Here is a 115,343-nt window from a genome sequence, read left to right on the forward strand (position 1 = left end):
ACCATATCAAACCTAGTAGGGCAGATACTAATGAAGCAACTAGAATTCCTATTTTGGCTGTGTTTAACAAATATTCATCTTTTAATGCAAGTTCTGCAATAAAGAGAGACATTGTAAAACCAATACCTGCCATCATTGCCATTCCGTAAATACTACTCCAACTTACACCTTCTGATAGTTTCCCAAGGTTTGTAAATACCATTAAGCGAGATAATATAGAAATCCCTATAAGCTTTCCAAGAACTAATCCGCAGATAATACCAATACTTACAGGATGTAATAGCATGGTATAGAAGTCCTCTGTTATTTCAACACCTGAATTTGCTAGTGCAAAAAGCGGTAATATGATAAAGTTCACTACTGGTGCCAACGAAAATTCTACACGTTGTAATGGTGTCCCTGCTCTTTTGGTTTCCAAAACAATTTTATGAAGTATTTCTTCTTGCTTTTCAGTTAAAAGGTCTTCATCATCTCCGCTAACGTTTTCAAAATCAGCCGCCCAATCTCTCAATTCATTTTTGTATTCTTTCTCCGTTATTTTACGTCTGGCAGGTATTGTGAAAGCGATCAATACGCCTGCTAAAGTTGCATGTATTCCAGAGAGTAATATTGCAATCCAAAGTCCTAAAACTCCAACAATGAGATAGAACCACATATTTCTTATTCTTAGATAATTTGCCAATATCATAACACCAAAATATATAGTTCCAGCAATAAGGCTATCCATATCTATCTCTGGGGTTAAGAAAAAAGCGATGACCAGTATTGCTCCGATATCATCTACAGTAGCTAAGGCTGTCAATAGTACTTTTCCATTGTTTGATATCGCTTTTCCTGCTAAAGCAACTACTCCTAACGTAAAAGCAATGTCGGTAGCCATTGGTATACCCCAAGCACTAGCTGCTTCGGTATTATAGTTTATGATGTAATATAATAAAGCTGGTATGATCATACCGCCTATTGCTCCTGCTATGGGTAAGCTTGCTTTTCGTATGGTAGACAATTCACCTGCAAGTATTTCTCGTTTAATTTCAAGTCCAATTGTAAAGAAAAAGACAGCCATGAGTCCGTCATTAATCCAAACATGTAATGATTCTGTAAGTGCAAAATTTTCAAAACCAATTGTGAATTTTTTTTCAAAAAAGTGAAAATACGTTTCCTTATATGGCGAATTAGCCCATACCATTGCTATAACTACCATTACGATCAAAAGAAATCCTTTACTAACTGGATTTGAAAACCGCATCTTGGTATTTTCAAGAAGTGTGTCGATTACGCTTTCTCTCAACTTTATGTAATTATTGTGTTATTTAATTGTGAAAAATTATCTATGAATTGACTATCATCATATTTTTTGTCATGATTAGAAAAGTTGTCATTCTTCATTAATGATGTAATATACATAAAATTTTGCAGTCTCTAATTCACACAAAAGTTGATTTTTTTGATTCCTAAATAATACCAATTTTAATTTAGGGTTTATCCTTTTTTTTGCGCTTCGGTTGACCATTTGTCTGTCAACTCAATGTAGGAGAAAGGCAAAGCTGATGGTTGTTTTTTAAGTTGATTGTTGTTAAATGCGCGTTGCAGAATGTCCTCTATGAGATAATCTTCATGATTGGATGCTGGTTTGAATTCTTTTTTGAGCGAAATGTCAAATAAATTCGCTGTTGTATTGTACCAAAAAGCTTTCCAACCACTTCGCAAGCGTTTTACAAGTTTGAATGCCGTTTCACCTGTTTGTCTGTGAATTAGTTTTACTAATATTTGTCCCTCCGTTTTGGTGAGCTTTTTTAACTTGCCTGTGAGTTCTTCTTCTATGAATTTTTGAATCCGCCTTGTATATTTTCTACGCTGTGATCTGGATTTTATTTTTTCTAATCGTTCATTTAATTTTACCAAACGTTCCGCTGCCAGTTTTGCGTATGGATATACTTTGAGTGTTTTTCTGCGCAAGATGAGATAACGAATGCGCTCTTCTTTAGAAGTAAATTTTAATTTATTGAATACGATCACCTGGTCCAATTCAATAGAAGTACGCGAGATAGAATCGCCTTTTATTATGAACGGTTTTAGTTTTGTACTGTCTTGCGAACTGATTTGGGCTTGACATACAAATGATATGAATAATATGATAAAACTTATCTTTTTCATGTAGGTTTTTAAAATTTTACCAAATTTTATATCAAAAGTAATAATTCATTCTGTTATAACTATTATATCTGTTTTAATATTGTTATTTTCGTTCGAATTAAATTAAATTTTATGGCAAAAAAGAAAATTATCAATAAAAAGTCATTGACTTTTTTAGAAAAATATTTGAATAATGCAGCTCCAACTGGATATGAATGGAATGGACAGAAAATTTGGATGGATTATTTGAAACCTTACGTTGATGAGTTTATTACAGATTCTTATGGGACTGCTGTCGGCGTTATTAATCCGAAAGCAAAATATAAAGTTGTGATTGAAGGACATGCAGACGAAATTTCGTGGTATGTAAATTATATTACTGATAATGGATTGCTGTATGTGATTCGAAATGGAGGAAGCGATCATCAAATTGCACCTTCGAAATGGGTAAATATTCACACAAATAAAGGAATTGTAAAAGGCGTTTTTGGCTGGCCAGCAATTCACACAAGAAATAGAGCCAAAGAAGAGCCGCCAAAGTTAGATAATATTTTTATTGATGTTGGTTGTTCCACGAAGAAAGAAGTGGAAGCCTTAGGCGTACATGTAGGTTGCGTAATTACGTATCCAGACGAGTTTCATGTGTTGAATAAGGATAAGTTTGTATGCAGAGCTATTGATAATAGAGCTGGTGGATTTATGATTGCAGAAGTAGCGCGCTTGTTACATGAGAATAAAGTGGAATTACCTTTTGGTTTGTACATTACAAATTCTGTCCAAGAAGAAATTGGGTTGCGCGGTGCTGAAATGATTACACAAACAATTAAACCAAATGTTGCCATTGTAACGGATGTTTGTCATGATACGACCACACCAATGATTAACAAGAAAACACAAGGAGAAACAAAAATGGGCGACGGACCTGTGATTTCGTATGCGCCTGCGGTTCAAAATAGATTGCGCGAACGCATCATAAAAACTGCTGAGAAGAAAGGAATTCCTTTCCAACGTATGGCTTCTAGCCGTTCAACAGGAACTGATACAGATGCTTTTGCCTACAGTAATGGTGGCGTTCCATCGGCGTTGATTTCATTGCCACTGCGTTATATGCACACTACGGTTGAAACTGTACATAAGAATGATGTAGAGAATGTAATTCGTTTGATTTATGAAACGTTATTGACTATTAAAGAAGGAGAAACGTTTAGTTATTTTGACTAGCATCATCTTTTAAAGAGCATGCATAGCTCTTCACTAACTTATATAAAAACCTCTTTTTGTTGCATTTACAGAAAGAGGTTTTTACATGTACTTATTTTAGTATCTTTCTAAAAAAATAATACTTAGACTTTACCCATTGAACAGTTTTTATCTACATAGAAATAGTATTTTTATTTTACTATTCTTTACCATATTCTCCTATTCTCAAAATAATACTACTTCCTATATTACTGAATACAATAATATCTATTTAAAAAATCCTGATGATGCCATAGTGCTTTGTGATCAATTAATAAATGCCCCAGAAAGTGACAAAAAAGCCTTCGGTTTTGCAGGAAAAGCGTATGTATATGTTTTGCGCGCGAATTTTGATTTGGCAGATACGTTCTTTACTAAAGCCATACACCAATTAGCGCTGGTTGATGAACATAAAACTGAAATTGAAGGATATATTTTCTACTTTCAAAGTTTGCGATATTTAGAAAGTCAAGAATTAGAAACTGCCATACATATTATGAACAACACTATAAATTCTTGTGGCGGAAATTGTTCTCCTTTATTGGAAATCAAACTGCAATCTGCATTAGGGAGACTTTATTCTTTATCTGATAAACTTTTAAAAGCTATTGAAATAAGCAAAGCATGCTTAGATAAGATTAAAAATGCGCCCAATTATTTGACAGATACTAGTTTACAAAAAGAATATCTGAAAGAATCAATTCATTTAGCGCATAGGAATATGAATGTGTATATCTATAAATTGAATGATAAAAAGTATGAATCTTACTTAGATTCTACACAACATTATACCGATGTAGCCAAAAAGTATGCAAAAAAACATCAAATTTCTTATTATGATGTTAACATATCTACACTGTATGGAGACATTAATTTTTATAGGAATGATTATAAAGTTGCCAAACAACATTATGAAGAAGTTCTAAAAGTCTATAAAGAACGAAAACGCAATAAAAGAGTAGCACAGGTTCTTTTTGTTATTGCCGAATGTGATTATTTTTTAAAAAACTGGAAGCCAGCAGCAGCGACTTTCCTCCAACAAATTAATGATGAAGTTTGGACTGAGTATCAACTTATAGATTTTGAAGCATTGTGCCATTTTTATTTGTTTAAAATTTATGAGCACACTGAACAACCACAAAAAGCGCTTCAATATGCTAACTCTTATGCCAAGAAAATAAAAGAACATTTGGAAACAAAAAATGCGTCTGATATTTCCATGAACACTTTAATAGAATATGAAAAGAGAGAAAAAGAAGTCAGCGTTTTCCGTGAAAATTATCAACATCAAAAAAAACAAAAGTATGTGTATTTGTATTTACTCCTTATTTCACTTGTGCTGATAGCTACACTTATTACGTGCTTTTTTAAAGTAAAAAGGCGAAATAAAAGAAATATGAGCCAACTTCATTTAAGGATTGCTCAGTTGCAGCAAGATGTCACAAAGCAACATACCTCTAAAACTTCCAACTCTTTAACGGATGAAAATGCGCTTAAACTTATTGAAAAACTTAAAAAACTAGAAAAAGAACAATTGTTTTTACAACCCAATTACACATTGGCTTTTGCCGCAAAAAAACTAAATACCAATTCAAGTTATTTGTCACAAACCGTCAACAATTATTTGAATTTGACGTTTTCGGAATATAGCAACAGACTTAGAATACAAAGTATTGTTCAACGATTGAAAGAGCAAAAACAGCTACGAAACTATACCATAGAAGCACTCGCTAAAGAAGCTGGTTACAAAAGTATTGGATCGTTTAATACGAATTTCAAAAAGTTATTAAAAGTAAAGCCTTCACAATATATAAACGAACTCAAACGGAATGATCGCTAGTCACTTTTCGCTTGTTATGCTTCTTTTCATTCTTTAAATAGCATGTTACCTCAGCACATCAGCATTCCAAATTAAAATGCTTAAAAACAGTTTTTTACACAAAATAATATACAGTCAATTTTATAAAATTGACCAAACTTCAATTGTTTTATTGCATACAACACTCCTACATTTGAAATGCAAATTAGTGTTACAACTACTCTAAAATTGTATCACATTAAAACATGTATTATGAAAAAACAAAATTTGAAAAACTTGTCTTTGAACAAGAAATCCATTTCAGCATTTAGCATTCAAAAACTCAATGGTGGCATAGACGTACCACTTGATGTAGAAGGAACAAATTGTGATTGTGATGATTTTACCTGTTGGAAAACATGTCACTGGTGCTCACGAGCTTGTTAACAAAATATGAGTTTGACCTATTGTAACGAACCAACGTTGCCATAATTCATACGCGCAAAATCAATTCAATTATACATAACACTAAAACCAATTTATTATGAAAAAAAAGAACATTAAAGGTCTGGAATTAAACAAAAAATCCGTTTCAAACTTAAATGAAGATGTAATTACTGGAGGAGATGACGGTATACGAAATGTAACCAACGGTTGTACAGATGGTTGTACTCCTTTTCAAACTGCTTGGAATTGCTCCAGAGGAAATTGTACAGGCGATTGTGGTGGTGGCGCTACTTATATCTGCTAAACTCGATTGTATGTATTCAAAATTTATAAATTTAACCTTATGATTCATAAATCGTAAGAATACTATTTTTTTATAGTGATAAACTTTTCATAACTTTAATATCTAACACATTAAAACCATAATCATGAAAAAAAGAAATCTAAAAGGATTGAAGCTTAACAAGAAGTTAATTTCAAACCTAAACGGAGAACAAATTGTTGGGGGAAAGTTCACCACTGGTTGTACTGATGGATGTTCACCTATTCAAACCGCATGGAATTGTACACGAACTGAGTGTTCAGATGATTGCGGAGGCGGTATTTCATTCATAGGTATCTGTGAGGAATAGTAAAAATCTGAAAAGTAGAAAAGCGACATTATATGTAATATGATGTCGCTTTTTTTTATGATATTTTGAGATGTTATCTTTTGATCTTTTGACTAGTTTTGATTCCGTATTTGTCAAATAAATATACTAACGAAGTCATGGTTGCTGCGCCTAATTCGAGTTCGCGTTTGTTGACTGCATCAAAAGTATCATTGGATGCATGATGGTGATCAAAGTAGCGTTGTGAATCTGGGCGCAAGCCTGCCAACACAATTTGATCATCTTTTAAAGGCCCGATATCTGCGCCGCTTCCGCCTTTTTCAAAGTAATGAATAAGATAGGGTTTGAAGAGTTGTCGCCAACCTTGAACTTGTGCAAAGTTTTCTTCAGAACAGTCAAACGAGAAACCTCTTGGCGTAAAACCACCTGCATCACTTTCTAAAGCAAAGATGTGCTTCTCCCCTTTTTCTTTGGCAACTTCTGCATATTTACGTCCGCCACGCAAGCCATTTTCTTCGTTCATAAATAATACGACTCTGATGGTACGTTTTGGTTGATATCCGGTTTTTTTAAGCAAACGTACTACATCCATACTTTGTACGACACCTGCACCGTCATCGTGAGAACCATCGCCTAAATCCCAAGAATCTAAATGTCCGCCAACAATGATAATTTCATTTGGAAACTCGCTTCCTTTGATTTCTCCAATGACATTGTGTGACAACACGTCTTCGTATTGTTTGCAATGTTGTGAGAACATAAATTTTGTCTTCGAATTCGATTTGAGTTGTTTGCTCAATAATTCAGCTCCTTTTGTGCTAATTGCCGCCGCAGGAATTCGATCTGAAACTGCAATATCGCCGTAACTCATAGCTCCGGTATGCGGATAATCGTCTAAGCGTAAATTCATAGAACGTACTACCACACCAACGGCTCCGTATTGAATTGCTTCTTTGGCTCCAGCATAGCGTTGGTCTACACAACCGCCGTAGGCTTCAAACGTACTGATTAAATCTGCTTGCATCGGGCGATTATAAAACACAATTTTTCCTTCTATTTTTTCTTTCCCAAGCAATTTTAAATCTTCAAAATTTTTGACTTCAATGACTTCCGCTTCAATGCCGCCATTTTTGGTTGCTACCGAACCGCCAAGTGCACAAATTGGCACTTGTATTTTATTGTTTCCATCCACAATATATGCTTCTTCAGCTTTTCCGCGTTCCCATTTTGGCACCATTACTTCTTGCAACCACACCTTGTCTAATCCTAAATTTTCTAGTTCTGCTTTGGTATATTGTACTGCTTTTGCTGCATTTTCAGATCCTGAAAGGCGTCCACCAATTTTATTAGAGAGATGATCTAACCATGCATAACTTTGTCCGTCAAGTAATGAGGTTGAATATATATTTTTTACTTGCTTCTCATCTGAATTTTGTGCGAAACCAATCGCGCAAGCTATACATACTAGTAAAGAAAGTTTCTTCATTGTAGGTTGTTTTGTTTTATTCTGATTTTAGTTCTTTTTTGTATAATTCTAGATTTTTTTGAATTTTTTCGTCCAATGCTGGTGGTTGAATGTCTGTATATTCTTTGAGTGTATCGTAAATAATTTTAGCAACAATCAATCGCGCTGTGGGTTTATCATCTGATGGAATGGTATACCAAGGCGCATGTGACTTGCTGGTTTTATTGATCGCATCTTGATAACATTCTTGATATTTGTTCCAAAGTCTACGCTCTTTTAAATCGCTTGGAGAGAATTTCCAGTTTTTTTCTTTGAGGTCTAAACGACGGAGCAATCTGTTTTTTTGTTCATCTTTAGAAACATTCAAGAAAAACTTAAAAATAATCGTTCCGTTTTCGGAAATATGTTTTTCAAAGTTGTTGATTTGCTCAAAGCGTTTCGCCCAAAAATCATCGTTTACATCTTTTATAGAAGTGACTGAAGGTATATTTTCACCCAAAATATATTGTGGATGTACACGTGTTACCAATACATTTTCATAGTGTGTTCTATTAAAGATAGAAAACTTTCCTCTTTCTGGTAAGGCAATATAATGACGCCACAAATAATCGTGACGCAATTCCAATTCCGTAGGCACTTTAAAACTGTGTACTACGACTCCACGGGAGTTGAAATCTTTGAAAACTTCTCTAATCAAGCTATCTTTCCCCGCAGAATCCATTCCCTGCAAACATATTAATACACCATATTTTCCATGCGCATACATGGTATCTTGCAGTTCTCCCAAAGCTTCTCGAACCTCTTCTAGCTCTTTTTTGATTTCTCTTTTAGATTCTCCAAGATTAAAACTGGTTTTTATTTTCTTTAGTTTTACTGGCTTCGTTACTTTGAAAGTGTTTTTATCAAAATGCTTCATACATTGGTATTTTTCTTTGAAGGCTAAATATACGGATTGTCCATCACTTTTTTTGTAGTTTAGCCGTCACAAATTATCTGTATTGCATTATGAAACAACAAAATTTGGTATTGATTTTCTTTTTTTGCCTAAACTTTTCCCTCTTCGCGCAAAGCGATCAAGATTCAATTCCAGCCTTTAGCAAAAACGGAATTTCTAAACCTAGTATTCTGTCTACCAATCCTTTTGGGATTTTTATTTCTCGATTGGATCATAATTTTAAGTTGAAAGCTTCGTGCCGAATGGAGATTGATATTGCACTGGAAAGTGGAAATGTTTGGGGACCAAATGTGAAAACGTATATTCCAAACGATCCAGCATTGCAACGCCAAATGAGTACGCGAGAATGGTTTAGCAGACAATATTTTATTGATGAAACACAGATTGATGCTGGCTATTTTGAGATTGAAACGGATGGTGTTATTAAAGGATTGCGCGGTAATTTGACGATTCCGACCACGAAAAATCAAGAACTAATTGTTGGTTTTAGAGCTTTTGTGTTGACCAATGGAAAGCTTCCGTTGTCAACGTTGACAGCCGATCGTTTTATTGAATTTTTTCATGACAATGTTGCTGGCGGCGATGATCCTTTTGATAGACGTGTTTTTGGATTGGACAGAGCCAAATTTTTATATACTGATCGTAATGGCAGAAGTTTTGATTTGGGCAATGGCGATTTTTTAACTGCTGGAATTGAAACACATTATTATTACTATCCTACGTTTTTGAACGAAAAGAAGATTTATTTTAATTTGGGCGCCCATGTGGGAACAAATCTTTCAAAGTACAACATGTCTATGGATGTTGGCGCTTCTGCTGCAGGTGTAAAGCAGTTTGACCTCAACGACCGTAATTTTATGTTATTTGGTTTGGGAGCAAATGTACTTCGGAAGAATGCTGTGGAGTTTCAAGATGATAATTTCGATTTTGGAACGAATGATTTTATCGGAAGTTTTGAAGTGAATGCAGAATATACGTTTATCTCGAAAGGAAAAACCTATCATTCTTTCGGCTTGAATTATTATGCACAAACGAGTTTACAACAAAAAGATGAAGACGCGTATAATATTTATGTCCGCGATGATGATGCCACAAATTCTTGGGGACACGGAACGCGGCATTTGTATAAAAATAATGACTATTGGACGTTGGCATACACCTTTACACGAAAAATTTCAACTTCGTTTTACATTCAACAAGATTTTACTGTAAATAATAATCCTGATTTGCAAACTGGTGTGAGTGTGAAGTTTGGGATTTAATGTAGATCGCTGACGCTGTTAGACTTGTTACCACACAGGCGGAAATTTCTTAGACACGCTTCGCTGGTAGATTTTAGATATGTTGGATACGTCTTTGCGAGAAGCGTAGCAACGTAGCAATCTGTTTCTAAATGAAATTCATGTTTTCTTTGAAAGGAATTTTCAAATTAAAACATCATCAAATGATCAAATCATAAATTGCAAGTACAAACATCACTTTGATTTTAGATATGTTGGATACGTCTTTGCGAGAAGCGTAGCAACGTGGCAATCTGTTTCTAAATGAAATTCGTGTTTTCTTTGAAGCGAGTTTTCAAATTGAACATCATCAAAGTCCTTTTTGAATTCTTTTATGCAGCCAAATGGCTAATAAAATACCAATTACGCCATACATTCCTGTTACTAACCAATTGATTTGGTAGCCAAATTTATCCACGATTTCCAATCCTATTTTTGGACTAAAGATATGTGCTATTGAAAATGCCATCGCATACATCGCCATGTAACTTCCTTCAAGTCCTTCTTTAGCTCTAGTAAGGGCAAACCTGTTCGTATAAGGAAAACCTAACATTTCACTTAAAGTCATAAGTATCATACTTACAATTAAAATTCCAATCCAGAAGTTTTGATACAACACCAAAAAACTCAATGCCAGTAAAACACAAGACATTGTAATGTACTTCGTAAAAGGAATCTTTTGTTTTTCTAAGTAATTAAGAAGCGGCATTTCAAAAACTACAATGATGGCTACATTCAAAAATAGAAGAATTCCAATTTTAAATTCATCAAGATGAAATATTTTATCATAGTATAAGGGTATTGTTGTGAATAACTGAAAAAATGCCATTCCAAAAAGGAAACAAATGAAAAAGTGAATCCAGAAAGAAAAGTCTTTGTATACAGCATTTTTATCTAAGTTTTCTTGCTGACTACGTATTTCTGATGGTCGTACTTTTTGATCTTTTACTAAATAGCTGAATAGTAATATGGCTGTAATACAGGTTAAGCCATCAATCCAAAATAATAATCCATATCCCTTCATTACTATAATGAGTCCTGCCAACGTTGGACCAATTCCCATACCAGCGTTTATAGCGAGTCGAACTAAGCCAACAGATCTTGTTTGATTATCGGGTGTACTATAGGCTTTTATAGCTACAAAAATTGCGGGTCTAAATGTATCTGCAATAGACATGGTCACTAAAATACCTATACAAAATCCCCAAAATGAATGGATATATTGTAATGAGATAAAGCACAATCCTGTTAAGAAAAGGCTTATAATCATTATTTTGTAAAATCCGAAGATGTCTGTTAATTTTCCTCCTAACCATGATCCAATCACTGAACCAATACCGAAAAAGGCAAAAATAGAGCCGATATCTGTTTCAGTAAGTCCCATATCCTTTTTAAGATATAACGACAAAAACGGAATCACCATCGTTCCTGCTCTGTTCACTAATGAGATGATGGAAAGAAACCATATTTCTTTTGATAATCCTTTGAATGAAGCAATGTAGTTAGTGTACATTTTTTTCATAACTGTTCGTTTTTGGTGGTTGTTTGTTTCGTTTTTTTGATTTGGGATTTTATGGCATAAAAAAAGTCCGACTGGTGAAGTCGGACTTTACAAATTGGTATATATTTTAATTATATCAACACAATACATAAGCGTCCCGACTCCTTATCCAAGAAAATCTTTGCACATACTTATTTACTGTGGTACTTGTCATTTTTTCGTTTATTTGATTCAAAACTACATAAAAAAAAGATACGGTAGTCAAAAACTTTCATTTTTTTGGCTACAAATTGTATTTTTGGAGCACTGACATTATTATAATCTTATAACCAAACTTTTTACTACTGATGAAAAACATCTGCCTGATTCTATGCGTTTTACTAACAAGCTATGGCTATTCGCAAGAAAAAAAAGAAATACCTGGAGAAACTGAGTTTCAAAAAGAATTGAACATAAAATACAAAGATGTGTCTACTTCTCCTCTAAAAGCAAAAGATTTAAAAACGTTTAAAGGATTAGATTTTTTCCCTGTTAATGATACATTCAAAGTGAAAGCAACGTTTAAAAAAACGCCAAATTCACCTATTTTTAAAATGCCTACTTCTACAGAGAGAAAACCTGAATATAGACGTTACGGAATTGCGAGTTTTATGTTGAATGGAAAAGAATTTTCATTAGAAATATATCAAAATCAATCATTAATGAAACAAGAAGAATATAAAAACCACCTCTTTTTACCATTTACAGATGAAACTAATGGATTTGAGAGTTACGGCGGTGGACGTTATATTGATTTAGAAATTCCGGAAGGAGATACCATTGAGATAGATTTTAACAAAGCTTACAATCCATATTGTGCGTATAGTGATCGGTATTCGTGTCCGATCCCGCCAAGGGTGAACTTTTTAAAGACAGAAATTAATGCTGGTGTAAAAGTTTTTGACAAGCATTAGCCTTCTAATTAAATAAAAAAAGCAAGCAGGTTTACAAACATAAAAAACAGCAACTCGTATCGCTATGAGTTGCTGTCGTTTTTTAAATTATACAATGTGATTTATTTTACAATCATTTTCTTCGTCATGATAATTTTGCCACTAGAAATTAGGCTGTATAAAAACATTCCTTTTCCGATTTCATTGGAGTTGATTACCAATTGTCCTTTTGCATTCGACAGATCGTACTCACGGATATACTTCCCAGTCATGTCAAAAATAGTAATGTTTGCTTTTGCATTCTCTGGCAAGGTATATCGAATCGTCGCGCTGTTATTGAACGGATTTGGAATGTTTTGCTCCATAGAAAAATCAGCTTCATCTAGTAAATCTCCATCTTCCGAAGCATTTCGTTCGTTTTTTTCATTTTCTAAAGCAGCAACTTTTTCTTTCAATTCTTGAGTAGTTGAAGTTAATTCTTGAATACTTGAGGTTAAAATTGAAATCAATCCTGTATAATTTACCGCTTTGTATTCGTACGCACCTGTCACTTTATTTTCTTTGTCCATGATAGGCTTTCTGATAGTCGTCACCAATTCTGGAAAAATCTCTTCAATATTTTGTGCAATAAAACCATGCTGCAACTCTTCTGGCAAGTTTAATTGGTCGTTTTCTTTAAACTTATACGTTACCGCATTCAATTCCATAATTTTCTCTAGTACATTTTCTTCTGTTTCGATTTGCTCTTTTAATTTTTTATCAGAAGATGTAAACATTCCGTTGACAACAACATCTCCATCAAAATACCCTGCATACCAATTGGAATTTGTAGTAGGAGAACTTCCATAAATTGCTGCACCAAAACTACTTACAGTACTGTTACTAGAAATAAACCCACGGACGCCGTAAGTACTATCAGAACTTCCACCTGTTGTGTTTTTAGTTACAGATGCAGTGACACCTCTTAAAATACCTGCAGCATTGTCCAATCGTATATTTACACCTGTACTTTCATACACATTTCCACTATGAATAATTTCTACACCGCGCATTCCATAACCTCCAGAATTGTTAACGGATTTAATTCCTGTAGCAATTCCACTTGTAGCAGTTGTATTTTCTAAAATCAGACCTATTGGATATGAGTTTGAAAAACTATTACTTGGAGTGTAATTGATTCCCACTTTAGCATTAGTTATTGAAAATGGTGATCCAAAAAAAGTATTACCTTCATTGGTCATCGTTGCTACAAGCGTGGAACTTGTTGATGTAAAACTATTGGCTGCTCTAAATTCTAAATCGGTTCCTGAAAAAGACGAAGCTCCAATCCATTGAATTCTTGGATTTGTATCGTTAATGTCTTGGTATCCCATTGTGATAGCTCTGTTTGGCAATTGAAAACGCAATCCGTACACATTTTGACTTCCTGTATTCAATCTACCAATCGAAAACCATCGGTCGTTTGTAAATCCAAAACCAAAACCTGCATCTAATTGTGTGACCAATCCTGGCTGGAATCTGAAAATTTCTCCACCACTAAATTGTTGTGGAATTGGATTAAAAATTGAGGATTGTACAAATCCTGACGATTGATTTTGCCCAAAAGTAATGGCGGCAAAAAACAATGCTAGTACTAACATAATTTTTTTCATGAGTTTAATTTTTGGTTAATTCTTTTAATTTACAAAAAAATTCTTACAAAAAATAAACTAAAAACTTATTAGGAAGTGCGGAGTATCTTTAAATACAAAAAAAACAGCAATCAATATACATACTGATTGCTGCTATTTCATGAGTTGTTGATTTGAATATTTTTTACTTCACAATCATTTTCTTCGTCATGATAATTTCGCCACCAGAAATTAAACTGTATAAAAACATTCCTTTTCCAATTTCATTGGAGTTGATTACCAATTGCCCTTTTGTATTTGAAAGATCATATTCTCTGATATACTTCCCAGCCATGTCAAAAATAGTAATGTTTGCTTTTACATTCTCTGGCAAGGTATATCGAATCGTCGCGCTGTTATTGAACGGATTTGGAATGTTTTGCTCCATAGAAAAATCAGCTTCATCTAGTGAATCTACATCTTCCGAAACATTTCGTTCGTTCTTTTCATTTTCTAACCTAGCTACTTTTTCGTTTAATTCTTGAATACTTGAGGTTAGTACGGAGATCAATCCGATGTAATTTACCGCTTTGTATTCGTACTCGCCTTCTATATTATTTTCTTTATCAAATATTGGCTTTTTGATCGTGGTTACCAATTCTGGGAACACTTCTTCTATGTCTTGTGCAATAAATCCGTGTTGTAATGCTGCTGGTAAGTTTAACTGATCATTTTCTTTATACATATACGTTACCGCATTCAACTCCATGATTTTCTCTAATACATTTTCTTCTGTTTCAACTTGTTCTTTTAATTTTTTATCAGAAGATAAATACATTCCCGTTGTAAAAACGTTTCCATTAAAATAGCCTGCATACCAGTTTGGATTTGTCCCTGTGGCGCTTCCATAAATACCTGCTCCAAATGTGGAGATAGGAACACTGCTAGTAATTTCTCCACGAACACCAAATGTACTTCCAGTGCTACTTGCAGAACTCACCTGATTCACAAACGCATCAATTCCACTATAAATAGCAGCTGAATTGTTCATTCTTATATTGATTCCTGTACTTGCAAATGTACTTCCACTTTGGTTGATATCAATACCACGCATAGCATATCCGCCTGCATTGTTTATGACACTAACTCCTGTAGAAGTACCACTTGTTCCCGCTTTATTTTCCACAGTGATTCCTGAACGCGTAGAACTTGAAATATCCGTATAATCAATTCCTACTTTCGTATTTGTAATTCCTAAGGGATTTCCAAAAAATGTGGTTCCATCATTTGTCATCGTTGCTACCAACGTTGAACTCGTAGACGTAAAACTATTGGACACTCTAAATTCCAAATCTGTATCAGTAGAAAAACCATCACGAATCCATTGAATTCTTGGATTTGTATCGTTGATATCTTGATATCCCATCAAAATGGATCGGTTGGGTAACTGAAATCGTAATCCGTATACATTTTGACTTCCAGCATTGAATCGACCTAAGGAAAACCAGCGATCATTCGTAAATCCAAAACCAAATCCTGAATCTAGTTGTGTAACCAACCCTGGACCAAATCTAAATATTTCGCCTGTTGCTGGACTTGTAATTGATGATGCCACAGCACCATTTGATTGATTTTGCGCAAATGTGAATGCTGCAAAAAATAACACGATAGGTAACATAATTTTTTTCATAATTTTAAATGTTTGATTTATAATGTTTAAAATTAATTCCAAAAACCTGCGTAAGAATAATGTTACACCTTACAAATTTATAGTATAAATACGTGTTAACATTTTTTTTAGAAACAAAAAACAGCAACTCATATTGCTATGAATTGCTGTCTTTTTTAAATTTTGAAGCGTGATTTATTTCACAATCATTTTCTTCGTCATGATGATTTCGCCACCAGAAATTAAACTGTATAAAAACATTCCTTTTCCAATTTCATCTGAACTAATAACGAGTTGCCCTTTTGCATTCGACAGATCGTACTCACGGATATACTTTCCTGTCATATCGAAAATAGTAATGTTTGCTTTTGCATTCTCTGGCAAAGTATACCGAATCGTCGCTCTACTATTGAACGGATTTGGCACATTTTGTTCCATGGAAAAAGTTGCACCTTCCACTTCTTCAAGTAAGTTTTCTTTAGAAGCATTTTCTCTTTTCTCATTTTCTAAAGTAGCTACTTTTTCGTTCAATTCTTGAATACTTGATGTCAATACGGAGATCAATCCGATGTAATTTACCGCTTTATATTCGTACTCACCTGTCATTTTATTGTCTTTGTCAATAATCGGCTTTTTGATCGTAGTCACCAATTCTGGGAATACTTCTTCTATATTTTGCGCAATGAAACCGTGTTGCAATTCTTGTGGAAGATTTAACTGGTCGTTTGCTTTAAACTTATACGTTACAGCATCCAATTCCATAACTTTCTCGAGTACATTTTCTTCTGTTTCAATTTCTTTTTTTAATTTTTTATCAGAAGAGGTAAACATTCCGTTCACCGTTACATTTCCATCAAAATACCCTGCAAAACGATTCGTAACTGCTGCCGAATTTCCATAGATTCCTGCGCCAAAACTATTGGAAGTTACTCCTGAAGGAAGTGTAATTCTTCCACTAACTCCATACGTATATCCACCATTAGCCGTTACAAATGCACTTACACCTGAACTGTAAAACCCATCTCTTAGACTCACACTTACACCAGTATCACCATACGCGCCACCAGAACTTGAAATCGAAAGTCCTGTTTTTACATAGCATGATACATTATTGACAGATCTGAATCCTGTAGCGGATCCACTGGAACCCGATGTGTTTTGTACTTCAACTCCTGTACGACTTCCACTGGATATATCCGTGTAGTCCACACCTACTCTTGTGGATGAACCTGTACTAGTAAATGGCTTCCCAAAAAAGGTCTTTCCGTCATTGGTCATGGTTGCGACAAGAGTAGAACTTGTAGAAGTAAAACTATTGGCGGCTCTAAATTCTAAATCGGTTCCAGAAAAAGAAGAAGCACCAATCCATTGAATTCTTGGATTTGTATCATTTAAATCTTGATATCCCAAGGTAATTGCTCTGTTTGGCAACTGAAAACGCAATCCATATACATTTTGACTTCCTGTAAATAATCTTCCCATTGAAAACCATCGATCATTTGTAAATCCAAAGCCACTTCCCGAATCTAACTGTGTGACAATACCAGGACCAAATCTGAACGTTTCTCCTGAGATTGGACTAGGAGTTGTAATCGTAGTAGCGATACCGCCTGATGATTCATTTTGTGCAAAGATTAATGCACATGAAAATAACATAATAAGTAATGTAACTTTTTTCATAAATTTAAATTTTTGGTTAATTATGTTTAAATATAGCTTTAAAAAGTTAAACAAAATTACGGTAAACCCGTAATTTTTTAGCTATAAATAACTTACATTCAGTTTTTTAGAGATTCAACCAAAAGTTTTTACTTTGTGAATGACAAATCGTATTTTTGATCTCACATATACTTACATGATTGTTTAATCAAAATTATAATCATTCCTGATGAAAAAAAGTTTCCTAATTCTTTTTGTTGTGCTATTACAAATAAGTTGTGCTAAAAAACGACCGGCAGTCATTGGCGAAACCGAATTTCAGCAAGAACTAAATGCCGATTTTAAAGATGCTTCTAAATCTCCGCTGAAAGCCAAAGATTTAAAAACGTTTGAAGCCTTGGATTTTTTCCCAGTAGATAATTCGTATAGAGTGAACGCTATGTTAGAAACAACGCCCAATTCGCCTGTGTTTACCATGCCAGCAACCAAAGAGAAAACTTCAAAATATAGACGCTTTGGCATTCTGACTTTTACTTTGAAAGGGAAAGAGTTTTCATTGGAAGTCTACCGCAATCAGGACTTGATGAAAACTGAAAAATATAAGAATCACCTGTTTTTGCCGTTTACGGATGAAACGAATGGCTTTGCTTCGTACGGTGGCGGACGCTACATTGATCTGGAAATTCCATTAGGCAATCTGATTCAAATTGATTTTAATAAAGCGTACAATCCATATTGTGCATACAATGATACCTATTCGTGTCCTATCCCGCCAAGGGTAAACTTTTTACAAACAGAGATAAAAGCTGGTGTAAAATCGTTTGATAAACATTAGACATATTTCACCAAAAATATTCCTAAAAAGACGGCTGCAAATCCAATGATAAAACTTGCAATAGTGTACAAGAAGAACGTCATAAAGTCGCCCGACTTTAAAAAAACGTGATTTTCGTACGCAAATGTGGAAAATGTTGTAAAACCACCACAAAATCCTGTGGCGAGTAATAAGGTATATTGATCGTTGATCGCTTCATTTTTAGCGGCTACTCCTAAGATGATTCCGATTAGTAAACTCCCTAAAATGTTCGCTGCAAAGGTTCCATAGGGAATTCCTGTGGCAGAACTATTCAAATATTTTCCCAATAAAAAACGCATTGCACTTCCAAATCCGCCGCCAAGGAAAACTAATAAGAGTTGTTTCATCTGTTTTATTTTAGAATCAAGAAATTATACCAATTTACACATAAAAAGATTGTCTAAAAGTACTCCATTTGGATACATTTTAGACAATCTTATAAAATATAAGGTTTGTATTAATCTATTCAGCAGCTTTTACTGCATAATATATATCTGTTTGAATGTCTGCTGGTTTTACTTCCATAGGATCATTTTCATAGAGTTCCCAAACGATTCCCGTAGGAACTAATTTATGTTTGCCCATAAACTCCGCAATTTTACCATGCGCTTCCATATCGCCTACTCCATACGGTCCAAATTTGGATATTTTAACAATTTTTCCAGTTGGTGCATCCATAATCGTCAAGCCTTCTAATGCTGGAAGTTTGTCTGTAGAATGTACCAACAAACCTATATAAAATTCCGCTTCTTTCGTTTCTTCATCCCATTTCGTATATAAGGAACCTGGCGTATAATCGAGTTTATGCGTTGCTCCATACATGCCTGCTTTTGGCATAAATTCCGTAAATAATTTTGTCATTTCTTCCATGGCAACATCTGTGGTTGTTTTTTGATAAAAACCTACAAATTGTTTTCCAGCGATTTCTCCTTGCGTTATTTCGCCTAATCGGAAAGTTGCTTGCGGTGGATTTTTTTTCATGTTTTCTGCAATGACTTTATCCAAGTTTTCGAGTCCTTTTGCATAATCTGGTCCGACCATTTTGTCCATTCCGCCACTAAATGCAGCAAATGCTTTGAACATAAAAGGCAGTTTTTCACCTTTCATGGTCCACGTTACTTTCGTACCTTCTTCAACTTCTTCTAGCTTCCACGTGACCGTATTTGGATCGTAATCTTCAAACTTCAGTTCTTGTTCTAACGATTGATTTGCTACCATCGCAATATTCTTCATACTTCCTTTTCCATCTTTCCCGTCCCAACTGTATGAACCGCCAATTCCTGCGGTTTGTTCAGGATAGCTTGCTTTGATCGTTGTGTCTTTTTCCATCCAAGGATTCCAAGCTTCCCAATTTTTAAAATCGCTTACATTGTTAAAAATTACCGCCGCTGGTGCTTTCATTACTTTGCTTCTCGTTACCTCAAAACTGTCAGGTCTTGTGGCTACATATATTGCGCCTGCAACTAGGACTACAAGCAGCAATAATAGTACATACTTTAAAATTTTCATCTCGTTTCGGTGTATTAGTTAGTATTGCTAATGTACAAATTTTTAATGTTTTCGTGAATTGATTACATTTGTGGCAAAAGGATAGAGATTTCATAAAAAAGAAATTCCCTTTTTTATGAATTCCTAAAAACACTAAAAATAAAGAAATGAAATTAAAATCAATTGTAGGATTAGTTTTAGCCGCTGGAATGCTATTTTCTTGTGCAAAGAACACAAAAGAAGAAGCCAAAGTAGATCCGTATGAACCACAATTTATAGAAGTAGCCGAGAATGGAAAAATGGAGTTCAAGGTAGAAGAATTTGGGGATGTAGATATTTTAAGATATGAAATTCCTGGATTTAATGATTTAACCCTGAAAGAAAAGAAACTTGTTTACTATTTAACACAAGCGGGACTTTCTGGACGAGATATTATGTGGGATCAAAATTATCGACATAATTTGACTATTCGTAAAGCGTTAGAAAATGTGTATGTAAATTATAGTGGAGATAAAACTACGGATGATTGGAAAGCATTTGATGAGTATTTAAAAATGGTTTGGGTTTCTAATGGAATTCATCATCATAACTCAAATGATAAATTAACTCCTGAATTTTCAAAGGACTATTTAAAAAGTTTATTAGCTGATACAAACACGGAACTCACTGGAGAAGCTTTTGAGGTGATTTTTAATGATAAAGACACAAAAAAGGTCAATAAAAAAGCGGGCGTTGATAATGTATTGGTTTCAGCTGTGAATTTTTACGGTCCCGATATTACGAATGCTGACGTAGAAGAATTTTACAAAACTGCTTACAAAGGACCAAAAGGACAACCGATTGAGGCTGGATTAAACTCTAAGTTGGTTCGTGAAAACGGAAAACTGATTGAAAAAGTATGGAAGTCTGGTGGTATGTATGGTGAAGCAATTGACAAAATCATCTATTGGTTGGAAAAAGCAAAAGGTGTAGCTGAAAATGAAAAACAAGCAGAAACTTTAGGTTTGTTGATCGAGTATTACAAAACAGGAAGTTTAGATACTTGGGACAAATATTGTATTTCTTGGGCAACCTCAACGGAAGGAAATATTGACTGGATCAACGGATTTATTGAAGTATATAACGATCCAAAAGGATACAGAGGTTCATACGAAACCATTGTACAGGTAAAAGATGTTGACATGTCTAAAAAAATGACCGTTTTATCTGAAAATGCACAATGGTTTGAAGACAATTCTCCTTTAATAGACAGTCACAAAAAGAAAGATGTCGTAGGAGTTTCATACAAATCAATTAATGTCGCTGGTGAAGCTGGTGATGCCTCGCCAAAAACACCAATTGGCGTCAACTTACCAAACAACAACTGGATTCGTCAAAAGCATGGTTCAAAATCTGTTTCATTAGCAAATATTATCAATGCCTACGGACAAAATGGTGGTTCTGGAAGATTGAAAGAATTTGTTCACGATGATGAAGAATTGCAATTAGAGTTAAAGTATGGAAAATTAGCAGACAAATTACATACTTCACTGCATGAAGTGATTGGTCATGCTTCTGGACAAATTAATGACGGAATTGGACAACCTAAAGAAACCTTGAAAAACTATGCATCTACGATGGAAGAAGGACGCGCAGATTTGGTGGGATTGTACTATTTAATGGATCCAAAACTCAAAGAACTAGGATTGGTGGAAGATACAGAAGGTGTTGGAAAAGCTGCCTACGATGGTTATATCCGAAATGGGTTGATGACACAATTGGTTCGTTTAAAATTAGGTGACGATGTGGAAGAAGATCACATGGTGAACAGACAATGGGTTTCTGCTTGGGTTTTTGAAAAAGGTGCAAAAGATAACGTGATTGAAAAAGTAACACGCGATGGAAAAACATACTTTAATATTAAAGATTATGTAAAATTACGTGAGCTATTTGGTCAGTTGTTACGTGAAACACAACGTATCAAATCTGAAGGTGACTTTGAAGCGGCAAAAGCCTTGGTAGAAGGTTACGGAATTAAAGTAGATCAAGCGATTCATGCAGAAGTATTGAAACGTAATGAGCAATTTAAAGCAAATCCAAATGGAGGTTTTGTAAATCCTGTATTGGTTCCAGATATGGACGCAACTTCTGACGAAATCAAAGCTATCAAAATTATGCAACCTGCAGCATTTGACAACCAAATGTTATACTATAGTAAGAATTATAGTTTCTTAACTGATAAGAACTAAAATAGATATCAAATAATAAAAAAAGACCTTTCAATTTTTAATTTGAAAGGTCTTTTTGCGTAAAAGCTAAATGTAGCATGCAACATTTAGGGAACAAAGTAATCCGCAAGTTTGTGGCTTTGTAGGTTCAGGTGTACAATTATTTTCCGATGGACAATCGTTGTTTTCTGATTGGCATGCTGCTGAATTTGGCGGGCACAAATTACAATTTGTTTCATGTATAGATTTTTCTCTTCCTCCAATTGTACTTCGCATACTACTCAAATCAGAAACAACATTCTTTTTCAGCCTCAATTTTGATAAATTCTTTTTTTTCATAATTTAATCGTTTAAAAATTTTACTTTCGTTAATAGTATTTCATTAACGTAAGTAAAAACTTATTATTGTAAGATTTTACATTTAACTATTTTTCTAATGACCATACAAGGAAACATCGTAGACATTCCCAATAAAAGAATTTATAAAGGCGAAATTTATGTAGAAGGCGAAAAAATTATCAATATCATTGAAAAAGATCACGACGTAGAAACTTATATTATTCCTGGTTTTGTGGATGCGCATATTCATATTGAAAGTTCGATGTTAGTCCCTTCGGAGTTTGCGCGTTTGGCTGTGTTGCACGGAACGGTTGCCACGGTTTCCGATCCGCACGAAATTGCCAATGTGTTGGGAAAAGCTGGTGTAACATTTATGATTGAAAACGGCAAAAAAGTACCGTTTAAGTTCAATTTTGGCGCGCCATCGTGCGTGCCAGCTACGAGTTTTGAATCGGCAGGTGCTGTGATTGATTCGGAAGGAATTAAAGAATTGCTCGCCATGCCAGAGATTAAGTATTTGGCAGAAATGATGAATTATCCAGGTGTGTTGTTTGATGATGCTGAAGTGCTGAAAAAGATTGCTTGGGCAAAACATTTTAAGAAACCAATTGACGGACATGCGCCAGGATTGCGTGGCGATGATGTTACGAAGTATATTTCTGCAGGAATTTCCACCGATCACGAGTGTTTTACGTATGAGGAAGCGTTGGAAAAGTTACAAAAAGGCATGAAAGTGATTATTCGAGAAGGAAGTGCCGCGAAGAATTTTGAAGCACTAATTCCGTTGTTGGATGCACATTATAATGAAATGATGTTTTGTTCAGACGATAAACATCCAGATGATTTGTTGGTGAGTCATGTGAATGCTTTGTGCGCGCGTGCCGTTGCGAAAGGAAATGATTTGTTTAAAGTGTTGCAGGTTGCCTGTATGAATCCTGTAAAACATTATAGTTTGGACGTTGGTCAGTTACGAATTGGTGATTTTGCCGATTTTGCAGTGTTGGAAGATTTGACCAATTTTAACGTTTTAGAAACCTATATTGACGGCATCCGAGTTGCTTCTAACGGAACGACACACATAGACAGCGTGCCGTTTGAAGTACTGAATAATTTTGATACATCTCCAAAAAGTGTGCTTGATTTTCAGCTCAAAGCCACGAAAAGTGAGATTCGCGTTATTGAAGCACTCGATGGTGAATTAGTAACTAACGAATTGATTGTAGATAATTTGGTAAAAGATGGCAATTTAGTATCAAACGTTGCCAAAGATGTGTTAAAAATGACTGTGGTGAATCGCTACCAAAATGATGCGCCTGCGATGGCTTTTATTAAAAATTTCGGTTTGAAAGAAGGTGCCATTGCTTCTTCCGTAGGACATGATTCGCATAATATTATTGCTGTGGGCGTTTCGGATGAAGCTATTTGCAAAGCCGTGAATTTGTTGATTGCAAATAAAGGTGGCATTTGCGCCGTTTCTGACGCCGTTGAAAAAGTAGTTTCGTTGCCTGTTGCGGGAATTATGAGTGACAAATCGGGTTGGGACATTGGCAAAGCGTATGCGGAATTGGACAAACTTGCCAAAGCTATGGGAAGTTCGTTGCGTGCGCCGTACATGACTTTGTCGTTTATGGCATTGTTAGTAATCCCGTCGTTAAAACTGAGTGATCAAGGATTGTTCAACGGGACTACTTTTGCCTTTACTTCGCTGGAAGTTTAATTGATTGTGCAATTATTGCCTGTAAAGTTGTTGGTATCGTACGTTCCTGTGCCTCCATTTGTGGGCGTTCCTACAGATGCTAACCTAAATACGACTTCCGTACCACTTTTGGCAGTACAAATTTCAAGTTCGTAATTGCTATTGGCTTCTCCTTTTATTGCATCCAACACATTGTTGAGTCCTGTGTTTAGTTGAGAATAGTTGTCAATTAAGAATTGCCCATTGCGACCGATATCTGAAATTACGCTGGTGTCTATATCACTTCCTGCGCCAATGACGTAAAAGCCTGTATTGAAGGTTGTGGCATTAATGCTTGCGTTCATATCGCTTCTATTGCTAAAAAAGTCTTGATTTTTCCCATCAGAGAAAAACACGATCGAAGACGACCAAATATTAGTATTGGCGTCGTTTTGAATTTCTATTTTTTTAGCTTGCATTCGGTTACAACTTTGCACAACTGCTCCATATAAATTGGTAGACCTATCTTCTTGTAATGCTTGACTCATTCCGCTAATTGCAGTAATTATATCTTGGCTAGATGAAGAGAAATCTATGAGTTCTTGCAATTGTTCTCTTCCATCAAAATAGTAGATCGCAACTTCCAAAGCGCCGCTATTTATTTCACTAAATAAGTTAGAAACATAGAGTGTTGCGGCACTTTTTATGTTGTCAATTTCATCAATGACACTTCCGCTTACATCCATCACAATCATCGTGGCATAACGGTAATTTTGAGGATTTGGCACAATGAGTCGTGGTGCTTCTGCGGGATCAATGAGTTGTTCTGTTTCTCCAGCATTTACAGCGCGTTCATACAGATTGAAATCGCTATCTGTCTGATTTGCGATACCGACATTATTGGCATCCGTAAGTTTGAAAGATACTTTTATTTTACTTTCATCGACTAAGGTTTCAATATTTTTAATTTCGATGGAATAGCCTGGTGGCGTGTCATTATCATCATTACTGCTGCAACTACATAGCAATCCCAGCACACATACAAGAAGTGAGAGTTTTTTCATTGTTTTTCTGTTTTTTAGCTTGTGAAAGTAGTGTTGCTTTTCCTTACGTAGTCTATTTAAAAAAGTCGTGATGTGACCTTATAACGCATCTAATTCACAAAAATTGCCAGAAAAACTAATAAAATGATGTATTATCTTGCTTTTATCGCGCCAACGCCAAGTGTAAATCGGTATCCAACTTGAAGTTGAAAGAACGCATCGCCTGCGCCAGAGCCTACATCTCTTATACTTCTCATTCGAAGAAATATTGAGTTTGACCGATCTTCTCCAGGATAGTAAAATATTTCTGCATTGGCAGTTAGTGTTTTTAGGTATCCTGGTTCTACAAGACTAAATTCTGAATAATCTCCAATAAATGAATAGCCTTTTAATTCAAGTCCAGCGTTCAATCCAAAATTGTTAAAACGGCGAATTTCAAAGTCTACTCCCAAACCAAAACCAAACACTTTATAGTTTGCATCATTATCTTCAACAGCTACATCGGTTCGTACTTTTGTAACATTGTAACTGAGTGGCAAATAAAAGGAAGTCCAAACGGGAGATTCTTTAAATAGTCTAAAATTGGTAAGATTTACATTTAAACCCATTTCTAGATTTGATCTTTCTAGTAATGATAATTTGCTATCAGTAAGTAAATATTGTGTGATGGTATCATTTGCTACTATCACACTATCTAGAGCAGCTTGTACAAAACCTGTATCATCATCAAATCTTGAATAACGTACATACGGAGATATTTTTTTCAAGAAATATAATGCTTCTCTTTTTACATTGAACGGATTCACAAAAAAATCGGCTTTCCCTTCTATTTGAAACAATCCATTGTCTTCATCTGAAAATAAACCTAGTAAATCTGTATACGCACGTAAGTCCAATACATTTTGTAAATGATTGTTATTAATGACTTGATACGATCTTCTATCTTTTATTTTAGCTTCTTTGTCGTCATTTGAAGGAAATTTATAAGCTACATCGTCAGGCACATAATTACTTCCTGCATTTGGATGGTAATCCAACACATCTACATACCTAATTATAAGTTTTTCAAGAATACTTTCATCATAAATGTGATTTCCATCAAGATTTACATAATGAGAAAAAGCGATATAACTCTCTTTGGATTTAAGGGTGTAATTTAAGATACTCACTGGATATCTGCCTTCAAAGTAAAATTCAGTTTTTTTATCCTTAGATAGAAAAACGACACGTGTATCTACAATTCCGCCTTCACGTAATTCAATTTGAATTGACTTAAACAAAGCACCACCATGAACAAGTAGTTCTCCTGTAACTGTGGTAGCGGTGTTTTTTGGTTGTTGTTCTTGAAGTTTCTTTGCTTTAGTTCTACGCTTGAAAACACTATCATCTCCTCCTCCAAGGTTAATAGCAGGCGTTTCTTCCCCATTGTTATTATTTGTTGATGAATCTGTGTTTTCTTTTGTCAAACCACTTCTTAACGAATAGTACTCTTTAATACTTATTGCATGACTATCACCTTTATATTTTGTTTTTACACCACTATTTTTATTGACTTCATACCCTTCCATTTTAGCAACATTATCTACATTAGCTACACTTATGTAAAAATTAATAAATGCTTCATCTCCTGGGATTTCAAACGTTCCTAAATTCGTTTTGCTATCAATACTAAATACATCTTTAAGTACATTTTGAGCGTTTTTATTGCTGAGTAATTCTTCTTTTTTTATCGGTTCATTATCTCCTACAATGATGAACTTTTCAGGATCTAAATCTTTTTCTTCAAATAGTAGACAACTTCTACTTTTGTACTTCGCCAAATCAGCATCGGTCACGTTTTCAAAATCTTTTAAATACGTCTTATATTGCTCAAACTTTTTACATGAATCTGTGATATTTGTCACGACAATTTCAGTATCTGCAACTAATTTTTTCTTATCATTTTTTTTCGCGGTAAGCTCTTTTTGTTTCTCATTGCGACCCGCACTTTCAAGTATGGAAGAACTTAATTCATTTTCAAGCTTAGTGATTTCTCCTTCGAGTAAAGCAACGGCTTTGTCGTTTGCAAATTTTTTATCTACCAGCTTTTCAATCGAATCATTTCTAGCTTTTAGTTCTTTTTGGTAGCTTTCAATTTTGACTTCAGTAACTTCTTCTTGCGGTCTATCGGCAGTATATATTTGACAAATTCTAACTTTATACTTCGCTAAAAATTCATCTGACACATTTTGATATTTTTTTAATAATGTATGATATTCTCTGTATTCATCACATTTTTCAACGATTTCAGTATCTAATTCTTTAATGCTATTTTCAAGAGTTGTTTTTTCACTGCTTCTTGTAGCTCGTTCTGCTTCATCTTGTATGTTTTCTATGGCTCTTGAAAGATTAGAAAGTTGAATTACAAGACTATCTTTTTTATCTACCAATTCATACAATGCTTTTTGCTTTGCTTCTAGTTGCGGAATAAATTGATCTTCAGGAATTTCTTGCGCTGAAAGTTGAAAAACACAGAAAAATCCTAAGAAAAGTAATGAGAATGATTTCATGGGTATTAGTGGTTGTAGTTATTTTGTATAAATGTAAAACTTTTTTTGTAAAGCGAAAATACACATCTATAGGTATTTTTTGTGTTTGCAGTATTTAAGAGTGTAAGGGAATATCGATGACGATTGTGGTTCCGATATCTCATATAAAACATAAAGCAAAGATCTTATATTGCATTTTATTTTATAGTAAAAGGAATTTGATGGTCGAAATTAGAATCCTTCGTTCCATAACTTTCTAATTGTGGTCTTTGGATGGATTCTAGTTCTTTAACTAATTTGCGATGTAATTCAATATAGTTTCCTTTAAAATCATTATTCCAAACGTTTTTTAGTGCTTGTGTTAAGGCTCCATCTTTGGCATATTTATTTTTTTCGCAGGCAGCAAGTAATAACACTGAAGCTTGTATTGTTTCTTCTATTTCTGTTTTTTGATTGCTATCATTACGTTTTACAGATTCTTGAATAGCTTTTGTTATAATTTTTGAACTCAAAAAGTACATAAAATTTATTTTTGAATTAACCATGGTTCTAAAGTTTGCTTTGCGATTCATTTTACCGACCATACTAGCACTAAAACAGCTATCTGAAATAACAAGTATTCGAATTCCTTTTTTAAATTGAGATAACAATACTTTTAACTCATCATCAAGCAGTGCCTTTTTACGAAAGCACCAATAACCATCCATGTATTCGTTTAATTCAACAGGACCAACATTTAGCTTGCGATGTCCATGTCCTGAAAATGATATGAAAAGAATGTCTCCAGGTTTAATAACTTTTTTATACTCATTGAGTTTATTTTTAAAATTTTTAACTGTTGCTTCACCTTTGGTAAGTAACTTATTGTTATACCCGAAATCTATCGCAATCTTATTCATAAATTCAGCATCTGTTTCTGCATGTGTTAATTTTTTAAAACCTCTTAGTGAAGTCGTGTTAAGTCCAATATTTATTGCATATCCTTTCATAATGTATATAATTTTGAACAAACCTAAAATTTATAACAGCGTCAAAGTATACCTAGGATTAGGTATTTTTTATATATGGAATGTCAACAATAATAGTAGCTCCTTTCATATGTGTACTATCAATTTTAATTTCACCTTTTAGATGCTCAATACGTTGTTTGATGTTATGGAGCCCAATTCCTTGTGATTTTTTTTGTAGGTTGAAACCTTTGCCATTGTCTTCTACAATGATATTTAAGCTATAATTATGTTGAGTTAATTGAATAGTTGCTTTTGAAGCTTCTGCGTGTTTTATAATATTAGTTATTAATTCTTGAATGATTCTAAAAAGAGACAGTTCTAGTGAATTTTCCAGACGTTCGTTTAGCCCAAAATCAATCACTTCGATATGTATTTTATTAGAATCGTTTACTTTTTGAGCCATGTTTTTCACAGCGACTAACAATCCTTTGTTAGCCATTACACCAGCATTACGCACATGAGAAATATTACGAATTTTTTCGTATGCTTCATTTAATAATACTTTTGTTTTATCAAGTGCGTTTGGATTGTTTCCTGAACTAACATTTTCTATATGTAAATTAATTGTAGCCATCAATCCTCCAAGATCATCATGTAAATCTTCAGCAATACGCTGCCGTTCTTTTTCTTGTCCAGCAATCATAGCATCTATACTTGCTAATTCTTGTTCTTGTAAAAGACTTTTTACCTTTTGAGCTTCCAAGTCTTGAGCCTGTTCTGCAAACAGTTGTTTTTTTCGGGTATTCTTTTGTAACAAATAGGCAGAAATAATTACGATAAAAAGTATTGCCAATGAGATAATAAGTTGGTTTGTCTTTTTAGTGCTTTTCAATTTTGCTGCTATTATTTCCTTATCCTTCTCTGCCGTTTCATAACGAGTATTAATGTCTATGATTGAAATTGCTTTTTGATGTTCCGCTAAAATGTCTGAATATTTAATTTTTTGTTTCAAATAATACAAAGCACTGTCTGCCATATTTCGCTGTTCAAAAAGTTCTGATAGTTGCCCATTTACTTTTTCTTTTTCAAGAAATCTATTCTTTGGCAACTCAATTTTGAGTGCTTTGTAAAAATAGTAAACTGCTTCTGACAAAGTATCACTCTCTTGCTTAAGCATTCCTATATTGTTGTAAATACCATGTAATTCAATTTTATTTAAATTATTTGTATTTGAGCTGTAATATTTGATCGCCTTATTATTGTACACAAGAGAACTATCTTGATTATGATCAAAATAATTATAATGAATTCCTATCAATTGGCAAATTTTACCTTTGATAAATGTATTTTTAATCGTTTTACTTTCTTTAAGTACTTTTTTTAACTCTTTAATTCTTGAAGTACTAGTAGTGTATCCCAAATGATCGTTGTAATAAAAATTATAAAAAGTATTTTCGGTAGCATCATAGATGAAGTTTTTATAGACATCAATATACTTTTTACAGGTAGACGAGTCTGATTCACTATTTTTATAAAGTGTGAATAGAATTTTTTTTAATGACTCACATATTAAAATTGTGTCATTATTTTTTTTTGCTTCTTTGTATGCTAAGACATAATTTTCAAAAGAAATATGAGAATCGAGATTATTTACTCCAATATAAAAATCACCTTTATTTATGAAAGCAAGTGAACGAACTGAACTAGGTAATTTAACAGTATTAATGAAAGAAAGTTCCTTGTCCAATTCTTTAATCGAATCATGTAACTCATTATTCGTTTGTGTTAAAAAATTATAATGATGTTTTAATTCCTTTTTTACAATAGAATCGGTAGTGATATTAATAATTTTAAAAGCTTCATGCAACCTTTCATTTTTTATATGAAGAATGTATGCATGAATATTCCTATCAATAAGCTTCACTTCTTTTTTTTGACAAGAAATAAAGCTTGTTGAAAGGAATGTAATTAGGAAAAAGTATTGCCAAAAATTAAAATATTTTCGATTTACATATATGTCCTCCATATTTGGATTTATCACCTTCACTTTCTTCTTCGTAAGATGTTAGTTTGTCTGCTATTATTTTACTGTCTAGTACGTCTAAGTCAATGAAGTCATCAATCTTCTTTTTCTCAGCTCTTGGAAGTACATAGTATTCATCAAACTCTCCATCATTAACAACAATTTCTGTTATAAATTGATGATCATCATCATTACTACCTGTTTTGTATGTTATCTTTTTAATTCCTAATGCAATATTTTCTGTTTTTTCAAATTTCTCATCCAATTCAACATCTTTTCTAAGATAAAATTTAATGCGTTTAATTTTTTTTCTCTTCTTGTGATAAATCAATTTCATCCACAATGATAAATCTACAATTCGCTTTTTAATATCAGTACCATCTTGATATTCAGCTAAAAATACTTCTTTGTGTATTAACTGATACTCTCTATCTTCTGATAGTCTTAATTTGATTCTAAAATTTTCTTCCATTATATATTTCTGTTTGATTATTTATCAAAAATCAAAAAAAAAATGTAATCTTGAATTACCCAACAATAGGTATTCTAAAAAATCCCTCATCCTAAAAAGCATATTTCCGATCAATAGCATAGCCCAACAACTCATTGGCTCCTTTTAATTGTAGCTTCTGAATCATGTTTTTACGATGTGTATCTATGGTAGATTTTGAAATGAATAGTAAATCTGCAATTTCTTTAGAAGTCTTTCGCTGTGCAATGAGTGCCAAAATCTCCTTTTCGCGGCGTGACAAAATAGATTTGGAACTGTTCTTAGAAACCTGCTCAATATTCAACTTGGCATCATAGTACGTTTTGTGTTCCGAAAGTGCATAAATAGCTTCCAAAACAACTTTCAAAGGCGAATTCTTCAAAATATAACCCGTCGCACCTGCATCCAACATTTGCTGCACCGCATTATCTTGGTCATACATCGTAAACGCCAATACTTGAATATGTGGAAATTCTTTTTTAATCTGACGCGTTGCCACAATGCCATCCATTTTGGGCATTCTGATATCACAAATGACAACTTTGGGTTGTTTATGTCTAACAATTTTGAGTAAAGCTTCACCATCATTGGCATGCCCAACAATAGCAATATCTTCTTCGTATTCCAAATACGAAAGGATACCATCAATCAATGCTTGATGATCTTCTGCAATAGCGACTGTAATCATATCTTAGGGTGCTAAAAATTACAAACAAACTATATGCACTCTTAAATATAAATAGAACGATTTGGGAATCCTATCGCAGTAAAATACTGTAATAAACGTATTTATATTTGGTGGTTTGTAGTTAGTTTTCTTACAATTTACAAAAAATGACCGCAAGAAAACAAACAAAATTTACGATACAATGAATTTTTTAATGACTACGATGGTAACAATGAAGAGAATAAAAACCAATAAAACCCATAAACTTCCCTTGTAATAACGTCGGTGAAGCTTCAAATCTTTTCGATATGCATACACCATAATTACGGTAAAAACAATCACAAAAAAAGCAGCAAAAATCAACTGACCTGTCGTAAACATAACGCGAATTTTAGTTTTGACAAAATTACGAATTAAACCGCAAACGTTGTTAATAAAAGTTTCAAAATAAAATAGCAATCACGCAAAAACAAGCTAAATAATCAAGTATATTTCCACTCTTAATTCGCTAAAAACAGTACCATTTTGAAAAGAAGAATAGAAGCCGTTACAGAATTTCATGAAGCGTTTGGTTTGGGAATCAAACATACACCAACTGCCAACATCGGAGCAAAAAGAAACCTACTCCGCTACAAACTCATGCGCGAAGAAAATGAAGAATACCTTGAAGCCGCCGAAAATGACGATTTAGTCGAAGTGGCTGATGCTTTGGGCGATATGCTATACATTCTCTGTGGAACGATCATCGAACACGGAATGCAAGACAAGATTGTAGAAGTGTTCGAAGAAATACAACGCAGCAACATGAGCAAACTCGGAGCAGACGGAAAACCTATCTATCGTGAAGATGGAAAAGTACTCAAAGGTCCAAACTATTTCAAACCAGATATCGCTAAGATTTTACAACAGTAGAATTGAGCTATATTAGTATTGAGTTATTAGTATTGAGAATTGAGAAGTTTCAAAGTGAAATTCCTGACATGCAACAGAAGAATAACAAAAACAAGACAATTCGTTAGTTGTGAGTTAAAATGAACAAAATTGGCAAAACACTACACGTCACTTCGAGTAGTTTTTTGGAATGTTTACATTGAGCGTAGTCGAAATGAAATGAAAAAAATTGTATCGAGAAGTACTTTGATACTAGAAATATCCTAGCACTTCAAAAAACAAAGCAACGAATTGACAAAAACTGCACGTCACTTCGAATGGCGAATCTCAGATTCGTTGTAGCGAAAAGTACTTTGAAGTTAAAAATTTTCACTGCTATGAGATATTGAATCAAGTTCAAGATGACGAAAAAATAAACATACAATTAAAAAAGTGACTTTTTGAGTCACTTTTTCATATATCTAAAAGTCTAATAATCTAACTTTTTCTAACAATTCAAGAAGTCTAAAAAAATTTAAACTTCAAAACGCCAACCATGCGGATCTTCAGAAACATTATACTGAATGTTCATCAGTTTTTCTTTGAAGAAAGATGCATACGAATTCTCTAATTTTGGCAATGTAAACTCATCACCTGCATGCTCAAATCCTGCAATCGGATTGATCACCGCAGCAGTTCCCGCACCAAAAATCTCTTTCAACGATCCGTTTGTAGCTGCTTCTTTAATCTCAGCAACGGAAACGCGACGTATCTCAATATCAATTCCATTATCTTTGGCAAGCTGAATGACACTCTTTCGCGTGATTCCATCCAAAATACGATCATTTGTAGGCGCCGTTAACAACGTATCTCCTACTCTAAAGAAAATATTCATCGTTCCTGCTTCTTCCAAATAATCATGCGTACTCGCATCTGTCCAAATAATTTGCTGATATCCTTTGGCATGTGCCAAACTGGTTGGATAAAACTGTGCACCATAATTTCCTGCAGCCTTTGCAAAACCAACACCACCATCGGCAGCGCGACTAAATTTCTCTGCAAACAAAACTTTTACTTCACCTGCGTAATACGATTGCGCTGGCGAACAAATAATCATAAACTTATAGGTACTTGATGGAGAAGCAGAAATTGCAGGCTCCGTAGCAATCACAAACGGACGAATATATAATGAATTTCCTTTTCCTTTCTGAATCCAATCCTTTTCCATACGCAACAACTGCGTCAACCCTTCAAAGAAAAATTCTTTTGGGAAATGCGGAATCGCCATACGATGCGACGACTTATTAATACGATTAAAATTATCTTCCGGACGAAACATCCAAATCTGATCGTTGTCATCTTTAAACGCTTTCATGCCTTCAAAAACAGCTTGTCCGTAATGAAAAACACGCGCCGAAGGATCAATAGTGAGTGGTTGATATGGCTTAATTTCAGGTGTCTGCCAAGCACCATCAACATAGTCGCACTCAAACATGTGATCGGTAAAAACTTTTCCAAACGTTAAGTTGTCAAAATCAACATGTTGGATGCTACTCTCAGAAACTTTAGAAATTTTTAGATCAATAGGAAGGTCACTCATCATTTAATTCTTAATTTTGTGCAAAGGTACAAATAAATAGCTTTAAAAGAATCTTAGTTTTCAACAAAATTTCGTTGATACATTTTGAAGATTCACAACAAAAACACCATAACTTTAAGAAAAATTTAATAAAAATGAAGAAAATTGTATTTTTGATAGTCGCAGCAACCATCATGTTTGCTTGTAAAGATGCTAAAACAAACGAGAAAACTACCGAAACGAAACAAGAAACAAAAGCTCCTGAAATGGCGTATGCTTCTTTTGGTGAAAAAATTGACGCAACAGACGTATTAACTGCCGAGCAAATCAATGCAGAATACAACAACCTAAAAGTGGGCGATACCTTAGATGTAAAATTCACATCAAAAATCAATTCGGTGTGCTCTAAAAAAGGATGCTGGATGCGTTTAAGCTTAGAAGATGAAAAAGAAGTCATGGTTAAATTTAAAGACTACGGATTCTTCATGCCACTCGATGCAACTGGTGATGTTATTGTAAATGGAAAAGCATTTGTACAAGAAACTTCGGTAGACGAATTGAAGCACTATGCAGAAGACGCTGGAAAATCAGCAGAAGAAATTGCTAAAATTACGGAACCAAAAAAGACACTTTCGTTTGTAGCAGACGGAGTTTTATTGAAAAACTAAGTTTGAAACGCAAAATTATCACCACCAAAGATGGATCTACCACCATTCATCTGGAAGATTGGAATGAACAATATCATTCTACTCACGGTGCCATTCAAGAAGCAGCACACGTTTTTATACAAACAGGACTGCATTACTTACAAAATACGTTCAATCCTGCGCAAATTCACATTCTCGAAATGGGTTTTGGCACAGGATTGAATGCTTTTATGACCTTTCTGGAAAGTAAAAAACACAATTTTACTATTAATTATACTGGCGTTGAAGCCTATCCGGTCGCTTCCGCAGAAGTATCTCAGTTAAACTACATCCAGCAGTTAAAAGCGGAGCACGAATCGGCTACATATAACCAAATGCACACTTGCAATTGGGAAGAAGAAACGCTGCTATCCGAAAACTTCAAACTCACCAAACGCCAACAATTCTTTGATCAAATTGACGATCAAGAAAAATTCAACCTCATCTACTTTGATGCGTTTGGCGCACGTGTACAACCTGAATTGTGGACTGTTGACATCTTTCAAAAAATGTACAATGCACTGCAACACAAAGGTGTTTTAGTAACATATGCTGCCAAAGGAAGTGTCCGCAGAGCCATGCAAGAAGTTGGTTTTCAAACAGAACGACTTCCCGGACCGCCAGGCAAACGTGAAATGCTTCGCGCTACAAAAATTGACTAATAATTAAGATTAAAAAAAACGTAATTACTATATCTGTTCTTTTTAACGTATTTTTACAGTGAAAAAGAAAACTTAATTGCGATGAAAATACTAATCTGCGGAGCAACAGGATTGATCGGTTCGGCACTAACGGAGCTTTGTTTGCGAGAAAATCATCAAGTACATTACTTAACTACGCGCAAAAGCAAAATTGAACAATCCGAAAATAACAAAGGTTTTCTTTGGAATCCCGCAGAAGGCGAAATTGATGAAACCTGCTTCGAAGGTGTAGATGCCATCGTAAATCTTTCTGGAGCCAACATTGCCAAACGCTGGACAGAAACGTACAAACAAGAAATCATGAACAGTCGCGTAGATACAGCAAATATCATTTTCAAAGCATTGCGAAACGCGAAAAATCACACCATAAAACACTATGTTTCCGCTTCCGGAACTGCCATTTATCCAAGTTCACTCACAGAAAATTATACAGAAGACACCGAAAAAGAATCCAATGACTTCTTGGGAAAAGTAGTCAAACAATGGGAATTACACGCCAATCAATTCAAATCCTTAGAAATTCCTGTGACGATTCTCAGAACAGGTTTGGTACTTTCTGAAAAAGGTGGCGTATTAGTAGAAATGGCAAAACCTGTCAAATTTGGTGTTGGTGCCGCTATGGGCTCAGGAAAACAATGGCAATCTTGGATTCACATTGACGACATTGCACGCATGTATCTACATGTACTCACCAATCAAATTACTGGAGTGTATAATGGCGTGGGACCAAATCCGACCACAAACAAACTTCTTACTAAAGAAATCGCAAGTGTTTTAAACAAACCATTCTTTCTACCAAACATTCCAAAATTTGTAATGAAATTGATGTTAGGCGAAATGAGCACACTGCTCTTTTCGAGTCAGCAAGTAAATTCTGAAAAAATAGAACACACAAATTTCAACTTTACATTTCCAGAACTTACACCTGCATTGGAGAATTTACTCAAAAAATAAAACTAGCTAAAAAGTTGTAAAACACATCATTTTGGGTTTTCACACTGAGGTTACCAAAATGTATCCAAAACCTCATCAAGCCAGCTTTCAACTGTTATGAAAAACCGAATCATACTTCGGCTGTGTGCTGCATGAAAGTTCGGTTCAATGAATCTATCTTTTCAAACGGTCTTAGAAATTAACGAGAAGTAAACATAAAAATACGCGCAAGTTTTGTTGCGGAACTATTTAAAAATATTTTGTGTGACATTTTGACATTTTTCCATAATTGGCAGTACTTTTGCCAACTTAAAAACGAATCATTAATTTTTTGGACATATACCATGAGCAAAAAAAAGGAAAATACCGTAGAAAAAGAACAACCAATAGCTGCAAATAAAGAAGCAAAAGCGGCTGAAACTACTGAAAATACAGTAGAAGAACTATCTACTGAAGAAAAATTACAAGAAGAACTAGGAAAAGAAAAAGACAAATTTTTACGTCTGTTTGCTGAATTTGAAAATTATAAAAGAAGAACGAGCAAAGAACGCGTTGAACTCTTTAAAACAGCAGGGAAAGACATTTTAGTTGCCATGTTGCCAGTGTTGGACGATTTTGATAGAGCTTTGGCAGAAATTGCTAAAATCGATGATAAAGAAGTACAAGATTTGAAAAAAGGAGTCGAATTGATCAGCAATAAACTCAAAGAAACTTTAAAAACAAAAGGACTAGAGCCAATGACTGTAAAAGCAGGTGATACTTTTGATGCAGAAGATCACGAAGCCATCACACAAATTCCTGCACCTTCAGATGATATGAAAGGAAAAATCATTGATGTGATTGAAAAAGGATATACACTTGGTGAAAAAATCATCCGATATCCAAAAGTAGTTGTAGGACAATAAAAACGTTTTTGTGTTGTTCCCGCAACGAAACGACCTTTTAACACAAGTTGAAAAAAATGAAACAAGATTATTACGAAATATTAGGAATAAGTAAAGGAGCTTCGGCAGCTGAAATCAAAAAAGCATACCGCAAAAAAGCAATTCAATATCATCCAGATAAAAATCCAGATGACAAGCAAGCGGAAGAAATGTTTAAAAAAGCAGCAGAAGCCTATGAAGTATTGAGTGACGAAAATAAACGTGCACGCTACGATCAGTACGGTCATGCAGCCTTTGAAAACGGTGGCGGTTTCGGCGGCGGCGGTTTTGGTGGCGGCATGAATATGGACGATATTTTCAGTCAATTTGGTGATATTTTTGGCGGTGCATTTGGCGGCGGCGGCGGATTCAGCGGTTTCGGCGGCGGCGGAAGACAACGACGTGTAAAAGGAAGCAGTTTAAAAATTCGATTAAAGTTAACGCTTGAAGAAATTGCCAACGGCGTTGAGAAAAAAGTAAAAGTTCGCAGAAAAGTACAAGCGCCAGGCGTAAGCTACAAAACCTGTGAAACGTGTAATGGTTCTGGTCAAATGACACGAATTACCAACACGATTCTAGGACGCATGCAAACATCTACGACCTGTAGTACTTGTAACGGAGCCGGACAAGTGATAGATAAACGACCAGCAGGCGCCGATGGACAAGGAATGTTGACGAAAGAAGAAACCGTTTCTATCAAAATTCCTGCAGGAGTTGTAGAAGGCATGCAATTAAAAGTGTCTGGAAAAGGAAATGAAGCACCCGGAAATGGAATTTCTGGAGATTTACTTGTCGTAATTGAAGAAAAAGAACACGATCGCTTAAAACGTGAAGGCGACAACTTGCATTACGATTTATACATCAGCTTTTCAGAGGCTGCTTTAGGAACTTCTACGGAAATTGACACGGTAACAGGAAAAGTTCGCATAAAAATTGATTCGGGAGTTCAGTCAGGAAAAATATTACGCTTGCGCGGAAAAGGAATCCCGAGCATCAACGGATACGGAAAAGGCGATTTGCTAGTGCACATCAATGTTTGGACGCCAAAAACGTTGACGAAAGAACAGAAAAATTTCTTTGAAAAAATGGCCACAGAGGAAAATTTTGTGCCAAATCCAGAGAAAAGTGATAAGTCATTTTTTGAAAAAGTCAAAGACATGTTTTCGTAATTCTTTTGCTATTACGAAAAAAAAACTATCTTTGATAAGTTACTGGCTGAAACCAGCTAGTAATTTTTTCTTTTTCATAGCAATTTTTTCCCATCCTTGATCATATTAAGGGTGGGTTTTGTTTTATAATAGTTTGACTTTATGGAGATTACAAGTGAAACTACGTTCGCTGCAAAGCAATCAGCAAAGTGTCAGCTAGAATGTTGCGACTTGCTGTAACAAAATACACAAGATCATTACCTATATAAAAACTTTTTATGAGTTCAATTCTACAGGCGAAAAACGTCGTAAAAAAATATGGTGACTATACCGCACTCAACAACGTTTCCATTGACGTACCCAAAGGAAGTATCTTTGGATTGCTTGGACCAAATGGTGCTGGAAAAACGTCCTTAATTCGAATCATCAACCAAATTACTGCGCCCGATTCTGGACAAGTATTACTTGATGGTGAAGCCTTGCAACAATTTCACATTAAAGATATTGGTTATATGCCCGAAGAACGTGGTTTGTACAAGTCGATGAAAGTTGGCGAACAAGCCTTGTATTTGGCACAATTGAAAGGTTTGAGCAAATCGGAAGCCAAAATGCGCTTGAAATATTGGTTTGAAAAATTTGAAATTTCAGACTGGTGGAACAAGAAGATTCAAGAGCTTTCCAAAGGAATGGCGCAAAAAATACAGTTTGTCGTCACCGTGTTGCATCAACCGAAGTTGTTAATTTTTGATGAACCGTTTAGCGGATTCGATCCAATTAATGCCAACCGAATTAAGGATGAAATTCTACAATTGCGTGATGAAGGTGCTACTGTCATTTTTTCTACTCACCGAATGGAATCTGTGGAAGAATTGTGCGATCATATTGCGCTCATTCACAAATCCAATAAAGTATTAGACGGAAAATTAACTGATGTCAAACGTCAATACAAAAGCAATACGTATCAAGTTGGAATTGGCTCCGCGAACAATCAACAATTGCGATCGGTACTAAATGAGAAGTTTCAACTTACAGATGCTGATTTCAAATCGATCAATGACGATTTAAAACTCAACATTCAACTACAAAATGGCACTACTGCAAACGAGCTACTCTCCTATTTAACGACACAAGGAAACGTAAATCACTTTGTAGAAGTCATTCCAAGTGTCAACGATATATTCATTCAAACCGTAGAAAATAATAATTAGACATGAACCATTTACCGCTAATTATCAAAAGAGAATATTTAACGAAAGTTAGAAACAAGTCGTTTATCATCATGACCTTTTTAAGTCCTTTAATTTTTATCGGACTTATTTCGTTGATCGTGTATTTGACACAGTTGAATAATAATAAAGAACGTACAATTTCCATTTTGGATGAAACCGGAAAAATTTCGGAAGTATTCAAAACTGAAAAAGCAAGTAAAAATTCCAATACAACCTACAACTTTCTTCCCAATATTTCTTTAGAAGAAGCCAAAAAACAAGTACAAGAAACGGAAGAATACGGTTTGTTACACATTCGTAAAATGACTTCTACGGAAGAAATTGCTAAGCAAATACGATTCTATTCGGAAGATTCGCCTTCGTCAAAATTCATATCGCGCTTGGAACGCATTCTGAATGAAAAACTCACCGAAGAAGTATTGGCAAAAAACAATGTAGATCTCGATTTGGTCAAAAGTTCTAAAATGGACGTTACGATCGGACAAGAAACATTTTCGGGTGAACGCAGCTCTAAGTTTATCAACTATGCCAAACTTGGATTTGGATTTGCGGCTGGGTATTTACTGTTTATGTTCATCATCATTTATGGAAACATGATCATGCGTAGTGTCATTGAAGAAAAAACGAATCGTATTATTGAAATCATCATTTCTTCTGTAAAACCGATTCAACTTTTGATGGGAAAAATCATTGGAACATCTTTAGCAGGAATTACCCAATTTTTAATGTGGATCATTTTTGGAGGAATTTTATTAGTCATCATCAGCTTCGTATTCGGATTCGATTTGGTAGGTGCACAAGCCGCACAACAGCAAGAATTCTTAGTACAAGGCGCAGACATCAACTTACAAATTCAAATATCTGAATTGATCAATAGTTTACCAATTGTCAACTTATTGGCAGCATTTTTCATCTTTTTTATTGGAGGCTATTTATTGTACAGTTCATTATATGCCGCCATTGGTGCTGCTGTTGATAATGAAACAGATACACAGCAATTTATGATGCCGATTTTAATGCCGTTGGTATTAGCGGTGTATGTTGGTGGATTTACCGTCTTGGAAGATCCGCATGGAGTCGTTGCTACGGTATTCTCTTATATACCATTTACTTCACCAGTAGTAATGTTGATGCGAATTCCGTTTGGCGTACCAATTTGGGAACAAATAATCGCTGTTGTACTTTTATATATTACCTTTACAGGAACGGTTTGGTTTGCTTCTAAAATTTACCGCGTGGGAATTTTGATGTATGGAAAAAAACCAAGCTATAGGGAAATATTTAAGTGGTTAAAATACTAAATGGAGAAACTCAACGACATACTAAATACTTCTTTTCAACTAGGAGATACTGTTGAAATAAGCGTCAAAGGAATTTTGATCCTTTGCGTGGTGTTGATATTGGCTAAAATATTTTTAAATCTCTTTCAACGTATCGTGACTCGAAAGTTACGCAATGAAAACAAACTGAAGTTTAAAAGTGTGTTTTCGTACGCAACTTGGTTTTCGTATCTCATCATTATGTTGGTCACGCTAAATGCCATCGGTGTGAATGTGACAGGAATTTTTGCAGCTTCTGCCGCTTTACTGATTGGAATTGGATTGGCGTTACAAACGCTTTTTCAAGATATCATTTCGGGAATTTTCATTCTGATTGATCAAACCGTGCATGTGGGCGATATTATTGAAATAGAAGGCAAAGTAGGACGTGTAGAAGAAATCAATTTACGAACGACTAGAGCGGTTACGATTGATAATAAAGTACTCATCATTCCCAATCATTTATATTTGACCAATAGTTTGTACAACTGGACGCAAAACGGCATTACCACACGAGAATCTATCAGTGTTGGTGTTGCCTATGGAAGTGATGTTGCATTGGTAAAAAAACTTTTAATTCAAGCCGCAGACAATCATAAAGAAGTGATAAAAAAGCCTGAACCTACTGTGCTTTTTACTAACTTTGGGGAAAGTTCGTTGGACTTTAAATTGATATTTACAGTCAACAATAGCTTTACTGCATTTCATGTACAAAGCGAGTTGCGTTTTGAGGTCGATCGGTTATTTAGAGAACACAATGTAACCATTCCGTTCCCACAACGCGATGTACATTTATATAATTCAAAAAAAGAATAATATGCCTAAAATATTAGTAATAGAAGACGAATCTGCCATCCGAAGAGTATTGGTAAAAATTTTATCTGAAGAAAATGATACGTATGAAGTATCGCAAGCGGAAGATGGATTGGTAGGAATCGAAATGATTAAGAAAGAAGATTACGATTTGGTATTGTGTGATATTAAAATGCCAAAAATGGACGGTGTAGAAGTGTTAGAAGCTGCCAAAAAGATCAAGCCAGAAACACCTTTTGTGATGATTTCTGGGCATGGCGATTTGGATACTGCTGTAAACACCATGCGTTTGGGCGCTTTTGATTATATTTCAAAACCACCAGATTTGAATCGGTTGCTAAATACGGTTCGCAATGCGCTGGATAAAAAAGAATTGGTTGTTGAAAATAAACGTCTCAAAAAGAAAGTCAGCAAGAATTACGAAATGATCGGAAACTCTGACGCAATTCAACAGATTAAAGATATTATTGAAAAAGTGGCACCAACAGATGCACGTGTCCTAATTACAGGACCAAACGGAACTGGAAAAGAATTGGTTTCGCATTGGTTACATCAAAAAAGTGACCGCAGTAAAGGTCCGATGATTGAAGTCAACTGTGCGGCAATTCCAAGTGAATTGATAGAAAGTGAATTGTTTGGGCACGTAAAAGGTGCGTTTACAAGTGCCAATAAAGACAGAGCTGGAAAATTTGAAGCTGCGAATGGCGGAACAATTTTCTTGGATGAAATTGGAGACATGAGTTTGTCTGCGCAAGCCAAAGTGTTGCGTGCATTGCAAGAAAGCAGAGTACAACGTGTGGGAAGTGATAAAGACATTAAAGTCAATGTTCGTGTGATTGCGGCAACCAATAAAAATCTGAAAAAGGAAATTGAAGATGGAAAATTCCGTGAAGATTTATACCACAGATTGGCAGTCATTTTAATCAAAGTTCCTGCGTTGAACGATCGTAGAGACGATATTCCGTTATTAATTAAACATTTTTCGGGTAAAATTGCCAACGAGCAAGGAAACGCTCCAAAAAAGTTTTCTGACAAAGCCGTCAAATTACTACAAGAATACGATTGGACAGGAAACATACGAGAACTTAGAAACGTTATTGAACGCTTGATCATTCTCGGAGGAAACGAAGTCACTGAACAAGATGTGAAGTTGTTTGCTTCGAAATAGAAAAAGGATAAAAAAAATCAGCTGTAAAAAGCTGATTTTTTTATGTCTCAATTTGATGATTTGAAAATATGTCAATGACGTTTCAAAGCACTTCTCGACACAAATTTGTTTTGCAAATTTACTCAAAGTGACGTTTTGGATTGACGATTTCAGATTTATGATTTTAGAAATCTTTCAATCGTTTAATGTCAAATTACAATAGATTCCTGCCTTACTTCAACAGGCTCAGCATAAACGCAGGAATGACAAGAGCATACAAAGAAATTGCTACTACACAACAACAAGTCTAAAGCAAAGCGTATCTAAATTAGGTTTTTGGTGTTAGGTCTTTGTCAAGTTCTAAAAACCATTAGAAATTCTGTTAGAAAACTAATGACAAAGCATTTCCACAGAATTTCAAGTCTAATAGCGAGCGATCTAAAAGTGCGTCAGTACGGTCTTACTTCTAAAAGCGAAAGCGATCTAAGAGGTTTCTGCTTTTGCGGGAACAAGTCTAACAGCAAAGCGAGTCTATTTTAGAACCGTAAATTCAATTTTAGAATCATTAAAAACCGTATGCGTTTGATTTTGGAAATCTTCTTCCGTGGCTTTATAAATATTTGACACAAATGTTTGTGGATTTAAGTCAATGAGTGGAAACCACGTACTTTGCACTTGAATTTGCACTTTGTGTCCTTTTTTGAAGGTGTGATATACATCTTGCAATTTGATATTTACTGCCGTCTTTTTGTTAGGCACAAATGGTTCAGGGTTTTCAAAACTGTTACGGAAACGCCCACGCATTACCTCGCTTCGTACCATCAGATGGTAGTTGCTCATTTTTAAGTGATCTTGCATGCCTTCTTCCTGTTCTTTAGCATCTGCCGGATGTACATCTACTACTTTTACAATCCAATCGGCATCGGTTCCTGTGGTGGCTACTTTTAGTTTCGCCATGATGTCTCCCGCTAAGGTAAAATCTTCTTCCAACACTTCCGTTTCAAAAATTAATACATCGGGACGACGTGCCGCAAATCGCTGATCGTCTGTCATGTATTTTCGTGGCGTAAATACTGTTTTGATATCTTCAGAATACGGAACTGGACGTTTTAAATCGCTCACAAATATTTCTTTTGTATTTCCTTGTTGAGTTGTAGACAATTCTTGATCTGCACTCAAATACATATCTTGTTTCTGTGCGTTTTCTGGTGGCCAATTTTCATAACTGCTCCAAGATTTTTTTCCAGTATCAAACACATACGCTTCTGGTAATCCTGTATTTTTATCACCTTTCCCCTTTAAGAAATGATTGAAAAATTTCGTTTCTACATCACGCTGAAAGTTTAGTGAGATAGAATCGCCAAAATAGTAGTTTCCAACATAATTTTTTACCGCAGTTCGCGCCCATTTTCCATGATCCCACGGTCCAAAAACCATCGTATTGTAATTGTCTGGATTGTGTTTCTCGATGGTTTTATAGGTTTCAAAAGGTCCATATAAGTCTTCTGCGTCAAAAAATCCGCCGACAATCATTGTCGCAACTGAAGATTTTATGTTTTTTAAGTTTTGAATGAGTCCTTTTGGTTTCCAAATGCTGTCATAGTTTGGATGATCAATGATTTCCTTCCAAAATACATCATCTACTTGATCTGATTTAGACGTAATGACATTGTCTAATTTTTCATATTCAAAATAACTGTTCAAATTGCTCAACGGTCCTGCATCTAAAAAAAACTGGTATTGATCTTTTGTACCTAAATCTGGTAATTTGTACCACGCAGAATCTTTTGGCACATCTTTCATCGTTCCAAATAAAGAAACCGCTCTGAAATAACTTAGTAAAAACGCGCCATTGTGATGGAAATCGTCAAAAAAGAAATCGCCAATACACGCTTGTGGAGAAGCCGCTTTGAGTGCAGGATGTGCGTCAATCGTAGAATAGGTTGCATAAAACCCTGGATATGAAATTCCCCATGTTCCTACATTTCCATTGTTATTTTCCACATTTTTCACCAACCAATCAATCGTATCATACGTATCAGAAGATTCATCAATTTGCGTATTGTCTGTTTTGTTTGGAATGTACGCGCGCATGTTATCATAGATGCCTTCGCTCATCCAACGACCGCGGACATCTTGGTATACAACAATGTTCCCTTCTTTCATTAAATGTACATTTGGCCCGATCTTTTTGCGGAATTTATCTTCACCATACGGGCGACAACTGTACGGCGTTCGCATCATTAAAATTGGATACGTTTCACTTTTATCTTTGGGTGAGTAAATCGTGGTATGCAGTTTAATTCCGTCGCGCATAGCAATCGTAACTTCCTGTTTATCATAATGTTCTTGAACATACGTATCTTCAACGGCTGCTGTGTCTTTATTTGTTTTAGAAGTTTTTGTACAGGAAACGCATAAAAATGCGAGAATTAGGGTGAGTTTGAAAAGGGTTTTCATCTGTGGCTTTTGATTTTAGGTTTTTCAGACGGAATTCACCAATAATAATTTAAGTATGTCTCAAAATATTCAAAGGATCATTTCTTTGGGTTGTAGTTTGTATTTTTTTATGGCTAAATTTACAAAATATTAATCGCTATTGTGTACTGATGAAAAAAATCCTCTCCATTTTAACGTTTATCCTTTGTATTGTGAGTTGTGAAACGAATGGGAAGCAAGAAGCTAAGACTTCCACTACAGAAATAGAGAAAGAAAGTACCTCTAAAAAGCAATTTCCTACATTAGAACCCAATCGGTATAATGTTGGATTTTTGATTATGGATGGCGTGTATAATACGGAATTGACTGCGCCGTATGATATTTTTCAGCATACGATATATCGTGAAAATATTAAAGCGATGAATGTATTTACAGTTGCTAATACCGATGAAGCTGTGACTACGTTTGAAGGCATGCGTATTCTGCCTGATTTCAATTATTTGAAAGATAGTTTACCCACGATTGACATTTTGGTCGTACCGAGTGCAGAACATCATTTGGATACCGATTTGGAAGACGAAAAACTGATTGCATTTGTACAAAAAGTGGCAAAAGATGCGGAATTTGTCACGTCACATTGCGATGGTGCCTTTGTATTGGCAAAAGCAGGATTGTTGGATGATGTCGCGTCTACAACGTTTCCAAGTGATATTGAAAAGATGCGCAACATGTTTCCGAAATTAGATATTAGAGACCATACGTTGTTTGTTCATGACGGAAAGTATATTACTTCCGCTGGTGGCGCCAAATCTTTTGAAGCGGCGTTGTACTTGTGTGAATATTTGTATGGAAAGGAAATTGCAAAAAGTTTAGCAGGCGGATTGGTCATTGATTGGACGTTGGATGGATATCCGCATACGATTGTTGAGTAGGTTTTGGGTCTTGGTCTTAATGTAAAATTCAACATTTATAATTTTAAATTTACTTTCACTGTTCATATCCGTTAAACGCTGGAATCCACGGATGTGCTTTGAGTTTGTTTTCATCTACTTTTGTGAGATCAATTCTTGGATCAAGCATGTATTGTGCGGGCATTCCGTTAAATTCTACCATCAATTCTGCTTTGATGATCGGATTGACCAAACCACGTTCAATGTATAACTTTTTACTAATGTATTTGGCTAAATGCACAAAGGTGTACGGATCTTCAGGCATGTGCATGAATTGATTTTTGGTCACAAAAGAAGTGCCATCCAAATTGAACCTTTGAGAAGTCTCTCGATCTACTAGCGACATATTAAATTGCGTTACGTTTCTTGACTGCATTTTCATTCTCCAAGAAAATCGTTGTGCGACGCCTGTCCACTCAGGATTTGACGTGAATAGAAAATGTCTGAACGGAAATACCAATTGAAATATCACAAAAATAGCAAGACAGATGAAAGTAAGTATTTTAAATTTTGGTGATTGCTGTTGAGCAATTTCTGCGGTGTTTTCTTCTGATTTTTTGGAAAAGATATTGTCAACATAGTTCCCCACTTTTGCGCTATCAAAAAATAAAATCGTCGCGCAAATCATGAAAAATGGAAAAATTCCGATGTCATCAAATAGTATCGAATTGTTGGTGTAACTAAATATTACGACTAGTAACACACCGAGTTTTCGTGTTTTTCTATACAATAGAAGGAATGCGATGCTTAAATCAAATACCAATCCTCCGTATTTTATAAGTACGATTAGTGTTTCTTTCGGAAAAAGATTTGTTAAAATACTGCTCTGCGCTTGATCAATGGTGTAGCTGACCAAATTACTTTCCAACCAATTGTCAGACATTTTGGTAATTCCTCCAAAAAAATATACAATCGAAATTAGAAAAGTCAATAGGTATTGTTGCCAAGCAGGAACTAGGTTTGACAGTTTTTTCTTTGAAAATTTAGCACGGAGACTGTACTTTTTATCAGCATCCATAAATATCATCACCAAAGCAATCAACGCAATGAGATAGATATGATTGTTATACAGCGTTTTGTCTACAAACGAAAAATAGAAAAATCCAAAAAAGAAAAAAATCATCACGTATCTATATAAAAATCCGAGCGTGATTAATATGGCTGAAATCAACAATCCGGCGTGAATTGCTTGTAGAATTCCGAGTGAAAACGGTTCTAAAAACTCCAATCCTTGATATGGAAATAATACTTCGGGACCGTAGATGAATTGAAAAGTATAGTCGATTTGATAATAATAAATCATTTGGTATACCATAAACATTCCGAAAAAGATTCGAAATATGGCAAGAATAGAAACATCAATGGGTTTGAATACGAGGTTTTGAATATTCTTCATGATGGATTGGTGTTGTTAGCTGCCTAAAATACAATTTTCCGTAAAAGTGGAATTGAAAAAGTTAAAAAATTAATTTGTAGTCTGCCAATAAGAGGGCGAGTTGGTGTCCGCCATGCATCCAACAAATAAAAGAAAACAAACCGTTTAAAGATCGCCTTTCGGTAGAAAATAATGTGGAATGGATTTATCTTTCCATAGACACAGACCAAGAAAAATGGCTTCAAAAAGGCGAAGAACTTAGGGAAACTTTACATTTTAGAAATTCTTATTTGTTGGTAAAAGGTAAAAAATCATCGTTGGCGAGATCACTGAATGTTTTTCAAATACCGCGGTATTTAATTGTAGATCAAAACAATACAATTGTCGTCAATAATGCACCAAGTCCTAACAACACAGAAGCTTTTGAAAGAATTGTTGATGATATCAGACCTGCTAATTTGGTCGGTTATCAAGAATGATCTTTTTTCCGTTGTATCGCTTTTTTGTATCACTGTAATTCTTCCTTGAATTTTAGTGCTCATACATACAATCCTATCATGTTGGGAACTAACATCGAAAACCATTACATCAGCAAAATTAACCACAGTTTGCAAGCTTTCCACTGTACCAATGATAACAAAAATGCAGAAAATGTTTTTGTTATTGATTAATGGTTTAAAACGTTAAATAAGGCTTTACCGTAACCAAAATGTAAGTTTTATTCTTATATTTCTGTATCATTAATCTTTAAAAAATTATTATGTTAACTTCAATTCTAAATCTTAAAGGAGTAAAAGTAATACCTAAATCTGAGCAAAGTATCATAAAAGGTAGTTTTGGTAATTGTGGTGTTTTTATGTGTACGCTAGAGAGTGAAGGTTGTCAGTGCTACTACAAAACTCTCTATGATTATACAATAGGTAGTTGTGTAAACGGTCAATGCAAAGAGTAATATTTCGTAACTTTTTTTAAATACATTTTACATTATTACCAATTGACATACAGATTTTAGTCTAAAAAAATATCGCAATAAGTAAAGTAAACTACTTCGAAGCGAGCTTTGGAATAGTTTATTTTTTATGCGAAAAAGGAACACCAAACGGCATTCCTTCAAATTATTTTTCTCGTCACATGTTATGACATTGTATCTTCTGCTATGCAGTCGCATTCACTTTGTTTGCACCAACAACTGGTTTGTGATGGATTTCTTCCTCCTTTTATCTTTTCAACAGACGCAAAAGAAGAGATGATACTTTTATTAAAGTCCAAATTTTTAATGGTTTGTTTTTTCATGATTGTTCGTTTCTGGTTTTATACTGATAAGGTACAAAATTGAAAAAGGAACACCAAAATGGCATTCCTTTTTACTTTTCTTTTTCTTTTATTGCGTCATACTATTTACCAGCAATATTGTGGATCTGTATCTTTGGTATACGGACATTGACGTAAAAAAGAGGGACTACACCCTTGGGTAAAATCTTCCATACATAAGATCACTGCACTAACTGTGTCATCTCCACTAGCGCAACCAGGATCTGTAGACATCGTGCCTGTTCCTCCTACTATTTCATTCAATTCGTTGATTCTTGATACCGTCGTTTTGGTTAATGATAACGTTTTAATGGTTTGCTTTTTCATAATAATAATTTTTTTGTTTGAAACAAAACTACGAACGCAAATGTTAAATTTCTCACAAGTAAATTGTAAAAAAAAGAAGTAGGTATTTTGATGAAATTCTAAAATAAAAATCGTGTTTTGATAGTATTTTTAGGCATTCACAAAGAATTTCAAAAAATAATTTGTGTTAATTTTATGACAGTCATAAAGTATTTTAATACAAAAAAAAGACGTAAAAACGTCTTTCTGTCACATCTTTTCTAAAAGTTGTTTCTTAATTTCTACGAATTGGCATTTCCAATTCACATTCGCACATAGTATCCATACACAAACAACTTGTATGCGAAGTATTTCCTCCTTTTAGGGTGTCTACATAATTGAATTTTGAAATGGTGTTCTTGTGAATCGCTAAACTTTTAATAGTTCTTTTTTTCATGATATTTTTGGTTTTGGTTTGTGAATTTGTAAAATACAAAAAATTAAAAGGAATACCTTTCGATATTCCTTTTGTCATTGACTTCCATAGAAGTCTTATTCGCCTTCTACACAGATTATTTCAATAAAACTGCATAGCCAACTCAATCCATCAGTACAATCGGAAGTACAATCGGCTTGTGTGCAGCGCATGACTGTTTGAAATAAAGAGCAGCCATCACTACAACCTTGCGTTTCGCCTCCTTTGATCTGATCGCTATTCAATCGTGAAACTACTTTTTTATTGAGTGCAATTTTTTTTAATTTCTTTTTTTTCATACTATTTTCATTTTTAAAAATTTATTCTTCTCCAGCAATACAATAGTATGTAGGACAACCACCTAAACGAGAGTCACACATATGATTTGAACATGCTTTTACCAACGTATTTGTTGGACAGTTTTCACTAACACACATTGGGTGATCACTTCCACCACCTTTGACAGCATCATGGGTAAGACTGGATACTACCTTTTTACGTAAACTAAGATTTTTCAATTTCTTTTTTTTCATAATTTGATGTTTTTAAAGTTTGTATTATTTTTTACTCTTCTCCAGCCACACAACCTGGAAGCGCGCTACACAACCATGTAATTCCGCCAGTACAATCAGCTGTACAATTTCCTCTTGTACAATTCCAAGCCGTTTGTGCTATGGTACAACCATCTGTGCAACCAAAAGTACAGTAGAGTGTAGCTCCACCATGTACAGTTTGTTTTGATAAGTCAGAAATTGATTTTTTGTTGAGGGATAATCCACTCACCTTTTGTTTTTTCATAATTAAAAGTTTTAATATTAATATGAATCTAAAGTAGAAAATGATTGCCGTGAAAAAGTAGCTTTTACTGCCGAGTATGTCGTATTGTATACATTGATACGTACCTAGTACATTGAATTTATAAATTACACTTTCATAAAAAAAACCGTCTTCTTAATACGTAAAGACGGTTATAAAAATATGCTCTGATACAATGATGACGCAATCCATACAAGAAACACAAAAACTTTTCCCGATTGGTTCGGAATCGGTATCCAAAGTTTGTATACACACTTTCAGAAGGTGTACACACTTTTATTTCCCTAAAACACACATTCAATTTATAAATCTTCTATACTTTAACTATTTTTTAAAACTATTGAAAAACAACGTGTTAAATAAAAAAAAAGGTGCTTTTTACAATTTTAACAGCCCTTACATTATTGCTAATACTTTTCAAAAAGATTTCTGACTATATTTAACTCAAAAAGAAAAAATGTCATTTACGTTAATAGATCTTATACTGTTTACAGGAATTGTTCAAGGTATATTTTTAATGATTTCCTTACAGTTCATTTCAAAAAAAAATAAAGCTGCCAATAGCATCCTTATGATTATCATCGGAATATCTATTGTAGTTTTTGCCAGAGAAATGCTAAGTTACCAATTGGATCCAAAAATATTTTGGCGAACTGCACTCTTTACAGAAAGCACAATCTACTTATTTGCGCCGCTATTGTATTTGTATTTTAAAGTACTCGTTTTTAGAGATACTTCTCAAAACAAGTTATCCTTTAAACATTACATACTATCCATTTTAATGTTGTGTTACTTTTTTTGGACACTTTCGTTATCGCTCAAAGAATACATGACAATTTTAGGTGCTAAAGGACTGTATATCGTCTATTTTATCATGGAATCCGTAGGAATGTTGTCATTTGCATTTTACACCTATTTATCATTCCAAATATTAAATCAAGTCAAAAATACAACACATCCAACGGAATACACGCAAAAAATTGCACGTTATATTCAATACATTTTGATAGGAATTTCGTTGATTACACTCTCTTGGGCAATTGGAATTTTTAATATCTATATCCTCAAAAACTATAATTCCTTTATCAACTATAAACTCATTTGGATTAGTATTACCATTTTCCTTTTTATTGTGGGATATTTTAGCTTTACGCAACCTGAAGTTGTACGATTGCCTGTAAAGAAAAAAGCGCCTACTAAAAAACGCTTGACGCAGGAAGAAATCAACACAATCAAAGAAAAAATAACCATCCTGATTGAAGAAGAACACCTGTATACACAATCAGATTTAAACCTAAAAATGCTTGCCAAGAAATTGGACACGACTGCAAATAACTTGTCTTGGTTTCTAAATTCGGTGTATGAAAAAACTTTTTATGAATACATCAATGCATATCGTGTAAAAGCCTTTTTACAAAAAATAGAAGCGGGCGAACACAAAAAACAAACCTTACTTTCTATTGCCATGGATGCTGGATTCAATTCGAAATCGACTTTTAATAAAACCTTTAAATCTTTAATGAACGATACACCTTCACGTTATATTGAAAAAATGTATTCTTAATGTTATTCTGAACGTTCCTCAAATAATTTTATAAATTTTTTCTTTTGCTTGAATTTAGCAAATAAGGGCATTTGTTGAATACTTTGAAATTGTGGCAATCCGAGTTCTTTTGCCTTTTTTAGATTTCTGATGGTGTGTTTAAAATCGTCATTGTGCGCATAACTTTGCGCTACGCGAAAATACCAATACGCTTGATCGGGATTGAAATACACTAACAATTGATCGCAATACAAAGCATGTTGATACTTTTTTGCATTCACATATCCCACAGAAGATTCGTAAGCGCCTGCAAAAAGTGAATATTTGAGTCGCTTCAGCATTTTTCCTTTGGCTGTATTTTTAGATTTTTCAATATCAGCATTCAGTTTTTTCAATTCTTGACGCCACCATTGAAAATCATCATCTGATTTGGCTGCCAAAATATCGTTGGAATACACTTTTGAAAACTTCTCATACAATTCATTTTCCTCTTTAATGTTAGCATTTCTAGCAGCAACTTCCGCTTTGTATTCTGGAGAAGCTTTGATGCTTTCTAACTTTTGCTGCATAGCTTTCAAATCAAAATACGGCGCAAAATTTTTAAGGATACTTTGATATTCGTTCACAGATCGAAATTTGTTGTGAAGCACCAGCGAATCTGCTATTTTGTATTGCGACTCAAAGTACGATTGCACAAATTGCGTATCGACACTTCGTATTTTCTTTTGATACGCTTGCAATTCCAACCAACCAAACGCACGTTCTATTTGTTTGCTAGGCGGCCAACGATGTGTGTCGTTGTACACAAACAATTCGTTATCGACATCAAACTTATCAAGCCATTCTTTAGTTTGAAACATTTCTTGGTAATTCATATCTTCATCACCTACCAAACCGACAAACGAGAACATTTTTTTACTTGGCGTAAACGATGTATTAATTTTTAAACCTGCGCCACAGGCAATCACGCCTTGCATTTTTCCTGTCAAAGCAGAAATGGCAGTTGCCAAACGCGATCCGCCCGAAAAACCTGCGGCATAAATTTGTTTTTCGTCAATTGTAAATGTTGAAAAAACGGTGGCAAACAATCTATTGACAATTTCGAAATTAGTCTCGTAAGGAACGCCATTTTTGGTGTTGTTTGAAGCAATTAAGATGTAATTGAACTTTTCTGCGGAAGCGATAAAATGCTGCATTCCGTTGGCGCCGTTTCCGCTGGGATCAAAGATAAAAACTACAGCAGATAACTTGGTTTCATCATAAGAATTGGGAAGATACAACGCAAAGGTTTCCGAACTGTTTTGCACTGCAATTGAAGGTAGCATTTTTCCCTTTTCAAAATGATTTGTTTGCGAAAACCCGACACAAACAACAAAGTTCAGCAATAAAAAATAAAGAAATCGCATACAGTATACTTTGTTTAAAGTTAGGAATTTTCTGTGAAGTCAAACAGTTTTTAACATTTCATGAAAATTCACACAATTTGAAAACTAGCGGATATTGTCTACATTTACTCTCATCAATCTTTAAACATTAACACATGAAAAAATCTATAATCTACATCGTTCTCACATTATTTTTAGTTACAATTTATAGTTGTGATAGTTACAAATCTACCAGCACTTCCAACGAATTGAAAGCTTTACAAACACAAATGACAGGTTCGTTTGACAGTAGTGAGCAAGCCGCTTCTGACGAAAGTTATTATAATATTTCCTTGCACATGTATCCAATTTGGACGTCAAAAGATGGGTATTGGTTGTATGTAGAACAAGCGTTGAATAGTCAACAAGACAAACCGTATCGCCAACGTGTTTATGAATTGGAAAAGTTAGAAAATGGTACATTTTCAAGTAAAGTGTACACACTAGAAAACCCGAAAGACTTTATTGGAAAGTGGAAAACTCCAGCCTATTTTGATCAGTTTGATGCTTCTATGTTAAAAGAACGCGAAGGTTGTGCCGTAATTTTAGAGAAACAAGGCAAAAACTATACAGGAAGTACGAATGAAAAAGATTGTAAAAGTACCATGCGTGGTGCTAGTTACGCCACTTCAGAAGTAACCATAAAACCAAACGTTATTGAAAGTTGGGATCGTGGTTTTGACGCCAATGACGCACATGTTTGGGGCGCAGAAAAAGCAGGCTATATTTTTAAGCGATTGTAATAATACCAAATCTACCGTAAAATGCAATTAATAATTATTTTATAACGCAGAAGAAGAAGCGAAAACTAATTTTAATTCTATACATCGCATTCATTTTACGGTAGATTTGATATAAAAACAATGCCACATGCGCAAAGACTAAAAACGCGGTGACACTGTTTCAGATGAATCATATTACTAACTATTTCAATATGATGCGTTTGGTGATTTGAGTATTTTGATGGGTGATTTTCATAAAATAGATTCCCGATTGATAACTGCTCAAATCTATAGATTGCTGGGTTTGATTCAGATTTTCCAAAGTTGCTTGGTAGATGCTTCTTCCCGTAATATCAAATACGTTCACAACGACATCTGTAAGGATTTTATCTGCTTTTATATGAACGATTCCATCTGTAATTGTTGGAATGACAGAAACGCCTAATGTATTATTTTCAACTGATGGAATGCTTAATGTTCCGTCTAAGTTTGTAGATGTTGGATAAAATACAGAGAACGAATTGGTAGCAAATTGCACATAGTAATCATCCAAATATGAACTGCCCGAAGTATTGATAAAATCGCCACCAGAAGTATAGCCAGTAGTACAGGTATTTCCATTGACTTTCATGACTTCTAGATCAAAAATATTCATCAGATTGCTATCTACTAACATTAAATCGTCTACCTCATCACCGAGCACGTACAGTCGCACATTGACAAATCCTGCGGGTGGTATTGTGGTGCTGATAGAGACTTCTCGCCGTAAATACGGTTGCCCAGAAAAGTCTCTTGTATCAGCATTTTCAATGAATAATGTAGTTGTTATGTTTCCTAAATCGTTTCCATTGGCGTTTATTGCCGCCACAATATCATCTGAAGCATTTAAAATGGGAACCCATTCGTTGGTATTTCCTTGTGCTGCTGATATTTCTACGGTTGGCATATTTTCACACATTCCTGCCATTCCTTGCGCAACTGCGGGCGATCCTTCTAAACAAAAGGTAACTTCTCCAGCAGAAACCGTAGCTCTGGAAACTTGTATGTAATACGTGTTCCCAAAGGTGACAGGAATCACACCGTCATCAGCAAAACAAGCAACTTCAGCGCCACCACAGCTTTCATAGACTGCAAAGGTATTGCTGAAATTTGTACTTGTAAGTGTGATGTTTCCTGTAATTGGTGCTTCAAAAGCATACCAAGCATCTAGCCAAACTTGTGATGTGCTAAAACAATCACCAATGTTTGGCGCAAATGTTTCAGTTGCACCTCTTGTATCTACCGTGATATTTTGCGTTCCACAAGCACCAACTCCTGCTACTGAAATCATTTCTGCATTCACGCAATCATCATTTGCCAATTGGGCAAAAGCTTGAATGTTGAAACTATCAGCATCTGCATATATTTCGGTGCTGTATGCACGTAAATAATAGGTTCCAGAGATTAAACTGTATGCAAATCCATTATCGTCAAAACATGCCAATTCTGTACCTCCGCACGTATCATAAATGGTAAATCTGTCTGCAAAGTTGACACCAGAAATATAAATATTCCCTGTGACTGGCATGGTAAATTCGTACCACAAATCTAAATGCGTATTGCTTGCTGTATCACAACTGGCATCCAAACTTTCAGTGGCTGCCGCATTGTTAAACACAATAGTTCTTTGTGTGGTAATATTTTCTGTGATGACTTCCGCCGTAGCGCATTCATCATTCGTAGCAGTTTCAAAGGCTTGAATTATAAAACTATCATTTCCGGCATTGGAAGCCGTACTGACCACGCGTAGAATATAGTTTCCTGTAGTCAACCCGTAAGTAAAATTATTATCGTAGAAACAATCAATTTCTGTTGGAATCGCTCCGCAATTGTCATACAAAGTAAAACCATCGGCAAAATTCACACCTGAGATTTCAAGATTTCCATTGACAGGCATGGTAAATTCATACCACAAATCTAAATAATTGGCATTGACATTTGTATCGCAACTGCTTTGTAAACTTTCAGTTGCCGCTGCATTGTTAAAGTTAATCGTTCTTGCAGTCGTAATATCTTCCATAATGACTTCCGCCATAGCGCATTCATCATTCACAGCAGTTTCAAAGGCTTGAAGTATAAAACTATCATTTCCAGCATTGGAAGCCGTACTGACCACGCGTAGAATATAGTTTCCTGTAGTCAACCCATAAGTAAAATTATTATCGTAAAAACAATCAATTTCTGTTGGAATCGCTCCGCAATTGTCATACAAAGTAAAACCATCGGCAAAATTCACACCTGAGATTTCAAGATTTCCATTGACAGGCATGGTAAATTCATACCACAAATCTAAATAATTGGCATTGACATTTGTATCGCAACTGCTTTGTAGACTTTCGGTTGCTGCGGCATTGTTAAAGTTGATCGTTCTTGCAGTCGTAATATCTTCTGTGATGACTTCCGCAGTGGCGCATTCGTCATTAGCTGCGGTTGCAAAGGCTTGAATTCGAAAGCTATCTGTACCTGCATTTGCTGCAGTACTGACAACGCGTAATGTATAGGTTCCACTAGCTAAATTGTAGATAAAATGACTGTCGTAAAAGCAATCCAATTCTATTGGAACTGTTCCGCAATTATCATATAAAGTAAAACCATCGGCAAAATTGATGCCTGAGAATTGTACGTTTCCTGTGACTGGCATCGTGAATTCGTACCATAAATCTAGGTAATCAGTATTCGTATTTGTATCACAGCTACTTACTAAACTTTCTGTGGCTTGAGCATTGTTAAAATTGATCGTTGTTAAATTCGTAATATCAGCAGCAATCACTTCGGCAGTTGCACATTCGTCATTTGCTGCTGCTTCAAAAGCTTGAATCTGAAAACTGTCCGATCCAGCTTGACTGGTAGTACTTGCAGCTCTTAATTTATAGGTTGCTCCATTTGTGAGACTATAGAAAAATCCGTCGTCATAGAAACAGTCTATTTCCGCGCCGCCACATGTGCTGTATAGCGAAAAACCATCGGCAAAGTTGACACCTGTAATTCGAATATTTCCATTGACAGGCATCGTAAATTCATACCAAACATCTAAATATGTATTACCGGCACTTTCGCAGCTACTTTGCAAACTCTGCGTTGCGGTAGCATTATTGTAACTGACTAAAGTTGTGCTTGTAGTCGTTACGCTTATAATTTCTGCATTGGCACAATCGTCATTTGCGGGTTGTGCATAACAATACAATGTTGTGGTTAGGAAGATTCCTAAGAAAAGTAGTGTTGTTTTCATGTAATTCGCCCCTAGTTTAGTTTTACGACTTACAAAGTACTTTGTTTACAACTACTTGGAAACAAAAAATGTATGAACCGACGTGATTCATACATTTTTGGTTGTATATATTTTCTAGTTAGATAAACTACATATTTCTTCGATATTGTCCACCAACCTCAAATAAGGAAGCCGTAATTTGTCCTAAGGAACATACTTTACACACTTCCATCAAGGCTTCAAAGATGTTTTCGTTTCATGTTTTTCATTTTTCTTCTCCACCAAAACATTTTCCATGTATATTCAATTGTTTCTAATTGCCAATTGATGTCGAATTTATCTTTTTTGTCAAGTCCAATATACGGAGGTATTGCCACTTTACAATGCAGCATTGGAGATTCCTTCAAAACTAATTTTCTTTGTTTTTCTTCTAATTCTGATTTCTCTAAAATTTCAATTTCTACAATTGTTTCCTTTTTGTTTGCTTTGAAAATATAAAGTTCGATTAGATAGATATTTTCAAATTCAGAATTTAGTTGTTTGATTGCAGATTCTAAGTGTACGCTTTCTTTTGAGTTTAGAAGTCTTTTTCGGATTCGATTTGTCTCAAAACTGTTTTTTACCTATTGTGGTTTCTGATTTTACTTTCTTAATCACATATTTCACATCACTTGAAATGTTATTCCAAGAATGTTCCTTCGCCATTTCAAGAAGTTGATTTGTAGCTTCTGTAATGTGTCGATTTATATTTTTAGTAGTGATTTTGTCTTTTTGCAATTACTTTATTTTTAGTTCATGTATGGTAAGTTACCATATTTAGGCATCTAGTTTAGTGTCAAATCAAATGATTGGGCAACTTTACAAATAGAAAACAATCTTTGAATTAATTACAAATCGTCCTGTTTACTGTATGTAGAGTTATCTACTTTTTATTTTTTCAATTTTATCAACTAATTGACCAGTTCCTATCATCATATCGTGATGATTGATTATGAATATCCACTCATATTTTTTTGAGACTATTACTATTTCATCCGTTAGACCTGACTCCTGAAAAATTTTGCTAAAACTCTTTATTGTTCCTTCATAAATCCAGAATTTGGTCTTTTCGTTTACAGTCTCATCGAGTAAAAACCATACTTTTTCAGATGTATCTATCAACGATTCTAAGGCAAAGTCATTATAATCAATAGGAGCTGCGCTATAAGAATCTTTTAAGGTTTCCCATATCCATCTTGAATCGTTTTTAGTAGAAAATTTAGCCCAAATTTTATGCTCTATTTCGTTCCATTGATTGCTATTAACTTCTGAAAATTCATTGGTAGAAATATTTAAAAGGCCACAAATTTTACTGATTTCAACACGCAAATCTGTCCAAGTTTTTTTTCTTCTAGGTTTTATGTGTCTTTTCTTGTTCATTTTAATTGTGGACAGCGCATGCATATTTTGATGAATAGCAGTATGGGATTCTGAATCAAGTTCAGAATGAAGCACTTTGCAATTTATTATATTTTTTACTTCAACTTAGCTTTACATATTTCTACGATACTGTCCTCCAACTTCAAATAAAGATGCCGTAATTTGTCCTAACGAACATACTTTACACACTTCCATCAAGGCTTCAAAGATGTTTTCATTGTTGACGGCTTTTCGCTGTAATTCAAGCAATAATTCGTCGGTATCATGTGCTTTGTGAAGGTTTTCTAAGATCTTGATTTGATATTGCTTTTCTTCTTCTGTAGCACGAATGACTTCTTTCGGAATCACCGTTGGCGAACCTTTACTACTTAGAAATGTATTTACACCGATAATCGGGAATTGTCCGTTGTGTTTCAAAGTTTCGTAATACAAACTTTCTTCCTGAATTTTTGAACGTTGGTACATGGTTTCCATCGCGCCCAACACGCCACCACGTTCTGTGATTCGGTCGAATTCTGCCAACACTGCTTCTTCTACCAAATCCGTTAATTCTTCAATGATGAACGAACCTTGAATTGGATTTTCGTTTTTCGCCAAGCCTAATTCTTTGTTGATAATCAACTGAATTGCCATCGCTCTACGAACCGATTCTTCCGTTGGTGTTGTAATCGCTTCGTCATACGCGTTGGTGTGTAAGGAATTACAGTTATCGTAAATCGCGTATAACGCTTGCAAAGTGGTACGAATGTCGTTGAAATCAATTTCTTGCGCATGCAAACTACGTCCCGAAGTTTGAATGTGATATTTCAACATTTGCGCACGTGCATTGGCTCCGTATTTATGTTTTAAGGCTTTCGCCCAGATTTTACGTGCTACACGACCAATCACAGCATATTCTGGATCGATTCCGTTGGAGAAGAAAAATGATAAGTTGGGACCAAATTTATTGATGTCCATTCCGCGACTTAAATAGTATTCTACATACGTGAAACCGTTTGATAATGTCAATGCCAATTGCGTGATTGGATTCGCGCCAGCTTCCGCGATGTGATATCCAGAGATAGACACCGAATAGAAGTTACGCACATTGTTTTCGATAAAATATTCTTGTACGTCTCCCATCAATCGCAACGCAAATTCTGTAGAGAATATACAGGTGTTTTGTGCCTGATCTTCTTTTAAAATATCAGCCTGAACCGTTCCACGAACTTGTGCAATGGTTTTCGCTTTGATGTCTTCGTAAATTTCTTTTGGCAACACTTGATCGCCTGTAACTCCAAGCAACATCAAACCTAAACCGTTGTTGCTTTCTGGCAATTCGCCATTGTATTGCGGACGTTCTTTTCCTTTGTAGATTTCGGCAATTTTTGCTTCAACTTCTGCTTCGAGTCCGTTTTCTTTGATGTATTTTTCACATTGCTGATCAATCGCTGCATTCATAAAGAATCCTAACAACATGGGCGCCGGACCGTTGATCGTCATACTTACTGACGTCATTTTATCTGCTAGATCAAACCCAGAATAGAGCTTTTTTGCATCATCCAAACAACAGATAGAAACACCTGCATTTCCAATTTTACCATAAATATCTGGTCGCAAATCTGGATCGTTTCCGTACAACGTTACACTGTCAAACGCTGTAGATAAACGTTTCGCGGGCATTCCTGCACTTACGTAGTGAAAACGCTTATTGGTACGTTCTGGTCCGCCTTCTCCGGCAAACATACGCGCTGGATCTTCTCCTGTACGTTTAAACGGATACAATCCTGAGGTATATGGAAATTCTCCTGGTACGTTTTCTTGCAAACACCATTTTAAAATATCGCCCCAAGCTTGGTATTTTGGCAAGGCAACTTTCGGAATTTGCACGTGTGATAAGGATTCGGTATGTGTATCAATTTTGATCTCTTTGTCACGCACTTTAAACGTGTAGATCGGGTTTTTATATGTGTTTACTTTTTCGTTCCAGCCATTGATGATTTCCCAGTTGTACGGATCAAGGTTTAGCTTGACGCGATCGAATTCTTTCAATAACAATTTGACCAAATCAATGTCATCTTCTTTCTCGATACGATCTAAAATGATAGTTTCATCCAAGCCCGTTTTTGACATAAACGTCATCTCGACTGCGCTTGATGTCACATTTGTGATGGAAGCGATGGTTTTATAGATTCCGTACAAACGTTGCGCCACTTCTACTTGCGTTTCGGCTTTTTTGTCATACGCTCGGTTGTTTTCTGCTATTTCAGATAAGTAGCGTGTTCTTGATGGTGGAATGACGAATATTTTTTCGCTAATTTCACTAGAAATCTTGGAAGTCGATTGTAAATCTGCTTCCGTTTTTTCTACCAATTTGTCCATCACCGCTTTGTACAATGTGTTCATTCCTGGATCGTTGAACTGTGAAGCAATCGTTCCAAATACTGGCAAGTCATCTTGATGCACATCCCACAAATTGTTGTTACGCATGTATTGTTTTTTTACATCGCGCAACGCATCTAATGAACCGCGTTTGTCAAATTTGTTGATGGCAACTAAATCCGCAAAATCGAGCATGTCAATTTTTTCCAATTGCGTCGCCGCTCCAAATTCTGGTGTCATTACGTATAAAGCCACATCGCTGTGTTCCATGATTTCTGTATCCGATTGTCCAATTCCAGAGGTTTCCAGAATGATTAAATCGTATTCTGCTGCTTTTAAGACTTCAATCGCTTCATTTACATATTTAGATAAGGCTAAATTCGATTGGCGTGTTGCCAAACTACGCATGTATACTCTTGGCGAGTTGATGGCGTTCATACGAATACGATCGCCCAACAATGCACCACCAGTTTTACGTTTGGATGGATCTACCGAAATAAGTCCAATGGTTTTTTCTGGAAAGTCTATTAAAAATCGACGTACCAATTCGTCTACCAAACTTGATTTTCCAGCACCACCAGTTCCTGTAATTCCTAATACTGGCGTTTTTGAGGTTTTATTTTTGATATGAATTGTATCTAGTGCATCTTTCGCAACTTCTGGAAAGTTTTCGGCAGAAGAAATGACACGAGCAATTGCTTTTGGATTTTTTTCATGGAGAATGTTCACTTCGCCATTTAAAGTATCGCCAATGGCATAATCAGATTTTTGTACCAAATCGTTGATCATTCCTTGCAAGCCCATTTCGCGTCCATCATCGGGTGAATAGATACGCGTGATTCCATAGTCCATCAGTTCTTTGATTTCTTCTGGAAGAATCACACCGCCGCCGCCGCCAAATATTTTGATGTGTCCCGCACCTTTTTCTTGTAACAGATCGTACATGTATTTAAAATACTCGTTGTGTCCACCTTGGTAGGAAGTCATTGCAATGGCATTGGCATCTTCTTGAATGGCCGTATTTACGACTTCTTCTACGCTTCTATCGTGTCCTAAATGAATGACTTCTACACCTGTAGATTGAATAATTCGTCGCATGATATTGATTGCGGCATCGTGTCCATCAAACAATGAAGCTGCTGTTACGATTCGTACTTTATAGGTTGGTTTATAGGGTTGCGCTTGTTCCATCTGTAATGAAGTATCTATTTTAGGGCTGCAATTTACGGATTATTCAAAAAAATCGAACATTTTTTAAGAAATATATAAGATTCTAATATTACTCAATAAATGACGCTAGACCGCTACGCTGTTAGATTTTAGAATCAAGACTTGTTTGTGATTGTATGTGCATCTTAGGTATTTCATTTTTAGAGTCCGAAACGCATTCCTTCTTCCGCAAATTGAAAACCTTGTGCTTCCAAACTGTCTTTTAACACATTTGCATCTTGCAATGCAGGATTGGAGTGATTGAAATGTATGAAGATGACTTTATTTTTGGTAGCTTTGTCTTCGTTTTCAAAGAGTTTTGCGGTTTCTACAATGAACGGATGTGGTACTTCGCTCATCGGTCTTGGAATTTCGCCATCTTTGAAGAAAGTAGCATCTAAAAAAGCATAGTCTACTTTTTTAACTTCTGCTACAATATTTTTTTCCCAAAGTTGCCATTTATTAATATCTGGAATGAACAAGGCCGATTTGTGTTGTCCTTGAATTCTATAGCCGACCGTTTCTGAGAATTCGTCACGATGTGGTACTAAAAAAGGCGTTATTTGAAGTCCGTTTGTCAACTCTACGGAAGTGTTATGACTTAACTTTTTTAGCGCAATATTTTTAAGAGAAACTAGCTGACTCCAAGGTCCGTTCGTTTCTAGAAAGTTTTTCATTTTTGGCATCGCATAGACTGGAATTTGCGTTGCGTCCATAGCTTCGCGCCCAAAATACATAAGTCCTGTGTAATGACCAATGTGTGCATGCGTGAGAAAAACACCGTCAATTACATTGGTGGTTTCAAGCTGTTTGGAAAGGTGTTGAATTTGTTGTGCGATGTCGGGCGTGGCATCAAATATCCATTTTTTCTTTGCCTTGAGATCTATTAAACCCAAACAAGAGATTAGTTTTTTGGCAACTTTCCCTTCATGATATGGTTGACAACAGGTTTTGTGACAGTTGATTTGCGGATAGCCTGCATCTTGCGCCGTTCCTAATACGGTAAGGTATTGATCAGAAATGATCGTTTTCTTTTCTTGCTGACAGCTTGTAAAGAATACTAGTAAAACTAATAACCAGGTTTTTTTCATGTACGATTTTTTAATATTTCCCTGTTACGTGATCTTTGATGAGTTTGTATTGAAAGCTATTGAGTCGTTTGGCATCGTGTTCTTTTTCTATCAATGCTGAAATTTTTTGGTAATATTGTTTGTCTGAATGTCTAAAAATCAACCAAATGTCTAGATTTTGACATTGTACACTTGCATCACTTAACCAACCATATTTTTCAGTTAATTGCAGCAATTTTTCCGTGTTTTCGACGTCTAATTTTCGTTGCAATACCCAAACAGAATCAATCACATGTTTAGGATAGGTACTTTTTCTACCAAACTTTCCATCTTTTAATATTTTTCCATTTCGATGCTTTTGATCGTTTTCAATCATTTTTTTGAGCAGTGTACACATTTCAGTCTTATTCGGGATGGATTCCTGAGCAACTGCCCAAAGTGAACTGAGTACTATTATATAACTGAGTAGTTTTTTCACGGTAGTTGGATTCTATTTGTAGCATAAGATAGTGTTTTTCTTGCGATTGATTCTTCTTAAATTTCACAGCAAACAAAGTCGTAGTTTTAATTATTCGTGTATTTTTGTGTGGTACGATTTTGGAATCCATTAAACCTTTTGTACTTTTTTACAGTCTAAAAAATCTTAAATATATACTCATGAAAAAAATTATTATTGCTTTTGTTGGATTATTGATGTTGAATTCTTGTGCAGAGTTACAACAAGTTGTAAATCAATTGCCACAAGGCGGAACACTTGGAAATGCTGATATTGCAGCAGGATTGCGACAAGCGTTGGATTTTGGAATTGATAAGCAAGTACAAAAATTGACATTGAAAGATGGTTTTTATAACAACAGTCTTGTCAAAATTTTAATGCCAGAAGAATTACAAAAAGTAGATAAAGCCTTGCGTAAAATAGGATTGGGAAGTTTGGCAGATGATGGCATTAAAATGCTAAACAGAGCTGCGGAAGATGCTGTAAAAGAGGCAACTCCGATTTTTGTAAATGCCGTGAAAGATATTACGTTTACGGATGCAAAGAATATTTTATTGGGCGCAGATAACGCCGCTACACAATATTTGGAAGGAAAAACAACCACAGCGTTGTATAATAAGTTTCAACCTGTAATTCAAAATTCGTTTGCCAAGGTAGGCGCGGACAAAATTTGGACAAATTTGATTAATAATTACAACAGAATCCCATTAGTGAATAAGGTAAATCCTGATTTGACCGATTACGTAACCACGGAAGCACTGAAAGGTGTGTATACGATGATTGCAGTTGAGGAACAAAAAATTCGCACTAAAGTAGGATCGAGAACTACGGATTTGCTGAAGAAGGTTTTTGCGTTGCAGGATTAGTTTTTTTAGCTGTTGGCTGTTGGCTGTTGGCTGTTGGCTGTTGGCTGTTGGCTGTTGGCTGTTGGCTGTTGGAAAAATACTTTTTTCATTTAAAATTCAACATTTAGCATTTAGCATTTAAGATATACATAACACCATTGCAGGATTTATTTTGCGATGGTTTTTTTATGGGAAACCGTAAACAATTAATAGTTTTTTTACTTATTATTACATATTAAAACCACAATGTAAGATGACTAAAAAGCTACAAAGAATTGCTGCAATTATAACTTTTATTGGTGTCTTAGTTGCCTTATTTTTAAACATTAATAAGATTAAGAATTTGTTTTCATCCAATGCAGATATTACTGGAGAATGGTATGTAAGTTTTCAAGTTAACGAAACAATGCATAATGCGTATCAAGGAAAAGTGAGTGAGTATAAAATACATTTTATGCAAAATAGTGAGCAAATTAAAGGTGATGGAGAAAAGTGGAAGTATGACAATAAAGAACTGCCTTCAAATGAACATGATCCGCTAATAATTACAGGGAAATATAAAAATGATAGTATTTATTGTACGTACATACTGAAAGGTAAATTACGAGAAAGTACAGGAAGTTTTGTTGTTGCATTGGAAAATAATGAATTGAAAGGACATTTTTCCGGAACTGCCGCAGCTTCAAAAGGAAGTGTTCATGGTAAACGAGTTAAGTAACAGATGAAATATCTTTTCTCCATATTCTTTTTTGCTACAGTTTCATGGTATTGCCAAGCCCAAAATGTCTACAAAACACCTTCGGGAGCGCGATATCATTTGAGTTCGTGTAGAATGGTGGAAAATGTTTCTAGCAAATTATCAGGCGTTTCGGAAATTGATCAGTATCAATTAACACCTTGTAAAATTTGCAAACCACCTCCAAAACATAAGTTACGGAAAGGAAATAATCTAAGAGATAAATCTGTGGGAACTTCCAAAAAAACAGTTCGCTGCAAAGACATTACTCAAAAAGGAACTCGTTGTCAACATAAAACACATCTGGCAAATGGCTATTGTTTTCAACATACAAAACAAGATCAAAATTCACCTAAAAACGCTTCTAATTCATCAAAAAATACAACGTCACTTTGTGGTGCGCGGACAAAGTCTGGAAAACGTTGCCGACGTAAAGTAAAAGGTAGCGGATTTTGTTATCAGCACGATTGATTTTGGTTATTAATTGAAAATTGAAAAGGTGAAAAGATTGAATGAAAATAACTTCTCATTGTTAGTTTCTCACTTTCAGCGAGTTTGATAAAATACTGCGTTTTTCATTGGAATTTTTGTTCTTTTTACACACTAAATTCGTAGCAATTTTGTACCTTATTAAGATAACTCTTAATTACACACCATGGATAGAATAAAAATATACACAACCAACGAACAGATTCAGGCAATGGACGCCAAACATATTTTAAGTGAAGCCGGAATTAACTATTTTGAAATCAATAAAATGGATCGTTCGTATGCAGGAATGTTAGGCGGCGATATTGAATTGCATGTTGCCAAAGAAGATGCGGAAAAAGCATTGGAGCTGCTTGCTGATTTAAAATAGACTTGATGAAATTACGAATTAGGCGTTGAATGCTTCTTCCTGCTTTTTAGGTAACATCAATTTATAAACTCACTAAAATACTAGCGCAACAAACAAGTCTATTATGACGAGAACACCAAAAATCATTACTCCTGAAGAAAAAACGGATTCACTTTTAGGCGGCATGCGCAATTTATTATTAAATTCGGAACAAACTGCTGGCGATGTGTATTTAGTAGAAGGATTGATGCCGAAAGGAAGTGAAGTTCCGCTACATGTTCACACCAAAGAAGACGAGATTTTTCATGTACTCGAAGGCGAAGTCGAATTGATGCTAGGCGATGAAACGATACACGCAAAAGAAGGAACAATTATTTATTTACCTAGAAACATACAACACGGTATTAAGACCTTGGGTGAAGAAACGGCGCGCGTATTGAATTATGTAATTCCTGGTCAAAATTTTGAAAACTTCTTTAACGAAATGAAACAATTGGGCAAAGATGTTTCTCCCGAAAAAAGGAGTGAGCTTGCCAGCAAGTATGGGATTTCATTTCTGTAAACATATACATTTCGTAGACATACTGCATTTTTTGTACCTAAAAACAAACTCTCAAGTAAAATATTTTTTAAATTTCTATGGAAATTAATCACCAAAAGAAAATTTTACGTGTATCGAAATCGTCAAACAATAGTTCCAGGTAAACAACTTGCCGTTGCACATAGTTTACAAAAAAAGCCGAATCGTGGTGCGATTTTCCAATTGGTTGATAATAGAGCTGTTTCAAGTCTTGAAGAACATTTATTTCATCAAAAAAATAAAGATCAAGTATTACAAAGACAAGTAATTCAACTTGGCAAAGGCAAATATGGAGATTCTGCAAAATTAGCAAGAGAGCGCTTTAAATTAGGTGGAGGAAAAAAAGTTAAAAGGGTTGATTTTAAAAAATGGAAACGCGGAAGAGAAGCACAACATTTAATTCCTGCACAAGTGTGCAGAGATTACGGAATTCCGAAGTCTTGGGCAAATAGTGCTACAAACGGAATGATGCTACCTTCTGGCAGACGTAGAACCAATCACTTACGTTTAACACGTTTAGACAAAGGGAAAATGCACCATATTAAAGGTGGTGGAAGTCATCCAAATTACAATAAATATGCTTTTAGACTTGCAAAGCAGTATCAATGGAAAAAAGGAAAAGTTACAAGAACTCAGTTTGACAAACTCACGGGCGTTTTAAGGAAAGAAAATAGACCTAAAAGATCAGGTGCTGCGAGTGGATATATTGATGATTTGGGCTAAATCTAAGTGTTTTCACCCTTTTTTTCTGCTTATAATTTTTAGTACATTGCTCACACTTAAAAAGTTATCATTATGGAATGTTCAAATCTGCTAGAAGCAGCGTTAAAAAAAAGAAATATTGATCAATCGTTATTTCAAGAATCAACAGATAAAGTATTGATTACCGATTTGCAACGAACGCTTTTCGAATTGGGCTTTCGCAAAGAATTAAAGTGGGACAATTACCAAGCTGATGGCGATTATGGAAATGCTACAACTGCGGCAGTTGCTGCTTTTGCCAAAAAAAATAATTTTCAAAGTGATGGAAAATCTGTTACGGACGATTTGGCTAAGTTGATTTTAGAACGACACGATTTTCTCCCAGAAATGTATGTGTTGTGGGCAATTCACGATTCTGATCTTCGTACTAAAAAGTACATTTCCAAAGGCACAAAAATGAGCGTTACAGCAATTCAAGTATTTTTGAATACAGAAGGCTATGGCGAACAATTGAATTTTGAAAAGTTTGGTGCCGATGGTTTTTATGGAAATAGCACCCGAAATGCAGTTATAAAATATGCCAATGACAACGGAATTGACTCTGATGGCGACTCGCTCACACGACCGTTGATTGATCTTTTCCTAAAAGACATCAAACGATATTATGGAAGTAGTTGGAGCGATTTGGCACCTAAAAATCTTCCCAATAAAAAATCGCCTTTGGTGTTATTTGAAGCTTCTAATTTTTCAGGAAAACCCTGTAGAGCTGATGTTGAATTTGTGCCTGCGCTCGAAAAAATTAACGGTTATGCCAAAAAAGCCAATGTTTTTGTGTACGTAACAAGTTCGTTTCGAACCACTACCAATGTGCAAGGTGCAATTGTACCGCCAGCTACGTTTTCCAATCATCTAGCAGGACACGGAATTGATATGAATTTACAGTATGGTAATGGACAATGGGCAAACTCAAAAGTATTGACTAAGTATCCAAACGTTCCCGAGCCTGTAAAGTACTTTTTAAGCCTAATTATTGACGACCCTGAATTGCGCTGGGGCGGAAATTTCAACACCAAAGATCCTGTACATATCGACGATCATTTGAACAAAGACAGAGCTGTTTGGAAAAAACGCTATCAAGCGATGCAAGAAGCTGTACAACTTGGAAAAGTATAGCCTTAGCTATCGTTTTATTTTATAACGCAGAAGTTGATGTGGAACTTCGTCCAAATATTTTAGACATTAGATCGGATGAATTTGGAAGATATTACTATCATCACAACGAGTTTGGTGGTTGTACGAACTAGAACAATACAACAATGCTATTGCTACGTTTGATGTTGCATTACACTTATATTCAAATTTCGCGGAAGTTATTCATTACAAAGCAATTTGCCTTCAAAAATTAGGAAACTCAGCGCAAGTAACGCAATCATTTGAATCCGCAAATCGTGAAGGCAAACTAGGAAATACTATTAACGAAGACAATGCGGTGTATGAATTGTATCCGTATCAAATTCGTTGGTAATCATTGTTGTTTCTTTCAGAAAAAATAAAAAGCAAATCAAAGTTCGCAAACATTTAATCCCAACATGGTAAACATGACTCAGAAGGTGGAGGACAAGAAGTTGATGGTACACAATGATCGGTTAATCTATCAGGAGGACAAGGACCTGTAATACAACCGATAAGTTTCGAAATATCAATGTATCCACCAGATATATTCTCCCCATTCAGTGAAGAAATTGATTTCTTATTTAACTTGAGCGATGTTAGATTCTTTTTTTTCATTTCATTATATTTTAGAATTAATAATGAAACGAATCTAATACAAGAGCTAGGCGAATACAAGTTATACGTATGACGATTCCGTGAATTGGCGGAAATTCAAAATGTAGCGTATACAAATCGTATACAACTTCTGTTTTTATGTAGTATACAGTCTGTTCATTATATAATATTCTGTAACTTCATTAAAAATATTATATGTATCATTCTGCCAAAAAATCAAAAAAGCAACAAAAAGCAGTGGGTAATATTACATTATCAAAAAAGAATGCTCCTTTTGAATTCGTGGATAATCGTCCGCATCAACTTATAGAAAAAAACGCTTTAAAAAATTCTTCTGAAAGTCCAGATAGCACCCATCTTATTTATCAATTAGGCAAGAAGAAAAAGGATGAAAAAATTGGTCCGCCTAAAATGTATAAAATAGTAAAAGAAGGTTGGAACGATGAAGAAGCAATGGAAAAACATTGCTGGAGTTATTGTGAAGACTCACATGTAACACTTGTGAATGCCGCTAGAAAGTTGGGGTTAGATCCGCCAATGCTAGGACACGGTTCTAAAAAAGTCGCAGGTGGAACCGCTAAAGATGCTACTTTATACAATGTCTTTAAAACATATATGGAGTATAAGTTGAAAGATTATTCAGGACGTACTTTGGATAAAAAAGCTAAACAGGCTCTAAAAGAATAGGTATCTATTTTCCAATAGCTATTTGACTTTTACATACAAACCATCAAACGCAGTTTTCCAGGTTTTTTGATCGTTCGAAGTTTCCCAATGTTGCCGAACCGAACCATTTTTGTTGAGTGTCCACGTAACTCTGTTTACATATTTTTGACCTTTCGGAGAAGTAAGCTCATCGCTCATTAAAATCATTTGGTTTCCTACTCTATCTCCTTTTAGATGCAAACTCGCGCCTTGATTGTCGATCCAAATTTGTTCCCATTGTTTTTTCTGAGCATTGTAAAAATTATAGCTTGTTCCGGTATACTTTGCCTTCGCACTTGTCCAATTTTCGCGTAACACACAATCATCTTCAATTTTAGTAATTGTATTATTTCCTGCAAAAGTACCATCGGGATTGGTGACTTTCCAAGTTCCTACCCAAAAGTCAAACGCTTGATGGTTTTCGGTACAACATTTACATTTGCTTTGTTGTGCTGTCAATGTAAACGAAGCTATTGCAATACAAATGAGTAGTAATTTTTTCATACTATGAGGAATTAATTTATGGGAATTAAGATACTGTAAATTTTAATGTCTCCATCAAAAAAAAGCTTTTTCACTGATACTCAAACCCTAAACTTTTGCATTAATTAACATTTTTTAATCAATTTCTAATATTCTCTTAACATATAAATCTAGGTTTTCATCCTATATTTGTACTGTTGTAAAATTCTACTACAACATTTTTTGGGTTAGTTAAAAAATAGAAAATCGGGTCTCATTACCCGATTTTTTTATGTAATTGTTTAAAGTACTCAAAAGCTTTCGCAAGTCGTGAACCATACCAACTAAAATATTCGCCGTCTACAAAAACGATTTTTGCATGCTGCGTACATCGTCCAAGTTCAAACGCGTGTTCCTCTTTAAAAGGATATGGCTCTGAAGATAGCATTACAATAGCTGGATTGCCTTCTAAACGCATTTTTTTGATTTCTACTTCTGGATATCTTCCGTGTGATGCGTATATATTTTCAAATTTGCACAGTGTCAATAAATAATTGATAAACGTATCTTCTCCCGCTACCATCCAAGGTTTTCGCCAAATAAAATAGGCTACCTTTTGCACGGGAATGTCTCTGACAAATTCTTGAAAATCTTTTAAATAAAATTGAATCTTATTGTTAATTTTTGAAGCTTCTGTGTTGCACTTCAACATGGCACCATATTGCGAAATCATTTCCATAGATTCATCAATATTTTTTACATCCGAAACATGTACAGGAAATAATTTCTCCAGTTCTTCAACAATTTCTTTGCTGTTTTCTTCTTTGTTGCAGAGAATCAAATCGGGGTGTAATTCCTTTATTTTTTCTAATTTAATATTTTTTGTGCCACCCACAACGGTTTTGGTACTTTTAAAATGATACGGATGTACACAAAATTTGGTGATCCCCACAATGCGTTCTTCCAACCCTAAATCATATAACAATTCTGTTTGCGATGGCACTAACGAAACAATTCGCTGCGGTGGTTTTTCCAACGTAAAAGTTCGTTGCATTTGATCGGTGAATTCCATACTTCGACAGGCGCTGTATTAGTTATAATTGAAAGGTTATTTCGTTAATATTACAGCCATTTGCACTTGTAATTCTTGTGCTTTTTTCGCTGCTGCAGATGCAAAATCTGCTTCGTTGGATGCGTAGATAATCCCACGAGAAGAATTGATCAACAAACCAACCGTGTCTGTCATTCCGTATTTGCAAACGTCCTGTAAGTTTCCGCCTTGCGCACCCACACCAGGAACGAGTAGAAAGCTCTCAGGAACAATCGCTCGGATTTCTCCTAAAAAAGAAGCTTTCGTCGCACCAACTACGTACATTAAATTTTCGCTGTTCTCCCATGTTTTAGACGTTTCTAGCACATGTTTGTACACTTCTTTCCCTTCAATAGTTTTCGTTTGAAAATCGAACGCGCCTTTATTGGAAGTCAACGCCAATAAAATAGTATGTTTTCCTTCAAAAGCTAAAAAAGGTTCTACCGAATCTTTCCCCATATATGGTGCCACTGTTACCGAATCGAAAGCTAAATCTTCAAAAAACGCTTTCGCATACATGCTCGACGTATTTCCGATATCGCCGCGTTTTGCATCGGCGATCGTAAAAATTTCAGGATGCTTGGTGTTTAGATATTGAATCGTTTTTTCCAATGCTTGCCAACCTTTAATTCCGTATGCTTCATAAAATGCCGTATTGGGTTTGTAAGCGACTGCTAAATGCTGTGTAGCATCAATAATTGCTTTGTTAAACTCAAAAATCGGATCGTCAGTTTCTAACAGGAATTTTGGAATCTTATTCAAATCCACATCCAATCCTATACATAGAAATGATTTCTTTTTATGAATTTCTGCAATTAGTTGTGTTGTGGTCATTGTTATTTTTGTTGCTGGTTGTTAACTGCTAGTTGCTGGTTGTTAGTTGTTAGTTGTTAGTTGTTTGTTGCTGGTTGCTTTACATAAGGGATTTTTTCATAACACACAAACAACAGACAACTACTAACTGACAACTACATTAAAACTCACTCGCTTCTTTTAACTTTTCTGTATTTTCAACAAGCATCAATTCATCTAAAATCTTTTGAATATCTCCATTGATAATGTTTGACAAATCGTACAGTGTCAATCCAATTCTGTGGTCCGTGACACGACCTTGTGGATAATTGTAGGTTCTAATTTTGGCACTTCTATCACCTGAAGAAACCATGCTTTTACGACGAGCAGAATCTGCTGCCAATTTCTTTTCCAATTCCTTTTCATACAAACGCGAACGTAAAACTTTCAACGCTTTTTCTAAGTTTTTATGTGACGATTTTTGATCTTGACAACTTACCACTAATCCCGATGGTCCGTGATGCAATCGAATGGCAGAATACGTTGTGTTTACCGATTGTCCTCCAGGTCCTGTAGAGGTGGTACGTTCTATTCGTACATCGTTCATGTCTAATTCTACATCAAATTCTTCGGCTTCAGGCAATACCATGACGGTTGCTGCACTTGTGTGTACACGGCCTTGCGTTTCTGTTTGTGGCACACGTTGTACACGATGCACACCAGCTTCAAACTTCATGGTTCCGTATACATCTTCACCAGAGACTTCAAAAATAATTTCTTTGAACCCGCCAGAAGTTCCTTCACTGTAATCTACTACGCTTACATTCCAACCGCGACCTTCGCAATATTTTGTATACATTCGGTGTAAGTCTCCCGCAAAAATACTGGCTTCGTCTCCTCCAGTTCCTGCGCGTACTTCCACCACTACATTTTTACTATCTTCTGGATCTTTAGGGATTAATAAGAATTTAATTTCTTCTTCCAACACTGGCAATGCATCTTTAGCTTCATCCAATTGCATTTTTGCCATTTCTACCATTTCGGCATCGCTTCCATCAGAAATAATTTCTTCAGCTTCGGCAATGTTGTCTATGAGTTCTTTGTATACATCGCGTTTTTCTACGAGTATTTTAAGATCTTTATATTCTTTATTGAGTTGTACGTATCTTTTTTGATCTGCAATGATGTCTGGTTGAATAATTAAATCATTCACCTCATCAAAACGTTGCTTTACTATTTCTAACTTTTCTAACATGGAACTTCTCTTTTCAGGTTTGCAAATTTACAATTTTTATTGATTGTTTATAGTTTTCTATTGATGATCTAAAACACTTTCTACAATGTCGCAATTTTCTTTTGAATAGAATTGAATTATCTTACTTTAAAATTGCACATTTAGTACTAGAATATTGAGTAACCATTAAAATGAACACACATGAAAAAAAGAGATTTGAATTCATTAAAATTAAACAAAAGTATTATTTCATCATTAAAGGGAGGATTGCACAGCATTCCTATTGATAGTGACTGCACTTCTTTAGGAGATGGAACGCCATGTCCTGATACGAAACGCGATTGTGGTACACAAAGTTAAAGATACTTTACGAATTGCATATTTTAAATGTATAGCTGCATCATTTTCTTCGGAAGATGATGCAGTTTTCTTTTTTACAAACATTACTATTATTACGGATTTTCCATCGGCAACATCCATCATTTCTTAGTAGTTTTATAGCTTAACCACAAACCTATATATCATGAAAAAAAAGCAAATTAATTTAAAACAATTAGCATTAAAAAAGTCGAGAGTAGCATCATTGGAATCTGATGGATTAAAAGGAGGATTTCAGTCGTGGACAGGAACTGCGGAGCCATGTTTTCCTAGTGAATTTGGATGTGGCGGAACTTTTGGTTGCCCACAAGAAACTGACGGTTGTCCTCAATATACTGATGCATGCGTAACCGTTGGTTATGGTTGTCCAGCACCTACAAACGGATGTGGATTCACACAAATTGGATGTCAATCTGATTCAGTTTGTCCTCCAGGAGTTCAATGCTACTAAGAATTATTTTTAAATCACAAACAAGAAAGGCTTTCATGTATTTGAAAGCTTTTTTTATACCAATTATTTTCATTTTATTACCATTTACACAGTATTACTTTTATTTCTTTATTTAGCAATTCCATTTTGATAGCTTTGAGACGTATACACTCAAAATTTATAATCATGAAAAAACAAAAATTATTGCTAAAAAAATTACAACTTTCCAAGTCAAAAGTTTCTAATTTTTCTACACATCAAATTGTTGGCGGCTCATTTTTGTGCGTCACTGATACTTGTTGCGGTCCGCCAAAATCTGTATATCCAGATATCTGTCCAGTTTCGGACGGTTGTCCAAATCCTTCGGATGCATGTCCATCTGCGGCTTGTCATTCTTTTGATTGTCAAACCATAGTAGGCTGCACAACAGATGCTCCAACTTTGGCTTGTTGGTAAAAGTTATACCAATTTATACATAAAATGACACAAAATAACAAAGGCTTTCAAATACATGAAAGCCTTTGCTGTAGGTTATTTTGGGTAAGATTTATATTTTTTAGAATACACGTACAATGTTGAATCCGAAGAAAATATCGCCGTCAGTCCAATCGCCTTCTCCATAACTTAAAAATCCTGGTTCGTTTGTCGATTGTGCATTAGAGAATAACAATTGAAATACGTGTCCGCCAGTTTCAATATCCACACCAATTGTTAATGGATTTTTAAAGGCAGTATCATCCGCTCTACTAAAGTTATACGCATAATCCATATTGATCGACATACGTTTGCTTACTTTTAAGCGTCCACCGATTCCCATGGCAAATTGATCGTGTTTTTGCGAAGACTCTAACGTTAAGTTGTGACGCACATACGATGGTGCCAATTCCAAAGAAAAGCTGTTGTTAAATCTTCTTGAGATTAATAGTTGTGTGGTATAGCTTAAACGATCTTCAAACGTTAAGAACGGAAAGCGATCTTTTCGTACTTGCGTGTTGATATTCGCGGTAGCATACCCAACCAAACTTACGGGAAAGGCATCTGACTGATCTTTTAGCTTCATTTTTGTAGAAAGCGCATAGGTTTGGCGCAACGATTCTCTACTGATTCCAAATTGCCAACCTTCAAAAAGTCCGTATACCAATTGAATTCTTGTATTGGCATTGTCAAATCCGAAAAATGTGGTCAATCCGTCATCTAAGGTTCCAAATCGGTGTGATACATATAGATAAAAATCGCCTTTTGCTGCGACTTTTGTCGATTGTATATTCATAATTCGCATCGCCTTAAATGCTGGCGACACAAAGGTTTCTGGTGTTGCTTCGTCTTCTAATTCGTCAAGTAAATCATCTTGCGCAAGCAAACTTATACTGCTCAAACAGCATAAAAGAAATATGTAATAATGTTTCATTTGTATTATTTTTTGAGAATGATGGCTTTATCTAGTTTCAATTCGCCAAGCAAATCGTCGTAACCAATGATTCTTCCTTTGATTCTTATTTTTTGGTCTTCTGTTAAGTTGTCGGTTTTGGTTCCTTCTTCGAGTTGAAAGTAGAAACTTCCATCCACGGAAATCCCTTTTACGTCTTTTGCTGTGATAACGCCCGTTACTTCAATGACTTTATCGCCTGCTTTTGACCATTCATCTGCGTTGGCTTCCATTTTACTTTCAAATTCTTGGGCACTTCCTGTGTACACAACTTCCATATCATCTAGCGTTTTGTGAGCTTTGTAGATGTATAAATATCCTCCAACTCCAACAATGACTAGTACGACTAAGGCAATGAGTATTCTTTTTTTACTTTTTTTCGATAAGCTCATAATTCAAAGTGATGTTAATTTCTTTAGCTATTTTTTCACGAACAATACTTGGAATTTCAATTCCGAAATCTTGTGGTTTTACAGAAAGAAATGATGCAACCATTATTTTGTCTCCATTTTTGGAAACTTTTGCTGTAGTGGCTACTTCTTTGGCTTTTCCTCTTACCGTAAGTGTTCCTGTCAAGTTGTATTCTTTGGCTGTACTGGATAGATCGGACATATTGAAACCTTCTAGTTTTCCTTTGAAAGTTGCTTTTGGAAATTTATCCGAATCCATATAGTTTTCGTTAAAATGTTCTTCCATCAACGCTACTTTGAAGTGAAATGATTTGATAAATAGCAACGCTGCTAATTCGCCAGAGTCCACTTTTAAGACCGCTGTTGTACTGTTACTTTTTGCTTCTACTGGCTCAAATGCTTCTACCGAAGCTTTGAAATCGGTCGTTCCTGTTTTGGTATAGTATTTTTGTGCTGCAACAGTTCCGACTGCTAAAAACAAGCACAGGTGTAGTAATTTCTTCATATTGTTTATTATTGGTGTTGATTTAATTTTCTAAAAATCCATCTGCTGCCCATTGTTCAATAATTTGACGGTTTTCTGGCGGCATTTGCCCTGATGGTGGCATTGGGTTGGAGGCATTATTGATACGATTGATTACGTTTCCTTGCTCCACGCCTGCTCTGGCGTTGGCATATCCATCTAATTGTAAACCTGCGTTTGCACTTGGTCCACTGTGGCAACCTACACAGGTACTGTTGAGAATAGGCGCTACATCATCGTCATACGTTACACTTTCTACAATTGGTGGTAAATCTTCAATTTCCACTTCGTCAATCGTATTCGTGGTACAGTTGTAAAGTGTAGCAATGACTACTGATACTATTACTAAAGTTACTTTTCGATACATTGTTTTTAATTTAATTCTTATGTTAGGTTTATTATGATTTTGCTGATTCTTTTTCTTTTTCTGAACGTACTAATTTTTTATGAATTTAGACTATTGTCTTTAGTTACACAATTTTTCCCCATCATTTCTAAAACAGTGTAAATTAACACCATTTTCCCTTGTAAATACTAAAGAAATTGCTTGAAGCGGAAATATACCCCTTGAAAAGGAATCCTGTTTTTGGATGATTCTGTGATTATTTCTGAGTTTTTCATGCTTGTTCTTTTGTGTCTTTGTACAACTCGTATTGGTAGGATTCTAAAAAATAAAAGTAGTCGCATTTTGAATGCTTCCCTGTAACGAATCCGCTTTTTACTAGTAATTTTCCGACAGTTTGACGTATTTTTAATAGTTTATACTATTTTTAATTTATTATGAATCAAATACATAGCATTTTAATTCATTGCGGCAACTTCCGTAGGACGCACACCAAATTCTTTTTTGAAGCATTTGGAGAAGTACGACGGACTTGAAAAGCCATATTTAAACGCTATTTCAGCCACAGTGTCCGAATTGGCTAACAATGCAGTTTTCGCTTTGTTGAGTCGGATGAATGTGATGAGCTGACTTGGCGATTTTCCAGTTGCATCTTTTATGCGACGTTGTAATTTTCGTTCACTCACGCCTGTTTCTCGCGTGAGCATTTCCACACCAAAAGCATTGTTATCTAGGTGTTCATCAATAATTTTTATGACATCTTCTAGGAATGAATCATATTTTGAAAAACCATACGGAAATGATGTTTTCACTTCTGTATTTGATGTATCTGTTACATGATACAACTTGCAAAGTTGATGCGTTTTATAGGTTAAAATGGACGTATCTTTCGAGAAATTGAATGCGACACCTGACAGCAAATGTTTGATGGCTTGTGTTACTAAAATTTTGTTTGGCTTTATCAACGATAAAATTGACGCAATCATGTAATTGTCTCTTTTCGTTAAAGGATCGTCATGATTTGCAGCACTTTCTTTCATGTAAATACCAGCCGAAAATGGTATTCCTTTTGCTTTTAAATCATTTAATATGTTGATTCCCGAAGCAATGGCTTTGCTTGGCACTTCAAACGCAGCCATAAAAAACTTTTTTTCTTTGCTGATGATGGTTCCTCCATTTTGAATGATGAAATCATCCAATTCCTGAGATTTTACACTGAAGTTAGAAGCGTTGATGATTTGTCCGAATAAAATGGTAGAGAGTCTTTTTTTATAACAACCATCACACGGAGGCAATTGACGAATGAATGTTTTCATTTCGTCCAACACTTCTCTGGTATTTCCAGCCCAAAATAGATGATCGTTTCCGTCAAATTCTACAAATTTTGCATCGTTGATGCGTTCTGCAATGAATTTGCCTTCTTCAATTTTTACATCAATGTCGTTGGTACGCTGCATTAACAACGTAGGTACTTTTATATACTCTAAGATATCAATGATGTTTACTTGTGTGTTCATTTTGGTGAGTTTCATGGCAGCTCTTGGGCTTGCACCTGAACGAAAGTAACTTGCCAACCAGCTCATAAATTGCCGATCGTTTGCTTTGGATGGCACTAAGGATTCTAGGTTCATTTCTCCACTTCCCCAGTCATTTTCTATCATGTCGTACACCTTTTGACGTTCTTCATCCGTTGGCGCCCAAGGATAATCTTCGGAATATCTTCGTTTTGCAAAAATTCCAAATGTAATCAATGCAATCACACGATTTGGATACGTGGCGCTGAATAAAGCCGAAACACTTCCGCCTTCCGAATGTCCAAATAGAATGGCTTTTTTGGAATTGGTGGCATCCATGACGGCTTTGATATCTTCCATGCGTTCTTCTAGCGTAGACAATTCCACAATACGATCGGACAAACCTGTGCCTCTTTTATCAAAAAGAATGATGCGCACTGATTTTCCAAGTTCTTGAAAAAAGTCTACCAATTCTGGACACGCCCACATCCAGTCGATGTTGGAAATCCAACCTGGAATGTACACCAAATCTATCGGGCCAGAACCAAAAACTTGGTAGGCAATGCTAAGGTTTCCGCTTTTTGTGTATTGTATTTTAGGAATCATCTGTATATTTTATGCTATTTAATACTAAGCCATAGCGTAGGTTACTATGTAATAATAATTTTCAACTTACCATAAAAAAATAAACTTCTATATATGAGTTAAGCTATCAAAAAATTGATATTTATCCTAATTTGGAACATAAAAGTTATTGTGTTTCATTATTACATGCAATGGTTACAATTTGGGGTTGTACCATTATTTTTTTATCAATTTGATGGTTTTGCTTGCTTCTTCACTGTAAAGTTTCATGAGGTACATTCCGCTTTGTAGGTTGTTAACATCTATCGTTTCTAAACGTGTGTTTTGCGTTTTTACCATTTGTCCGTTCACATTGTATATTTCAATACGTTCAATACGTGTTTCAGGGCTTTTAATGTTTACTGTAGTCACAGCAGGATTTGGATAAACCGAAAGGTTTTCTAGTAGTGTATCTTCTACCGAAAGGGTAGAAAAATCAAATGAAGGCGTTCCAGATAATCCAGAAGCATTTGGGTCTACTACATTGACAAATTCTGCGGTTCCGTTGTCAATCATATCTGCTTGCATGAAACTTTTTAACGGAGTTACTGTCGTTGCTAATGCAGAATTGTTGGCTAATATTTCTAGAGTTCCGCTTGTTGGTGCGCCATTTATTTGAAATGTTACTATTGATGTCGTTGTTCCTGCAGATGGTGCTGGTAATGATGCAGGACTTCCCAAAGTTTCTGTTATTAAGTATCCGTCAATTGTTGGTTGTGCTACATTGGTTCCGTCGAAGAACGTAGCACTTGCAGCTCCTCCAAGAGAAGAGGTTACCGTTGCGGTAACTCCGTCAGGCACAATAATGGTGAATCCGTAACTCTGTACAGAGGTTGCAAAGTTAGATGCGCTCGCATTCGGCACCGCTCCAACAGAGAAACTGTAATTTCCATTGTCAATTAGTGTGTACGTATAGCCATCTTGGGCATTCATTTGTACGGTAAATAGGCAGTAAATTGCCATGAATAGATTGGTTGTAAAAGTAATTTTGTTCATCATGTTAATATTTAGTATTCGTATTTAGTTTTCTGGTAATTGTTTAGTGTTTGAAACATAGTTTCAGAGTTGATAATTTATTTGGCTAATGTCACATATATCGTGTGTTTACGCTGCATAAATCTTCCCGAAAGGGAAAAAACACCTCTAAAAAGGAAAAATAGTTTTGGTTTATATGACATTTTAATCTTGAGTTGGTAATTGTTCTTCTATTTGAAAGGTGCTAAAGTTTAAAAAGTTCCCTGGATGCGCTAAAACATTTTGTAAGATGAGTGGCGAATCTGCTACTCCACCTTCGTATTGTGTAGTTCCACTTAGATTCACATCATTGTCATTGTAGCCGTTGATGATGAATGTGGAAAAGTTGAGAAAGTTTCCAGGATCATTTAAAGCTGCTGACAATATTGCGGTCGTATCTGGTGTGCCTCCTTGGTATTGTACAATGCTGTCTCCATTTACATTTCCTGCCCACATTCCTAACGTGTTTGCTGGCATTCCTGCATCGGTTTGTGCATTAATTCCAAAAGTGATTGGATTGATGGCGTTAGCAAAGTCAATTATTGTTATGACAGAAGATAATCGCTTTGCATTCGCCATCATGATTCCTAAGTGATTTCGATGTTTTATTGCGATGAAGTAATCGCCCACGTTTGCTGCAAATTGTATTGGAGAAACGGCATCCATACCCACAATGTCGCCATCGCGTTGTAAGAGAGCAGACCTACTTTCTATGATAATCGTATTGTCTAAAGGATCGCGTAGTTCAACAAAAACCCAATCTACAATTGCATCGCTACCTGTAGTTGTATTTACTAGAATTGTATCAAAAATTGCCAAACCGTCTCCATACGGACTTATGAATGGTAGTAAACCTGCCGCTCGCAAATCGTCGCGCATTACATCTTCTTCTCCTGTGTTTGGGTTGAGACTTGCGCCTTGTAAATACACTTTTAGCGCGAGTGCTTTGGAAGCACCTGTGATTGATTTAAAACCTGTCCAACCAGCGTTTGTGTAGGGCTGAACGTTTCCTGATCGTACAAATAAATTGATAGTAGAACGATTGGTAAAGGTATTGTTCCCATTCGTTTGATTGTTTAGTGATGGTGGCGTAAATCCTTCTAGAATAAACGTTTTTAGCGGATTATTTTGAAAAGCTCTTCTACCGATACTAGTGATGGAAGGCGGAACGACTACAGAAGTTAATTGATTATTTCGTAACGCATCTGCTACGATAGCTGTAATTGCAAAGTTTTCTGTACCATTGTTTGCGGAAGTTGGAATAATTAACTCACCTGTTATACTACTATCCACAATTTCAACGGTATTAGGAGTTAATGTTCGGATTCTGAACGTAATGTTAGTGTCATCAAATTCATTAAAAACCGCTGGATCTTGTCCGTTGATCGTTGCAAAACCTGTCCAACCGCTGGTTAAATAGTTTAATTCTGTATTTGTAGGAACAATTAGTGCTATATTACCTCTACTTCCTTGGAAAGAATCTGAATTGCTTCCCCCAGTAATACTTGGTGGTGTTGTATTTAAGACGATCACTTCCGTTAGCGGGTTATTTCTAAAACAATTATTTCCTAGTGAATTTACATTCGCAGGAATCGTCACCGTCGTTAATTGATTGTTTCTAAATGCTTGTGCTGGAATGGTGGAAATATTTTCAGATATAGTTACACTAGCTAAGTTATTTGTCTCAAAAGCGCCATTTCCTAAAGAAGTAATTGTATTGGGAATGACTAAGTCTCCTCCGATTTGATTTAGACGAAATGCTCTAAAACTAATGACGCGCACGCTTGAAGGAATGGTCAGGCTTGTAAGCTGATTGCTTTGAAAAGCGAAATTATCAATATTTCGTAGTGTATTTGGCAGTTGTACACTGGTCAAGTTTGTATTTTCAAAGGCACTTTGCCCAACTCTTACTACTGAGAACGTAGTTCCTTGTGTGGTTACACTTGCATCAATTATTAAATCTTGCGGAATGTTGGTTCCACCTTTAATTGCTACTTCGTTTGGTGATAACGACGTGATTTCATAGTCAAAATTGTTTTCAGTAAATGTTGATCCAACAATGAGAGCCACTACGCCATTTACAGAAGCAAAGCCTGTCCAACCTGCGTTTTCATAGGCAGTTTCTGTTCCTGAAGGAACTGTCAAAGCAATACTTGCTGGCGTATCAAATGTAAACTCTATGTTTCCTACTGTTGGCGGAGTTGTTGCCAATACTGCTACAGTTGTGATAGGATTGTTAAAAAAAGCAAAACCATCAATTGTTGTGACACTGGCAGGAATTGTAATATCTGCAATATTATTAGCCTGAAAAGCAAAATCATCAATTACGGTAATTCCGTCTGGTATGCTGATGCTGGTTAAGTTATTACTACTAAAAGCACTTCTGCTTATTGTTGTCAAACCAGTTGAAAATGTAATACTAGTAATTTGATTGTCAAAAAATGCACGTTCTTCCATAGAAGTTACAGTGTTTGGAAGTAGTACGTCCGCCAATTGATTGTCTCTAAATGCAGCATTTTTTATAGTAGCGAGCGCAGAAGGTAATGCAATACTTGTCAATTGATTTCCTCTAAAAGCTTCTATTCCAATTTCAGTAATAGTATTTGGCAATGAAACACTTGTCAATTGCGCATTTAAAAAAGCATAATTAGCAATTTTTGTGACAGTGAAATTTGTAGTGTTAAAAGTTACACTTGAAGGAATTGTAATACTTCCCGTAAGTGTACTGCTAATCACCGAAACTGTATTTCCAGCTTGTGAGTTAATGCCATAAGTAATGTTATTTACTTCAAATAAGTTCAAAGTTCCATTGACTGTAGCAAAACCTGTCCAGCCATTGTTTAGGTAATCATCTATAGCTATTGAAGGCACAATTAAATCTATATTGCTTGGCGTTCCAAAAGAGTCTCCAAATACGGTTGCTGGCGTATTTCCTAAGGCAATCACTTCTGTGAGTCCTGTGTTTACAAAAGCTTGATTATCAATAAATCGAATCGTACTTGGAATGGTAACACTTGTTAGATCCGTATTGTTAGCAAATGCTTCAAAGTAAATTTCAACAACAGTATAGGTTACATCTTGAAAGGTAACACTGCTTGGTATGGTATATTGACCTGTTATAGGAGCAGATGATGATATAGCTACTTCATCCGGATTAAAGTTTATAACTTCGTAAAATGTTCCATCTACTGTGAATCCGCCGCCGCCTTCAAGTTCTTGAGCATTCGTTTTTAGCATTCCAAAACATACAATTAGTACGGATATGGTTGCTAGTAATTTTTTTTTCATGATTATGTGTGTGTTTAGTATACGCTGCTAAAGTCTTTGAAATTGACTGATAATCCTTTTAAAATTGCGTAAAAGGGAAATATCATCTTCAAAAAGGAAAAAAACAGTTTGATTTTTTATGACATTGAACTTGATACACTATCCATTGGTGTTTTTTTGATGATACACAATACTTTCAATAGTCGTTTTGAATTGAAATAAAACTTGCTTTAACTCAAAACAAAGGAAGCTTTATGTCGGATTTGTTACAAATTTTAGGTGGTATCAAATAGGTGTCATTTTTGTTAAAAACTGAAAATCAACATGTTACCATTTTTCAATATTTTTTAAAAGACTACAAAGCATACAATATTCATAAGGCACATATTTATATGTTATTAATTTATTTCTATAGAATTAAGTATCTTATTCTGGTATTTGTTCAATAATTTGAAACGTGCTAAAGTTCAAAAAGTTCCCTGGATGCGCCAATACGTTTTGCAAAATGAGTGGTGAGTCTGCAACGCCACCTTCGTATTGTGTGGTTCCGCTCATATCTACATCATTGTTATTGTAACCGTTGATGATGAAGGTGGAAAAGTTGAGAAAGTTTCCTGGATCGTTTAACGCAGCTGATAAAATAGCGGTCGTATCTGGTGTTCCTCCTAAGTATTGAACAAAATTGTCTCCATTTACATTTCCTGCCCACATTCCTAACCTATTGTTAGGCATTCCTGCATCGGTTTGTGCATTACTTCCAAAAGTGATTGGATTGGTTGCATTGGTAAAGTCAACATCTACACGACTTCCCAATAAAGCTACAGGAGTTGCTGTCATCACTCCCAAATGATTTCTGTGCTTTACAACAACAAAATAATTGTCTCCAGGAAGCACGAATTTTAAAATAGAAACGCCGCTTTCATCTACAATATCACCGTCGCGTTGTAATAGTGCGGATGTTCCTTCGATAATCAATGAACTATTGGTAGCATCACGTAATTCTACAAAAACCCAATCTACAATAGCATTTGCCCCTGTGGTATTGAATACTGAAGCTGTAGTGGTAACACCATCACCAAAAGGAGAAGTGATAGGGATGAATCCTGCCGCGCGCAAATCGTCTCGCATTAGGTTTTCTTCTCCTGTATTGGGATTGAGTGCTGCTCCTTGTAAAAATACTTTTGCTGCTAAGGTAATATCCACTTGAATTTCTGTGATGGAATTAAAGTCTGTCCAACCTCTATCTAAATAAATTTGTGTAGTTCCTAAAGGAATGATGAGATCTATAGACGCATCTCTGTTTCCAAATTTTCTTGCTCCAGACGAAATTCCATCTGGGTTTGAACTTAAATATGTAACAGTTGTAATGGCTGGGCTATCAAAACTCCTAAAGCTTAATAAGGTTACATTTCTTCCTAAGGTAACTGTTGTTAAATTTGGAAGCGCGGCAAAGGCTCTTGTACCTATATCCACTACACTATTAGGGATGACTACATCTGTAAGTCCTGATCCCTGAAATGCTCCTTCATCAATAACCGTTATGGTTTCTGGTATGCTCACTGTGGTAAGTGGATCATCTCTAAAAGCATTGAAGCCTATGTTTGTTACAGTTAATGTATTGCCGAAGAAGCTTACCGTTTCAGGAATTATAACACTTCCTGATGCATTATTTCCATTGTTAAAACTTACGGTATGTGGGTTGTTACCTGTAACTATATATGTGAGCCCATTGACATCAAATCGGTATCCAATATTTGGAACACCATTAATAGTTGCAAAGTCAACGTCCCAACCAGCAGCAATATATGAATCTTCACTTCCTGTAGGTACTGTAAGTTGAATATTTGCAGGAATTCCTGTAAAAGTATCGGTTCCTAATGTTGGAGCAACAGGATTGTTCACTGTTACTGAAGTTATTGTAGTGTTGTCTCTAAAAACATTATCAGCAATCGTATTTACAGTAAATGTAATATTAATGAATGTAATAGTTTCTGGAATCGTAATGTCTCCAGTGGCAATTACATTCGTAATCAATTCTAATGTATTCGGGTTTGCTGAAGTTACACGATACCTAAATTCAGCCACTTGAAATACAGTTCCGATTACAGGGTTTCCATTCACAGTAAAGAAATTAGAAAGCCAACCAGCAGTAGTATAAGAAGCTTCACTTCCATTAGGAATAATCAATTCTTTTTCAAAAACTGTTGATTCAAACACATCTGTTCCCAAAGTTGGTGCGGTTGGATTGTTAGATGTTACAGAGGTCAATGTTGCATTAAAAAAAGCTCTATCTCCAATAGTTACGACACCCGAAGGAATACTAATACTTGTTAATGTACTATTATCTCTAAAGGCATTTGCATTAATAGCTGTAACATTTAACGTAATTCCATCAATAGTAACGGTTTCTGGGATTATAACATCACCCGCGATATTATTACCTGCGATGTCGTTATCATTTAGTACGATTACTGTATTAGGATTTGCTCCTGTGACTCTATAGGTAAGTCCATCAAAAACAAATATTGAATTTACTACAGGTATTCCATTTACAGTAAAGAAATTAGCAGTCCAACCCGCGGCATCGTATGAAGCTTCACTTCCACCAGGAATGGTCAGTGCTATATTGGAAGGCGTATTTTCAAACACATTTGTTCCCAATGTTGGTGCGGTTGGATTGTTAGATGTTATAGAGATCAATGCCGAATTAAAAAAAGCTCTATCGCCAATAGTTACGACACCCGAAGGAATACTGATACTTGTTAATGCGCTATTATCTCTAAAGACATTTGCATTAATTGCTGTAACATTTAACGTAATTCCATCAAGGGTAACAGTTTCTGGGATTGTAATATCACCCGCAATATCATTATCATTTGATACGGCTACTGTATTAGGATTTGCTCCTGTGATTATATAGGTAAGTCCATCAAAAATAAACGTTGAATTCAATACTGGTATTCCATTCACAGAAAAGAAATTAGCAGGCCAACCTGCTGCATCATACGAAGCTTCACTTCCTGCTGGAATGGTCAGCGCTATATTGAAAGGTGTATTTGCAAACACACTATTTCCAAGTGCAGGTGCTACAGGATTGTTTGAAATTACAGTAGTCAATATTGTGTCTCTGAAAGCATTACCACCAATTGATACGACACTTGCTGGTATGATAACACTTGTTATCTGATTATCACGAAACGCATCTCCATTAATGGTAGTAACACTAAAAGTGATACCATTAAGGGTAATGGTTTCTGGGATTGTAACATCGCCTGTCGCATTGTTTCCACTTCTCAAATTGAGTGTATTTGGAGTTGCTCCTGTGACTATATAGGTAAAACCATTGTCATTAAATCTTGCATCCACTACAGGAATACCATTCACTGATAAGAAATTAGTATTCCAACCTGCCGCATCGTACGAAGCTTCACTTCCACTTGGAATGGTCAACGCTATATTAGAAGGTGTATTTGCAAACGCACTATTTCCAAGTGCAGGTGCTACAGGATTGTTAGAAATTACAACAGTCAATGCGGTACCATTGAAAGCATTGCTTCCTATTGTTGCTACACTTGTTGGTATGGTAACACTTGTGAGTTGGTTATCGCGAAACGCACTTCCATTAATTGCTGTAACATTAAAAGTGATTCCTTCAAAAGCTACAGTTTCTGGTATACTAATATCGCCTGTAGCATTGTTTCCATTTCTCAGTGAAAGTTCATTTGGACTTGCAGTAATTACTCTATATGTGAATCCATTGTCATTAAATTCTGTTCCGATAACAGGAATACCATTCACAGAAAAGAAATTAGCATTCCAACCCGCCGCATCATACGAAGCTTCACTTCCTGCTGGAATGGTCAACGTTTTCGTCGAAGGCGTGCCACCAAACACATTGTTTCCAAGTATAGGTGCGGTTGGATTGTTAGAAATTACAGCAGTCAATACCGTACTTCTGAAAGCATTATTTCCTATTGTTGCTACACTTACTGGTATGGTGACACTTGTGATTTGATCATCACGAAACGCTTCTCCACTAATTTCAGTAACATTAAAAGTGATTCCATCAAAGGTTACGGTTTCTGGGATTGTAATATCGCCTGTGGCATTGTTTCCACTTCTCAAATTGAGTGTATTTGGAGTTGCACCTGAGACTCTATACGTGAATCCATTATCATCAAATTCTGCTCCCACTACAGGAATTCCATTCACTGAAAAGAAATTAGTATTCCAACCTGCAGCATCGTACGAAGCTTCACTTCCTGATGGAATAGTCAGTACTATATTTGAAGGTGTATTTGCAAACGCATTAGTTCCAAGTACAGGTGCTGTGGGATTGTTTGAAATTACAGCCGTCAATGCGTTACCGTTGAAGGCATTAGCACCAATTGATGCTACACTTACTGGTATAGTAACACTTGTGAGTTGATTGTTAAGAAAAGCATCAACTCCTACACTAGTTACTGAAAATGTTGTGCTATTATTTGTTACATCTTCTGGAATTACTAAATCTGTAGTTGCAGGTGTTCCTCCTATGATTTGTACTTCATTAGGTGTTAACGAAGTCACCGTATAATTTATATTGTTATCTGTAAACGTAGTACCTACTTGAAAATTTACAACGCCGTTTACAGAACGAAATCCTGTCCAAGTAGCTATTTCATAAGCTGTTTCACTTCCTGAAGGAATGGTTATATCGATAGCAATTCTATTCCCAAAAGTATCATTAGTTCCTGTGGTTATACTAGGCGGTGTCGTAGCCTGCGAATTTATTGTTGTTAAAGAGTTATTTTCAAAAGCACGTTCACCTATAGTTGTAATGTTTGATGGTAATGTAAGGTTTGTTATTGAATTATTTAGAAAAGCACTATCTCCAATGCTTGTAAGACTCTCTGGCAGATTGAGGCTTGCTATTTGATTGCTGAGAAAAGCACGATTTCCAATGCTTATAAGTCCTTCAGGTAAATTTAGACTTATGAGTTGGTTGCTTCGAAAGGCATCTTCTTTAATAGTAGTAATGGTCGCTGGTATCGTAACAGCTGTTAATTGTTTATTTTCAAAGGCATCAACTCCCACACTTGTTACTGAAAATGTTGTACCTCCATTCGTTACATTTGCTTGAATTACAAAATTTGTAGCAGGTGTTCCTCCTGTAATTTCTACTTCATTAGTTGTTTGTGAGGTAACTATATAATTCAGGTTGTTTTCTGTAAACGTAGTACCCACTTGAAAATCTAAAACTCCGTTTACAGAATTAAATCCTGTCCAAGTAGCTGTTGCATACGCTGTTTCACTTCCTGGCGGAATGGTTAAATCGATAGCACTTCTATTTCCAAAGCTATCATTAGTACCTGTAGTTATGGTAGGCGGTGTCGTAGCTTGTGAATTTATCGTAGATAAATTATTCGTTTCAAAAGCTCTAGCACCCACACTCGTGACTGTTGAAGGCAGCGTAAGGTTTGTAAGCTGATTTATTCTAAAGGCTTCATTACCTATGGTTACTAATCCTTCAGTTAGCGTTAGACTTGTTAAAGGATTGTTCCGAAAAGCAACGGCTTCTATCGTAATTACACTAGCAGGTATGTTTAACGTAGCTATTTGATTCCCTGAAAAAGAAGCTTCACCAATAGCAGGCAAACCAGCTGGAAACGTAACATCCACTAATCCATTTCCTTGGAATGATTGAAGTCCCAGACTCATAAGGTTTTGTGGTAAAACAAGATTCGTTAGCTGATTTTGCTGAAAAGCTTGTTCCCCTATCGCAGTGATAGTTGTTGGAAAATCAACTGAGGTTAATCCTGATTGTCTAAAAGCTTGATTCCCTACACTAGTTACCGTAAACGTATCTACACCATTCGTTACGGTTGCTGGAATCACTAAATCTGTAGTCACAGGATTTCCTCCTGTAAGTTGTACTTCATTAGGAGCAGTGACTTGGTAATTTAAACCATCAACAGTAAATGTTTGCGCTTCTACAGCACATACTGTAAAAAGTAATAGCAGTAGGCTTGTTATTTTTGCTTTCATATCTTTTTAGTTGTCGTTTGGTAATTGCTCTAAGATTTGAAACGTACTAAAGTTTAAGAAGTTCCCTGGATGCGCCAATACGTTCTGTAAGATGAGTGGCGAATCTGCCGAACCTCCTTCGTATTGTGTGATACCGTTCATATCTACGTCATTGTCATTATATCCATTGATGATAAAGGTGGAAAAGTTGAGAAAGTTTCCAGGATCGTTTAACGCTGCCGATAAGATAGCCGTAGTATCTGGTGTTCCTCCTAAGTATTGAACAAAATTATCTCCATTTACATTTCCTGCCCACATTCCTATGGTATTGTTAGGCATTCCTGCATCGGTTTGGGCATTTGTTCCAAAAGTTACTGGATTGTTGGCATTACTAAATTCTAATACATTTGCTGTAGATCGTAATGCAGTAGTTGCTACAGATGCAATTCCCAAGTGATTTCTATGTTTTACCGCGATAACATAATCGTCTAACGCTGTTGTAAATTGTATGGGCAACACTCCATCTGTTCCTACTACATCACCATCGCGTTGTAGTAATGCCGATACACTTTCAACCACATTTGTATTGTCAATCGCACTACGCAATTCTACCAATACCCAATCGACAATAGCATCTTCACCTGTGATATCAAATACGGTAGCATTTACCGTAGCGCCATCTCCATAAGGAGAAGTGGTAGGGATGAATCCTGCTACGCGCAAATCATCACGCATTAGGTTTTCTTCTCCTGTAAATGGATTTAAACTAGCGCCTTGTAAATACACATCTAATACCAATGCTTTGGAAACGCCACTGATGGATTTAAAGTTAGACCAACCTCCATTGAGATGTGGTTGCACCGTTCCTGATCGCACATATAAATCAATGTTAGAACGATTGCTAAAGGTATTATTAGCATTACTTTGATTATTCACCGTAGGTGGCGTAAATCCTTCTAGAATAACCGTTTTAAGCGGATTGTCTCGGAAAGATCTTCTTGCCACATTCGTAATGGACGCTGGAAGAATGACCGTTGTCAATTGATTATTTTGAAAGGCACTTTGTCCAATACTTGTAACACTTGACGGTAAGCTTATGGATGTAAGTTGACTGTCTCTAAAAGCATCCGTAGCAATGGTTTTTACGGTAAAAGCTTCGGTTGCATTGGTTACTATACTTGGAATTTCTAATGCTCCCGGACTTATAGTGCCAACGGCTGCAACTTCGTTGGGATTTAATGTTGTGATTCTGTAGGTAACATTATTTTCTTCAAATTCATTAAAAAACGCTGGATCTTGTCCGTTGATTGATGCAAAACCTGTCCAACCGCTCACCAAATAATTTAATTCTGTACTAGCAGGAACGGTAAGCGCTATATTTCCACGAATTGACTGAAAAGGATCATTACCTGTAAACGTTAGTGGCGTTGGATTTAACACAATAACTTCCGTTAACGGATTGCTTCTAAAACAATTATCGCCTAGCGAATTTATATTAGCGGGAATGGTCACCGTTGTCAATTGATTGCTTCTAAAAACTTGATTTCCAATGGCTGATAAATTTTCAGAAATGCTTATACTTGATAAATTATTTGCTTCAAAGGCAGCATTTCCTAAAGCAGTGACTGTATTAGGGATGAGTAAGTTGCCTCCTATTTGGTTTAAGCGAAAGGCTCTAAAATCAATACGTGTCACACTTGTTGGAATGGTTAAACTAGAAATTTGATTGCTTTGAAACGCAAAATCATCAATAAATCGCATGGTATTTGGGAGTTGCACACTCGTTAGATTTTTGTTTTCAAAAGCACTTACACCAACCTTAACCACTGAAAAACTTAAGCCTTCTGTTGTTACACTCGCATCAATGACTAGGTCTTGCGGAATGTTGGTGCCACCTGTAATTTCCACTTCATTAGGATTGATTGCAGTTACTCTATAATTGAAGTTATTCTCTGTAAATTCAGATCCAACCCTAAATTGCGTAATTCCATTAATCGTACGAAACATATTCCAACCTGCTGCTGTATAGGCAGCTTCTGTTCCCACTGGAACTGTAACATCAATTGTTGCTGGATTCGAAAAAGAAAATGAACGAATGGTTGGTGGCGTGGTTGCCAATACATCAAAGGTTGTAATTGGATTATTATTAAAAGCTCCTCCTTCAATACTTGTAACTGCTGCGGGTATGGTAACGCTTGTCAACTGATTAACTAAAAATATATTTTGTTTTAGTACTGTAATATTTGGAGGAATGCTAATCGTTGCTATTTGATTGGTCTGAAAAGCAGATGCACCCAATTCTGTAAGATTTGTGGGTAAGGTAACACCAGTAAGCTGATTATTTTTAAAAGCTCTTTCTCCTATCTTAGTAACTGTAGTAGGAATGGTTACACCTGTTAACTGATTGTTTTCAAAAGCAGCATTAGCAATTTCGGAAACTGTATATGTAGTACTATTGAATGTCACTGTTGTTGGAATTACCGCAGTACTTCCCGTAATGGAACTATCAAGTACAGCTACTGTATTCGATGATAATGAGTTAATACCATAAGTAATATTATTAACTTCAAAGTTGAAAGCTGTTCCGTTAATTGTAGCAAATCCTAACCAACCATTTTCTAAATAAGAACCTTCTTCGCCTGTGGGTACTGTTAGTGTTACCAAACTATTATCGTTAAACGCAAAGACTCCTAACGTAGGTGCTGTTGTACCTAAAGCGGTTACTTGTGTTATTGCTGAATCTTCAAAAGCATAATCACCAACAGCTCTTATGGTAGCAGGAAGTGTAATACTTGTTGCTAAAGCTCCGTATAATGCGCCACTTTCTATTTCTACGACACTAAAGTCAACTCCTTGAAATGTTACCGAACTTGGTACGGTAAAAGCACCTTCTGGAGTACCAAAAACTAGTGCTACTTCATTTGGATCAAAGTTAGTAGCTTCATATTCGATGCCATTGACAATAAAGAATGTGCCGCCGCCCCTTTCAGTTGGTTGCGCAAAACTTATTTGATTGGTTACACATACTAACAATATGCATAACAGCTTGTGTAATTCTTTTTTCATTGTATTCTTATTTAGTAGTACGATTAGTGTATTGCATCTAGTATTACAATACTTCGGAATTAAATATGAAAAAGGAAGAAATTTGCAGGTAGTAAGTGATAAAGAAAATGCTGTTTACACACTAAATATAAGTACCTTTTTTTAACCAATCACAAGATGTTTTTTTACATCTTTCAAACTTCTATTTTTACGTATTTAATTCGAAAACAAAAGAATGTAGATATAGAAATAGAAGCAAGTTTTTAGCGGGCTCAAATAGACCTCGTTTTTTGTATTTTACTGAAAAACAGTATTTTATATGTGAATCGTTTTGTTTTTTAGATGAAGAACAACGCTATAAAATCAATTTGTAAAGTCATCACAAAAATATGTGTTAAGAAGATGCAGAATCGGTGGTGTTTTTTCCTTCAATATAGGCAATCATGTCTTCATTTGGATCGATATCTAATTTTTTACGAATTCGATAACGTAACGATTTGATCGATGCCAACGAAGTGTTGAATAATTTGCTGATTTCTGTGCCGCCCAAACCTAATTTTATCATGCAAAGCAATTCTTTTTCACGTTGTTTTAATTTTGGGAATTTAGTATCGAGCAAAATTTTAAATTCCATGTTTACTTCTTCCAAATATTCTTGTAAACTGGCCGTTGATTTTTTGGCTGTTTTTTCAGAAAGTAAGGATGCTGACAATGATTTTAAAGCCATTTTTCGTTCTTTTTCATTTTCAAACGTGATGATTTCTTTAATATCATCTAAGGTTTTATTTAAAACTTCTTCTGTGATAGAATTTTCAATGACCACTTTTTTCAATTCATTTTCACGATTGGCAAGGATCAAATCTGCCTTTATTTTTTCCATTTGTTGCAATGCCAACTCCTTTTCTGCCACAGCTATTTTTTGCCCTTTTCGTTTATTAATAATATAAATTAACACTGCAGCGAGTAGCAACACCACGAAAATCAGTATGAAGTAGAGACTTTTTTTGGTGGATTCATTTTCTAATTTAATGGCAGCAATTTCTTTTTCTTTATCAAATTTGTAATTCAATTCTAATTCTGTAAAACGTTTGGCTTCTGCAAGATCATTGATAGAATCGTAATAGATTTTGTGCATATAAAAATCATTCATGGCAGCTTTATAATCTTTAAAGTGCGCATTTATATTTCGTCGTGACTGGTATATCAGCGATAAATAATCTTTACTTTTGGCACGTTTTGCATACACAATAGCACTGTCCATCGCCGCCAACGATTTTTCTTTTTCTTTTAAAAAAGCCTGTACTGCTCCCATATTCAAGAAACAAGAACTCAATCCTAGATACCTTTTTAATTTCTTATGAGGTGCTATCATACGTTTATATGTGATCAAAGCTTTTTCATAATTTTGATCCGCCACATAATACGTCGCAAAATTGGTATCCATCTCAATTTTACTTTGCAGAGAATTCACATAGTTTTTAGCTAATTTTAGATAATATAATGTGGAGTCATTTTTCTTTAGACTTTGGTAAAATGAAGAAGCGTACATACTGTATGCTGCAAACAAAGCTGTAGAATCCTTGTATTTTTTTCCTAGTTGAATCGCTTTTTTATAATAGTTTCTAGCTTCAATGGAATCATTATTTTTCATTGAGAGTGTTCCTCTAATTTGATATGATGTTGCTAAACTTTTATCATCTTTAATTTCATTAGCGAGATCTATGGATTTTTGAAGATTTTCCAAAGAAGTAGTCAATTGGTCTTGTTGTTCATCACAACTAGCCAATATTTGGTAATATTTTATTCTTTGCTGTTGATAATAACGACTTTTGCTTTGTGTATTTTCTAATAATTTTTGAACGTTCAACAAAATTTGTCGTGTACTGTCTATATTAGATTCATTGATATATTCCGCCAACTGCAGTTGCAACGGAATTTTTAAAGAATCAACTGTTTCTTTTTTTATCTGCAATTCTAAAGCCGTTGCAATACTGTCTTTTTCTTGTGCGCTTACAAAAAACACAATGCACATAAAAACTAGAAATACTATTTTTTTCATATATTTTGTTTTGACTGCTGCTATAGTATCATGGAGTTTAGAGATAGATATACTTTTATTTCAAAATTTTGTTTACTCCTTTTTATACAGAGTAATTTTTTTTACTTTCAATATACTGAATGATATCATCGTCAGAATTTAATCCTAATTTTTTACGAATTCGATATCTTGATGATTTAATGGAAGCAATTGTGGTGTTGAATAGTTTACTGATTTCTGAAGTGCTCAATCCCAATTTCATCATGCACAATAATTCTTTTTCGCGTGGTTTTAGCGTTGAAAAATGTGTGTCTAATTGCACTTTAAAATCCATACTTACCTCATCCAAATAGTTTTGCGTATTAGAGATCGTACTTTTAGATTTTTTTTCAGAAAGCAAGGATGCTGACAAGGATTTTAGCGCCCTTTTTCGCTCTTTTTCATTTTCAAACGTGATGATTTCTTTGATATCATCCAACGTTTTGTTGAGTACTTCTTCGGTAATGGAGTTTTCTATGACTACTTTTTTGAGTTCTTTTTCACGATTCGCTAAGGCTAAATCAGCCTTTAACTTTTCAACCTCTTTCATCTCAATTTGGTTTTTTGCTAATTGCAATCGTTGTTTGTTGTTTTTTCGAAGCAATATCAACCCAATAATTGCGGCCACAACAGCAACTAAAAATAAAATAATGTACAGTGTTTTTTTCGATTGCTCATTTTTCAACTCAATGGCTGCAATTTCTTTTTCTTTATCAAATTGGTGATTCAATTCTAATTCGGTAAAACGCTTTGCTTCTTGCAAATCATTAATAGAATCATAATATATTTTATACATTTCAAAATCTTGTATTGCCGCTTTGTAATCTTTAAAATATAGATTGATGTTACGTCGTGACAAGTACTGAGATTCTAAAAAATCTTTATTACCTAAAATTTTTGCATATGCAATTGCGCTGTCCAACGCTTGCAACGATTTTTCTTTCTGATTTAAAAAAGCATAGACATTCCCCAAATTCAAATAACAATTGCTTAGTCCGAGATAATTTTTGAGTTTTTTGTGTGGTTCAATCAAGCTTTCATACATTTTTCGCGCTTTTTCATAATCTTGATCAAATATGTAAAATGATGCTAAATTCACATCGGTATGTATCATATTCTCAAGAGAATGATCATATTTCTTTGACAAATTCATATAATATGCCACAGAATCCTTGCCTTTGTTTTCATGATAAGACAACACGCCCAAATAAATGTAACTATCTGCAATTCCGACAGAATCATGGATGCTTTTTCCAATTTCAACAGACTTTTTGTAATATTCTTTTCCCTTGATGGTGTCTTTATTTTTTATGGACAAACTACCTCTGATACGATACGATTTTCGCAAACTAATCGAATCGTGAATAGCAGTGGCAATGTCAATAGCTTTCTGCACATGCGCAAGTGAAGTCAAAATATTATCCTGTAATTGGTCACAATCTGCAAGGATTTGATACATTTTTGCTTTTTGTTTTTGGTAGTACAAACTATTCACATCAGTATCGTCAATGATTTTTTTTGCTTTTAGTGTAATGGCACGCGCCTCGTCTACATCAAATTTATAAACATGTTCTGCCAGCTGTAATAACAACGGAATTTTTACAGAATCGATGGTCGTTGTTTCTATTTGAAGTTTGAGTACATCTTCAATATCCTCCTGTGTTTGTGCCCGTACAGATAAAGAATACAAAAACAACAATACTATTATTTTGAGTACTTTCATTAGGCAGAATTTAGAGAATTTTAGTTGAAGAAACAAAGTTACCATTTCATTTTTTCAAAGAAACTTAAAAAAGGTAACACAACAAATGTGTATTACCTTTTCACTTACAATTTATCGTACTAACAACAAAGTATGATACTATTTATAATTAATTTGCTGGCAATTGCTCTTGTATTTGAAAAGTGCTAAAGTTTAAAAAGTTCCCAGGATGCGCTAATACATTTTGTAGAATGAGTGGCGAATCTGCAAATCCACCTTCGTATTGTGTGGTACCACTCATATCTACATCATTATCATTATACCCATTGATGATAAAGGTGGAAAAGTTGAGAAAGTTTCCTGGATCATTTAGCGCAGCTGATAAAATAGCGGTTGTATCTGGTGTTCCTCCCAAATATTGAACAAAATTGTCTCCATTTACATTTCCTGACCACATTCCCAAGGTATCAACTGGCATTCCTGCATCGGTCTGTGCATTCGCACCAAAAGCAATTGGAACAGTAGCATCTGTAAAGTCAATATTCACACGATTACCATCTAATTGTTGTGCGCTATTTGTCATCACACCTAAATGATTTCTATGTTTGATAGCTACAAAATAGTTTTCAATTGGTGATGTAAATTGTAAAATTCCACCTCCGTTCACATCAACCACATCGCCGTCGCGTTGTAATAAAGCCGATCGTCCTTCTATCACTATTGAACTATCTGTTGCATCACGCAATTCCACAAAAACCCAATCCACAATGGCATTATTTCCTGTTACATTAAAAACAGCAGCATTACACGTAAGCGCATCTGCATACGGAGAAGTGGTAGGAATGATTCCTGCTACGCGCAAATCATCTCGCATCAGGTTTTCTTCTCCTGTATTTGGACTTAACGCTGCTCCTTGCAAAAATACTTTTGGTTCTACAATCACAGTTCCTTGTTCTATAATCGATTTAAAACCTGTCCAACCTGCATCTAAATAGGCTTGTCTTGTCCCTTGCGGGATAAATAAATCTGTTTTCGCTTTATCACCAAAAGTTCCACCATTTACAGTTGCCGGATTTACACTTTCTGAAATAATTTCTGTTAAACCAGTGATGAAAAAAGCTTCTGAACCAATTGAGGTTACACCTGCAGGAATCGTCACATTTAGTAGGTTACTATTATTTCGAAATCCTCTAAATTCAATTGTAGTTAAGGTACTTGGGAGACTAATAGTACGTACACTTCTGTTTCTAAATGCTGAGTTCCCAATGGTCGTAATGGTAAAATCCAATCCGCCTTTTGATAAGAGTTCTGGGAAAATAAAGTCTCCATTAGGTACATCTCCGTTTCTTGCAACTGCACTTAGTGTATTTGGTGAAAATGAAAGTATTTCATAGCGAATTCCATTCACGGTAAATCTACTTCCTACTGAAGGTCCACTTCCATTTACGGAGAAGAAACCTGTCCAACCTGCGTTGTCGTAGGTAGTTTCAGTTCCATTTGGAATCGTTAGACTTATGTTTTCATTTTCTCCAAAAGAATTGGTTTCAATCGTAGCAGGAGTTGCTCCTAAAGCAATGACTTCTTCTAAACTTGTTGTATTGAAAGCATTGGCTCCAATAGCAGTTATAGTTGCTGGAAGCGTGACACTCGTAATGTTTTCATTTTGAAAAGCACTAGCATTGACACCTGTTACTGAGAATGTAGTTGTGTTAAAAGTAACTTGTTCAGGAATCACCAAGTCTCCCGTTACAGAACCTCCATCTACAGCTACTTCATTCGGATTGAGCGATGCGATTTCATACGTTATCCCTCCGTCAATAAAGGTTGTACCAATAGCGCCATCTGACAGTTGATCATTTACGGTTAAAAATCCTGTCCAACCTGCATTTGTATACTCCGTTTCAGTTCCACTTGGAATGGTCAAATTAATTACAGATCTATCACCCAAACTAGAAGCAACAATCGTTGGTGGTGTGGTTGCTTGCGCATCCATAGACGTAAGTGGCGTTGCTGTAAACGCGTTGCTTCCTATGGATGTAACATTGGCTCCTATAACTACAGAAGTAATTCCTGTATTTTGAAACGCACTATCTATAATTTCAGTAACGCTAAACGTAGTTCCACTAAATGATTCGGTAACGGTTGCCGGAATGACAATATTTTGATTTTGAGACGCATTCGCAATGTCCAATACGGTTACCTCGTTTGGATTTACGGCAATCACTTCATATTGTAGATCGCCTTCTGTAAATCGAGCGCCAATTTGAAATTCTCCATTAATACTTCCAAAACCTGTCCAACCTGCAGCTATATAATCATCGATGACCGATTGCTGGTTTGGAATGATAGACAAGTTAATGGTACTTCTTCCACCAAAACTGTTCGATTCAATAGTGGCTGGTGTAGCACTGTCTGCTGTAATTGAATTTAATGGATTGCTATTAAAAGCTTCAACTCCTATGGTTTGAATATTTGCAGGAATGGTAATCGCTGTCAAAAGATTTTCACTGAAAGTATTTACTTCAATTGTTGAAATAGTTGTCGGAATGGTCACACTTGTCAATTGATTGTTTCGAAAAGAAAAACCTTGTAAATCTGTTAAACTCGCTGGAAAACTAATACTTGTAATTTCATTATTACGAAACGAATCATTTCGTATGGTTTGAAGGTTTGTAGGAAGCGTGACACTCACCAAATTGTTATCTCGAAACACTCCTACGTTAATTACTGTAATTCCATCCGGAATGACAATACTGGTCAATTGATTGTTACGAAATGCACCAGATCCTAATGTTGTGAGTGAAGATGATAAATTAACACTTGTGAGTTGATTATTACGAAAAGCATCAACGTCAATAGTCTCAACTGTAGAAGGTAACACCAAACTCGATATTGAATTATCTAGAAAGGCAAATCTACCAATGGTAATAACACCTGTTGGAATGGCTACACTTGTTAATTGATTATTTCGGAATGCTTCCCGATCAATCACATCTAAAGAGTTTGGTAGTGAGATACTGGATATGGTATTATTTATAAAAGCTCCTTCTCCTATAGTCACTGTTCCAAACGGAATTGTTACACTTGTTAATTGATTGCCTCTAAAAGCATTTACACCAATAGTTTCTGGTCCGGATGTGAATGTAACCTGTGTTAAATCATTATTTAAAAATGCGTCTTCACCAATTGTCGTTACGGATGCTGGCAATGTGATAGACATTAAATTGTTAGCTTCAAAAGATTCACCACCAATTACTTCTATACTTGCAGGAAACACAACACTATTCAAATTTCTAGCTCTAAAAGCGCGAAATCCAATAGCAGTAATACCAAATGTGATTCCATTTTTAGTTGTAGTAGCAGGTACTATCAAGTCAACAATTCCTGTTCCACCGCCTGTGAATTCTACTGTATTTGGGTTGACACCATTTATTGTATAATTGAATCCATCTACAGAAAAATCAGAACCGATAAAAGGTGTTCCATTGATAGAAAAGAAGCCTGTCCAACCACCATTTACGTAGGATGCTTCTGAACCACTTGGTACTGTTAAGCCAATGTTTCCACGATTTAGAATACTATTCGTCTCAAGTGTAGGCGCTGTTATTGCCTGCGAAATGATTTCAACGAGTAAATTATTGTCATTAAAAGCTTCAGTAGCAATCGTAGTTACCGAAGCTGGAAGTGTAATGGTTGTTAAGTTATTATCCTCAAGTGCTTCTGTTCCAATAACTTCTACATTGGTTGGTAGTACAACACTATTTAGATTTCTACTTCTAAAAGCACGAAGCCCAATAGCGGTTACGGTAAATGAAATATTGTTTTTAGTGGTTGTAGAAGGTAATACTAAATCCGTGCCGCTTCCACCACCTCGTATTTCAACTGTATTTGGATTGACACCATTAATTCTGTAATTAAATCCATCCGCAGAAAAATCTGAACCTATAAAAGGGGTTCCATTGATCGAAAAGAAACCTGTCCAACCGCCATTTACATACGAAGCTTCCGAGCCGCTTGGTACTGTTAAACCAATATTTCCACGATCGTCAATACTATTTGAGTTAATAGTTGGTGCGCTAGTCGCTTGTGAAATTACTTCTGTAAGCGGATTATCTCGGAACGCTTCATTATCAATTATCGTAACAGAAGCAGGAAGTGTAATAGTTGTTAAATTATTGAGTTCAAATGCTTCCGTTTTAATCCTTTCTATGGTGTTTGAAAAAGTTACACTATTGATTGAAGCGCCTCTAAAAGCTCTAAAACCTACACCAGTAACCGTATATGTATCTCCAGATTGTGGTTCAAGTACCGAAGTAGGCATTACTACATCTGTAATTCCGTTTAAACGTGCAGCAACCTCAACTTCCGCTGGGTCTTGCGAAGTAACTCGATAACGCAAATCACCAACATCAAAAAGACCTCCAACTGGAATTTCTCCATTGACTGTATTAAAACCTGTCCAACCTGCTTGACGATAGGTTTCTTCCAAACCGTTTGGCACTGTTAAATCCACATTACTACGGGTTCCAAAAGAGCTGTTAGAAATAGATGCAGGAACGGTTCCTAAAGCTATGACTTCAGTTAATCCACCACCCAAAAAAGCTTCACCTCCAACGGAAGTCACACTTGCTGGAAGCGTAATGCTCGTCAATCCGCCATTATCTCGAAATGCTCGGAAACTAATGGTTGTAATGGTATTTGGTAAAATAACACCATTACCTGCTCCGTTTCTGTATGCAGAGTTGCCAATGGTAGTTACCGTATATATAGTACCAACACCGTCTGTCGCGGTGCTTGGTATTGTGAGTGGAATACTTCCATCACTTCCACCTGTGACTTCAACCTCGTTTGGATTGGTTGATAATACGTTAAAATTAAATCCGTTGTCGGAAAATGTTTGTGCAGCACTTATGATGACAAAAAATTGCATCACAAGCACCATTAGTTTTGTTTTTTTGATATCTGCCCTTATCATAATATATAGTATTGGTTAATGAATTGTTTGTTTACGTAGGCTTATTTATAATTCAATACTAGCTTTAGTTAGAGGCATTCTTAAAACTAAACTTTATGTTGACAAAAGTAGTGTCAAATTTGGCAGAAGGATGTAACAATACCGCATATTACTGATACATTTCCGACATATCGTCGGTTTTTTTACAGCGATGCTATGCATGCATAAATTATTTAAAATCAAGCAATTAAAATAAACTATTACGATTTCGCTTATAAATTTCCGTAGCATGCTGTCGGATCGTTACCATTTTTTTATTTTTGCATATGATTCAGAAAATTGCGCTTGGCGGAGGTTGTCATTGGTGTACTGAAGCGGTTTTTCAATCGTTGAAAGGCGTGCGACATGTAGCACAAGGTTGGGTACAATCAACCGAAGAAAATGATAGCTTTTCGGAAGCTGTTATTGTACAGTTTGATGCATCTGTAATTCCGTTGAAGATGCTTGTGGAGATTCATCTACGAACGCACAAATCGACCGTGCAACATTCTATGCGGAAGAAATACCGTTCTGCCATTTATTATTACGATCAGGCGCAACAGCAGTTCGTTTCTGAACTTTTAGCTACACTACAGACTGAGTTTGAAGAAAAAATCATCACGCAAGTGTTGCCGTTTATTTCGTTTAAAGCTTCGCGCTCAGCAATTACCAATTATTACTATTCCAATCCACAAAAGCCTTTTTGCGAACAGTTTATCAATCCGAAATTGAAATTGTTACTTGAAGAATTTTTAAATTATACAGCGCAAGAAAAGTTGAAACATTTAGGAAACTAGGCAGTTCTATAAATTCCTGCCTGCGCAAGAATGACAGCATTAAACAAGAAAATTTCTCAAAAAACAATGCAACTTCAATACTAGAAAGTGTACCGAAGTTATCTTTTTAAATGGTTTTATACTTTTTGTTTGAAAGCAACAGATTGCCACTAATTTCAATGAAATTCTCGCAAAGACGTTTCAAAAAAATCTACAATCGTACATTCTCACTATTTTTTCACCAATACTGCATTTTCAAGTTGAAGTTCTTCCAATGCAACATCATAATTCATGACACTTCCTTTTACCTGTACTTTTTGTCCTTCCTTAAATTCGTCCATAGACGTTCCTTCTGCAAATCGGAAATATACACTATCATCTAGTAAAACGCCTTTTTTATCTTTTGACGTAATTACACCAGTAAGTAGTACTACCTTTTTAGCATCTGTCCAATCTTTATGATTTTCCTTAATTGTGCTTAAAAATTCTTCGGTACTTCCTGAATATTCAGCTTTTACATTCGAAATATCTGGATCGCCCATTAATGAATACGCTACAAAGAATGCCAATGCAAAGGAGATTAAAAACGTAATGAGGAGAAAACTTTTTTTAGGTAATGCCATGATGCTATTTTTTTTATTGATTGATTTTATTGATATTCAAAAGTGCCGTAAGTGCTTAAAATCGTTAGTTTCTTGGTTTCAGAAGCTTCTACGCGACCGACAATTTGTGCTTCCACGTTGTACGATTTTGAAATCGCTATAATGTCTTCGGCAACTTCTGGGGAAACGTACAATTCCATGCGATGGCCACAATTAAATACTTGATACATTTCTTTCCAATCCGTATTTGACTGCTCTTGAATGAGTTTGAATAAAGGTGGAATGTCAAACATGTTGTCTTTTACAATGTGCAAATCGTCTACAAAGTGCAATATTTTGGTTTGTGCGCCACCACTGCAATGCACCATTCCGTGAATTTGCTCCGAGCTATATTTCGCTAAAATACTTTTGATGATTGGCGCATACGTTCGCGTTGGTGATAATACTAGTTTTCCAGCGTTCAAAGGTGCATTTTCAACAGCATCGGTCAATTTTGTATGTCCAGAATACACCAAATCGCTTGGCACCGCATTGTCAAAACTCTCTGGATATTTCTCGGCTAAATATTTGTGAAACACATCGTGACGTGCAGAGGTGAGTCCGTTGCTTCCCATGCCGCCGTTGTATTCCTTTTCGTAGGTTGCTTGCCCAAACGAAGCCAATCCAACGATAACATCGCCTGCTTTGATGTTTGCGTTGTCAATAACATCTTTTCGTTTCATACGAGCTGTTACGGTAGAATCGACAATAATAGTTCGTACCAAGTCGCCCACATCAGCCGTTTCGCCGCCTGTGGAATGAATCGTGACACCAAATGCTTTTAATTCTTGAATGAGTTCTTCACTTCCGTTGATAATTGCGGAAATGACTTCACCAGGAATGTTGTTTTTGTTTCTTCCAATCGTAGAAGATAGCATGATATTATCTGTTGCGCCCACACACAATAAATCGTCAATATTCATAATGAGTGCATCTTGTGCAATTCCTTTCCACACAGATACATCGCCTGTTTCTTTCCAATACATATAGGCTAAGGACGATTTTGTACCTGCGCCATCGGCATGCATGATCAAACAATAGTCTTCATCATTTGTTAAATAATCGGGTACAATTTTACAGAACGCTTTCGGGAATACTCCTTTATCAATATTTTTAATAGCGTTATGCACATCTTCTTTCGATGCAGAAACGCCGCGCAGTGCATAGCGTTTTGATACTTCTTGACTCATAGTTGTGTTGTTGTACTGCAAAGATAATTTTTTCATGTAAACACAGGAATGTATCACTAGATAAATATACGATGAATGTCGTATTTGTTCATTCCTCATTAATTGTTTAATTTGTTTCATACTGAAAAACAACAATATGAAACGTTTTCTCCTCCTCTTTTTTTGCCTTTTAGCAATGCATACTTCCGCCCAAGAAGTGAAAACACAAAAAGAACTTTTGGGTATCCCGAATACAGATTTGGTCAACGATTTTAATTTGAAAGTTGGAAATGAAACTGTGATTCCTAAAACAATTAATGAAAAACAGTTTGATCAACGAACAAAGAGCGGTTCGCAAGAAATTAGTACCACTTTAGAACGGGCAAAAACGTGGAATTTTGACATTGAAAATAAACGGATTACAACGCATTCCATTGTTTATCAAAACAAAACTACCACCGAAAATTACACCTATAACCAAAGAGGAAATCTAATAGAATACCATTATAAAAGTCCAAATTTCACCTATGAGCATATTTTTTCATACCTAGCAAACCAGGATTTTAGTTACAAAAAGAAATACGCTGAAGACGCCAATAGTTTGCAACAAGAGTTTAAAAAAACGAACTACGGATATATTTCAAATGGACTTACGTTTCAAAAATTTTATTTGAATAAAAACCTAGTTGATAAGATTGTTACGAATTATAATAGCAACGAACCTTCTGAAACATTTTACACCTATAATTCTAAAAATCAACTACTTAAAACAGATTCTCCTTTTGGAATTACAAATTACACATACAATTCAAATGGCGAAGTGGAAACTTTTGTGGAAACCTCAAAAAATTCGAATACTGTTACCAAAAGAAACTATATATATGTGTATGATGCCTATGGAAATTGGACGATTTCACTATCACTTTTAGATTTGAGTTACGCACAAGGAATCCAAAGTTTTCCAAATCCAAGATTGCGAAAAATCACGTATAGTAATGGCGAAGTTACTGGAACAACCAATATTGATGAAGTTGCCACTGAACTTATTATGTTGCGAAAAAAAATTCGTCAAGAAGCAAACACTTCACTTTCTGGCGCTGCTACTTGGAAAAAAGTGGATGCTGACAATTTCACATTCTTCATTGGAAAACAAAGAGTTACTGCTGGAAAAAATGCACGCATGGGCGATCATTTGTTATTTTACAGTGCAAATACAAAAGAATTATTTCTCTTAGAAAATTTTGAATCGCAAACAATTAACACCGTAATTGAAGCCAAAAAAATGACCGTTGCTACCGAAAATGGTTTTTGGTATCGAATCCCGAAAGGTGGCGTACATGTGTTTTTGAATGATGGAACGTATATTGACAAGACACAAATTTTTGAATATGCTCCCAATAATAAAGATGTGTTTTTTAAAGGTGAGAAACATTCTGAAAAAGTGGTTTTAACAAATTATAGAACTGCAACATCTTATACTGTATATCCTGTTACGTTGCTTCGGAATTATACAAATACTTCTTCTGGAAATATGACAGACAACGCGCAACAGTTGGCAAATAGTTTGGATGAATATTCTGAATATTTTACAGGCGAATGTGTAAAAGGCGATTGCACAAACGGTTACGGAGAAAAAGAATTTAAAGACGGAAAAACTGCAAGTGGTTTTTTTAAAGATGGAAAAGTATATGGGCCGATACACACGGCAAGTAAGAATGATAAGAAAAGTTCATTTTCGGTTTTTAAAGGTTCATTCCTCGATCAAGAAGGATTTGCGTATGAATACAATGGTGATAATTTGATGATTTTTACAGATAAGTCTAAAAATATTGGTTTTTATAATGATTATAAAACGAAAAAAACCTATCAATTGAATTATAGAAACGGAAAAGTCATTTCTAAAAAAGAACTACAGTATAATAAGTCAACAACCTGTGTCGTTGGAAATTGCAGCAATGGAGTCGGGATTTACGAATACAGCAATTCTACGTATATGGGAACGTTTAAAAATGGTAAAAGAGATGGTTTTGGCTATTTATTTTTTAAAGAAGGAGAAAGTAGTTATATCGGTGAATTTTACAATAATAATTATCACGGATTAGGAACGTATTCAAGATCTGAATTTGATTATTATATGGGCTATTACCAAAACGGAAAACCACACGGACAAGGCGTTCAATATTATTCAAAAAATAATTACAAAGCTGGAAATTGGGTGAATGGTTCGTTACAAGCTAAAAGTACTTCAAATTCGGTTTCAAGTTCAACTTCAACTTCGAGTTCAACTTCAAAGACAAGCTTTTCAGAAGCACAAAAAAACAAAGTGTTGGCATGTAAAAATGATGCTAAATGTGTTTCAAGATATCTTACAAGTTTGTACGTTGAAGAACGAAAAAGTCTATCTGGAGAAGCATTAATCAGAAAAACAACCGATTATTTTCATAGTGTATATATTATGAATCCGAAGTTGGCATACACTACATTGTTTAAAATGGACATCAGCTTGATTGATCTTAAAATGTTGCCACAAGCGGTACAAGACGATTTAAGAGCTAGAGCGCAGAAGTTATCTGATGCGTATCAAAAACATAGAAAATCGCAAGGGAATTAATTCTATAAATGTTTCTCAAAACACACACTTTCGGGTGCATCAATGTAGGGTTCGTAATTTGGAATGCGTTGGTAGTTATTTTTTTCATAAAACCGAATCGCTTCTGGCAACATGGTTCCTGTTTCCAACACACAACGTATATTTCCAAGTTCACGTGCCCAAGTTTCAAGTTCGGATAAAATAGTTATGCCTAAACTTTTTCCTTGAAGTTTTTGACTGATGTACATACGTTTAACCTCCACAGTATTTTCATCAAATTGCTTAATTGCACCACAACCAATAGGCGCGTCATCCAAATACAATACGATGATATGATGTAACTCTTCCAAACCATTAAACTGACTGTAAAATTCATCACTTTCACCATTTTGGATGCTTAGAAACGCATCAAGCTCTTTGACCAAGTTGATGAAGTCTTGATTTTTGGAATTGGTTCTTTTGGTTGTCAGGTTCACTTTTTGTCTTTTTGTTGATTTGTTGATTTCAATATTCGTCAGTTCGAGTAGCAAATCTGTGATTTGGTGTATCGAGAACAGCTTTGATACGTGAATAGTTTATTTTGAAATAATTCTAATTCAAAGTACTTCTCGATACAATTTTTCTTCATTTTATTCCGAAAAACCACTCGAAGAGACGTCTGATAAATTCAACTTGAAACTGAAATCGAATTTAAAACTGTAAACGTTATTTTAGATCCAAAAGTTCCTTTGAGCGAAGTAATTCAAGATTTCAAATTCAGCATTTCAAAAGCAAAGCGATCCAAAAAACCTATCTCGTAAACAACAACTCTCTATATTTTACCAAGGGCCATAAGTTATCATCGACTAACAACTCCAACTTATCACAGTGATAGCGAATTTCTTCAAAATACGGTTTTACTTTATTGCAATACGCTTCTGCTGCTTTTTGTCCGCTGAGTTTGTTGGCTTTTTTGCGTTCCTCAATCATTTCATTGACTTTCGAATTGATCCCTGCAATGTGTCTCGAAATTTTTTCGATCAAGTCGATTTGTTCTGCGGCAAGCTTTTTAAAATCTTTTCCAAAAATTTCTTTCAGTCCGCTCACGTTTTCAATCAAGGTATTTTGATAGCCAACTCCTGTCGGGATCACATGATTTCGCGCAATATCTCCTAACACACGGCCTTCTATTTGAATACGCAAAATATATTCTTCCAATTCAATTTCATGACGCGCCTCTACTTCTACCTGACTCATTACGTTCATTTCTTCATATAAAGAAAATGCTTTCTTAGAAATCTGAGCTTTCAGCGCTTCTGGCGTCGTTTTATTGTTGCTTAAACCGCGTTTTTTTGCTTCCTTTTCCCAGGCTTCTCCATATCCGTTTCCTTCAAAACGGATCTTTTTAGAGTCTTTTATATATTCGCGTAAAATATTGAAAATAGCTTCGTCTTTCTTTAAATCTTTTTCTGCAACCAAGGCATCAACTTCTACTTTAAAGTCTTTTAATTGCTTTGCAATGATGGTATTTAAAACCGTCATCGGACCCGCACAGTTTGCCCATGAACCCACAGCGCGCAACTCAAATTTGTTTCCCGTAAAGGCAAATGGCGATGTTCGGTTTCTGTCTGTGTTGTCTAATAAAATCTCTGGAATTTTACCAACGATATTTAGTTTTAAGTCTGTCTTTTCTTGTGGCGATAGTTTTCCTTTGGTAACATTTTCCAATTCATCCAATACTGCCGAAAGTTGCGAACCTATGAATACCGAAATAATGGCTGGTGGCGCTTCATTAGCTCCCAATCGGTGATCGTTACTTGCACTTGCAATGGCAGCTCTGATTAATTCTTCATTGTCATGAACCGCTTTGATTGTGTTGACAAAAAACGTTAGGAATTGTAAGTTTTTCATCGGCGTTTTCCCCGGACTCAATAAGTTGACACCTGTATTTGTAGCCAATGACCAGTTGTTATGCTTCCCCGAACCATTAATGCCTGCAAAGGGTTTTTCGTGAAATAGTACTTTGAACTTGTGACGCTGTGCTACTTTTTCCATCACATCCATGAGTAAGGAATTGTGATCAACGGCTAAATTGGCTTCTTCAAAAATCGGTGCCAATTCAAATTGATTTGGTGCAACTTCATTATGACGTGTTTTTACGGGAATTCCCAACAACATACATTCGTTTTCCAAATCGCGCATAAAGTTCATGACTCGGCTCGGAATGGAACCAAAATAATGATCGTCTAGTTGTTGTCCCTTTGCGGGAGAATGTCCTAATAAGGTTCTTCCCGTAAGGGTAATATCGGGTCTTGCCGAAGCCAATGCGGCATCAATTAGGAAGTATTCTTGTTCCCAACCGAGAGAAGCATTTACTTTGGATACATTTTTATCAAAATATTTACATACAGCAGTTGCCGCCGTATCTACTGCTTGCAATGCTCTTAATAATGGTGCTTTATTGTCTAGTGCTTCCCCTGTATATGCTACAAAAATCGTAGGAATACACAAAGTTGTTCCATATATGAATGCGGGCGATGTTGGATCCCACGCAGTATAACCTCTGGCTTCAAAGGTATTGCGAATTCCACCATTTGGAAAACTGGAAGCATCGGGTTCTTGTTGTACCAATTGTCCGCCACCAAATTTTTCCATGGCACGTCCGCTTCCAATAGTTTCAAAAAAAGCATCGTGTTTTTCTGCTGTGGCACCTGTTAATGGTTGAAACCAATGTGTATAATGTGTTGCTCCCTTACTAATTGCCCATTCTTTCATTCCTGTAGAAATTTGATCGGCTACTTTCCTATCGATTTTGGTTCCAAACTCAATGGCATTCATGACACTTTTATAGGCGTCTTTAGTCAAATGCTGCAACATGGCATGTTCATTAAATACATTTTCGCCAAAGATTTCTGAGCGCCGTCCTTTTTCTTCTATTTCAACAGGTGTTCTGTGTAATGTTTCTTGAAGTGCATTAAATCTGAGTGTAGACATGGTGTATTGTTATTTTTTTACAAATATATCAATTTTAGTGTATTTTTTTACCTCAAAATAACCATACCCCTAAAAAATAGGGGTTGTTAATAAACATTTGATAATTTACACAAACTTAACCTTGCTTTTTAAGAGGTAGTAATTAAAAATAATTTATATTTGCTTCCGAATTTATTAATGTGAATTTCATTTATTATGAGCAAATCTAAATTAGAGTACATCTGGTTGGATGGATATTTTCCAACACAAAACATGAGAAGTAAGACTAAAGTCGAAGAAGATTTTAGTGGAAAATTAGAAGATTGTCCAATTTGGTCTTTTGACGGATCCTCTACAAGACAAGCCGAAGGTGGATCTTCAGATTGTTTATTGAAGCCTGTGGCTATTTATCCTGATCCTGCACGAAGAGATGGATATTTGGTTATGACAGAAGTTTTAAATGCTGATGGTACACCACACGTATCAAACGGTAGAGCTACGATTGAAGACGAAGATAACGATTTCTGGTTTGGATTTGAGCAAGAGTATTTCATCATGGATACCAAAACGCAATTACCGTTAGGATTCCCAATCGGTGGATACCCTGCGCCACAAGGAATGTATTACTGTTCTGTTGGTGGAAAAAATACACATGGTAGAGATTTAGTAGAAGAGCATGCTGATTTATGTATTGATGCGGGATTGAATTTTGAAGGAATCAACCAAGAGGTTGCTTCTGGACAGTGGGAATTTCAATTGTTCGCTAAAGGAGCAAAGAAAGCTGGAGACGAAATTTGGGTAGCACGTTATTTATTAGACCGTTTAACCGAAAAGTACGGATACTATATTGATTATCACCCAAAACCGTTAGGGAAAGATATGGACTGGAATGGTTCTGGTATGCACGCAAACTTCTCTAATACTATATTAAGAACTTGTGGAAGTCAAGAAACATACGAAAAAATCTGTGAAGCATTTAGACCTGTTGTAAAAGAACATATTGCGGTTTATGGCGAGTTTAACGATCAACGTTTAACAGGAGATCATGAAACGGCTTCTATTAATGACTTTAGCTACGGAATTTCTGACCGTGGTGCTTCTATCCGTATTCCTATTATTACGGTAGAAAAAGGATGGAAAGGTTGGTTAGAAGATAGAAGACCAGCTTCTAATGGTGATCCTTATAAGATTGCAGGAAGAATTATTAAAACTGTAAAATCTGCTAACATCAGTTAATTAAGATTTTTAAACTATATGAAAAAGAGCTTGCGAAAACCGTAAGCTCTTTTTTTTTAATCAATTTCTAAGTACTGTTAAAATATGTCCATATCAACTATGACAATATCAGTATCGGAAGCGCCTCCACAAATTGAAATTGAATTGTTGATTTGATACTTTTCAAATTTTTCTAACATAATACCAATTCTACTATAATACCAATATCCTGTATATTTTTAAAACACTAAATAGATGAAGAACACATAGGTTACAAACAAAATAATACCTTCATACCGATCGATTCCAAATTTTCTTGGAATATATGCAAACGGATAGAGGATAAACGCAAAACCAAGCATCCAAAAGATGTCACGTGTTAGTATTTGTGGTTCTATGACTGGAATTTCTGTAATGACAGACGTAATTCCTAATACAGAGGCAATGTTGAAAATGTTGGAACCAATTAAGTTTCCTAATGAAATTGCTTTTTCTTTTTTAAGTGCCGCAATCACAGAAGCTGCCAATTCGGGCACACTTGTTCCAATAGCAATCATAGTGATGGAAATGACACCTTCACTCACGCCTAAATTTTGTGCAATGGCTTTGGCGCCATCTACTAAAAACTCAGATCCAAAATATAAAGCTGCACCACCAATCCCTAACCAAAGAAAGATTTTTGCATACGAAATGGTCGCTGCTGTTTCGTCCACATCTTCAATATCAATTTGGTCTTTGCCTTTTTGCGCCGAGCGAATTAAAATAACTAGAAATGCTATTAATCCGATAATTAAAATGATTCCTTCCCAGCGAGCTAATAAGTTTCCTGTCCACAGAAAATAGTAAATTACTAAAGAGAAAACCATCAACACTGGCCATGTTAACTTGTAAAATGTATTGTTGACAGCAATGGGACCGATGATGGCGGTAATTCCCAGAACCAATCCGATATTTGCAATGTTAGAACCAATGACATTATTGATGGCTATGGCTGGCGAATCGCTGATAGCAGCATTGATACTGACCAATAATTCAGGTGCTGAAGTCGCAAAGGAAACCACCGTCAGCCCAATCACCATTTTGGAAATATTCAATTTGAAAGAAAGTCCTACCGAAGCTCTTACTAGAAATTCTCCTCCTAAAACTAACAGTACGAGTCCTCCAATGAGATACAATATATTTTCCATGAAAACTTTTTTTTGCGAAGATACTATTTCCTTTTACAAGTAAAACAGGAATTTTGGTGAGTTCACTATAAATATTCAGCGTTTTATTTTTCCTGCAATTCAGCTAACCGATCAGTTGCATACGGGTTTTTGTGTAACACATTTGACTTTTTAAAGTTTTCAATTGCTTTTTCTTTGTTGCCAAGTGTTGTATAAAAATCTCCTAAGCAACTGTATACATAAAAATCTTTTGGATAATAGGATGCGTTGAGCTTAAAGAATGCTTCCGCTTTTTCAAATTGACGCAAGTCCATCAATCTATTTGCAATGTCTTCAATGTAGTATTTTTTTGGTTTTATATTTCTCTGAAATTCCTTTGATAAGCGTTGGTAATAATTTTTTACTTTCGCCAACACATCCTTTTTAGGGTTCATTAATTCTTGCTTCGTAATTTGTATTTGATAGAAATCAAAAATGTAACGCAACGCATCATATTCAGCAATGAATGGCACAGAACCATGTGTATCGTTTTTATAATATTTCCCTTTGTAGGATAAATTGTTTAGAGCATCTTTTTTTAGCACAGCATTCAATTCTAAAATAGCTCTAATATGGCGCGTTGCATACGCCGTGTCTTTTTTCACTTTTATAGTATCCATACCTTTGTGCATAGTATTTGCTATGGCTACGAACAATTTTTTATGCTTGTAGCGTTCGTCAAATTTCGTATTCCTTATTTTTTGTAGCAGTTTTTGATCATTCCACCACATGGAAGGATCAATGGCAACGTACGCATTGAACAATTCAGGTTTTTGCAGAAGTATATTCATTACTGCTAAACCTCCGAGTGAATGCCCAATAAACATCCGATAGGATTCTGTTTCGTAGGTTTTGTCTATATAAGGAATTAATTCTTTTTCTATGAATGATATAAATGCTTCGCCTCCACCAGTATTTTCAACTTTATAACCGCTTAATTTAGATGATTTTTCAGTTAATCTTGCAGGTGATAAATCTCTTATCCGATTCGTATTTGGAATGCCAACGATGATCATTTTTGGACAGATTGTATTTCCATTTACAGCACTTAATTGGGTTACCATTCCTACAACAGAATAAAAATGAGAATTTCCATCTAATAGATAAAGAACAGGGTATTTTTCTCTTTTTTTAACCGTATCTGAATTTCCATCTGGATGATGAATCCATAGTTCTCTAGTTTCATTTAGTATGTTGGAATGTATGCTGTCTTTTATACCAATAGTTATCGTATTCTCTTGTCCATTTACATAATGAATACAAAGGCATACCAAAAAGATGAACTGTATTTTTCTCATGATGGATTGATCTCATTTTTAAGGAATATTCAGTGTTTAAGCAGTTTTTAGTTGCTTCTGTCAAAAATACAAACTCCTTTTTTCCTTTACAATGTAGGAATGTTTTATAAATTATCTACTAGATTTTTCATATTTCTAAGATCATGTATTACAAAATAAAATCATCCTATACTTGGCATTGTTCATTTTTAGAATATTTGTAAAAGAACCAACATTTTGTTAAATAAACTATAAATTTCGTTGTTTAACTATTTTTATAGTTGACTAACGAAATTTTTAGTTATATTTGAACTGTATTTAAAAATAAAGTCACATCAATTTGTATTCAACTATGCAAAAATTAACAAATAAGGAAGAAGAAATCATGCACATCATTTGGAAGCTCGAAAAGGCTTTTGTAAAAGAGGTGATGGCAGAGATTACTACGAAAAAACCACATTATAATACATTATCAACCATTGTGCGCAATTTGGAAGAAAAAGGATATGTGAGTCACAACGCATACGGAAATACGCATCAGTATTTTCCGGTGGTGACCAAGGAAGCGTACCGTAAAAAGTTTATGGCGTCTGCGATTCAGGATTATTTTAACGACTCGTACAAAAACGTTGTTTCCTTTTTTGCGAAAGAAGAAAAGATTAGCGTGGAAGATTTGAAAGAGATTATTAACCTCATTGAAAAAGAACAGTAATGGAAGCATTTGTACTATATTTTGCCAAAAGCGCTGGTGTTTTAGCCTTATTTTTAGGACTGTATTTTTTAGTGTTGCGAAGAGAAACACTTTTTCATGAAAATCGTTTTTTCTTGTTGAGTGGCATGATAATTTCACTAGTGTTGCCATTTTTGGTGATTACACAATACATAGAAATTCCAGCAATTACCAACGTTGTTACTAGTTCTTTTGCATACACTGCAGATGCTATTCCTGTTGAAACTTCAAGTATTCCATGGATGCGCATTATTTTGTATACATACATCGCTGGTGTTGTTGTGTTCTTTGGGAAGTTTTTACTAGAACTTTTTTCTTTGTTCCGTTTGCTTTGGAAATCGTCAGTTTCACACCGAGATGGACAGTTTTTATATATTGAAACAAACGCTTCTTTCTCGCCTTTTTCATTTTTTAATTACATCGTATACAATCCTGAGTTGTATTCTGAAACCGAATTGGAAGCCATTTTAAAACACGAACAAGCACACAGTCGTCAATTACATTCTTTAGATGTTTTTGTGGCAAAATTGTATTGTATTTTCTGTTGGTTCAATCCTTTTGCGTGGTTGCACAAGAAATTTATGTTACAAAATTTAGAATTTTTGGCGGATAGTGCGGCTATCAAACAAACGCCTTCTAAGAAAGAATACCAATTAACGCTATTGAAAGTGTCTGGAAACAGTTATTGTCCAGCATTGACCAACAATTTTTATAATTCATTAATCAAAAAACGAATCGTTATGTTACAAAAAACACAATCTACACAAGTAAACAGGTGGAAACAAGCATTGATTGTTCCAATGCTCATTGCTTTTGTCTTTTTATTTAATACAGAAGTAGTTGCCAAAGAAGTTGCTACTGCTCCACTCACAAATAATGTGAAGCCTATTATTGAAAACACCACAGGAGATTTAGTCATCGTAATTACAAAAAACACAACTGTTGACGAATTGAAAGCGTATAAAAAACTCTTCAAATCACAAAAAATTAAGTTTACATATAGTAATGTTGACTTTAATTCTAAAGGAGAAATTAGTAAAATTTCATTGGTATTAACCTCTAAAAATACGCAAACTGCCAATGGAACTTTTGAAACTATTGATGATAAAGCAATTTCAGATATTCAATTAGGAAAACGCGGTGACGAACTGTTCATAAAATCAGCCGGATTTGGAGGAGACAAAACTGTAAAAGGTGTGTATGCATATA

Annotated in this window: 96 protein-coding genes and 1 pseudogene (2 of these 97 only partly in view); 41 read left to right on the forward strand and 56 right to left on the reverse strand. The window is 35.3% G+C overall.

Annotated features, from left to right (window positions below; all coding sequences use genetic code 11):
- Both nhaA and KORDIASMS9_RS21375 read right to left on the reverse strand, forming a co-directional pair.
- Positions 1-1,288: the 5' portion of a Na+/H+ antiporter NhaA gene (nhaA, locus tag KORDIASMS9_RS21370; protein ID WP_205318016.1), read on the reverse strand. Its footprint begins 44 nt before the window's first position; the window shows 1,288 of its 1,332 coding nt (coding positions 1-1,288); its start codon is at positions 1,286-1,288; its stop codon lies off the left edge, out of view.
- Positions 1,289-1,479: 191 nt separating this feature from the next.
- Complete coding sequence (locus KORDIASMS9_RS21375; RefSeq protein WP_114904803.1) at positions 1,480-2,154, reverse strand: DUF4294 domain-containing protein; 675 nt, start codon at positions 2,152-2,154, stop codon at positions 1,480-1,482.
- A gap of 111 nt (positions 2,155-2,265) precedes the next feature.
- Between KORDIASMS9_RS21375 and KORDIASMS9_RS21380 the strand changes: the two genes are divergently transcribed.
- From KORDIASMS9_RS21380 to KORDIASMS9_RS21395, 5 genes are all read left to right on the forward strand, one after another.
- Complete coding sequence (locus KORDIASMS9_RS21380; RefSeq protein ID WP_114904804.1) at positions 2,266-3,354, forward strand: M42 family metallopeptidase; 1,089 nt, start codon at positions 2,266-2,268, stop codon at positions 3,352-3,354.
- A gap of 136 nt (positions 3,355-3,490) precedes the next feature.
- Positions 3,491-5,212 (forward strand): helix-turn-helix domain-containing protein, encoded by a 1,722-nt coding sequence (locus KORDIASMS9_RS21385; RefSeq protein ID WP_114904805.1) that lies wholly within the window; start codon positions 3,491-3,493, stop codon positions 5,210-5,212.
- A gap of 231 nt (positions 5,213-5,443) precedes the next feature.
- The gene (locus tag KORDIASMS9_RS23530) at positions 5,444-5,617 is read left to right on the forward strand and encodes a hypothetical protein (RefSeq protein ID WP_162820100.1); all 174 of its coding nucleotides are present in this window, start codon (positions 5,444-5,446) and stop codon (positions 5,615-5,617) included.
- 97 nt (positions 5,618-5,714) lie between these two features.
- Positions 5,715-5,921: a hypothetical protein gene (locus KORDIASMS9_RS21390; RefSeq protein WP_114904806.1), complete on the forward strand. Its 207-nt coding sequence runs from the start codon at positions 5,715-5,717 to the stop codon at positions 5,919-5,921.
- Between the two features lie 124 nt (positions 5,922-6,045).
- Complete coding sequence (locus KORDIASMS9_RS21395; protein WP_114904807.1) at positions 6,046-6,249, forward strand: hypothetical protein; 204 nt, start codon at positions 6,046-6,048, stop codon at positions 6,247-6,249.
- A 73-nt stretch (positions 6,250-6,322) separates the two neighbouring features.
- Here KORDIASMS9_RS21395 and KORDIASMS9_RS21400 read toward each other — a convergent pair whose 3' ends face one another.
- Complete coding sequence (locus KORDIASMS9_RS21400) at positions 6,323-7,714, reverse strand: M20/M25/M40 family metallo-hydrolase (RefSeq protein ID WP_114904808.1); 1,392 nt, start codon at positions 7,712-7,714, stop codon at positions 6,323-6,325.
- Positions 7,715-7,730: 16 nt separating this feature from the next.
- A complete protein-coding gene (locus KORDIASMS9_RS21405; RefSeq protein ID WP_114904809.1) occupies positions 7,731-8,609 on the reverse strand; it encodes a PPK2 family polyphosphate kinase in 879 nt (292 codons plus the stop codon).
- An 89-nt stretch (positions 8,610-8,698) separates the two neighbouring features.
- Between KORDIASMS9_RS21405 and KORDIASMS9_RS21410 the strand changes: the two genes are divergently transcribed.
- Positions 8,699-9,910, forward strand: coding sequence for a hypothetical protein (locus KORDIASMS9_RS21410; RefSeq protein ID WP_114904810.1), 1,212 nt, complete (start codon positions 8,699-8,701; stop codon positions 9,908-9,910).
- Positions 9,911-10,238: 328 nt separating this feature from the next.
- On the opposite strand, the gene KORDIASMS9_RS21415 is transcribed toward KORDIASMS9_RS21410, so the two are convergent.
- A complete protein-coding gene (locus tag KORDIASMS9_RS21415) occupies positions 10,239-11,450 on the reverse strand; it encodes an MFS transporter (RefSeq protein WP_114904811.1) in 1,212 nt (403 codons plus the stop codon).
- Between the two features lie 326 nt (positions 11,451-11,776).
- On the opposite strand from KORDIASMS9_RS21415, the gene KORDIASMS9_RS21420 reads away from it, so the two are divergent.
- Complete coding sequence (locus KORDIASMS9_RS21420) at positions 11,777-12,382, forward strand: DUF1684 domain-containing protein (RefSeq protein WP_114904812.1); 606 nt, start codon at positions 11,777-11,779, stop codon at positions 12,380-12,382.
- A gap of 101 nt (positions 12,383-12,483) precedes the next feature.
- Here the strand turns inward: KORDIASMS9_RS21420 and KORDIASMS9_RS21425 are convergent, their stop codons facing one another.
- The 3 genes from KORDIASMS9_RS21425 to KORDIASMS9_RS21435 all read right to left on the reverse strand — a co-directional run bounded on the left by KORDIASMS9_RS21425 (position 12,484) and on the right by KORDIASMS9_RS21435 (position 17,320).
- Positions 12,484-14,013 carry a tail fiber domain-containing protein gene (locus KORDIASMS9_RS21425; RefSeq protein WP_114904813.1) on the reverse strand — a complete coding sequence of 510 codons (1,530 nt, stop codon included), beginning with the start codon at positions 14,011-14,013 and terminating at the stop codon, positions 12,484-12,486.
- Positions 14,014-14,176: 163 nt separating this feature from the next.
- A complete protein-coding gene (locus KORDIASMS9_RS21430) occupies positions 14,177-15,661 on the reverse strand; it encodes a tail fiber domain-containing protein (RefSeq protein WP_162820101.1) in 1,485 nt (494 codons plus the stop codon).
- Positions 15,662-15,835: 174 nt separating this feature from the next.
- The gene (locus KORDIASMS9_RS21435) at positions 15,836-17,320 is read right to left on the reverse strand and encodes a tail fiber domain-containing protein (protein ID WP_114904815.1); all 1,485 of its coding nucleotides are present in this window, start codon (positions 17,318-17,320) and stop codon (positions 15,836-15,838) included.
- A 208-nt stretch (positions 17,321-17,528) separates the two neighbouring features.
- On the opposite strand from KORDIASMS9_RS21435, the gene KORDIASMS9_RS21440 reads away from it, so the two are divergent.
- Positions 17,529-18,134, forward strand: a complete 606-nt coding sequence (locus KORDIASMS9_RS21440; RefSeq protein WP_114904816.1) for a DUF1684 domain-containing protein — start codon at positions 17,529-17,531, stop codon at positions 18,132-18,134.
- On the opposite strand, the gene crcB is transcribed toward KORDIASMS9_RS21440, so the two are convergent.
- Positions 18,131-18,502 (reverse strand): fluoride efflux transporter CrcB, encoded by a 372-nt coding sequence (gene crcB / locus KORDIASMS9_RS21445; protein ID WP_114904817.1) that lies wholly within the window; start codon positions 18,500-18,502, stop codon positions 18,131-18,133. The genes KORDIASMS9_RS21440 and crcB overlap by 4 nt on opposite strands.
- Positions 18,503-18,617: 115 nt before the next feature.
- Positions 18,618-19,664 carry an SRPBCC family protein gene (locus tag KORDIASMS9_RS21450; protein WP_114904818.1) on the reverse strand — a complete coding sequence of 349 codons (1,047 nt, stop codon included), beginning with the start codon at positions 19,662-19,664 and terminating at the stop codon, positions 18,618-18,620.
- A 146-nt stretch (positions 19,665-19,810) separates the two neighbouring features.
- Here KORDIASMS9_RS21450 and KORDIASMS9_RS21455 point away from each other — a divergent pair, with 146 nt between their 5' ends.
- Entirely contained in the window at positions 19,811-21,871 is a 2,061-nt protein-coding gene (locus KORDIASMS9_RS21455) for a dihydrofolate reductase (protein WP_114904819.1), read from the forward strand.
- Positions 21,872-21,937: 66 nt separating this feature from the next.
- Here KORDIASMS9_RS21455 and KORDIASMS9_RS23535 read toward each other — a convergent pair whose 3' ends face one another.
- Positions 21,938-22,189, reverse strand: coding sequence for a hypothetical protein (locus KORDIASMS9_RS23535; protein ID WP_162820102.1), 252 nt, complete (start codon positions 22,187-22,189; stop codon positions 21,938-21,940).
- Positions 22,190-22,286: 97 nt separating this feature from the next.
- On the opposite strand from KORDIASMS9_RS23535, the gene ade reads away from it, so the two are divergent.
- Positions 22,287-23,906 carry an adenine deaminase gene (gene ade, locus KORDIASMS9_RS21460; protein WP_114904820.1) on the forward strand — a complete coding sequence of 540 codons (1,620 nt, stop codon included), beginning with the start codon at positions 22,287-22,289 and terminating at the stop codon, positions 23,904-23,906.
- Here ade and KORDIASMS9_RS21465 read toward each other — a convergent pair.
- The 7 genes from KORDIASMS9_RS21465 to KORDIASMS9_RS21495 form a co-directional block, all read right to left on the reverse strand.
- On the reverse strand, positions 23,903-24,928 hold the full coding sequence (locus tag KORDIASMS9_RS21465) for a vWA domain-containing protein (RefSeq protein WP_114904821.1): 1,026 nt from the start codon (positions 24,926-24,928) through the stop codon (positions 23,903-23,905). The two genes, ade and KORDIASMS9_RS21465, sit on opposite strands and share 4 nt — an antisense overlap.
- 131 nt (positions 24,929-25,059) lie before the next feature.
- Positions 25,060-27,456 carry a hypothetical protein gene (locus KORDIASMS9_RS21470; protein ID WP_114904822.1) on the reverse strand — a complete coding sequence of 799 codons (2,397 nt, stop codon included), beginning with the start codon at positions 27,454-27,456 and terminating at the stop codon, positions 25,060-25,062.
- A 176-nt stretch (positions 27,457-27,632) separates the two neighbouring features.
- Positions 27,633-28,424 carry a caspase family protein gene (locus tag KORDIASMS9_RS21475; RefSeq protein WP_114904823.1) on the reverse strand — a complete coding sequence of 264 codons (792 nt, stop codon included), beginning with the start codon at positions 28,422-28,424 and terminating at the stop codon, positions 27,633-27,635.
- A gap of 58 nt (positions 28,425-28,482) precedes the next feature.
- Entirely contained in the window at positions 28,483-30,411 is a 1,929-nt protein-coding gene (locus KORDIASMS9_RS21480; protein WP_114904824.1) for a sensor histidine kinase, read from the reverse strand.
- Complete coding sequence (locus KORDIASMS9_RS21485) at positions 30,377-30,880, reverse strand: hypothetical protein (RefSeq protein WP_114904825.1); 504 nt, start codon at positions 30,878-30,880, stop codon at positions 30,377-30,379. Before KORDIASMS9_RS21485 ends, KORDIASMS9_RS21480 begins: the two co-directional genes overlap by 35 nt.
- 91 nt (positions 30,881-30,971) lie before the next feature.
- Positions 30,972-31,586: a response regulator transcription factor gene (locus KORDIASMS9_RS21490; RefSeq protein WP_114904826.1), complete on the reverse strand. Its 615-nt coding sequence runs from the start codon at positions 31,584-31,586 to the stop codon at positions 30,972-30,974.
- Between the two features lie 171 nt (positions 31,587-31,757).
- The gene (locus KORDIASMS9_RS21495) at positions 31,758-31,946 is read right to left on the reverse strand and encodes a hypothetical protein (protein ID WP_114905321.1); all 189 of its coding nucleotides are present in this window, start codon (positions 31,944-31,946) and stop codon (positions 31,758-31,760) included.
- 144 nt (positions 31,947-32,090) lie between these two features.
- Between KORDIASMS9_RS21495 and KORDIASMS9_RS21500 the strand changes: the two genes are divergently transcribed.
- The gene (locus KORDIASMS9_RS21500; RefSeq protein ID WP_114904827.1) at positions 32,091-32,477 is read left to right on the forward strand and encodes a nucleoside triphosphate pyrophosphohydrolase family protein; all 387 of its coding nucleotides are present in this window, start codon (positions 32,091-32,093) and stop codon (positions 32,475-32,477) included.
- Between the two features lie 493 nt (positions 32,478-32,970).
- Here the strand turns inward: KORDIASMS9_RS21500 and KORDIASMS9_RS21505 are convergent, their stop codons facing one another.
- Positions 32,971-34,035, reverse strand: a complete 1,065-nt coding sequence (locus KORDIASMS9_RS21505; protein ID WP_114904828.1) for a branched-chain amino acid aminotransferase — start codon at positions 34,033-34,035, stop codon at positions 32,971-32,973.
- 134 nt (positions 34,036-34,169) lie between these two features.
- Between KORDIASMS9_RS21505 and KORDIASMS9_RS21510 the strand changes: the two genes are divergently transcribed.
- The 9 genes from KORDIASMS9_RS21510 (at position 34,170) to KORDIASMS9_RS21550 (ending at position 42,934) form a co-directional block, all read left to right on the forward strand.
- The gene (locus KORDIASMS9_RS21510) at positions 34,170-34,682 is read left to right on the forward strand and encodes a DUF4920 domain-containing protein (RefSeq protein ID WP_114905322.1); all 513 of its coding nucleotides are present in this window, start codon (positions 34,170-34,172) and stop codon (positions 34,680-34,682) included.
- A gap of 2 nt (positions 34,683-34,684) precedes the next feature.
- Positions 34,685-35,362, forward strand: a complete 678-nt coding sequence (gene mnmD, locus KORDIASMS9_RS21515) for a tRNA (5-methylaminomethyl-2-thiouridine)(34)-methyltransferase MnmD (RefSeq protein WP_114904829.1) — start codon at positions 34,685-34,687, stop codon at positions 35,360-35,362.
- Between the two features lie 81 nt (positions 35,363-35,443).
- On the forward strand, positions 35,444-36,355 hold the full coding sequence (locus tag KORDIASMS9_RS21520) for a TIGR01777 family oxidoreductase (RefSeq protein ID WP_114904830.1): 912 nt from the start codon (positions 35,444-35,446) through the stop codon (positions 36,353-36,355).
- Positions 36,356-36,678: 323 nt separating this feature from the next.
- Entirely contained in the window at positions 36,679-37,239 is a 561-nt protein-coding gene (locus tag KORDIASMS9_RS21525; RefSeq protein WP_114904831.1) for a nucleotide exchange factor GrpE, read from the forward strand.
- A 56-nt stretch (positions 37,240-37,295) separates the two neighbouring features.
- The gene (gene dnaJ, locus KORDIASMS9_RS21530) at positions 37,296-38,426 is read left to right on the forward strand and encodes a molecular chaperone DnaJ (RefSeq protein ID WP_114905323.1); all 1,131 of its coding nucleotides are present in this window, start codon (positions 37,296-37,298) and stop codon (positions 38,424-38,426) included.
- Between the two features lie 257 nt (positions 38,427-38,683).
- Positions 38,684-39,613: an ABC transporter ATP-binding protein gene (locus tag KORDIASMS9_RS21535; protein WP_114904832.1), complete on the forward strand. Its 930-nt coding sequence runs from the start codon at positions 38,684-38,686 to the stop codon at positions 39,611-39,613.
- Between the two features lie 2 nt (positions 39,614-39,615).
- Positions 39,616-40,935: an ABC transporter permease gene (locus KORDIASMS9_RS21540; protein WP_114904833.1), complete on the forward strand. Its 1,320-nt coding sequence runs from the start codon at positions 39,616-39,618 to the stop codon at positions 40,933-40,935.
- Entirely contained in the window at positions 40,936-41,769 is an 834-nt protein-coding gene (locus KORDIASMS9_RS21545) for a mechanosensitive ion channel family protein (RefSeq protein ID WP_114904834.1), read from the forward strand.
- A gap of 1 nt (position 41,770) precedes the next feature.
- Entirely contained in the window at positions 41,771-42,934 is a 1,164-nt protein-coding gene (locus KORDIASMS9_RS21550) for a sigma-54 dependent transcriptional regulator (protein ID WP_114905324.1), read from the forward strand.
- Between the two features lie 510 nt (positions 42,935-43,444).
- Here KORDIASMS9_RS21550 and KORDIASMS9_RS21555 read toward each other — a convergent pair.
- Positions 43,445-45,373, reverse strand: coding sequence for a CocE/NonD family hydrolase (locus KORDIASMS9_RS21555; protein WP_114904835.1), 1,929 nt, complete (start codon positions 45,371-45,373; stop codon positions 43,445-43,447).
- A 149-nt stretch (positions 45,374-45,522) separates the two neighbouring features.
- Here KORDIASMS9_RS21555 and KORDIASMS9_RS21560 point away from each other — a divergent pair, with 149 nt between their 5' ends.
- Positions 45,523-46,284, forward strand: coding sequence for a DJ-1/PfpI family protein (locus KORDIASMS9_RS21560; RefSeq protein ID WP_114904836.1), 762 nt, complete (start codon positions 45,523-45,525; stop codon positions 46,282-46,284).
- Between the two features lie 55 nt (positions 46,285-46,339).
- Here the strand turns inward: KORDIASMS9_RS21560 and KORDIASMS9_RS21565 are convergent, their stop codons facing one another.
- On the reverse strand, positions 46,340-47,698 hold the full coding sequence (locus KORDIASMS9_RS21565; protein WP_114904837.1) for an HTTM domain-containing protein: 1,359 nt from the start codon (positions 47,696-47,698) through the stop codon (positions 46,340-46,342).
- Between the two features lie 107 nt (positions 47,699-47,805).
- Between KORDIASMS9_RS21565 and KORDIASMS9_RS21570 the strand changes: the two are divergent.
- Positions 47,806-48,156 (forward strand): annotated as a pseudogene (locus KORDIASMS9_RS21570) (TlpA family protein disulfide reductase); the annotation flags it as partial.
- Between the two features lie 655 nt (positions 48,157-48,811).
- Here the strand turns inward: KORDIASMS9_RS21570 and KORDIASMS9_RS23540 are convergent.
- From KORDIASMS9_RS23540 to KORDIASMS9_RS21590, 6 genes are all read right to left on the reverse strand, one after another.
- On the reverse strand, positions 48,812-48,970 hold the full coding sequence (locus tag KORDIASMS9_RS23540; RefSeq protein WP_162820103.1) for a hypothetical protein: 159 nt from the start codon (positions 48,968-48,970) through the stop codon (positions 48,812-48,814).
- Positions 48,971-49,075: 105 nt separating this feature from the next.
- On the reverse strand, positions 49,076-49,315 hold the full coding sequence (locus tag KORDIASMS9_RS21575; protein WP_114904839.1) for a hypothetical protein: 240 nt from the start codon (positions 49,313-49,315) through the stop codon (positions 49,076-49,078).
- A 253-nt stretch (positions 49,316-49,568) separates the two neighbouring features.
- The gene (locus KORDIASMS9_RS21580; protein ID WP_162820104.1) at positions 49,569-49,730 is read right to left on the reverse strand and encodes a hypothetical protein; all 162 of its coding nucleotides are present in this window, start codon (positions 49,728-49,730) and stop codon (positions 49,569-49,571) included.
- 95 nt (positions 49,731-49,825) lie between these two features.
- A complete protein-coding gene (locus KORDIASMS9_RS21585) occupies positions 49,826-50,047 on the reverse strand; it encodes a class I lanthipeptide (protein WP_114904841.1) in 222 nt (73 codons plus the stop codon).
- Positions 50,048-50,068: 21 nt separating this feature from the next.
- Positions 50,069-50,281, reverse strand: a complete 213-nt coding sequence (locus KORDIASMS9_RS23545) for a hypothetical protein (RefSeq protein ID WP_162820105.1) — start codon at positions 50,279-50,281, stop codon at positions 50,069-50,071.
- Positions 50,282-50,312: 31 nt separating this feature from the next.
- A complete protein-coding gene (locus KORDIASMS9_RS21590) occupies positions 50,313-50,546 on the reverse strand; it encodes a class I lanthipeptide (protein ID WP_114904842.1) in 234 nt (77 codons plus the stop codon).
- A gap of 475 nt (positions 50,547-51,021) precedes the next feature.
- On the opposite strand from KORDIASMS9_RS21590, the gene KORDIASMS9_RS21595 reads away from it, so the two are divergent.
- Positions 51,022-52,128, forward strand: a complete 1,107-nt coding sequence (locus KORDIASMS9_RS21595; protein ID WP_114904843.1) for an AraC family transcriptional regulator — start codon at positions 51,022-51,024, stop codon at positions 52,126-52,128.
- Between the two features lie 2 nt (positions 52,129-52,130).
- Here the strand turns inward: KORDIASMS9_RS21595 and KORDIASMS9_RS21600 are convergent, their stop codons facing one another.
- Positions 52,131-53,432, reverse strand: coding sequence for a hypothetical protein (locus tag KORDIASMS9_RS21600; RefSeq protein ID WP_114904844.1), 1,302 nt, complete (start codon positions 53,430-53,432; stop codon positions 52,131-52,133).
- A gap of 215 nt (positions 53,433-53,647) precedes the next feature.
- Here KORDIASMS9_RS21600 and KORDIASMS9_RS21605 point away from each other — a divergent pair, with 215 nt between their 5' ends.
- A complete protein-coding gene (locus tag KORDIASMS9_RS21605; protein ID WP_114904845.1) occupies positions 53,648-54,274 on the forward strand; it encodes a chromophore lyase CpcT/CpeT in 627 nt (208 codons plus the stop codon).
- Positions 54,275-54,455: 181 nt separating this feature from the next.
- Here the strand turns inward: KORDIASMS9_RS21605 and KORDIASMS9_RS21610 are convergent, their stop codons facing one another.
- The 6 genes from KORDIASMS9_RS21610 to KORDIASMS9_RS21630 all read right to left on the reverse strand — a co-directional run bounded on the left by KORDIASMS9_RS21610 (position 54,456) and on the right by KORDIASMS9_RS21630 (position 64,037).
- Entirely contained in the window at positions 54,456-57,521 is a 3,066-nt protein-coding gene (locus KORDIASMS9_RS21610) for a T9SS type A sorting domain-containing protein (RefSeq protein WP_114904846.1), read from the reverse strand.
- Between the two features lie 585 nt (positions 57,522-58,106).
- Positions 58,107-58,277, reverse strand: a complete 171-nt coding sequence (locus KORDIASMS9_RS23550; protein WP_162820106.1) for a hypothetical protein — start codon at positions 58,275-58,277, stop codon at positions 58,107-58,109.
- A 141-nt stretch (positions 58,278-58,418) separates the two neighbouring features.
- Positions 58,419-58,919 carry a DUF6756 family protein gene (locus KORDIASMS9_RS21615; RefSeq protein WP_205318017.1) on the reverse strand — a complete coding sequence of 167 codons (501 nt, stop codon included), beginning with the start codon at positions 58,917-58,919 and terminating at the stop codon, positions 58,419-58,421.
- A 111-nt stretch (positions 58,920-59,030) separates the two neighbouring features.
- Positions 59,031-62,471, reverse strand: coding sequence for a methylmalonyl-CoA mutase family protein (locus KORDIASMS9_RS21620; RefSeq protein ID WP_114904848.1), 3,441 nt, complete (start codon positions 62,469-62,471; stop codon positions 59,031-59,033).
- A 179-nt stretch (positions 62,472-62,650) separates the two neighbouring features.
- Positions 62,651-63,580, reverse strand: coding sequence for an MBL fold metallo-hydrolase (locus tag KORDIASMS9_RS21625; protein WP_114904849.1), 930 nt, complete (start codon positions 63,578-63,580; stop codon positions 62,651-62,653).
- Between the two features lie 10 nt (positions 63,581-63,590).
- Complete coding sequence (locus KORDIASMS9_RS21630) at positions 63,591-64,037, reverse strand: hypothetical protein (RefSeq protein ID WP_162820107.1); 447 nt, start codon at positions 64,035-64,037, stop codon at positions 63,591-63,593.
- Positions 64,038-64,216: 179 nt separating this feature from the next.
- Here KORDIASMS9_RS21630 and KORDIASMS9_RS21640 point away from each other — a divergent pair, with 179 nt between their 5' ends.
- The 9 genes from KORDIASMS9_RS21640 (at position 64,217) to KORDIASMS9_RS21680 (ending at position 70,231) form a co-directional block, all read left to right on the forward strand.
- Positions 64,217-64,921, forward strand: a complete 705-nt coding sequence (locus tag KORDIASMS9_RS21640; RefSeq protein WP_114904852.1) for a DUF4197 domain-containing protein — start codon at positions 64,217-64,219, stop codon at positions 64,919-64,921.
- Positions 64,922-65,153: 232 nt separating this feature from the next.
- The gene (locus tag KORDIASMS9_RS21645) at positions 65,154-65,618 is read left to right on the forward strand and encodes a hypothetical protein (protein ID WP_114904853.1); all 465 of its coding nucleotides are present in this window, start codon (positions 65,154-65,156) and stop codon (positions 65,616-65,618) included.
- A 3-nt stretch (positions 65,619-65,621) separates the two neighbouring features.
- Positions 65,622-66,107: a DUF5763 domain-containing protein gene (locus KORDIASMS9_RS21650; RefSeq protein ID WP_162820108.1), complete on the forward strand. Its 486-nt coding sequence runs from the start codon at positions 65,622-65,624 to the stop codon at positions 66,105-66,107.
- 184 nt (positions 66,108-66,291) lie between these two features.
- Complete coding sequence (locus tag KORDIASMS9_RS21655; protein ID WP_114904855.1) at positions 66,292-66,495, forward strand: DUF2007 domain-containing protein; 204 nt, start codon at positions 66,292-66,294, stop codon at positions 66,493-66,495.
- A gap of 103 nt (positions 66,496-66,598) precedes the next feature.
- Complete coding sequence (locus KORDIASMS9_RS21660; protein ID WP_114904856.1) at positions 66,599-67,036, forward strand: cupin domain-containing protein; 438 nt, start codon at positions 66,599-66,601, stop codon at positions 67,034-67,036.
- Positions 67,037-67,144: 108 nt separating this feature from the next.
- Positions 67,145-67,777, forward strand: coding sequence for a hypothetical protein (locus KORDIASMS9_RS21665; RefSeq protein WP_114904857.1), 633 nt, complete (start codon positions 67,145-67,147; stop codon positions 67,775-67,777).
- Between the two features lie 72 nt (positions 67,778-67,849).
- Positions 67,850-68,929 carry a M15 family metallopeptidase gene (locus KORDIASMS9_RS21670; protein WP_114904858.1) on the forward strand — a complete coding sequence of 360 codons (1,080 nt, stop codon included), beginning with the start codon at positions 67,850-67,852 and terminating at the stop codon, positions 68,927-68,929.
- A 118-nt stretch (positions 68,930-69,047) separates the two neighbouring features.
- Complete coding sequence (locus tag KORDIASMS9_RS21675; RefSeq protein WP_114904859.1) at positions 69,048-69,281, forward strand: hypothetical protein; 234 nt, start codon at positions 69,048-69,050, stop codon at positions 69,279-69,281.
- 458 nt (positions 69,282-69,739) lie between these two features.
- Positions 69,740-70,231 carry a hypothetical protein gene (locus KORDIASMS9_RS21680; RefSeq protein WP_114904860.1) on the forward strand — a complete coding sequence of 164 codons (492 nt, stop codon included), beginning with the start codon at positions 69,740-69,742 and terminating at the stop codon, positions 70,229-70,231.
- An 18-nt stretch (positions 70,232-70,249) separates the two neighbouring features.
- On the opposite strand, the gene KORDIASMS9_RS21685 is transcribed toward KORDIASMS9_RS21680, so the two are convergent.
- The 4 genes from KORDIASMS9_RS21685 to prfA form a co-directional block, all read right to left on the reverse strand.
- A complete protein-coding gene (locus tag KORDIASMS9_RS21685; protein ID WP_114904861.1) occupies positions 70,250-70,753 on the reverse strand; it encodes a hypothetical protein in 504 nt (167 codons plus the stop codon).
- Positions 70,754-70,988: 235 nt separating this feature from the next.
- The gene (locus KORDIASMS9_RS21690) at positions 70,989-71,783 is read right to left on the reverse strand and encodes an ABC transporter substrate-binding protein (protein WP_114904862.1); all 795 of its coding nucleotides are present in this window, start codon (positions 71,781-71,783) and stop codon (positions 70,989-70,991) included.
- A gap of 36 nt (positions 71,784-71,819) precedes the next feature.
- Positions 71,820-72,635 carry an orotidine-5'-phosphate decarboxylase gene (gene pyrF / locus KORDIASMS9_RS21695; RefSeq protein WP_114904863.1) on the reverse strand — a complete coding sequence of 272 codons (816 nt, stop codon included), beginning with the start codon at positions 72,633-72,635 and terminating at the stop codon, positions 71,820-71,822.
- 139 nt (positions 72,636-72,774) lie between these two features.
- The gene (gene prfA / locus KORDIASMS9_RS21700; RefSeq protein WP_114904864.1) at positions 72,775-73,848 is read right to left on the reverse strand and encodes a peptide chain release factor 1; all 1,074 of its coding nucleotides are present in this window, start codon (positions 73,846-73,848) and stop codon (positions 72,775-72,777) included.
- Positions 73,849-74,028: 180 nt separating this feature from the next.
- On the opposite strand from prfA, the gene KORDIASMS9_RS23555 reads away from it, so the two are divergent.
- The 3 genes from KORDIASMS9_RS23555 to KORDIASMS9_RS21710 all read left to right on the forward strand — a co-directional run bounded on the left by KORDIASMS9_RS23555 (position 74,029) and on the right by KORDIASMS9_RS21710 (position 75,091).
- On the forward strand, positions 74,029-74,187 hold the full coding sequence (locus tag KORDIASMS9_RS23555; protein WP_162820109.1) for a hypothetical protein: 159 nt from the start codon (positions 74,029-74,031) through the stop codon (positions 74,185-74,187).
- 163 nt (positions 74,188-74,350) lie between these two features.
- Positions 74,351-74,656, forward strand: a complete 306-nt coding sequence (locus KORDIASMS9_RS21705) for a hypothetical protein (RefSeq protein WP_114904865.1) — start codon at positions 74,351-74,353, stop codon at positions 74,654-74,656.
- Between the two features lie 165 nt (positions 74,657-74,821).
- Positions 74,822-75,091, forward strand: a complete 270-nt coding sequence (locus tag KORDIASMS9_RS21710) for a hypothetical protein (RefSeq protein WP_114904866.1) — start codon at positions 74,822-74,824, stop codon at positions 75,089-75,091.
- A gap of 100 nt (positions 75,092-75,191) precedes the next feature.
- Here the strand turns inward: KORDIASMS9_RS21710 and KORDIASMS9_RS21715 are convergent, their stop codons facing one another.
- From KORDIASMS9_RS21715 to KORDIASMS9_RS21770, 12 genes are all read right to left on the reverse strand, one after another.
- A complete protein-coding gene (locus tag KORDIASMS9_RS21715; RefSeq protein ID WP_114904867.1) occupies positions 75,192-76,043 on the reverse strand; it encodes a DUF5777 family beta-barrel protein in 852 nt (283 codons plus the stop codon).
- A 5-nt stretch (positions 76,044-76,048) separates the two neighbouring features.
- Positions 76,049-76,453, reverse strand: a complete 405-nt coding sequence (locus KORDIASMS9_RS21720; protein WP_114904868.1) for a hypothetical protein — start codon at positions 76,451-76,453, stop codon at positions 76,049-76,051.
- Positions 76,431-76,976, reverse strand: coding sequence for a YceI family protein (locus KORDIASMS9_RS21725; protein ID WP_240321097.1), 546 nt, complete (start codon positions 76,974-76,976; stop codon positions 76,431-76,433). Before KORDIASMS9_RS21725 ends, KORDIASMS9_RS21720 begins: the two co-directional genes overlap by 23 nt.
- Before the next feature lie 22 nt (positions 76,977-76,998).
- Positions 76,999-77,361, reverse strand: a complete 363-nt coding sequence (locus KORDIASMS9_RS21730) for a cytochrome c (protein ID WP_114904869.1) — start codon at positions 77,359-77,361, stop codon at positions 76,999-77,001.
- A gap of 434 nt (positions 77,362-77,795) precedes the next feature.
- Complete coding sequence (locus KORDIASMS9_RS21735) at positions 77,796-79,457, reverse strand: alpha/beta fold hydrolase (protein WP_114904870.1); 1,662 nt, start codon at positions 79,455-79,457, stop codon at positions 77,796-77,798.
- A gap of 195 nt (positions 79,458-79,652) precedes the next feature.
- Entirely contained in the window at positions 79,653-80,474 is an 822-nt protein-coding gene (locus KORDIASMS9_RS21740; protein ID WP_240321098.1) for a T9SS type A sorting domain-containing protein, read from the reverse strand.
- 180 nt (positions 80,475-80,654) lie between these two features.
- Positions 80,655-83,777 (reverse strand): leucine-rich repeat domain-containing protein, encoded by a 3,123-nt coding sequence (locus KORDIASMS9_RS21745; RefSeq protein WP_114904872.1) that lies wholly within the window; start codon positions 83,775-83,777, stop codon positions 80,655-80,657.
- 405 nt (positions 83,778-84,182) lie between these two features.
- Complete coding sequence (locus KORDIASMS9_RS21750) at positions 84,183-89,783, reverse strand: S-layer family protein (protein WP_114904873.1); 5,601 nt, start codon at positions 89,781-89,783, stop codon at positions 84,183-84,185.
- A gap of 6 nt (positions 89,784-89,789) precedes the next feature.
- Positions 89,790-92,828, reverse strand: a complete 3,039-nt coding sequence (locus tag KORDIASMS9_RS21755; RefSeq protein WP_114904874.1) for a leucine-rich repeat domain-containing protein — start codon at positions 92,826-92,828, stop codon at positions 89,790-89,792.
- Between the two features lie 373 nt (positions 92,829-93,201).
- The gene (locus tag KORDIASMS9_RS21760) at positions 93,202-94,866 is read right to left on the reverse strand and encodes a hypothetical protein (RefSeq protein WP_162820110.1); all 1,665 of its coding nucleotides are present in this window, start codon (positions 94,864-94,866) and stop codon (positions 93,202-93,204) included.
- Positions 94,867-94,948: 82 nt separating this feature from the next.
- Positions 94,949-96,607 (reverse strand): tetratricopeptide repeat protein, encoded by a 1,659-nt coding sequence (locus KORDIASMS9_RS21765; RefSeq protein ID WP_162820111.1) that lies wholly within the window; start codon positions 96,605-96,607, stop codon positions 94,949-94,951.
- Between the two features lie 148 nt (positions 96,608-96,755).
- The gene (locus KORDIASMS9_RS21770) at positions 96,756-101,516 is read right to left on the reverse strand and encodes a leucine-rich repeat domain-containing protein (protein ID WP_240321192.1); all 4,761 of its coding nucleotides are present in this window, start codon (positions 101,514-101,516) and stop codon (positions 96,756-96,758) included.
- Positions 101,517-101,866: 350 nt separating this feature from the next.
- Here KORDIASMS9_RS21770 and KORDIASMS9_RS21775 point away from each other — a divergent pair, with 350 nt between their 5' ends.
- Positions 101,867-102,376 (forward strand): peptide-methionine (S)-S-oxide reductase, encoded by a 510-nt coding sequence (locus KORDIASMS9_RS21775; RefSeq protein ID WP_114904878.1) that lies wholly within the window; start codon positions 101,867-101,869, stop codon positions 102,374-102,376.
- A gap of 209 nt (positions 102,377-102,585) precedes the next feature.
- On the opposite strand, the gene KORDIASMS9_RS21780 is transcribed toward KORDIASMS9_RS21775, so the two are convergent.
- The gene (locus tag KORDIASMS9_RS21780; RefSeq protein WP_114904879.1) at positions 102,586-102,978 is read right to left on the reverse strand and encodes a hypothetical protein; all 393 of its coding nucleotides are present in this window, start codon (positions 102,976-102,978) and stop codon (positions 102,586-102,588) included.
- A 26-nt stretch (positions 102,979-103,004) separates the two neighbouring features.
- Positions 103,005-104,186 (reverse strand): AIR synthase related protein, encoded by a 1,182-nt coding sequence (locus tag KORDIASMS9_RS21785; RefSeq protein WP_114905326.1) that lies wholly within the window; start codon positions 104,184-104,186, stop codon positions 103,005-103,007.
- A gap of 136 nt (positions 104,187-104,322) precedes the next feature.
- On the opposite strand from KORDIASMS9_RS21785, the gene KORDIASMS9_RS21790 reads away from it, so the two are divergent.
- Positions 104,323-106,776, forward strand: coding sequence for a hypothetical protein (locus KORDIASMS9_RS21790; protein ID WP_114904880.1), 2,454 nt, complete (start codon positions 104,323-104,325; stop codon positions 106,774-106,776).
- A gap of 2 nt (positions 106,777-106,778) precedes the next feature.
- On the opposite strand, the gene KORDIASMS9_RS21795 is transcribed toward KORDIASMS9_RS21790, so the two are convergent.
- Together KORDIASMS9_RS21795 and KORDIASMS9_RS21800 are read right to left on the reverse strand one after the other, a co-directional pair.
- A complete protein-coding gene (locus KORDIASMS9_RS21795; RefSeq protein WP_371412748.1) occupies positions 106,779-107,231 on the reverse strand; it encodes a GNAT family N-acetyltransferase in 453 nt (150 codons plus the stop codon).
- A 313-nt stretch (positions 107,232-107,544) separates the two neighbouring features.
- Positions 107,545-109,728, reverse strand: a complete 2,184-nt coding sequence (locus tag KORDIASMS9_RS21800) for a glutamine synthetase III (RefSeq protein ID WP_114904881.1) — start codon at positions 109,726-109,728, stop codon at positions 107,545-107,547.
- 195 nt (positions 109,729-109,923) lie between these two features.
- Between KORDIASMS9_RS21800 and KORDIASMS9_RS21805 the strand changes: the two genes are divergently transcribed.
- On the forward strand, positions 109,924-110,943 hold the full coding sequence (locus tag KORDIASMS9_RS21805; RefSeq protein WP_114904882.1) for a glutamine synthetase beta-grasp domain-containing protein: 1,020 nt from the start codon (positions 109,924-109,926) through the stop codon (positions 110,941-110,943).
- A gap of 218 nt (positions 110,944-111,161) precedes the next feature.
- Here KORDIASMS9_RS21805 and KORDIASMS9_RS21810 read toward each other — a convergent pair whose 3' ends face one another.
- A complete protein-coding gene (locus tag KORDIASMS9_RS21810; protein ID WP_114904883.1) occupies positions 111,162-112,109 on the reverse strand; it encodes a calcium/sodium antiporter in 948 nt (315 codons plus the stop codon).
- Between the two features lie 83 nt (positions 112,110-112,192).
- Positions 112,193-113,425, reverse strand: a complete 1,233-nt coding sequence (locus KORDIASMS9_RS21815) for an alpha/beta hydrolase-fold protein (RefSeq protein WP_114904884.1) — start codon at positions 113,423-113,425, stop codon at positions 112,193-112,195.
- A 331-nt stretch (positions 113,426-113,756) separates the two neighbouring features.
- Here KORDIASMS9_RS21815 and KORDIASMS9_RS21820 point away from each other — a divergent pair, with 331 nt between their 5' ends.
- Both KORDIASMS9_RS21820 and KORDIASMS9_RS21825 read left to right on the forward strand, forming a co-directional pair.
- Positions 113,757-114,116 (forward strand): BlaI/MecI/CopY family transcriptional regulator, encoded by a 360-nt coding sequence (locus tag KORDIASMS9_RS21820; RefSeq protein WP_114904885.1) that lies wholly within the window; start codon positions 113,757-113,759, stop codon positions 114,114-114,116.
- On the forward strand, positions 114,116-115,343 hold the 5' portion of the coding sequence (locus KORDIASMS9_RS21825; RefSeq protein ID WP_114904886.1) for a M56 family metallopeptidase. Its footprint extends 608 nt past the window's final position; only the first 1,228 of its 1,836 coding nucleotides appear in the window; the start codon lies at positions 114,116-114,118; its stop codon lies off the right edge, out of view. The genes KORDIASMS9_RS21820 and KORDIASMS9_RS21825 overlap by 1 nt, the downstream gene beginning before the upstream one ends.

Source organism: Kordia sp. SMS9 (assembly GCF_003352465.1).
GTDB lineage: Bacteria > Bacteroidota > Bacteroidia > Flavobacteriales > Flavobacteriaceae > Kordia.

Coding starts and splice junctions, on each gene's coding strand:
- KORDIASMS9_RS21375 (WP_114904803.1), bottom strand. CDS start 2,154: ATGAAAAAGATAAGTTTTATCATATTATTCATATCATTTGTATGTCAA.
- KORDIASMS9_RS21380 (WP_114904804.1), top strand. CDS start 2,266: ATGGCAAAAAAGAAAATTATCAATAAAAAGTCATTGACTTTTTTAGAA.
- KORDIASMS9_RS23530 (WP_162820100.1), top strand. CDS start 5,444: ATGAAAAAACAAAATTTGAAAAACTTGTCTTTGAACAAGAAATCCATT.
- KORDIASMS9_RS21390 (WP_114904806.1), top strand. CDS start 5,715: ATGAAAAAAAAGAACATTAAAGGTCTGGAATTAAACAAAAAATCCGTT.
- KORDIASMS9_RS21395 (WP_114904807.1), top strand. CDS start 6,046: ATGAAAAAAAGAAATCTAAAAGGATTGAAGCTTAACAAGAAGTTAATT.
- KORDIASMS9_RS21400 (WP_114904808.1), bottom strand. CDS start 7,714: ATGAAGAAACTTTCTTTACTAGTATGTATAGCTTGCGCGATTGGTTTC.
- KORDIASMS9_RS21405 (WP_114904809.1), bottom strand. CDS start 8,609: ATGAAGCATTTTGATAAAAACACTTTCAAAGTAACGAAGCCAGTAAAA.
- KORDIASMS9_RS21410 (WP_114904810.1), top strand. CDS start 8,699: ATGAAACAACAAAATTTGGTATTGATTTTCTTTTTTTGCCTAAACTTT.
- KORDIASMS9_RS21415 (WP_114904811.1), bottom strand. CDS start 11,450: ATGAAAAAAATGTACACTAACTACATTGCTTCATTCAAAGGATTATCA.
- KORDIASMS9_RS21420 (WP_114904812.1), top strand. CDS start 11,777: ATGAAAAACATCTGCCTGATTCTATGCGTTTTACTAACAAGCTATGGC.
- KORDIASMS9_RS21425 (WP_114904813.1), bottom strand. CDS start 14,013: ATGAAAAAAATTATGTTAGTACTAGCATTGTTTTTTGCCGCCATTACT.
- KORDIASMS9_RS21430 (WP_162820101.1), bottom strand. CDS start 15,661: ATGAAAAAAATTATGTTACCTATCGTGTTATTTTTTGCAGCATTCACA.
- KORDIASMS9_RS21435 (WP_114904815.1), bottom strand. CDS start 17,320: ATGAAAAAAGTTACATTACTTATTATGTTATTTTCATGTGCATTAATC.
- KORDIASMS9_RS21440 (WP_114904816.1), top strand. CDS start 17,529: ATGAAAAAAAGTTTCCTAATTCTTTTTGTTGTGCTATTACAAATAAGT.
- crcB (WP_114904817.1), bottom strand. CDS start 18,502: ATGAAACAACTCTTATTAGTTTTCCTTGGCGGCGGATTTGGAAGTGCA.
- KORDIASMS9_RS21450 (WP_114904818.1), bottom strand. CDS start 19,664: ATGAAAATTTTAAAGTATGTACTATTATTGCTGCTTGTAGTCCTAGTT.
- KORDIASMS9_RS21455 (WP_114904819.1), top strand. CDS start 19,811: ATGAAATTAAAATCAATTGTAGGATTAGTTTTAGCCGCTGGAATGCTA.
- KORDIASMS9_RS23535 (WP_162820102.1), bottom strand. CDS start 22,189: ATGAAAAAAAAGAATTTATCAAAATTGAGGCTGAAAAAGAATGTTGTT.
- ade (WP_114904820.1), top strand. CDS start 22,287: ATGACCATACAAGGAAACATCGTAGACATTCCCAATAAAAGAATTTAT.
- KORDIASMS9_RS21465 (WP_114904821.1), bottom strand. CDS start 24,928: ATGAAAAAACTCTCACTTCTTGTATGTGTGCTGGGATTGCTATGTAGT.
- KORDIASMS9_RS21470 (WP_114904822.1), bottom strand. CDS start 27,456: ATGAAATCATTCTCATTACTTTTCTTAGGATTTTTCTGTGTTTTTCAA.
- KORDIASMS9_RS21475 (WP_114904823.1), bottom strand. CDS start 28,424: ATGAAAGGATATGCAATAAATATTGGACTTAACACGACTTCACTAAGA.
- KORDIASMS9_RS21480 (WP_114904824.1), bottom strand. CDS start 30,411: ATGGAGGACATATATGTAAATCGAAAATATTTTAATTTTTGGCAATAC.
- KORDIASMS9_RS21485 (WP_114904825.1), bottom strand. CDS start 30,880: ATGGAAGAAAATTTTAGAATCAAATTAAGACTATCAGAAGATAGAGAG.
- KORDIASMS9_RS21490 (WP_114904826.1), bottom strand. CDS start 31,586: ATGATTACAGTCGCTATTGCAGAAGATCATCAAGCATTGATTGATGGT.
- KORDIASMS9_RS21495 (WP_114905321.1), bottom strand. CDS start 31,946: ATGTTTACGACAGGTCAGTTGATTTTTGCTGCTTTTTTTGTGATTGTT.
- KORDIASMS9_RS21505 (WP_114904828.1), bottom strand. CDS start 34,035: ATGAGTGACCTTCCTATTGATCTAAAAATTTCTAAAGTTTCTGAGAGT.
- KORDIASMS9_RS21510 (WP_114905322.1), top strand. CDS start 34,170: ATGAAGAAAATTGTATTTTTGATAGTCGCAGCAACCATCATGTTTGCT.
- KORDIASMS9_RS21520 (WP_114904830.1), top strand. CDS start 35,444: ATGAAAATACTAATCTGCGGAGCAACAGGATTGATCGGTTCGGCACTA.
- KORDIASMS9_RS21525 (WP_114904831.1), top strand. CDS start 36,679: ATGAGCAAAAAAAAGGAAAATACCGTAGAAAAAGAACAACCAATAGCT.
- dnaJ (WP_114905323.1), top strand. CDS start 37,296: ATGAAACAAGATTATTACGAAATATTAGGAATAAGTAAAGGAGCTTCG.
- KORDIASMS9_RS21535 (WP_114904832.1), top strand. CDS start 38,684: ATGAGTTCAATTCTACAGGCGAAAAACGTCGTAAAAAAATATGGTGAC.
- KORDIASMS9_RS21540 (WP_114904833.1), top strand. CDS start 39,616: ATGAACCATTTACCGCTAATTATCAAAAGAGAATATTTAACGAAAGTT.
- KORDIASMS9_RS21545 (WP_114904834.1), top strand. CDS start 40,936: ATGGAGAAACTCAACGACATACTAAATACTTCTTTTCAACTAGGAGAT.
- KORDIASMS9_RS21550 (WP_114905324.1), top strand. CDS start 41,771: ATGCCTAAAATATTAGTAATAGAAGACGAATCTGCCATCCGAAGAGTA.
- KORDIASMS9_RS21555 (WP_114904835.1), bottom strand. CDS start 45,373: ATGAAAACCCTTTTCAAACTCACCCTAATTCTCGCATTTTTATGCGTT.
- KORDIASMS9_RS21560 (WP_114904836.1), top strand. CDS start 45,523: ATGAAAAAAATCCTCTCCATTTTAACGTTTATCCTTTGTATTGTGAGT.
- KORDIASMS9_RS21565 (WP_114904837.1), bottom strand. CDS start 47,698: ATGAAGAATATTCAAAACCTCGTATTCAAACCCATTGATGTTTCTATT.
- KORDIASMS9_RS23540 (WP_162820103.1), bottom strand. CDS start 48,970: ATGAAAAAACAAACCATTAAAAATTTGGACTTTAATAAAAGTATCATC.
- KORDIASMS9_RS21575 (WP_114904839.1), bottom strand. CDS start 49,315: ATGAAAAAGCAAACCATTAAAACGTTATCATTAACCAAAACGACGGTA.
- KORDIASMS9_RS21580 (WP_162820104.1), bottom strand. CDS start 49,730: ATGAAAAAAAGAACTATTAAAAGTTTAGCGATTCACAAGAACACCATT.
- KORDIASMS9_RS21585 (WP_114904841.1), bottom strand. CDS start 50,047: ATGAAAAAAAAGAAATTAAAAAAAATTGCACTCAATAAAAAAGTAGTT.
- KORDIASMS9_RS23545 (WP_162820105.1), bottom strand. CDS start 50,281: ATGAAAAAAAAGAAATTGAAAAATCTTAGTTTACGTAAAAAGGTAGTA.
- KORDIASMS9_RS21590 (WP_114904842.1), bottom strand. CDS start 50,546: ATGAAAAAACAAAAGGTGAGTGGATTATCCCTCAACAAAAAATCAATT.
- KORDIASMS9_RS21595 (WP_114904843.1), top strand. CDS start 51,022: ATGTCATTTACGTTAATAGATCTTATACTGTTTACAGGAATTGTTCAA.
- KORDIASMS9_RS21600 (WP_114904844.1), bottom strand. CDS start 53,432: ATGCTACCTTCAATTGCAGTGCAAAACAGTTCGGAAACCTTTGCGTTG.
- KORDIASMS9_RS21605 (WP_114904845.1), top strand. CDS start 53,648: ATGAAAAAATCTATAATCTACATCGTTCTCACATTATTTTTAGTTACA.
- KORDIASMS9_RS21610 (WP_114904846.1), bottom strand. CDS start 57,521: ATGAAAACAACACTACTTTTCTTAGGAATCTTCCTAACCACAACATTG.
- KORDIASMS9_RS21615 (WP_205318017.1), bottom strand. CDS start 58,919: ATGAACAAGAAAAGACACATAAAACCTAGAAGAAAAAAAACTTGGACA.
- KORDIASMS9_RS21620 (WP_114904848.1), bottom strand. CDS start 62,471: ATGGAACAAGCGCAACCCTATAAACCAACCTATAAAGTACGAATCGTA.
- KORDIASMS9_RS21625 (WP_114904849.1), bottom strand. CDS start 63,580: ATGAAAAAAACCTGGTTATTAGTTTTACTAGTATTCTTTACAAGCTGT.
- KORDIASMS9_RS21640 (WP_114904852.1), top strand. CDS start 64,217: ATGAAAAAAATTATTATTGCTTTTGTTGGATTATTGATGTTGAATTCT.
- KORDIASMS9_RS21645 (WP_114904853.1), top strand. CDS start 65,154: ATGACTAAAAAGCTACAAAGAATTGCTGCAATTATAACTTTTATTGGT.
- KORDIASMS9_RS21650 (WP_162820108.1), top strand. CDS start 65,622: ATGAAATATCTTTTCTCCATATTCTTTTTTGCTACAGTTTCATGGTAT.
- KORDIASMS9_RS21655 (WP_114904855.1), top strand. CDS start 66,292: ATGGATAGAATAAAAATATACACAACCAACGAACAGATTCAGGCAATG.
- KORDIASMS9_RS21660 (WP_114904856.1), top strand. CDS start 66,599: ATGACGAGAACACCAAAAATCATTACTCCTGAAGAAAAAACGGATTCA.
- KORDIASMS9_RS21670 (WP_114904858.1), top strand. CDS start 67,850: ATGGAATGTTCAAATCTGCTAGAAGCAGCGTTAAAAAAAAGAAATATT.
- KORDIASMS9_RS21680 (WP_114904860.1), top strand. CDS start 69,740: ATGTATCATTCTGCCAAAAAATCAAAAAAGCAACAAAAAGCAGTGGGT.
- KORDIASMS9_RS21685 (WP_114904861.1), bottom strand. CDS start 70,753: ATGAAAAAATTACTACTCATTTGTATTGCAATAGCTTCGTTTACATTG.
- KORDIASMS9_RS21690 (WP_114904862.1), bottom strand. CDS start 71,783: ATGGAATTCACCGATCAAATGCAACGAACTTTTACGTTGGAAAAACCA.
- pyrF (WP_114904863.1), bottom strand. CDS start 72,635: ATGACCACAACACAACTAATTGCAGAAATTCATAAAAAGAAATCATTT.
- prfA (WP_114904864.1), bottom strand. CDS start 73,848: ATGTTAGAAAAGTTAGAAATAGTAAAGCAACGTTTTGATGAGGTGAAT.
- KORDIASMS9_RS23555 (WP_162820109.1), top strand. CDS start 74,029: ATGAAAAAAAGAGATTTGAATTCATTAAAATTAAACAAAAGTATTATT.
- KORDIASMS9_RS21705 (WP_114904865.1), top strand. CDS start 74,351: ATGAAAAAAAAGCAAATTAATTTAAAACAATTAGCATTAAAAAAGTCG.
- KORDIASMS9_RS21710 (WP_114904866.1), top strand. CDS start 74,822: ATGAAAAAACAAAAATTATTGCTAAAAAAATTACAACTTTCCAAGTCA.
- KORDIASMS9_RS21715 (WP_114904867.1), bottom strand. CDS start 76,043: ATGAAACATTATTACATATTTCTTTTATGCTGTTTGAGCAGTATAAGT.
- KORDIASMS9_RS21720 (WP_114904868.1), bottom strand. CDS start 76,453: ATGAGCTTATCGAAAAAAAGTAAAAAAAGAATACTCATTGCCTTAGTC.
- KORDIASMS9_RS21725 (WP_240321097.1), bottom strand. CDS start 76,976: ATGAAGAAATTACTACACCTGTGCTTGTTTTTAGCAGTCGGAACTGTT.
- KORDIASMS9_RS21730 (WP_114904869.1), bottom strand. CDS start 77,361: ATGTATCGAAAAGTAACTTTAGTAATAGTATCAGTAGTCATTGCTACA.
- KORDIASMS9_RS21735 (WP_114904870.1), bottom strand. CDS start 79,457: ATGATTCCTAAAATACAATACACAAAAAGCGGAAACCTTAGCATTGCC.
- KORDIASMS9_RS21740 (WP_240321098.1), bottom strand. CDS start 80,474: ATGATGAACAAAATTACTTTTACAACCAATCTATTCATGGCAATTTAC.
- KORDIASMS9_RS21745 (WP_114904872.1), bottom strand. CDS start 83,777: ATGAAAAAAAAATTACTAGCAACCATATCCGTACTAATTGTATGTTTT.
- KORDIASMS9_RS21750 (WP_114904873.1), bottom strand. CDS start 89,783: ATGAAAGCAAAAATAACAAGCCTACTGCTATTACTTTTTACAGTATGT.
- KORDIASMS9_RS21755 (WP_114904874.1), bottom strand. CDS start 92,828: ATGAAAAAAGAATTACACAAGCTGTTATGCATATTGTTAGTATGTGTA.
- KORDIASMS9_RS21760 (WP_162820110.1), bottom strand. CDS start 94,866: ATGAAAAAAATAGTATTTCTAGTTTTTATGTGCATTGTGTTTTTTGTA.
- KORDIASMS9_RS21765 (WP_162820111.1), bottom strand. CDS start 96,607: ATGAAAGTACTCAAAATAATAGTATTGTTGTTTTTGTATTCTTTATCT.
- KORDIASMS9_RS21770 (WP_240321192.1), bottom strand. CDS start 101,516: ATGCAATTTTTTGTCATCATAAGTGCTGCACAAACATTTTCCGACAAC.
- KORDIASMS9_RS21775 (WP_114904878.1), top strand. CDS start 101,867: ATGATTCAGAAAATTGCGCTTGGCGGAGGTTGTCATTGGTGTACTGAA.
- KORDIASMS9_RS21780 (WP_114904879.1), bottom strand. CDS start 102,978: ATGGCATTACCTAAAAAAAGTTTTCTCCTCATTACGTTTTTAATCTCC.
- KORDIASMS9_RS21785 (WP_114905326.1), bottom strand. CDS start 104,186: ATGAGTCAAGAAGTATCAAAACGCTATGCACTGCGCGGCGTTTCTGCA.
- KORDIASMS9_RS21790 (WP_114904880.1), top strand. CDS start 104,323: ATGAAACGTTTTCTCCTCCTCTTTTTTTGCCTTTTAGCAATGCATACT.
- KORDIASMS9_RS21800 (WP_114904881.1), bottom strand. CDS start 109,728: ATGTCTACACTCAGATTTAATGCACTTCAAGAAACATTACACAGAACA.
- KORDIASMS9_RS21805 (WP_114904882.1), top strand. CDS start 109,924: ATGAGCAAATCTAAATTAGAGTACATCTGGTTGGATGGATATTTTCCA.
- KORDIASMS9_RS21810 (WP_114904883.1), bottom strand. CDS start 112,109: ATGGAAAATATATTGTATCTCATTGGAGGACTCGTACTGTTAGTTTTA.
- KORDIASMS9_RS21815 (WP_114904884.1), bottom strand. CDS start 113,425: ATGAGAAAAATACAGTTCATCTTTTTGGTATGCCTTTGTATTCATTAT.
- KORDIASMS9_RS21820 (WP_114904885.1), top strand. CDS start 113,757: ATGCAAAAATTAACAAATAAGGAAGAAGAAATCATGCACATCATTTGG.